We start from the raw sequence: 115343 nt of genomic DNA on the forward strand, positions 1-115343 counted from the left end.
TCAGCAGATCGGGACGCACTTCAGAGCGAAGCTCCTGGGTAAGCTGCTCTACGGTCGGTGTATCAATCAGCCCCATCAGATCAAATCGAAAGCCGTCTATATGATATTCCTCTGCCCAATAGCGTAGTGAATCCTTGATATACTTGCGCACCATCGGACGTTCGGTTGCCACCTCATTACCTACACCTGATCCATTGGTGAGCTGCCCTTGCTCATCCGTGCGGTAATAATATCCAGGTACAACAGGCTCAAATGGCCCCTTTTCCACCGAATAAGTATGGTTGTACACGACGTCCATAATGACACCGATGCCGACAGTATGCAAAGACTGTACCAGCAGTTTCAGCTCTCGTATGCGTGTCTCCGGATCAGCCGGATTGGAAGAATAAGACCCCTCCGGCACATTATAATGTTGCGGATCATAGCCCCAGTTATATTCAGTTTCTAATTCTGCAAAGTCATTCACCGTATGAAAATCAGCCACTGGAAGCAAATGAACATGTGTAATGCCCAGCTCCAGCAGATGATCCAGCCCGATGCTGTTCCCCTCAGTATCCTTCAATCCCGTATACGTAAAGGCCTCAAACCGTCCCTGAGCAGCAGATAAGTCTTTTTTCCCCGTATTAAAATGGGTATCCATCGAAAAATCACGCACATGAAGCTCATAGAGAATGGCATCTGTCGGCCGCTTAAGGGTAGGCCCCGCATCCAATTCCCATCCGTCCGGGTTGGTTTGAGCCAAATCAATGATCGCTGTACGCTGCCCGTTGGCTGATACCCCTGTGGCATATGGATCGGCAGCATAATGAATGGTGTTGTCCGCCCACTCCAGCCTGTACATGTAATAATATTTGTTCCAGTCCCCTTCCAGCTCTATAGACCATACACCTTGATCACCACGGCTCATGAGAAATTCCTGACCACCGCTGTGCTCCTGAACGTTCCCCTCCTGATCGTACACCCCCGCATCGTTATACAACGCTATATGGACCTGCTGCGCAGTCGGTGCCCATACCTTGAACTTGCTGCCCGCAGGCGTATAAGTAAGACCCAAATCATAGCCTTCATATATGGGATATGTTGTGTGCTCAAGCTCATTGAGCTGATTGAAATCTGACATTCCTGTTCACCACCCATTTCTGTACATCGGCTTACAGCCTCTGTTCATCCATCATTTATGATGTTTATGACTTGTCAATATACCTCAGGATTTTGTGAAATCTTCACCTAATAGGCTATCAAAATAAGACAAGTTTGAAAAGCTGGATGATTTAAATAAGGATGACGCTTCCATTTCAACGCACACTCCATTTTATGACAAAACTATGAACAGGCTACAGCTTTTGCCCTTAAGGTATAACAATAGTTAGAAAAGTCAGGACAATCTACGGTTATCCATTTCAAAAATATCGTCTGCAATCCGCATGGTAGAACTTCGGTGCGAAACAAGGACAATCGTTTTATCTTGCTGCTGTTCCTTTAACGATTTTAAAATAATTGCCTCGTTCAGGCTGTCCAAATTGCTGGTAGGCTCGTCGAGCAGTAAGAGAGGCGCATTATGGACAAAGGCTCTGGCCAGTCCCAAGCGTTGACGTTCTCCACCGGACAGCCTGTCCCCCAATTCTCCAACTCGGCTGTCATACCCTTGAGGCAAGGTCATAATAAAATCGTGCACGGATGCCTTACGTGCTGCTTCCACCACCTGCTCATGTGTAGCATCAGGCTTTCCGATTTTGATATTAGCTGCAATTGAATCATCAAACAGGAACGTATGCTGGTCTACATAGCTCTGTAAGCCTCTCAAATGTCGGGTCCCAATTTCCTTCAAATCGTGTCCGGATAGCAAAATTTCACCTTGCTGCGGGTCCCTAAATCGCATCAGCAACTTTAGCAGTGTAGACTTGCCAGAGCCGCTTTTACCCTGAATGCCTAAAATCCGCTTATGCGGTATCGTAAGACTTACATCATTCAGCACCGTTTGACCATCGTATGCAAAAGTCACCTTGTCTACTCGTGCCCCAGTAAAGGCAACACTCATCCCTTCGATATTTTCCTCAACCTCCGGGGTTTCCTCCAATAGACTCAACACTCGTTCCCCGCTCGCCAGCGTTTGAAGCAAATTGTTGGACAAGTTGCTCAGTGCGACGACCGGACCAAATGAACTAAACAGTGCAATGACAGAAATTAGCATACCTGTAAAGTCAACCTGACCATTAGACATACCGTACAATCCAGCCAGCAGCATCAAGAATGAGAATCCAACTACAGCCGCATCTGTGATCGCTCTTGTGATGCCTTCATGATGCTTCAAGTCCTTCTGCTTGTCATCCAATTGATCCGTACGACGGTTAATCTCATTCAAACGTTGTTCTCCTTGTCCATATTGCACAATTTCCTTCATCCCCCGTAAGCTGTCCAAAAAATAACTGCTCAGCTTGCCAAAGCTGCTTCGGTATTCCATCCCCTGACGTTTGACCATACGTGACGTGAATAAGGGAATAAATAAACCGACAGTTAGGTAAGCAAGCGCAGCGAGCCAGCCTAATAGAGGCTCATAAGAACCGATAAAAAATACCATGAGCAGTGAAGTGATGATGCCGATCATTACAGGCGCTATCGTATGCGCATAAAATACTTCCAGCAGCTCAATATCACTCGTAATGAGTGATATCAGATTCCCCTTGTCCTTGCCTTCCAATTTGGCTGAAGCGAGTCTGCGCAGGGCTTGAAGCACCTTGTCACGCAGTACAGCCAGTAGCTTGAAAGCGAGATAATGACCACTCATTTGCTCGCCATAACGGAATACGCCGCGCAGTACGGCAAAAACCACGATCGACGTCAGCAAAAACGACATGGTGTAGCCTGTCGTGATGCCCGTTGCTGTAAGCAGAGCAAGGGCTCCGTACACTATAATGCCAATAGCACAAATAAAACCAAGCACTCCTGTCACAATCGTGATGAGCAGTACAGGTAAAAGAGGTTCCGCCAATACCCATAATTGGCCCATGATCCGTAATCCGTGTCTACGCATATACAGCCCCTCCTTTTGCAAACTGCTCTACCCGGTGTTGACTGAGATACATATCCGCATAGTGCCCTTGCTGGCTCAACAGTTCATGATGCGTTCCGGATTCTGCCACCAATCCGTTTTGCAGCACATAGATACAGTCGGATTGAACTACATTTTCCAGTCTATGAGAGATAAGAATCACTGTTTTTTGACCTGCCAGCGCATGTATTACCTCCATAATGCCTTCCTCACTCTCACTGTCAATGTTAGAGGTGGCTTCGTCAAAAATGTACACACGACTATCATGCAGCAATGCTCTGGCTAGTGCTAGCCGTTGGCGCTGTCCTCCTGACAGATTTGCCCCCTGCTCCTCCAGTTCTGCTTCCAGTCCTCCTTCTGAGAGAATAAAATCATACAGCTTCACTTGTCGCAAAGCTTCCAGCATTTGTTGCTCATCCGCGTACTCATTGCCCATTTTTAAATTTGCTTCCACTGTGCCTTTAAAAATATAGCTGTTAAAACCGATCCAGGTCATGTGACGCATGCGGCTTTCTTCCGAAATATCAGTAAGCTCGGTTCCTCCAATCGTCAGACTTCCTCGATACCCCTCGTGATGCCCAACGATCAATCCGGCTACCGTACTTTTACCAGAGCCTGATTCCCCAACAATTGAAACCAAGCTGCCCTGGGGAATATCCATGGATATATTTCGTAAGGTATCTCTTTCCTCGTAGGCGAAACTCACCTGTTTCAGTCGAATATCTGTGTTTTCTATGCTTTCTTGTCCTTGTATAAGATCCTCTGTACTCAACATTTGGAATATTTTGTCACTTGCTGCCATTCCGTTCATGGCGATATGAAAGTAAGAGCCCAGCAAACGCAGAGGAATGAAAAACTCTGCTGACAGCAAAACAATGATGATCGCTCCTGCCAAGCCAATATGGCCTGAAGAATATTCACTTATCGCGACCAGTACACCCGCAGCAGCACCACCAAATGCGATAAGATCCATAATGGCCACGGAGTTAAGCTGCATAGTCAGCACTTTCATCGTCATTTTGCGAAATTCCTCAGCTGCTGTGTTCATTTCCTGATGTTTATCCTGGTCTGTTCCGTACATTTTGAGCGTAGTCAGACCTTGTACATTCTCCAAAAAGCTGTGGCCCAGATTGACGTAACTGCCCCAATATTTCCGAAACAGCTTTTTAGCCATCCTCATAATGACAATGATCGACACTGGAATTAAGGGAACGCAGATCAATAGTATAATGGCTGCTTTGAAGCTGACAAAAGAGAGGGTTATGAATAACGTTACGGGGGCAAGCAGACTGTAAAATAGCTGAGGCATATATCTACCGAAATAGGTTTCAAGCTGCTCTACCCCTTCTACAGCAACCTGAATAACCCCCGAGGTGGAGGTATGATCTGTATATGCGGGTCCCATCTTCAGCAACTTGCCGTAAATTTGCGAGCGCAGCGTTTTTTTAGCATTTACCGAAGCACGATAGGATAACATACTGGCTGCATAATTGCTCAGGCAGCGAACTGCAATAGCAGCAATAACAATGACCGTCATAGATAGAATCAGCTTGCAAGTCACTTGTCCTTCCCATGCCTGCTGCATAACAAAGGCCATAGACAACACAGCGGCTATACTCCCCAAAAGACCGATCCACTGCACAAGCACACCCAAGACGATATATTTCCGAGAATGTTCCACTAGACCGAGCAGACGGCTGTCGACCATTTTAGACCTTTTTTTTGGAGTAGGTGTAGGTATAGGTTCAGATGAACATGAAGGCGTTATTTCTGCTGCAGCATTTCTTATTGTTCCGATGCGGAATATAAAGTAATAATATTTAAAAAGGATGACCAAGACGATGAGCGCTTTCCCCCACACATTAGGGGTGAAAATAAAGCCTGTAATCAGCATCGCTGACGCTAAGCCCAATGTCGTGATTTTCGTAGACAGCTTCAACGACCTTGTTTGGACAAAACTCTCTAGATGCTTTTGGTATAGAGAGGTATTCGAAAACCACTGGTGAATCCTTTCGGACCCCCGCATAAAGAAAAAGGTCGCTAGCAGTAGAAACGGTGTAGTCGGTAGCAACGGTAGCACTACACCAATAACTCCAAGCGCCAAAAATAAAAACCCTAAGGTAATATAGATCGGTTTCACTATAATCCTCCCTAATAGTTATAATAGTAATGATTTCATTTTATAGATAATGATAATCATTATCAATATAAACAATTTAAGCAGGTTGTTATGTGATGTAAATCACGTATATAAAAATCCTCTTGAAGCACATCTCTACAGAACACGTTAGTGTTGATGTGAATGCTTTGTCTTCAAGAGGATTATCGAAAGTATATGTTGATAATTCGTTGTTTTATGAATTTATAATATCATATTGCTCCAATACCTGCCGATGTAACGGGTGGTCTGCGGTTATGGAAGTATAACGCGTCAGCGCCGCACCCAGTCCTTCACTGCGGATCACCTGCTGAAGCTCGACTGCCTCGGGGTCTTCCGTAATATCAAATTTACAGGCAGCAGCCATTCCTAACGCCAGATGATCCGTAGGGATGCCATACTCCTGCGCTTGAAGCGCGGGACGTACAAGACGATCATTTGGAGACAGCTTGCGCAACGGTGAACGTCCGACCCGAGTAACATCGTCTGTCAGATTAGGATTGCGGAAGCGATCCAAAATTTTAGAGATGTACTTCTTATGCTCCCCTTGATCCAAACCGAAGCGCTTCACAAGCACTGCTCCTGTCTCCTCCAGTGACCCTTGTATCGAATCCACCACCTTGCTATCCTTCATGGCCTCCTGGATGGTAGCATAACCTGCGGTATAACCAAGATAGGCTGCCACGCAATGCCCCGTATTCACCGTGAACAGCTTTCGTTCAATGTAAGGCTCTAGATCCTGCACGTACAGGATGCCTTCGATTTCTTCATGCTCAGGTGCCATTTGTGAACGATCCACCACCCACTCGTAAAAAGGCTCTACCTGCACATGTAACGGGTCCTCGTGGTGTTGGATCGGCACAATCCGGTCTACAGCAGCATTGGGGAAATATACCGAAGCCTCTGCCTTGGCACGAGTCGCCTCATCCAGTAGCGCAAAAACATGCTCTTTCAGTTGGGCGCTGCCTCCGATTGCATTTTCGCAAGCAATCACATGCAGCGGGCCTGCCCCTCGCTCCACCCGCCGCGCTATTCCCTCGGCAATACCTGCTGCAATATGCCTGAGGATGCTAACCCCTACCGCGGTTGTTACCAGATCAGCATGGTCTACCGCATCGGCTACAGCCGCTGCATCCTTGCCGTCAATCGCCGTTACATTCGTGACCAGCTCCGTATCCTTTGTATCATTGGCTAACTCTACGGTATATTGTTTACGACGGCGTAACTCGGATACAAGGGTGTCGTTGACATCTGAAAAGACAACCTCATAGCCTGCACGCGACAGAATTAATCCGATAAAGCCGCGACCGATATTTCCTGCTCCAAAGTGGACGGCTCTCATAGCTCCATCTCACTTTCGAACAGATCTATAATTTCCTGTGGGGTCACCGCGTTGCGAAGTTTATCCATATTTTCTTCCTCCGCACACACCACAGCGATACTCGTCAAAATCTCCATATGATCGCCGCCTTGTGCTGCAATGCCGATCACCATATATGCTTTCTCTTCCCCAAAATCTACGCCTTGCGGGAACTGAACGATGGAGATGCCTGTGGATTGAATAAGCGTCTTGGATTCCTTGGTGCCATGTGGAATAGCCAGCCCATTCCCGATGTAGGTAGACACGATCTCCTCGCGTTCCAGCATCTTGTCAATGTACTCACTTGAAATATGTCCCGCATCCAGCAGGATTTGTCCAGCCATACGAATCGCCTCATATTTGTCTTTGGCGGTTGCGTTCATTTTTACTTTGTCTATCGTCATAATACTCACGGTAGGTTCCTCCCTGTCCCTAATTTACTGTGGAAAAATTCAGCCAGCTCACTCGATATATAATTGACAATATGATCCCTGCTACCGTGTTCCAGTAGCGTAACCATGTCTTCCTGCAAAAGTAATGCACTAATCTCGCTCAATACCTCCAAGCTTTCTCTCGGCAGCTCACGAGGCCCCAACATGAGCAGCACGCATTCTACCTGTTCACCTGTATCCGCCAACAGCGGCTCTGCCAGCTTATACAAGGTAAGCGAAGGCTTGCGAATATAGTGGCTGCGCGTATGAACTAAAGCAATGGAGGTATCAGAGATCACCTGACTACCTTGGCGCTCTCTTTCCATGAGTTGTGCAGCAACCACAGAAGGCTCTGTAACATTTCCCCGCTCCGCCTCCAGCATGCATATCGCCTCTACGGTCGCCGCCATATCCATCCCTTGATTTTCCAGCGGATACACTTGAAATTGCTGTACAATGTGTACAATCTCCTCGAGACTTTTCCGCAGACCGGTAAGCCACTCCATATCCTGGCCAGGCTGAACGGCCTGTTCCTGCTGATGATCATTGAGATGATGGAGTGTAATATGCTGGATGAAATGACGTAGACGGTCACTCTCCTCCTGCGTTAGCAGCGGACTGATCTTAAGATACCGATCTGGTTCAAGCGGTAGCTCTACTGTCGAAATGATCAGATCATAATCCTCCTTGGGAATCCGCGCCGCCTCGTACCATGAAGCCCTATCCACAATTTTGATCTGTGGGAGCTCTTTGGCGAGCCTTGTTGCCAGAAGTCTGGATGATCCAATGCCGCTCGTGCAGACTACAATGGCCCGCACCTCCCGACGCAATTGTCGCAGCCGCTCCAGCGAAGCGCCGAAATGCATGACGAGAAATCCGATCTCTTCATCAGGCACTTTCATTTCTGTCATGCTCGCCGCAGCCTTTTTCACTGAGTCAAATAAGCTGCTGTAATCCTTGCGGATTTGCTGAAGGAGAGGGTTACGAATCGACCTGCCTTCCTTCAAACGTTTGAATACCGGAGCCATATGGGCAATCAGTCCTTCACGCAGAACACGGTCCTCTTTCAATGGCGTGCCTGTCTCTTCCTCCACACGACGAATCAACTCATGAACCGACTCCAACAGTACGAGATCATCCAACGGCAGTAGTCGGGTAGAGTGATCTTCGGCATCACGAAATAGCAGCCTGAGATAAGATCGTTCCGGCTCTGGAAATTCAATATCCAGCGCCTCTGACAACTCCGTACATATGCGTTCCACCATAGCTGTGCGAAGCATGATATTTTCATCTGAATCTGTTTTTAAATACGAGAGAAGAGGATCTATAACATACCCGAGTCGCAGACGTACCAGCGAAACGCAAATTTGAATCAGCAGCTCCATGTATTTGCTTTCCACCATGTTTTCCAACCATTTTTCATGGGGCTGCCAGAGGGCCTTTTCCACGATTAGCAGGTTATCTCTGCCAATCATCTCCAGCAACTTGTCGGCAACACGGGTTACAGGACGAAGTTCTTCCCGGGCTGAAAACAGATCGGATTCATCCAAATATTCGAGAGCCAGCTCGGAAATCGCCCGTCTTTTGTCTGTCTCCCGCCCTGTAATCTCGACCCCGTACCCCCGTCTGCGCACAAGCATGAGTCCACGTTTCCCAATCCAGTCTTGCAATTCGTCTAGATCATGACTGACCGTAGTTACCGTGACTTTCAGATCTGAAGCCAGCGCCAACAGCTTGATCGGCTCCCGTGTATCCAGCAGCATGCAGAGTACCACGATCTTTCTCTCCTCAGCCGAATATTCGTCTGACTTCGTATGCAGCAATTGTTTTCGCAGGCATACAAGCTGAGCTGGATCAGCATCTATACAGATACCGATCCCTGACTTTTTCTCCAGCTTCACCTCATGAGCTGCCAGCCAATGCTCGACTGCACCCAGTTCCCGATGAACCGTCCTTGTGCTGACATTGATCTTCGTAGCAATTTCCCCGGCTGTAACCTCTTGTGGCTGCTCCAAAAGATACTCCACAATGTCAGATTGTCGTTTTGTAATATTCATAAGCGCATACCGTTCCTTCCCAAGCTCTCATCCCTTCCAGCAGGAAATAACAAACTGTATACAGCCGGCCTGACTTTATGGGGATTAAGAATCGGATTTCAGCCGTTCAACCAGCGCTTCGTATTCAGGGCTCTTCAGAAAATTGTCAATGGAAATGTGCTCAGCTTTCGGAGCTACTGTTTTAGCCCGATCTGTCAACGTTTTTTGCGTAATGACAATATCCGCATCCTGTGGAATTTCACTGATTGCCGTATTCGTAACTGTTACGCCCACACCCGCCTGCTTCATTTTTTTGCGTAAAATCGAGGCACCCATAGCGCTTGAACCCATACCTGCATCACAGGAAAAGACGATTTTGTTCACTTCGGATTTATCCTTGAGCGTTCGATCTGCAGCAATTTCTGCAGCACGATCAGATTCGTGGTTATCTTCCATTACAGTGGCGTTAGCACTTGCACTCTTGCTTTGATTTTTCATATCTTTCAGGCGGGATGCAGCTTCCTCCAGCCCCTCTTCTTGTTGCTTACCAGTCTTGAGTAACACTGCGGCAACAGCAAAAGATACGACCGCAGCAGCGATCACCCCGCTTAGCATTGGCAAATATCCGCCTTTTGGCGTCATTAGAAAATAGGCGATGATGCTGCCCGGCGAAGGAGCAGCAACCAGTCCGGCACCTGTCAACATGAAACAGAAGGTTCCCACAACGCCCCCAGCTATAGCAGCAAGAATCAAAATCGGCTTCATCAAAATATAAGGGAAATAAATTTCATGAATCCCGCCGAAAAAATGAATGATGACTGCGCCAGGAGCCGACGACTTCGCAGAGCCTTTACCGAACAGGCAGTAGGCCAGCAAAATACCGAGCCCCGGCCCAGGGTTGGATTCCAGCATGAACAGTACGGATTTCCCTGTTCTTGCAGCTTCCTCCAACGCAATCGGACTTAATACTCCGTGATTCAGCGCGTTGTTTAAAAATAATACTTTTCCGGGCTCAATAATGAGGTTGACAAGCGGCAGTAGCCCTGCGTTCACGAGGAACTGTACCCCTGCCGACAATACTTGACTGATCATTTGTACAACCGGGCCGATCGCCACATGGGCAAGCAGTGCTAGAATGGCACCGATAATCCCGGCCGAAAAATTATTGACCAGCATTTCAAAGCCTGATCTGACTTTGCCTTCAATGGCCTTGTCGAACTTCTTCAATATCCACGCAGCCAGCGGACCAGCGACCATCGCGCCCAGGAACATCGGGATATCGGCTCCCACTATGACACCCATCGTCATAATGGCACCAATCACACCTCCACGTTGTCCGTGAATCATCGTGCCTCCCGTGTAACCAATCAGCAGCGGCAGCAAATAATTTTTCATCGGATCAACCAGTTGTGCAAAACCTTCGTTCGGGAACCACCCGGTCGGAATAAAGAGTGCCGTAATCAATCCCCACGCGATAAAGGCTCCCATATTGGGCATAACCATACCGCTGAGAAAACGGCCAAAACGCTGTACGGCGACACGAGTGCCTCCTTTTGAACTTGGCTTTGCGTCCAATGTACTCATATTCAAATCCTCCTTGTAGGTAAGCATCACTACCTTTTCTTAAAATTCATACTAAATGACAGCGCTATCTTCATCAACGAAATGAAAACGTACTTTCGTCATGAACGTTGATGACAACATTTAAATTTAAATTATCCGAGAAGGTATTATACCTGCATAATTCTTCTTAATATGACCTGTAGCTATAGAAATTAGTCGAAAAACCGTGCTGGATTATGTATGATTCTTACTATAGGGACAACCCTCTACATCAGAATAAAACACGTAATTACGTCTGAAAAAAGACAAAAAAAATAGCCGCTATGTCAAATCATAGCGACTGTTGTATACAAAAATCAGCAGACAAATAACACTCTTATTCCATACTACATTGCTCCATTACTGCTCATCGGAAATCAACTGCTCGTATTGATCCGCAGACAGTAGCTTGCCCAATGCTTCCTCCACATCTTTACCCATCTCTACTTCGATCATCCAACCTTTTTCATAGGGAGATTCATTCACTAGCTCAGGCGTACTTTCCAGCGCTTCATTCACTTTTAATACGGTTCCCGTCACCGGAGCAAAAAGGTCGGATACCGTCTTCACCGATTCAATCGTACCGATCTCCGCTCCCTGCTCAATCGTTACTCCCACCTCAGGTAATTCTACAAAAACAATATCACCCAGTTGATGCTGTGCAAAGTCTGTAATACCAATCCGCAACGTCCCATCCGCTGTGCGCTGAACCCACTCATGTTCGTCTGTATACCAAAGTTGCTGCTTTACTTCACTCATCCTGTTCCCCTCACTTCCATATGAATAAAATCGCTTTTGCTCACCTGTATTAGACAGGTTAAGATTATGACAACAAGAACACTCATGTCAATAATACTAACAAAAATACTTCATATCACCTCATATGGCGTACTATATAAAAATATGATAGCTTATAACAAACGCTTACATATCCTTATTTATATATTAAATGTTTTTTCTATTGTTTTTGATGACATTTTTATTGACATTTTGAATGAATTTGCGTATTAATGGGTTATAGCAAATGCTTTGGGAAACACCCCGACAACTGCAAACGCGGATGAACGCGGAGGGAGAGACTGCCAAAAAGATTCGCATAGCTGTTGCGGCTTATGAAACATAAGTTCACGCGAATCGGATCAAGTTGTTATCTGCAAAGCCAGGTAATATACTGTTGATCCCGAAGGTAGCGCCGAAGGAGTAAGCCTGCATTGCAGGTGAATCTCTCAGGCAAAAGGACCTCTGCCGGACGCATCTCTGGAGAGCATTCGCTATTGGAGCGGATCACCCAAGGGGAAACCCGGTACATACCGGGGTAACTTTCTGGTATCAAGGACAGAGCTGAAAAAAGAGTGTAGACTGCCGTCTATACGTTTTTTTCGGCCTGTCTTTTTTGTTTAGCCGATCACACCGGATAGGAGTGGAAAAATGACTAATTTGCGAAAAACACCGCTATATTCGTCCTACGGGACGCAGTCTGGGGTTCGTTGTATTGACTTTGGCGGCTGGGAGCTCCCCGTTCAGTTTAGCGGCATTCAAAAGGAGCATGAGGCCGTCCGGCAACGTGCGGGTTTATTCGATGTATCGCATATGGGCGAATTTTTGGTTGAAGGCAAAGAGGCCGAAGCTTTTCTGCAAAGGGTGACCACGAATGATGTCAGCCAGTTGGAACCAGGTCAGGCACAATATTCACTCCTGTGTTACCCCGATGGAGGGGTAGTAGACGACCTGCTTGTTTACTGCAAAGGACCGGAGCGCTACATGCTCGTTGTGAACGCCTCTAACATCGATAAGGATTGGGATTGGCTAATTCGCCATATGCCTGCATCCGTTCACATGGAGAATATGTCTGATGCGATAGCATTGCTGGCGTTGCAAGGACCGGAAGCAGCACGAATTGCCGCAGCCGTGGCAGATACGGACATTACGAATCTGGCATCTTTCCGCTTCCATGAGAATGTGCCATTGTTCGGAGCAAAAGCACTCGTCTCACGAACCGGATATACGGGTGAAGACGGTTTTGAATTTTACGTACCTGCCGCGGAAGCACCAGTCGTATGGGAGGGTTTGCTTCGTTCCGGTGAGTCGTATGGGCTGATTCCCGCTGGACTTGGTGCTCGGGATACCCTACGCTTTGAGGCACGGTTGCCGCTGTACGGACAGGAGTTATCTGCCACGATTTCACCGCTCGAAGCCGGTCTAGGGTTCTTCGTCAAGCTGAATAAAGGAGATTTTATCGGTAGAGAAGCACTGCAACGTCAGAAAGAACAAGGGATTCCTCGCAAATTGATCGGGCTGGAAATGATGGATCGCGGTATCCCTCGCGCCCATTACCCGGTATTCGCAGAAGGACAACGCATCGGTGAGGTCACAACGGGGACTCAGTCTCCCACCTTGAAGCGTAATCTCGGCCTCGCCTTGGTGGACAGTCGTTTTAGCGCCCTCTCCACACCGCTGGAGGTTGAGATTCGTGGCAAACGCCTGCGTGCCGAGGTGGTAGCAGCCCCCTTTTATAAACGCCCGCGCTGATCTTAAACTCTCTTCATTTCAATAAAGCAAACATGTCAGATATGAACTTCTGGGTTTTCCACCTCACACTTTTTTATTAGCTAATTTACGATTTAAATTTTGCTTTTCGAAAGGAGCCAGAACCTATGAAGCAGCATCGCTATCTCCCTATGACTGAACAGGATCAAACCGAAATGCTGCGTGTGGTCGGCGTTTCATCCATCGATGATTTATTCAGTGACATTCCTGAGGCCATTCGATATCAAGGGGAACTCCCTCTTTCTTCTCGGCTCGACGAGAGAGCCTTGACCCGACATTTGGCCGAGCTGGCTGGACACAACGCCAATACAGACACACATGCCAGCTTTCTTGGCGCAGGAATTTATGATCATCATATTCCGTCTGTCATCCAGCACATCACTTCACGCTCGGAATTCTATACAGCCTACACCCCCTATCAGCCGGAAGTAAGCCAAGGCGAGCTACAAGCCATTTTCGAATTTCAGTCGTATATTTGCGAATTGACGGGCATGGCTGTAGCTAATGCCAGCATGTACGACGGAGCGACTGCACTGGCGGAAGCGGGCTCACTGTCCGCTGCGGCTACCCGCCGTAAACAGCTTATCGTATCAAGGTCTGTCCATCCGGAGGCACGTCAGGTATTGGCAGCCTATGCACGTGGATTGGATTTGGACATCGTGGAAATCGGCTGTTCGGACGGCGTAACGGATGCTGATGCGTTAGCGGCGGCCGTATCGGAACAGACCGCGGCTGTATTGGTCCAAAGCCCCAACTTTTTCGGAGCCGTGGAAAACCTGAAGCCGATGGCTGATCTCATCCATGCGCACAAAGGTCTTTTGGTCGTCAGTGCCAACCCACTGGCACTTGGCTTGCTGGAGACACCCGCCAAACAGGGCGCGGATATTGTGGTAGGAGATGCGCAGCCACTTGGCATCTCCTCTTCTCTCGGCGGTCCGACCTGTGGATACTTTGCCGTTTCTCAGGCACATATGCGCCGTATCCCCGGCCGTATTGTGGGTCAGACCACAGACCGTAACGGTAAACGCGGCTTCGTGCTGACCTTGCAAGCGCGGGAACAGCATATCCGCCGCGAAAAGGCCACGTCTAACATTTGCTCCAATCAAGCGTTGCTAGCTTTATCTGCATCTGTATACTTGTCTGTCATGGGTAGACAGGGGATCAAGGAAGTAGCCGAGCTAAATTTGCATAAAAGCCGTTATGCTTTAGAGCAATTGCTGAGCTTGAAGGGCGTAACAGCCTCGTTTAACGCACCGACCTTTAACGAATTTGCCCTTAAACTGCCTGAGGGTACAGATATGAGCAAACTCCAGACCGAGCTGCTAGCTGCTGGATTTATCGCTGGCTACGATTTGGGCCGGGACTATGAGGAACTTGCTGGTCACATGTTGATTGCCGTGACGGAGCAAAGAACCAAAGAAGAGATTGACCAATTTGTACACACCTTGGGGGGATTGCTATGACACACACCGGACAGGATCAGAAACAAGGGCTGTTGAAGGAACACGATCAAGCGCTCATTTTTGAATTGAGCCGTCCGGGTCGCATCGCCTATTCCCTTCCCGAGTGCGACGTTCCCCGTCGCCCGGTGGCAGAGCTTTTGCCAGATTATGCACTGCGCAGCGAACCTGCGGCATTACCCGAGGTATACGAAGTAGACGTTATTCGGCATTATACCGCCTTGTCCCGGCGCAATTTCGGCGTGGACAACGGATTTTATCCGCTCGGCTCCTGTACGATGAAATACAATCCGAAAGTGAATGAGGATGTCGCCCGATATACAGGCTTCGCCAAAATCCATCCATATCAGCCCGAGGAGAGCATCCAGGGTGCTATGGAGCTGCTGCATACGCTCCAAAATGATTTGGCTGCATTAACTGGTATGGATGCCGTCACACTTCAGCCCGCCGCGGGCGCCCATGGCGAATGGACCGGGCTGATGATGATTCGCTCATACCACGAAGCACGTGGTGAGCGACGTACCAAGGTGCTCGTGCCGGATTCCTCGCACGGAACGAACCCCGCCAGCGCAACCGTCGCGGGCTTCGAAACAGTCACCCTGCCCTCCACCCCTGAGGGGCTGGTGGATCTGGATGCGTTACGTCAAGCCGTAGGCAACGACACCGCTGCGCTCATGCTGACCAACCCGAACACGCTTGGACTGTTCGAGAAGCAAATCACTGACATTGCTGCCATCGTGCATGACGCGGGTGGTCTGCTCTACTATGACGGGGCGAACTCCAACGCCATCATGGGAATTACCCGCCCCGGGGATATGGGCTTCGATGTAGTGCATCTCAATTTGCACAAAACGATGAGTACCCCGCACGGCGGCGGCGGCCCCGGCGCTGGGCCTGTCGGCGTAAAGCAACGGCTCATCCCTTATTTGCCCAAGCCGCTTGTCGTACGTGATCCGCAGGGGGTGTACCACTGGGATCGGGAACAGGGAGATTCTATTGGACGGGTTAAAGCCTTTTACGGCAACTTCGGTATTCTCGTTCGTGCCTACGCCTATATCCGTAGCTACGGTCCTGATGGCTTAAAGCGTGTATCGGAATGCGCTGTGCTCAATGCCAATTACATGATGCATCGGCTCGCTCCACATTTTGACCTGCCCTACCCTGGACATTGCAAACACGAGTTCGTAATGTCGGGGCGAGGCTTGAAAAAATTTGGAGTGCGCACGCTTGATGTAGCCAAACGGCTGCTTGATTTCGGCTACCATCCCCCTACAATTTACTTCCCGCTGAATGTAGAGGAGTGCATCATGATCGAGCCCACGGAGACGGAAAGTAAGGAAACACTTGATGCTTTTGTCGACACTATGATTCATATTGCGCGGGAAGCAGAAGAGAACCCTGAGCTGGTGCTCAATGCACCATATACTACTCCAGTCACACGATTGGACGAAACTACCGCAGCCCGCAAACCTGTACTGAATTGCTCATGCAGTTAAAAACAAATTCTACTTAAAGGATGCAAAAAAGCCGGTATCTAAATAGATACCGGCTGCTGTATGTACACAGCAATTTTTTGTTGGAAAAAGATATAACCTTTGAAATGTAATACCCTTCCTTAGCCTTCGATGCTTTGAACCAATTCAACAACCTGTTCTGCTGTTTGCATGTCCAGAGCTTTTGTAGCCAGTTTTTCCATGTCCGCACGGGACAACTTGGAGATTTGACTACGTGCTGGCAGAATGGAAGTTGCGCTCATACTGAACTCATCAAGTCCAAGACCCAGCAGCAACGGAATTGCTGTTGTATCTCCTGCCATTTCACCACACATACCAACCCAACGTCCTTCACGGTGAGCGGCATCAATAACCATTTTCACCAGACGCAGAATGGATGGATTGTATGGTTGATACAGGTAAGAAACTCGCTCGTTCATGCGATCCGCTGCCATTGTGTATTGAATCAGATCGTTTGTACCGATACTGAAGAAATCCACTTCTTTTGCGAATTGGTCAGCCAATACCGCTGTAGAAGGAATTTCTACCATGATGCCCAACTGAATTTCTTCAGATACGGATACACCCTCGGCTATCAACTTTTCCTTTTCTTCCAACAAAACAGCTTTAGCTTCACGGAATTCGTTCAGCGTAGCAATCATCGGGAACATGATGCGCAGGTTACCATGCACACTCGCACGCAACAAAGCACGCAATTGAGTGCGGAAAATATCCTGGCGATCCAGACACAGACGAATAGCACGGAATCCGAGGAACGGATTCATTTCTTTCGGCAGGTCCAGATAAGGAAGTTCTTTGTCGCCACCGATATCCAAAGTACGGACTACAACCGGCTTACCTTCCATTCTTTCCAGAACGGTTTTGTACGCCGTATACTGTACTTCTTCGGATGGAAGCTTATCGCGTCCCATGTACAAGAACTCCGTACGGTACAAGCCAACGCCTTCACCACCGTTGTCCAGAACACCAGCTACATCATTAGGCGTACCAATATTGGCTGCCAGTTCGACATGGACACCATCGACAGAAACTGTAGCTTCGCCGCGCAGCTTGCGCCACTCTTCGCGTTGCTTGTCGTATGCCACCTGTTTAGCACGGTATTCCGCAACAATCTCTTCGGTAGGGTTCACGAATACGTGACCATCCAAACCATCAACGATAATCAAATCGCCGCTTTTAGCTTGAGACAATATATTTTTCGTTCCCACAACTGCAGGAATTTCAAGTGAGCGAGCCATAATAGCCGAATGCGAAGTACGTCCGCCGATGTTCGTTGCAAAACCTTTAACAAATTCACGGTTCAGCTGAGCTGTGTCGGAAGGTGTCAAATCTTCTGCAAGCACAATCGTTTCTTCGGCAATTTCTGCAGGACTAACAAAATGAACACCAAGCAGGTGATTCAGGATCCGCTTGGTTACATCACGCATGTCCGATGCGCGTTCTTGCAAATAGGCACTTTTCATGTTTTCAAACATGGAAATGAACTGTGTAGCTACTTCATTCAAAGCATAGTCAGCATTAAGCTGCTCGTCTCTGATTTTAGCTTTAACCGGATCGATCAATTCAGGATCATTCAGGATGAGCAGGTGAGATGCAAAAATTTCTGCTTTTTTCTCTCCCAGCTCCTGAAGCGTTTTCTCCTTAATCGATTCCAATTCGGTTTGAGATTGTACCAAAGCCGCATCTAATCTCGCGATTTCAGCCTCAACATCACCAACCGCGCGTCTCTCTACAGCGTAATTCGGATGCTCCAAGATAAACGCCCGGGCAATGGCTATGCCTGCCGAAGCGGCAATCCCGGAAATTTTAAGCATGAACTTCGCCCAGCCCTTCGTTAACGATTACATTTTCAAGAGCTTTCAGTGCTTCGGCAGCTTCAGCGCCTTCGCAGATAATGTTAATAGTATCACCTTGTTCCAGACCCAGAGACAATACACCCAGAATGGATTTCAAAGTTACTTTTTTACCGTTAGCTTCGGCAAAAGATTCAGCACCGCTGAATTTGTTAGCTGTATTTACCAGTGCAGTTGCAGGACGTGCATGGATACCGTCTTCATCCGTAATTCTAAAAGTTGTTTGCATAATTTGTTCCTCCCACTTTCCTAAAGATAATATTTGTTTACACGCAGTATACCAGATCATTGATCAGACGGCCTAAGCCGCCTAATCAACTAATCCGAAACACATAGAGTTTATTTTATCGTAATTATACCATCTTCGCCAGCCTTCAATACTCCAGTTTTGTTTAAAGTTACCGAAGAACCTTCTGGAAGGTTGGTAAAAATGACAGGTGAAATGATGGATTTAGCGTTTGCCTTCACGTATTCCAGGTCTACTTTCATAATAGGCTGGCCAGCTGACACAAGATCGCCTTCGTTCACCAAAACGTCAAATCCTTGCCCTTTAAGCTTCACTGTATTCACCCCGATATGAACAAGCACTTCTTTACCACCATCGGATTGAATACCAATCGCATGCTTGCTCGGGAATACATTGAATACTTTACCATAAACAGGGGACACAATCGTTCCATCATTTGGCACGACCGCAAAGCCGTCACCTGTCATACGTTCTGCAAATACCGGATCGGGAACCGTCGAGATATCAACCAATTCGCCGTTAACAGGCATTACAATATCTTCTACAATAATGGTTTGTTGTTCTTCCCCAGCTTCCTTCTCCTCTTGTGGAGCAGGTTGCGCCGGAGCTGGTGCAGGTGTACGTCCAGCCATGATATCAGCCATTTGAGTTTTAATGGTGTCGGAACGTGTACCGAAAATTGCCTGTACGTTGTTGCCGACTTCAAGGACACCCGATGCGCCAAGTTGTTTCAGACGAGCTTTGTCAACGTTCGATTTCTCATTAACCTCGATCCGAAGACGTGTGATACAAGCATCCAGGTGCTTGATATTTGATGAACCACCGAAAGCTGCCAAAATGTTGTGCGGGAGCTCATCACTACTACCGGCTGCTGCACCATCCACATTTTCTGTAGCTTCTTCACGTCCTGGTGTTTTCAAGTTGAACTTCCGTATGATGAACCGGAATCCGAAGTAGTAAATCACTGCCAAAATCAGACCGACGATGATTACATACCACCAAGGCGTACGGGTTGGAATAATCCCGAAAATCAGGAAGTCAATGAATCCGCCTGAGAAGGTCATACCGATTTTGACATGTAAAATTTGCATGGTCATAAATGACAGACCTGCGAATATACAGTGTACTGCAAACAGCAGTGGAGCTACGAACAGGAAGGAAAATTCCAGTGGCTCCGTAATACCTGTCAAGAACGAAGTCAATGCTGCTGAACCCATGATACCTGCTACATATTTTTTATGTTCTGGTCTTGCTTCATGGTACATTGCAAGCGCTGCTGCCGGCAAACCGAACATCATGAATGGGAATTTACCCACTTGGAACGTACTTGCTGTCAACGCCACTCCATCACGAAGCTGGCTGAAGAAGATCTGCTGGTCACCGTGAACGGTTTGACCTGCTTTGTTAACATATTCACCAAATTCAAACCAGAACGGTGAATACCAGATGTGATGCAAACCAAATGGAATAAGCGCGCGTTCGATAACCCCGAACAGGAACGCCGACAAAGTCGGGTTGGAATACACCATAAAGTGAGATACTGCGTTAAGTCCTTGTTGAACTGGAGGCCAGATCAGAACCAGCGCAAGCCCGACAATCAGTGAGGACACCGCCGTTGCAATTGGAACGAAACGCTTACCCGCGAAAAAGCCCAGATACGAAGGAAGCTCAATTTTGAAAAAGCGGTTGTACATGGCCGCGGCCAGTATACCGATGATTATCCCGCCGAACACCCCGGTTTGAAGCGTTGGAATACCCAACACGTTCGCATAACCCGGTATTTTTTGAGCAATCAGACCAGGTGTGACACCCACGGCTGTACCCAAAGTAATGTTCATAACGAGGTAACCGATGATGGCAGCCAAACCGGCTACACCTTCACCGCCCGCCAGACCGACGGCTACGCCGACTGCGAACAACAGGGCCAGATTATCAAAAACGATTTGTCCGGCATTCATCATGATCGTCGCTACCGATTGAACCCAGCCCGCATTTAATGCCGGAATGTACTGGAGAAAATCAGGATTGACCAGCATGTTACCGATACCCAACAAAAGCCCCGCAGCTGGCAAAATCGCTACAGGAAGCATTAATGCTTTACCGACACGCTGTAAAACGCCGAAAAGCTTTTTAAACATACCTTCCACATCCTTCTCTGAAATTTAGAACAGAGGCAAAACAACAAAAAAGGCATGAGCCGATTTAAGTATGTTTGAAAACAACCTTGGGATATAGCTTGCCCCAGTAGGCTGTAAACAATCATAACTTAAAACAACTCATGCCTGATCGAATCAGTAACACGTTAAATGTTCAGTTGTTGTCTTCCTCATTGCAGAATTGATTATAGCACCCCACTAAATGCGAGGCAATACTTTTTTATCACTTTTGTTGCTCCCCCTGCTCTTTGCGTTGGGACAACCGTTGCAGATGCATTGTCAAATAACTAACCTCAGCCGGGTACACAGATTTACGGAGTCTTTTCTCCATAATTTTCGTGAGCTTCCAGGCCAGCATATACATTTCCGGATACTCGTCATTCAAAAGCTTGTCCAATCGATAAATCTCCTGCACAATTTCTCCCCGGCGCACACGTTCAATCGCAAACCTCAGATGAGTCAGCAGTCGAGAATAATCAAGAGATTGAAGAGGAATACGATAATCCAGTGTCGTCTCGACAACCTGAACCATATCAGCAATCAGACGAGAATCCTTCCTAACCTCGGAGATATGCTGGTTTGTCATGGCGCTATAAATATGCAGGGCCACGAATCCGATTTCATCTTCTCCCAGATCTACATCCATCTTATCCCTGATTAAAGCAACAGCCTGCTCAGCCATCTTGTATTCCTGAGGATATATTTCCCTAGTCTCATACAAAAACGGATTATGAATCGTAATTCCCTGTTTATGACGGTTGATGGAAAAAGCGATATGGTCAGTTAAAGCAATCAGTATGTGCTCATTTAGAGGCTTCTTAGCTTGAAGCTGAACAAGATGAAGCACCTCACCGATGACCTCAATGAGCTTTTCATCCAGCTCAGGAAGCAACCGTTTGTACTGCTCCTGTTCTTCATGGCTTTTTAATATAAATAATTTTTCAACTGAATCCAACGGCATAAGATCGCCGGGTCTGCGATTGAAACCGATTCCTTTTCCAATCACGACAACCTCATCATGCTCGGGATGCATCCCTATAATCACATTGTTATTCAGCGCTTTGGCCACTTTTAGGCTGCTCACATCCGCACCTCTTTTATCAGAACCTTGATCCTAAGAATTATAGCATGAAGCTCAGAGGAATCCACGTTAAAGTACCAAATATTCGGCTAAAGGTCAATAAAAAGAAAACGCTTTTCATCACATTGCCGGGAAATGCTGTGATGAAAAGCGGTCTTTTGGTTAGGGATAGATGCTCCCCAAAGACTTATTGTTATTCTTTATCAGTTAGCGCTACCCCCACCGAGGCTGGAAGAGGCTGCTTATTCGCTTCACCGGAAGGCGGCACGGAATGAAGGCCTTTTTTCCCCGTGGTCAACCCCTTGATTAACTGCTCCACATCAATACCGGATACACTCTTCAGCATCTCGGGTGCCGTAGCCATGAGTTCGGTGACATAATTGCTGACACGCGCTGCTCCTTCTCCTTTTCCCGTATCAACTACGGTGAGTTTATCAATGGACGCAATCGGTTCGGCAATACGTCCAGCCAGATCAGGCAACATTTTCACGATAATATCGAGCACGGCAGCCTCTCCAAACTTTTGGAACGCCTCCGCCAGTTTTTCCTTGGCCTCCGCTTCTGCAAGTCCACGCAAACGGATGACATCTGCGTCTGCCGTACCTTTGGCGCGTTCGGCATCCGCTTCTGCTTGCCCGTTGAGACGTTTTTGTTCAGCTGACGCTTTAGCCTGTGTCTCAATCGAGTATTGCAGCGATTCAGCCTCACGCATTTTACGCGATTTATCTGCTTCCGCCGCTTGCTCGACCGCATACCGATCGGCTTCTGCCTTCTTTTTCACTTCCGCATCATATTGCTTTTCACGTACCTGTATTTCCTTGGATTGAAGATCAATTTCCCGTTCTTTGCGCACCAGCTCGACCTTCATCTGCTCTTCGACAGCAGTCTGCTTGGCACGGGCCTCCTGAATGTGATAAGCCTGATCGGCTTCTGCCTTCGCTGTATCCTGTTCTTTCTTAAACGAAGCCACTTTCAGTTCCTTCTCCTTGGCTGCCTCCGCAATGTTGGTATCCCGCAGCAGTTCGGCCTTCTGGCCTTCCTGTTCCGCACGCGCCTTCTGAATCCGTGCATCCCGCACAGCCTCGGCTTCTGCAATCTCAGCATCCCGTTTCACAGCGGCAATTCTCGGCTTACCAAGCGCATCCAGATATCCGTGCTTATCACGCACATCTTTGATGGTGAATGAAACGATTTGCAAGCCCATCTTTTTCAGATCACGAGCAGCCACGCCCTGTACTTCCTGCGCAAACCGATCCCGATTACGATAAACTTCTTCCACTGTCATCGAACCGAGGATTGCGCGCAAATGTCCCTCCAGCACTTCCTGAGCCTCTCCTCTAAGAGCCTCCAGTGGCTTCCCGATGAACTGCTCGGCTGCTGTAGCCACATCCTCAATAGAACTGCCGACCTTGATAATCGCCACACCATCCGCAATCACGGGAACTCCTTGCTCCGTATACACTTCCGGTGTGGTTACGTCCAGTTTATGGGACAACAGAGAGATGAATTCGGACTGCTGGAAAATTGGCCAAATGAAGGCCCCCCCGCCGCGTACAATTTTAATTTTGCGTCCAGAGTCATCCTCGGAAATATTTTTATTTCCCAGAAAAGAGCCCGTCACGATCATCCCTTCATCCGGTCCTACCGTTTTGTAACGGGCCCAAAAAGCGATCCCTAATATAACGATAACGATGACAACAATCCCAGGGACCAACACAATATCTTGCAAATTTGACACTCCCGATCACGCTCCCTTCAAGTTAAGCGAATGCGCCGTCTATGTGTCCAGGTACGCTACGCGGACGACGCCCTCTGCGACCTCAACCACGACGATACGGGTTCCCGCAGCAAGCGGTTTGTGATCGAAGCTCGATGCTGTATGTATGGTGTTGCCTGCACCCAAGCGGATCATAACCTCCCCGTAACCAACCTCAGGTACAGGAATGGTGACCTCACCGATCCGGCCAGTCAGCTCACGCATGGAGAAACCGCTGGATACTTCCGAATTCGCCATGGGCTTGATAAACGCAAAGAACACGAGTATTCCGATGACAAACGCAATCCCTAAAGCAAGCACGACGACCCACCCCATGCTCAGCCCAGTATACTTTGTCAGCAGAACTCCAGCTCCGCCAAAAGCGGTCATGGCTCCAAGTAAAACGACAGGTCTGAACCAATCGAGGCTCGGTAGCTCCAATGCACCATCCAGCCAACCACCGAGTACATCTCCAATCAGCACACTGACTACGGTAAAGATAGCGCCCCCTGCCAATAACCACCAAAATATGGTTTCCATGCGACTCCTCCTTCCATGTACCTTTTCAGTCTGGTTTCCAGTCTATAACTATGTTTACGTATTCAACCTTAAAAAGTTTCAAAATTTTCCTCCAAAATCCCACGTTGAACCCAAAAAAGCACGTTCGTACGTCGAATGACGCACAAACGTGCTTAAAATGATACAAGTATCAGTTTACAGAGATGCTTTGTAAATTTCGACTACATCTTCGCGATTGAGCTTATTAAAACCACCAAAAGATCCGAATTTCACAGCTTTATCAGCCATAACATCGATCTGGGACGCATCAATATCGTAATCAGCCAGACGGCTTGGTGCACCAATCGAGTTCCAGAAATCACGCAACGCCTGAATACCTTCCAGCGCCACTTCTTCATCACTCTTGCCTTCTGGGTTTACATGGAACACATTGACGGCCAGTTGTTTGAAGCGTTCAGGCTTCACATGCAGATTGTGTTTCATCCAGTTCGGGAACAGAATAGCCAGTCCTCCACCATGTGGAATATCATAAACAGCAGACACAGCATGTTCGATATTGTGAGTAGCCCAGTCACCTGTCAGCCCCATGTTCAGGAAGCCGTTCAGCGCCATCGTACCACAATACATAATCGTTTCACGCAGCTCGTAGTTTTCCAGATCGTTGACCAGACCTGGAGCCGCATCCATGACCGTACGCAAAATCGTTTCGCACCAGCCAAGTTGGACCGGAGTATTGGATTCCAAATGGAAATAATGCTCCAGCGTATGTGACATCATATCTACGATTCCGTAAACGGTTTGATTTTGTGGCAGTGAGTATGTGTTTACAGGGTCAAGAATAGAAAACGCAGGGAACGCAAATACGCTACCCCATCCCAATTTTTCCTGTGTTTTTTCATTTGTAATAACAGAACCCGCATTCATTTCAGAACCGGTAGCTGCCATGGTCAAAACTGTACCTAATGGCAATGCTGCCTGTGGTGCCGCTTTACGCTCTGCAAAATCCCACATGTCGCCATCATATTTTGCACCAACAGCAATGGCTTTGGAACAATCCAGCACACTACCACCGCCTACAGCCAGAACGAGGTCGATTTGATGTGTTTTACACAATTCCACGCCTTTATGTACTGTAGATAAGCGAGGATTCGGCTCTACACCAGCCAGTTCCGTTACCTCTGCACCAATTTCACCAAGCAAACTTATTACATTATCGTACAAACCGCTGCGCTTAATGCTGCCGCCGCCATATACAAGTAGTACACGTTTACCATATTTAGGAACTTCACGCTTGAGAGCCTCCAATTGTCCTTTACCGAAGATCAATTGTGTAGGATTATAAAATTCGAATGCTTTCATCGCAAACGCTCGCCTCCAATAGTTCTAAAGTTTAATGTTAAGAAACTACTCTATTATAACCTTTTCGGTTACAGGAAACAAATATGCTTTATTTTCAGAAAAAAACCACACTCCTTGAGGAGCATGGTTCCATGTCATATCTTGGGAGGGTTCTCGTAGTGTATTATGTGCTGTGCCAGCGATTTTATTCTCCCAAAGTATATCCCAATTGTTTCATAAAACGACCAAACGCCTGCTGCCCCGACTCATTCCGTTTATACACTCCTGCATGCTCTAAAATTTCACTGAATTTCAGTCCAACTTCATTTTGTACGGTACGAACAGCCGTTTCCTTGTCAGGCAAACGACCGAACCGAGTGTTTAACTGATAAATCCAGTCTGCATGCTTAAACAGTGGATGTCCTTCCTGCTGCATAGCCACAGCCAGTTTGTCATCCCCACACAAAATATCTGCAATCCCATCCAGTTCATCCTTGAGCCGGCCCGGTAATATGGCAAGTCCCATGACTTCGATTAGACCGATATTTTCCTTCTTGATGTGATGCATATCGCGGTGAGGATGGAAAATACCTTCTGGATACTTTTCACTCGTTCGGTTGTTGCGCAGTACGAGATCCATCTGATACCTGCCTTCGGAATCTCGGCGCACAATCGGCGTCACAGTATTATGTGGAATCGTTTCCCCCTCCTGCTCTGTATGAGAGAGGACATCAGCTACAGGATCACTATAAGCTTTCCAGGCTTCAAAAGCAGCATTTCCCGCCTCCAACAGCGCCTCGGCATCTGTTGACGTAAAACGGATGACCGACATCGGCCAGTTTACGATCCCTGCTGTAACCTGCGGGAACGCTTCATTATGGTATACGCCGTCCACACCCGCTTTTTCAATTGGGAATGTATGACGACCACCCTGAAAATGATCATGGGTCAGGATCGATCCGCCGACAATCGGCAGATCCGCATTGGAGCCAATAAAATAATGCGGAAACGCTTTCGTAAAGGCCAGCAAGCGCCGCAGTGTATCCTTCGTAAGCTTCATCGGTACATGATCATGATGGAACACGATGCAATGCTCGTTATAATACACATAGGGTGAGTATTGAAAAAACCACGGCTCCCCATTCAATTCCACCGGAATGATACGCAGATTTTGACGGGACGGATGATTTACTCTTCCTGCATATCCGACGTTTTCACGGCATAATTGACACTTGGGATAAACAGGCGGCGGCAAAAGCTTCGCCATCGCAATTTCCTTAGGACTTTTTTCTGGCTTGGACAAATTAATCGTGATTTCCATATCTCCGTAAGATGTCGACTGATTCCAGTACACATTGCTGGCAACCCGATCCATTCGGATGTAGTTCGAATCGATGGATAATTGATAAAAAGCATCTGTCGCCGCCTCTATGCCACGTTCAGCCTCCGTTTGATGAAAGTCACGGATGACTTCAGACGGTCTCGCCATCAGTAGTCCCATGATTTTGGAATCAAGCAAATCGCGATACGTATCTGTGTTTTCAGGGATAAGTCCTATGGCAAAACCATAATCTATCAATATATTAAGCACAGGCTGGAGAGCTTCGGGGGCCATAACGCCCCCTGCTTCCCCACCTGAATAAGGCTCCGAAAACCCAAACTGCTCCAACAGCAGATTACGGCTGTAATCTGTATCTTGCGGACCGATCAAGCCCTTGTTTTGTGCGAATGCAACCAGTTGTTCCACCGCATATAGAGCCGATTGCTGCACAGTTTCGTCGATGTCATGGGCCAGATGCCGGGAATGTTCCCGGCCTGGGCCTTTATCTGTGGATTGGCGCTCGCTCATATGTCATCGTCTCCCGTCTATTCGTCGCCGTAGCCGTGAGGGTGCGACTGATGCCATCCCCATGCTCCGCTAATAATATCCTCCAATTGGGTACGTGCTGGACTCCAGCCCAACACCGAACGAGCCTTGTCAGAAGATGCAACCAATATCGCTGGATCGCCTGCGCGGCGTGGCTCTGTAACAACTGGAATGTCGAGTCCAGTGACCTTGCGTGCCGTCTCAATAACTTCTTTCACAGAGAAGCCCTGTCCATTGCCCAAGTTGAATACGTTGCTGTCATTGCCTTCGCGCAAGTAATTTACTGCACGCACATGAGCATCCGCCAGGTCACTCACGTGAATGTAATCCCGAACACACGTGCCGTCAGGTGTCGCATAATCCTCACCAAACACAGCGATGTGTGGACGTTGCTTCAAGGCTGTCTGGAGCACTAACGGGATCAGATGGCTTTCTGGTCGGTGATCTTCACCGATCTTGCCGCTCTCATGCGCACCAGCCGCATTAAAATACCGTAAAGAAACATATTTGATGCCTAAAACTTTATCAAACCACGACATCATGCGCTCCATCATCAGCTTTGTTTCACCATACACGTTGGTAGGCTCTGTACGGTCTCCCTCTTCAATCGGCACCTTTTCCGGTTCGCCGTAGGTAGCCGCAGTAGAGGAAAACACGATTCGGCGCACTCCAGCATCCTTCATCGCCTCCAGCAAGCTCAGCGTGCCAAATACATTGTTGTCGTAATATTTACCAGGATTTTGCATGCTTTCTCCAACCAGCGAATTGGCTGCAAAATGGATAACTGCATCGATACTATTTTCAGAGAACAGTTTGGACAGTAGTTCTTTATCCCTCAAATCCCCTTCATACAACTTGCCTCCAAGCAATGCTGCTTTGTGCCCGGTTTGCAAATTGTCCAGCACCACAACTTCTTCTCCCAGATCCAACAGTTCTGCTACGGTATGTGAACCGATATATCCAGCTCCACCTGTGACTAAAATGGCCATGTTATTCGTCCTCCTTCAGTTCTTTTACTCCGTCTCCTGCCTTGCATACATAAAAGCTGGCTTCCAGCCCTGTGCGGGTCTGATAAGCTTCGCCGACTTCCTTCACAAAACGTTCCACATCGTCCTCATGAACCAATGAAACCGTACAACCTCCAAATCCGGCTCCTGTCATACGAGCACCCAGCGTGCCAGGAATGCGTCGTGCTTCTTCAACCATGACGTCCAGCTCCGTGCAGCTGACCTCATACAAATCGCGCAATGAATCATGAGAAGCATTCATTAACTGACCAAAAGCTGCAAGTTCATTCGCTGCGAGAGCATCGACAGAGGCCAACACACGAGCGTTTTCCTCCACCACATGCTGTGCCCGCCGACGCACTGTTTGGTCCGCGATGTGATGCTGAAGCTCTCCGAAACGTGCCTCATCCAGCTGAGCGAGGTATTCCAGTGATGGCTCCTGCTGCTGTAAAATGGACAGTGCTTCGGCACACTGGCTACGACGCTCGTTATAGGCTGAGTCCACCAAACCGCGACGCTTGTTTGTATTGCCGATCACGAGCTTATAAGCCCCCGTGCGGAATGGCACTTTACGGTACTCCAACGTATCGCACATCAGCAGAATTGCATGATCAGCTGCTCCGTTCGCTACAGCGAACTGGTCCATAATACCGCAATTGACACCAACGTAATTGTTTTCTGCCCGCTGGGACAACAAAGCGATTTCGACCGTATCTGTTTCCTGTTTTTCGATCGTGAGGAACGCGTATCCTGTAACAACCTCAATGGAGGCTGAGGAGGATAATCCAGCACCATTCGGTATTTCTCCATGATAGAGCAGGTCATATCCGTTAGACGGATGAACTCCCTTTTCAGCCAACTCCACCAGCACACCCACCGGATAGTCCACCCACTCATCCGTTTTGTTTTTACCTATTTCTCCACGGGGGATAGACACTTCATACGACAGGTTTGTCGAAGCAAAATGAATTTCATCATCATTGCGCGCACGAAGGATTAGCGTCGTTCCGAATTCCAGCGCAGCCGGGAGTACATAACCACCGTTATAGTCGATATGCTCTCCAATCAGATTGACACGTCCAGGTGCATGAAATATCCGCAGTTCATTGCTGCTTTCACCATATTTTTCAATAAAATGTTTCTTTAATTCAGTAGAGTTCATATCCGCATCCACCTCATATACCGTTAGTAAAGGTCTCCCTGATTTCCCTGTAACATCTTAATCAGGTTGACATCTCTTATGATTTCAGTATAAATGAAAGCGTCACACAATGTAATGCATCCATGTGTTTAAGCTATGGATAAATGTGACTTGGATATGTACAATGTAAGTATACCGCATCCGCTAAACCATTCACAAATGCAGGAAGGATGACCCTATTTTGCAAGCGCATTCATATAGTTATGCCGTCGCCTCTAATCCGGTGTTTTATGAAAATAGCCCGCTGCATGTGCTTTTTGCAGGAGAGAGCCAAACCAAATCCGGTCATGCCGTGGGGCCGAAAATCTATGATTACTATCTGCTACACTTTGTAGAATCGGGCAGAGGTATCTTCCGAACGGAACAGCACACATATCAGCTTGAAGAAAACGATTTTTTCCTTATTCATCCCGGTCAGCTGGTGAGCTATACCTCTGATGAAGAGGAACCGTGGCGTTATCGTTGGTCTGCGTTTACCGGGCACCATACTGAGCAGGTGGTGCAGGAGGCCGGGCTACGTGTTCACCAGCCTGTCTTTCATGCTTCCGATCAAAGTCCCATTCCCGGTTATTTGGAGCAAATGCAATTGGCCTTTTATAGCAGAAAATCTAGTTCTCATCTATCAGCCTTGGGGTATTTGTATCTGATTATGGGGGAAGCAGGCAATTACCTGAGTGACTGGACTGATCCGTCCGGGGCGGATTCGCAAATTCAACGTACAGTCAAGCAGATGGTTCAATATATGTCCACTCAGTACGCACACCCCGTTTCCATTGAGCAAATGTCTGAAGGACTTGGTTATAATCGTGCGTATTTGTCACGGATATTTAAAAAGGAAACGGGGATCTCCCCCGTTACCTATCTGCTTAAGCTAAGAATCGACAAATCACGTCAACTGCTGCGTGAGCGTCCGGAACTATCGGTAGAGCAAGTGGCCGCTTCGGTCGGACTAACCGATGCCTTATATTTCTCACGTCAATTCAAACGCTTCTGTGGTCAGTCTCCAACCGAGTACCGAAGCAAGGTTAAGCAGTATCCACAGTCGTAAAACAGACTTAAACAGCCCGCATCCTTCAAACGGATACGGGCTGTTAATTTATATTGTATAAGAGAACACGAAATTAGGCCGATGACTACAAATTAACTTTCACCATTAGGCTGTGCCGCCGTCCTGTCAGTTCCCGGCATTCAGAATCGAATCAATCCGATCCAATTCCTCCTGAGAAAAGTCCAGATTGGATAAGGTAGCAACATTTTCTTCAATTTGGCTTACACGGCTTGCCCCAATCAAGACAGAGGTCAGACGTTCGCCGCGCAGAGCCCAGGCCAGCGAAAATTGAGCCAAACTTTGTCCGCGTGCAGCAGCCATCTGATTCAGGGCGCGTACCTTGCGAAGTGTCTCTGGCGTCACATGGTTCTCATTCAGGAAAACCGAAGTACTCGCTGCACGTGAATCCTCGGGAATTCCGTTCAAATATTTATTGGTCAGCAATCCCTGCGCCAGCGGGCAAAAGGCAATGCTGCCTACCCCGTTTTCGTCCAGTACATCTTGTAATCCGTTTTCAATCCAGCGGTCGAGCAAGGAGTATTTCGGCTGATGAATCAGAAGCGGTGTTCCCAGCTCCTTCAGAATGCGAGCTGCTTCTGCTGTTTGCTCCGCACTATAATTGGACACACCCACATACAGCGCTTTGCCGGATCGTACGATATGATCCAGTGCTCCCATCGTTTCTTCCAGCGGCGTATCAGGATCAAATCGGTGAGAGTAGAATATGTCGACATAGTCCAGCCCCATCCGCTTCAGGCTCTGATCCAGACTAGATATCATATACTTGCGAGATCCCCAGTCACCATAAGGCCCTGCCCACATATTGTAGCCCGCTTTGGTGGAGATGACCAACTCATCCCGGTACGGTTTCATATCACTGGCTAATACTTGTCCAAAAAATTCCTCAGCTGATCCCGCAGGAGGGCCATAGTTATTAGCTAAATCAAAATGCGTAATTCCCAGATCAAAGGAGCGAGTAATCATGCTACGGCCATTCTCCGCGTTGTTAATCCCGCCAAAATTGTGCCACAAGCCCAGCGAAATAGCGGGCAGTTTTAGACCTGATCTCCCTGTACGGTTATATTTCATAGTTTCATAACGATCTTCGCCAGCTAAATAAACCATGCTATCCCACCCTCTCTCGAAACATTGTAATGTCCATCACAACATCATCATAGCGCTTTTATCCAGGCGTTGACAAGAAAACGATTACAGACCTAATTGATGAGCAAGTTTTTCCATAACTTTACCGATTGGATCGGTGATCAAAAGATCCGCCTTATGATCATACGAGGTGGGATCTGTATTCAGCAGCACCGTATGTTTACCACGAAAATAAGTAATCAAGCCCGCAGCAGGATGTACTGTCAGCGACGTTCCTCCAATTAACAGCAGATCAGCCTGCGAAATAGCCTGAACGGATTGAATAATGGTATCCTGATTCAGCTCCTCCTCATATAAAACGACATCCGGTTTGATAATTCCTCCATCTATTGGACATTTAGGTACAACCTCAGAGCTGTTCATCACTTCATCTAGGCTGTAAAAGCGTCCGCATTCCATACATTGGTTCCGATGCACCGAGCCGTGAAGTTCCAATACATTCACACTGCCGGCAGCCTGATGTAAGCCGTCAATATTTTGGGTCACAACCGCTTTTAGACGGCCTTGCTTTTCCAATGACGCGAGGAAATGATGACAACCGTTCGGCTCCGCATCGGGATGCAGCATTTTGCTGCGATAGAAGTCAAAGAACACTTCAGGATGCTTCACAAAAAATGAACGGCTCAGCATAACCTCAGGCGAATAAGGCAATTTCTCCTCACTTTGATACAGGCCAGCTGCCGAACGAAAATCCGGAATACCACTTTCCGTCGATGTGCCTGCACCGCCGAAAAAAACAATATTCTGCGATTGCTGTATCCATTCCGCCAACGTATTAACTTTCATACCCTACGCACCTCCAGTTCTTCATATCCACGAACAACCTTATCGGCATCCAGCAAATGACCAGAACGTTCTGCTTCTGGCGCAAATCCAATAGCGAGCCGCACTCCGGCACGTTTGCCCATCTGCATGTCCCCATTGCTGTCTCCGATGACTACCACGTCCGCCGGCGACAAGCCTAGTAATGCGCAGGCTTTTTCAGCCATTTCCGGGTCAGGCTTACCATATGTAACCCTATCATGTCCGATAATCTCATCAAAATAGGATGTCAGCCCCATCCACTCCAAATGCTCCTGTGCAGCCTCTGTACTGTCAGAGGTCACAACCGCTAGCTTCAGCCCGGCATGGCGGCTTTGCTCCAGCAATGTCCGCAACCCTGGAAACACCTTCGCTGCCCGATGTCGCCGAATATCAGCCATGGCCGTTTTATTAAAGTCGCGGACAAGCCGGACCGCTTCATTCCACGGTACACCAGTATTATAAAGCTGCCAAGCCAGTACCCCCGTACTTTCGTCCACCGTCCCCATGGCCAGCGGGCCAGAAGGGTCGTAACCGATCACACGTCCCTCCTGATCGTGAACAGTACCTAGAACGGTACCTTTTTCCACCGTAAAACCGGCACCTGCCACGGTAAGATGCTGCTCCATCATATCCAGTATAGAACGAGCCCAGGGGCCCCACAACTGAATAAAATCCAGCAACGTTCCATCTTTATCTAATAAAATACCACGGCATGGGTACCGCTCCCCCTGCACGATCAGCTCAGACATGCAGCACACCTCCTTTACTGATTCTTAGCAGCCACATCCACACTCTCTTTCATCCAGTCCTGTAAAGCCGTTACCGTCTGATTCCATTGCTCGGCAGCGCTAATTTTTGCAGGATTATCCCCTTTTTGGACACCATAACTGCCGAATTGGGCATGATTCCCCCCTTCAACTGTAAAATACAGCGTGTTGGCTGGTAAATAAGTTCTTCCACTTTGAACATTTTCCATCTGGACGACTCCATCATCACTTCCCAGTAGAGAAATAACGGGCAGATTTTTATCCTTTAAATTACCCTTGTTATCCGGGTAGGAGGCGAGGAAAAATACACCTTTGACCTGATCAGGATGTGCAGCTGCATATCGGGCCGCCATCACACCGCCTAACGAATGGCCTCCAATAACAAACGCTTCTTTCGGATATGCCTTTAGCACTTCATTCGCTAAATCCGGGGAGATCAAAGCAAGGTTCAGTGGCATTTTTGCAATGATCACATGATGACCCTTTTCCGCCAGACGGCGTGCCAAGGGCGCATAACTTTCGGGCTTCACCAACGCCCCTGGATACAAAATGACACCAGTTCCGCTTCTTTTTACAGGCTCAAAACCAACCCAATGTTCTTGTTCATTTACTTTCACAGCATCCGCTACTTCGGCTAATGCAGCAGCAGCCGTCTCATCAGGCTGATAAGGCGTAAATACCTTCCATGCCCCCCACCCTGCGATCAGTACAATGACAATCAGGATGCCTAAGAGAATTTTCCATATTTTCCGAGGACCACGTGTCCCATATGAATTGTATGATCTTCTTGTTCTTCTTCTCATTGTAAAAGTTCCTTTCGCCTTTTGTACCTCGAAATTCGTAATTTGAATATAAAATGTGTCGCTGTATTCATCAGCATAACTATAGCCTTGTTAGGGTAACATCGTTGTACATACAGGGTCAAATCAGCATACATTTCCAGGTATTAGCCCATCTTTGTCCCGTGTTCAAGCTTTCGCCACATAATAAGGACATGGTAGCGCTTACTGTTGTGAAAAAAATCACAATGATAAAGTCCAGAGTATCGTACCTTGTTCCTTGTAAAGAATTATTTTTTAAATAGTTTAGTCGGCAGAAGCCGTTCGGAGGGAAACACATGACGACAAGCCATGATGTACAAGGGGAAAGCTTCTTTCTCAATCTGCGATTTCTGTTGATCATATGCGTATTTGCAGGAAATGCTCTGGAGCCTCTAGTCGGTTCACTTCATATTGCCCAACAATGGTTCAGCTGGATATTCATGTTCCATATGCCGTTGTTTGTACTCGTTACAGGCTACTTTGCCAAATCATCTTTGACCGGACCCGCAGGCCAAAAAGTTCTGCTTCAGATCGGTATGCAATATCTTATTTTTCAATCTCTTTATTCGATCTTGGATGTTGCACTCTTCCACGTTCCCCATATCCATCATTCGTTCTTTGCTCCTTATCTGCTCCTCTGGTTCCTTGCCAGCCATATCTGTTGGAGACTGCTGATGCTGACTTTTCAGAAAATACCACCTGTCCTCCAATTGGGTATATCCGTGCTGCTGGGTATCCTTGTCGGGTATCTCCCTGTGGATGGTATATGGCTGAGCGTATGCAGAACCTTTGTTTATTTACCTTACTTTGTAGCAGGTTATCATTTGAATTATGCGGACGTTCGACGGTTCTTCACAACACCAGTCCGCATAATCGCTGGCATTGTATCTCTTCTGCTTATGATACTGGCGGGAACGTCGTATTTCGGCATCCCGGCAGGCTGGCTGTATGGTAATATGACTTACGGTGAATTGGGCCATACCGAATGGTACGCAGGAATTTACCGCATCGGCATTTATGGAGTTCAATGGATAGCATCGATGGCGTTTCTAAGCTTTGTTCCGGCCGTGACAGGACGTATAACTGAGATGGGAAGACGGACACTATATGTCTTTTTACTCCATGGCTTGATCGTCCGTACCGTCGTTGCAAAGGGAGTCTACGAATATATAGATACTCCAGTGGAAGTCATGTTGATTGTAGTATGTGCTGCAGGTCTGTGCTGTATGTTGACCATGCCTTGGGTTCGAACTGCAACAAGACCTCTGATTGAGCCACAGGTAGAGTGGATGCTAAAGCCAGCTCCTTATCCTTTTAGACGGTCCGCGTAATCTTTTTATCCCTTTTTTATTTAACATTGAACACGCGACAACCCACTCACAGACGAACATGTAAGCGAGTCTACCCTCTCTCTACTCCACTTGGAGCCTGTTTCATACAGGCGTGATGTGGTAAGTAAAGGATGCGCGCAACAAAAAACAACTTTTTTATTAAGGAGTGATTTGTAATGGCACGTAATCAAAATCAGGGGAAAATGAGTCGCGAAGAAGCAGGTCGTATGGGTGGAGAAGCTACTTCCAAGAAGCACAATAAGGAATTTTATCAGGAGATTGGTAAAAAAGGCGGGGAAGCAACCGCAAACTCTCATGATAAAGAATTTTATCAGGAAATCGGCAAAAAGGGCGGCGATGCTACAGCTGAGTCGCATGACAAAAATTTCTACAGAGACATCGGTCGTAAAGGCGGCAGAAATTAAGGTGTATTGTCCTCTTCCGCCCTCCTTTAACATAAAACAAGCCTGAGCCCATCCGCTTTATTGAGGAATGGGCTCTTTCATATTTTACCTGATACGCAAACCTATCAGTATATATATTTCTAATAGAATCACATTCTAACCTCTTCTAAATGCAATATATAGACAAATAAAACTGGTCATATCTATATATTGTTGATTACAGAACACTTCTTGTACTTTTTCAAAATCTTCATATATGTAGAAAAAAGCTCACATCTATGATAGACTCTTTAGAAAACATCTGCGCTATCACGGCGTCCATTGAACGCCATACTATTTTTATACTTTGGGGGGAAACCAGCATCATGACAGCTAAGACGAAAATGCGTTCCGATATGATTAAAAAAGGCTTTGACCGCGCTCCTCACCGCAGCTTGCTGCGTGCAGCGGGTGTCAAGGAAGAAGATTTTGACAAACCGTTTATTGCGGTATGCAACTCGTATATTGATATCGTACCGGGCCACGTCCATTTACAGGAATTTGGCAAAATTGTCAAGCAAGCCATTCGTGAGGCAGGCGGTGTACCATTTGAGTTTAACACCATCGGTGTAGATGACGGCATTGCCATGGGGCACATCGGTATGCGTTATTCTCTGCCGAGCCGTGAAATCATAGCTGACTCTCTGGAAACTGTCGTTTCCGCTCACTGGTTTGACGGCATGGTTTGTATTCCTAACTGTGATAAAATTACCCCTGGCATGATGATGGGCGCATTGCGCGTTAACATTCCAACTATTTTCGTCAGCGGCGGTCCTATGAAAGCTGGTAAAGACAAGAACGGACGCTCTATTTCCCTGACCTCCGTCTTTGAAGGCGTAGGTGCATATCAGGCTGGTAAAATCGACGATCAAAGCTTGCTTGAATTAGAACAATATGGCTGTCCGACATGTGGCTCCTGTTCAGGGATGTTCACAGCGAATTCCATGAACTGTCTTGCAGAAGCGATGGGTCTGGCTATGCCGGGTAACGGCACCATTCTCGCTGTAGCAGAAGAACGTAAAGAATTCGTTAAACAATCTGCACGCCAATTAATGGAATTGATTAAGCTGGATCTTAAACCACGTGATATCGTGACTAAAGAAGCTATTGATAATGCATTTGCACTGGATATGGCAATGGGCGGTTCCACGAATACCGTATTGCATACATTGGCACTTGCCCATGAAGCAGAAGTTGACTACCCTATCGAACGTATTAATGAAGTCGCAAACCGCGTACCTCATTTGTCCAAATTGGCACCTGCTTCCGACTATCATATCGAGGATGTTCATAATGCAGGCGGCGTAAGCGCAGTGCTAAATGAATTGTTGAAGAAACCGGGCGCACTGCATGGTGACTGTATTACTGTAACCGGAAAAACCATTCGTGAAAACGTAGAGGGTCAGGAAATTCTGGACACTAACGTTATCCATAAACTGGACAACCCGTATTCCGAACGTGGCGGTCTGGCTGTATTATTCGGTAATCTGGCACCGCAAGGCTCCATCATTAAAGTCGGTGCAGTTGATCCTTCGGTTGGTGGTTATCACAAAGGTCCTGCTATCTGCTTTGATTCACAGGAAGATGCACTGGCAGGTATCGCCAACGGTAAAATTAATGAAGGACACGTTGTTGTTATCCGTTATGAAGGTCCAAAGGGCGGACCTGGTATGCCTGAAATGCTCGCTCCAACTTCACAAATCGTGGGCATGGGGCTTGGTGCCAAGGTGGGTCTGATTACAGACGGACGCTTCTCAGGTGCTTCCCGTGGTATCTCCATCGGTCATATTTCCCCCGAAGCCGCAGAAGGCGGACCTATCGCTTTTGTTGAGGACGGCGATATCATTGAGCTGGACTTGAACAATCGTAAGATTGAGCTCCACATTACGGACGAAGAATTCGAACGTCGTCGCGCCAACTGGAAAGGCTTTGAGCCGAAGGTGAAAACGGGTTACCTGGCACGTTATTCCAAGCTGGTGACGAACGCAAGTAACGGCGGAATTATGAAAATCTAAATGCTTTGCCAAGATATGCTTTATGAACGGCTAAAAAGCCTCCCGACCCCTAACAAAGGATCGAGAGGCTTTTTTTATTAGGTCAATTGCTTGATCCTGTATCCGCTGCTTGTGAAGCCCTGACTGATGTCTGAACAGGATTAGCCTCTTCGGTCACTTCACAGTTGAGTGTATGGACAACATCCCTCTGATCAGTTTGCTCAAGAGCTTCGTCTGAGCAGTGTGAGTCTCCCTGATGAAAACGGTCAAACAAGGTATCCATTGGCATCACAATCAGTTTCGGTACCATTACATCTTTTTTTTCACTCAATTGCTCTGAACCCGAAGGATGAATAACACGAAATAACAGCTTTAGATATACAGTGGACACATGCTTGAACAGTCCTTTGGGAAGCTCCCGAACTTGAAATCCCAACTTCTCTGGTCCCCGATGAATCATACTTACTGCATAGATCGCCTTTACACCCTTCATTTCAGAATCATGTACAATGCGTTGGGCCAGATCAGGAAGTTGTTTTTTCACAATCCGAATCAATTGAATAGCTAGATGTACCATCGACTTTGCCGTCGACCCCAATTGAAATAACTTTTTATTATCAAAATGAAGCTCGATTACCGGGTCCCCTTTTTCTAGCCACCTGCTGTTCTCCATATTTACATTTGGCCCATGATAGATACGGCGACGATAATAAAAGATCGTATCCTCCTGACTTACGGGACGAAGACGAAACAAAACATGGAATAGCCGCTCATACTGGAGCCATCCACATACCAGCGTTCTTTTTGACCAGCTCGTACTGAACATCTCGGAGGCAGTAGGTTGATTGACAGACTGACGGCAAAACAATGTATCCACCCGTACGCTGCGCAATTGTCGTTCTTGGGCGACCCTCAGCAGCTTCTCCAGTGCGATTAGCATATTCTGGGGCGCTTCCGCGTCTGCCCCCAATGTCGTACCACAGTCATGGAGCAGCATCACCTCGCCCCCCCTCAGCTTTTTTAGCATTCTCTCCGCCAATTGTTTCGCTCCAATGCTTGCCTTCCAATCTCCGAACATGGAGGACCATAATACGATTCGACGACCATGGGTGTTGGAAATATCAAAAAAGTTCACTATCCCCCAAGGTGGGCGATAAAAGGTCGTTCCCTCGCCAGTTACTCGACGAATGACTGACTCTGTCTGGGCAATTTGTCTTCTGACCGTAACAGGCCGCATAAGCCAATTCGATTTGTGCACATAATTATGAATACCGATTAGATGACCTTCATCATGCATGCGTTTCAGAAGTTCAGGGTATTTTTCTGCATTCATCCCAACAACAAAAAAAGTAGCCTTGGCATCAAAACGCTTCAGTAAATCAAGCAGCTGTGATGTATACACTGGATCAGGACCATCATCAAAGGTGAGTGCATATTCTTGCTCACTTTTGCCGCGCCTGAACACCCGGAAACCAAATATACGACTAACCAGCGCCGGAATAAAAGCATAAAAAGTTGAAATGTAAAACATCCATAACAGCAGAGTCTGCACGTTTTATCCCCACTTTTCTATTCTGAACTCCCCAAGCAGGCTTCCTGAGGAAAACTCACTTACTTATATGTTATCACAATGACGTAAACATGCCGAGATTTCGCTATTGCATATGGTCAGCATTGAGGTCCAATTTAGTGTACAATAAATAAAAATCTAAAAGGAGTCGTTGTATACATATGCTTCCATTGTACAAAAAATATTGGCGTACCGTTTTTGATATCGGTCTGATCGTATTAACCGTGTATTTAATTATGTTCGTATCCAGCAAACTCTATCAACTTGCCGCACCTGTGTTCCTTTCGTTTGTCGTGTTCTGGTGCATTGAACCTGCCGCTCGTTATTTTCATCGCAAGGGAATGAAGAAGCCCTTCGCGTCTGCGCTCTCCGTATTGCTGTTTATCATCCTTTTACTTGCTATTTTTTTCGGATTGGGCCTGATTCTGGTTACGCAATTTACGAAAGTCGCGCAAAACCTCCCACATTATACGCAGATTATCCAAACGGAATTCACGCGGTATCTTCATCTTTCTCAAGATAAAATTGCTGCTTTACCTCCGGGTGTTACCGAACGTGTAAATGATTATTTTGCGACTGCCACCACCATTGCTACGAAATGGGCACAGCTAGGATTATCCTTTTTCATACAGTTCCTCAGTTCTTTCACTGTTTTTATGGGCAACTTTGCCATTGCGATCATTTTAGCGTTCTTTTTAAGTATGGAAATTAATCTTTGGAAGGGCATTGCTCGTAGTAAAACACCCAAGACACTAAAAACGGCTTACCTTTTTCTGAAAAATCACGTACTAAAAGCCATCTCCGCCTTTCTCAAAGCTCAAGCTCTATTGGTAGGGATTACCTTTGTTCTCGTATTTATAGGTTTACTCATTTTGCAAGTGGATAATGCCCTATCGTTGGCGCTCGTGGCAGCTTTGTTTGATATCCTGCCCTTGTTGGGTGTGCCTGTTATTTTTATTCCGTGGGCCGTGTATTTGTTCATCACAGGCAATACTGGCCTGGCTGTAGGGTTGCTTATTGTCATGGCTGTCACGGTTATCGTCCGCCAGCTGGCAGAGCCTAAAATTACTGGTAACTCCATCGGTGTTTCATCTGCCTATCTGATGCTTTCCTTTGCCATTATATCGTTATCCATCTTCGGATTGGCCGGATTAATCCTGTCCCCAATTCTGATCATTTTGCTCAAGGAATTGTGGCAGCAAGGTTATCTGCAACAATGGATTCGGTTTCCGACAGAGGAATTTGATGAGCCTCCTTTTATCGTCAAAATTCAGGAGGAAGATCGTGTAGCTACTCGTGGAACTGAGGAAGATTGAGCTAGTAGATCCATTACTTGACCGAACAGTGCTGTAGCTTGATTTGTAGAATGTGTTGAAGCATTTTGCACAAGGACGGCGACCGCATAACGAGGCCGCTCTATCGGACCATACCCTATAAACCACTGGTGATTGATAGGGTGACCGTTCTTCAAAGCTTGGGCGGTACCTGATTTGCCGGCCAGATTCCATGATTTATTACGCAAGGAGGCACCCGTCCCCTGTGTCACAACCTTTTCCATTGCTTCACGAAGCATGCGAGCCGTCGATGTCTGAATCGAGCGACTACCCTCGGATGAAGGTACAGCATGAGTAGGTAGTTCCAGTAAGGTGCTACCGTCTGCGTAGCTAATGCGTTTTACAATGCGTGGTGCACGTACTTGACCATCGTGCAGCAAGGTGACGATGAGATTAGCAGCTTGGAGAGGCGTTACCAGCACATCGCGCTGACCGATAGCTGTCTGTACACGTACGCCCGGATCAGACGCGTTTGTATGGGAGCCGAATACGGCTCCCTTTTCTTCGTGATCCAGTGGTCTGAATTGAGGTAGCCCCGCAAGATTCCGCTCCTGCCAGCCCACAGTTCGGCCCAATCCCAATGCAGAGGCTGTGGCCTGAATTTGCTCAGGATTAAGCCGTTCACCGAGATGAGCGAACACACTATTACAGGATACGCCAAGCCCTTCCTCCAGGTTCAGGGTACCGTGTCCTTCTTTTTTCCAGCAAGCCAAACCGTACTTGCCATAAGTTCCATGACAATGGAATTGTTCCTGCGGTTGGACAACACCTGATTCAAGTGCAGCAGCAGCCGTAACCAACTTAAAAATAGAACCAGGCGTTATCGCCTTGAGGGCACGATTAGACCAGTCTGTTTTTTGCTGGGGATCAACATGACCGGGATTATAAAAAGGACGAGACACCATCGCCAGTACATCCGCGTTGCCTGCATCAAGCACTACCACCGCCCCTTCTGCCAAATGACTAGATTCCGTCAGCTTTTCAATCTGTTCCTGTATAGGTAGATCAATTGTAGTCTGTACCTGTAATGGATAGTGACCATTGGATGGAGCACTGACACGCAGCGGTACATGAGTCAATGGACGACGCTGCGCATCTACAAATCGGGAGACGAACGTTTCACCGACGCCGCTCAGCAGCGGCTCCAACGTTCTTTCCAGCCCGGCTGCCCCCATCGGCAGTTCACTCGCTCGGTCGGCACGTTCATACAGAAAGCCAAGCCATTGCCTGCCATTGGGCAAATCCCTGTAACGTTTCGCATAAGGTACAAGCTCAATAAGCGAGGGGGCTAGCTTCAGCAGCTTGCCTGCTTCATGCGGATTGATTTGTACGGGCTCTCCGCCCCCATCACGCCATATGAGCGGGGATTGCAGTCCTTTCCAGCGTGTCAGTAGTTGATTCTTGTTCGTACGCAGTAGCTTAGCCAGTTCTTCGCCATGTATAGCCGCTTTGCCATCTACATCGGGAAAAAGCAATGGCGCCCATACGACTCCGCCAGTCAAGGGTTGCCCATGCCGGTCCGTAAACTGTCCACGTCCAGAGTCGATAGAAATGCCCTCCTGTCGCTGACGTGCTGACATTTCCTTAAGCGAATGCCCTCCATAAACAGACATATGAATGCCCGCTGTCCCCTGAATCCAAGCCAGTCGGAATAATAAAATCAGCAGTAGCGCCATCACCCCCAAGGCCATATATGCAATTCGACGTTTTCGAATGAAACTGCTACCACGCCTCGGCACACCCATCCTTCTTTCATCATTTTTCCAGTAGTATGTCCTGTAGTTGAAAAAGAAAACCCACTCAACTTTTAACGTGAATGGGTTTCCGAATTTATTTGTATCTTGTGATGTCTGCTTCTGGACTCCAATCTAAAATCTCGTCTAATGAATAAAAAACCGTAATAAAAATAGTAATGGCCAGCACAACCCAAGCTACCTTTGTGTTTGTATTCATCTTTTGCTTTCCTTCTTGAGGGATTTTTAAGCACATCCACTAATAAAAAGTACAAAACCACGGTGATCAGTGACAATCCTGATTCCCATGGTTTTGTTATATCTACACCGTAAACCGCGAAAGCTGTTCCTTCAAATTCACCGATACTCCTTCCAGCTTATCCGACAAACCTACCAGTTGATTACCAATATTGGCCTGCTCAGTGCTGAGCGAAGCGACTTCCTGCGAAGTAGCCGAGGATTGCTCGGCCACCGCACTTACATTGGTCATTGCCTCGGACAAAGTGGTCTGGGATTCACTCAGATGATGAATGGAGGCAGTGACCGTTCCCAATCGTAGCGCGAACTCTCCCATTTGCTGCTGCACCGATTGGAAAATGTCCGTTGTTTCCTGCACGGCTCCCATCTGTTCCCGGAACAGCGGGTACACCTCAGATAATGCCTGTACCGTTTCATTCATTTCATTGACGATGTTGTTAGTAATGCCTGTAGCCGTACGAATAGCTTGACGTGATTGTTCAGCCAACTGCCGAACTTCATTAGCTACCACCATAAAACCACGCCCCGCCGTCCCCGCTCGTGCCGCTTCAATCGTCGCATTCAGTGATAGAATATTCGTTTGTTTCGCAATATCCTGTAGTACGTCCAGCACCTTAAATACATCCGAAGTTGTCTGCTTCAGTTCATCTACTTTGCCCACCAGAGCATGTGTAGTTTCTTCCGTAACCCGAGTCTTGCCCAATAGATTTTTCAGCTGAATGGTCCCTTTTTCACTGGATTGTTCAACTTCTTGTGCGACCAGACTCATTTCATAATTGGAAGCCATCACCGTATCCATTTGCTGAGATATATTCCCGGTTAGTCCGCTGCCACGTTCAGCCTCTGTTGCCAAACTGGCGGCGCCGTGAGCAATCTCTTCCGTTGCTGCTGCAATTTCTTTGGCTGAAATGGCTGTCTTCTTCGAGGCATCGCCTAGTTCAATCGCTGTATTCAGAACTTCCTGAGCTGAGGCATTCGTCTGTTGTACCAGCAATGTAATTTGCTCCATCATCATATCAAAGCTTTCTGACAACTGCCCAATTTCATCCTGAGCCTTATAGTTCGTTCGGATTTGCAAGTTGCCTTTGGCGCCTTCGACCATTAAATCCTTCAGATGTGTCAATGGACGAGCCACGAGGCGCACGATCCACAGGCCAATGAACAATGCAATGAGTGCAGCCACTGCAGCAAATATCCAGGTTGTGGTTAGAATCCCCTTAGCGTCTCTCACCAGCTCAGATACAGGTACTACACCCACGAGAATCCACTTGGAAGTTCCCAGCGTATTATGAACCGCAAGCACACTTTGCTTTTTGCCGTCTGCTTCCTGCTCCATAATTTGATTTCCTTCGATTCCTTCAAGCTTGGAAACGTAATCCAGCTTTGTCTTCCCTCCTGTCAAGCTCTCATTGTTAGAGCCTACAAACTCACCCTTGTCTGTCACAAGGCTAATCATACTGCCTGAGCCCAAATTAATACCTTTTAACTCGTCCTCCACCGCACTGGACTTTAAATCCATAACCAGAACATAAGTCCCTCCCAACCCGGACATGCTGTTCATGGAGCGTGCCAGACGAAAGGTCTTGCTACCATTGTCATTCACCTGCGTAGGTAGCCAAACCATTCCCTTGTTTTTCAAAATATCCTTAAACCACGCTTCCTGCCGTACATCCTTTTGTGTTCCGGTGCCCATAGCAGCTAAATTGGTTTCTTCCGGGTACAAGTACATTGAATCAATCGCTTTATTCGTAAAAGCAAGATTCGTTAGCTTCTTATTCACTTCGCCCATAGCAACAAAAGATGCAAAGGGATTTTTATCTTGCTTTACAGCCTTTTGCAACTGATCACTTAATTCAGTATCGAAAAATACCTGTGTCGATGTATCTTGAAAGCGCTCTAGAATAATATCAAGCTTTTCTGAAGTTTGCTGAACGGTCTGCTGATAAGCCGTAGCTGCATTTTGCTCAATCGTACTTTTAGCCTTGTAGTATGAGAGCATCCCCAAGCTGACCACAAATAACATAATTGCCGCAAAAAAGATCAGAAACAACTTCATTCCAACCGAACGTATCGGATTATAGTTTTTGACCAAATGCATGAAATCTTTACTGTACCTTTCCGGCTTAAGTAAACGCTTTAAATTGTGTGTACCTTTACGAGTCGCTTTAGCTACCCAGGGGGCAACCTTCGAAGACACCGCACCCGTTTGTTCCCCTTTTTCCATGGTCACTTTACTGCCTTTCAAACCCTGCATTTGATCCGTTTTCTTGGGTTGCCTTTTTACTGTATTCCCCTCTTTTTTCCGTAAACCCATTCCTCTCACCTGCCACCATATAATTAGTTTCTAATTCCACGTCATCCATTATGTATCTATTATCTATATAACTTCTATCGGAACTATTCGACAAGGAATGTAGCTTTCCTTTGAGTATCAACTAAATTTAGTGAAACTTTTTTCCTAGAAAACTATTCAAAAAAAAGCCTCTCCAACCGATAGGAGAGGCTTTTGAATCTTTTCGTCTGTGACTTAAGGCTTATTTACTTCTTTTTACGCATCATATCAAAATACGATACGGGTTGATCTACCTTCATTCTAATTCGTTGAAGCGGGTGACGAGCAGCATCCAATTCGTTGCCTTCCTCATCCCAGATCGTTCCGACCGTTTGTTTAAAAAATGTTCCGTTCGGGCCGAAAAATTCAATTTCATGACCGGGTTTAAAATGGTTCCGTTGTTGAATAGTTGCGATGCCACTCTCGGCATCGTAGTCCATGACCAGTCCAGCAAAATCATAAGGGACTGCTTTTTCTTCCGGCTCATAAATATGATCCTCATGATCCGGTGTATCGTAGAAAAATCCTGTATTCAGCGGGCGATTGGCTGCCTTGTTAATTTCTTCAATCCATTCTGGTTTGAGCACATAATTTTCAGGATCAGCCATATAGGAATCAATCGCTTGACGATAGACATTCACGACCGTAGCCACATAGTGGATAGACTTCATACGTCCCTCTACTTTAAAACTGTCTACACCTACATCAATCAGATCAGGGACATTTTCAATCATACACAGATCCTTGGAACCCATAGAAAAAGCATTATCGCTCTCTTCAAACAGTGGAAGCTGGTTAACACCGAGTTGGAACTGTTTCAGTGCATTGCTGTCCTGTGCCTCTTCCTCAGATATCCAAACCTCACCTGGGCGGGCATCCTCAAATAAATCGTATTTCCAGCGGCAAGACTGACAACATCCCCCACGATTGGAATCACGGTCTGTAAAGTGATTGGACAACACACAGCGACCAGAAAATGAAGAGCACATTGCACCATGGACGAATGCTTCGATTTCGATGTCCACATGCTTTTTAATTTCTTCGATTTCCTCTAGACTGGTCTCACGACCCAGTACCACACGCGGTAGTCCCTCGTTTTTCCAAAACTTTACCGCTTGCCAGTTCAGCGTGGACTGCTGTGTGCTCAAATGCACTTCCAATCCAGGAACAGCACGCAATGCCACGGATACAATAGCCGGGTCAGCGACAATAACGGCATGAATTCCTGCCTCGTACAGATTGCGCAAGTATTCCTCGATTCCGGCAATATCTTCATTGTGGGCATAGATATTGGTGGCCACAAGCACCTTAGCACCGTACTTGTTGGCAAATTCTACACCTTCGCGCATTTCTTCAAAACTGAAATTATCGGCGTTCGAACGCAGACCATATTTTTGTCCACCAATATATACAGCATCCGCGCCATAGTGAACGGCAAACTTCAGCTTTTCCAGATTTCCGGCAGGAGCCAACAGCTCCGGCTTATCCAGACGATTCCGTTTACCTATATATTTCCTCGTTTTGGTTATCGTCCCCATGACGTTCCCCCCTCTGTGAATTCAATTCATTTTAAAATTAATAAACCTGCTCTTTATAGAAAAATCCGAAGGAAAGTTCCCGTTCTGGATCTTGAAGACGGCGAACTTCATCCAGCCAGCTTTCATCATAAGCATAAGCATCCGGGTCAGCTGTATAAGTATCTATTGCTTTACGATAAGCACGAACAACCGCCTCATTGTAAGCCGTAGGTTTCAATAAGCCCTCGATCTTAAAGCTATGCACGCCCGCCTCCATTAGAATATGCAGGTCCTCCATGATGCAAAAATCATCTGAACTCATAATATGTGTCCCATTAATATCCTCGTAGATGGGGAACTTTTCTTCCTTCCGCTCTGCTTCAATCAGAAACAAGCCGCGCCCTCTGCCCAAATCGCCTTCTACATTACGTCCCTGATGCAGCATATAACTTTGAACAAGCTTACGCTTGGAGTGATAAATATTGGTCATACCATGTACCTGAACCTGTGCTTCTATGTTCAACTTTGGTATCATTTCGGTAATTTCATCCATACTGAGCTCACGAGCCAAAATGACCCGAGAAGCCCCTTTTTCACCCCAATAGTTGGCGGTTGCGAAGTTGGTGGAGATCATCTCACCGTTCCAGAACAGTTTAAGATGCGGAGCATACTCCTTCACGGCCATGAGCACTGCGGGATCATTAAACTCAATGGCATCAATGCCGCATCCAGCTAGGGCCTGCACATATTCGGGAAGGAGCGGCAATAGCTCGTTCGTCATCAAATTCGTCATGGATACATATACCTGTGCCGTATGCTTGCGTGCCTCTTCCACCACTTCACGGATTTGGTCAGGGGTAAAATGTCCCGGCAGCCGCATTCCAAAGCGGTCATCTCCAATAAGTAATGCAGTAGCTCCAGCCTCCAGCATATGGCGGGCATCCTCCGGAGAGCTGGCAGTTGCCAGTAGTTCGGGTTTGTAAGCCATAGGCTCACCTCCTAATTTGTCTTACGGTTACTTACCTGAATGTTATGCAAATGTTCTTTATACGTTTTGGCAAACAAATGTTCATGTGTCCCATCTTTTTTGGTCACATAGAATAAATAATCTGTAGCTTTTGGCTGTAAAGCCGCTATCACTGAGTTTAGACTGGGACTTGCAATCGGCCCTGGCGGAAGTCCCAGATGCAAATACGTATTATAAGGGCTTTTCACAGCCAAATCCTTGTAATACAGCCGTTCTTTTTGCTTGTCCAGCATATATTGAACCGTAGCATCAATTTCCAGCTTCTTCCCCTGTTTGAGCCGGTTATAAATGACGCCAGCTACTACAGATCGCTCATCTTCCACAACCACTTCGCGCTCTACGAGAGAAGCAACTGTCAGCAGTTGATGCAGCGTTTTATCCCTCTGTTTCAGCTTGGCATCCAAATCGGAAACAGTCTCCAGCCGCTTTTGTGTCTGTTCTAGCATCACCTGTATAATATCTTTGGCCGTACTGCCCTTTTTCAGCTCATAGGTTTCCGGAAAAAGATAGCCCTCCAGCGCATAGCGAAGCCCCGCCTGCTTTGGAATGTCCCGCACTAGCGCGACGTCAAAAGCGGACGGATCGTTGGCCAGCTGCAAAAATTGCTGCCGATCTGCCAATCCTTCCTTTTGCAGCTTATCAGCCATCTGTCTAATCGTAAAACCTTCCGGGATTGTAAACCGAATCATTTCCTCTTTGACAACATCTCCGGCCGATAACTTAGTAATCAACTGATCAAAGGTTGCGCCAGGCTGCGCTTCATATTTTCCGGCCTGAAATGCGCTTCCTTGCTGTTTGAATTTCACATAAGCCTTAAACACGAACGCATTACGTATAAGTCCCTTCTGCTCCAGCGTATCTGCAATTGCCGATGTTCCTGTTCCCTGCACCACCGTAAAAGCAACGGGTTGTGCTTGGGGCTGAACAGGCTGCATGGCATTCCAAATATAGAGGGTTGCCCCTCCTGCTATAATGATAAGCAGTAGAAACAACGTAAACATCCTCGTCCTTCGCTTCACATCCACCCAACTCCTTCACAGCCAAAAAGGGCGGACTGGTCCGCCCTTTCAGGTTTGATCTCATCGCTATCCAGACTTACAGTTCTTCCGGCAACGTACATTCATCGTACAGTTCGGAAATATCTTCCCACTCATCATCATCTTCAATGGTGGTGATGGAGATTTCGCCGTCTGTGGATGAGCTTACATGGTATAGTTCATGTTCGCCAACAGCAGCCCCAGGTCTACGCAATACAGCGTACCGTTGTTCACCTACCTTGAACTCTGCTTCCAATTCCATGCGAATTGCATGGCCCTGTTCATCCTGTAACTCTACATCGCCGTCGAACGTTTCCTTCAAATCAGAGGTCCAACTCAGGTCTTCACGTGAATAGCTCGTCATTTCCCGTCTTCCTCTTCCTCTACAAATGTATTAAAGGTCTCTTCGACGATTTCCCATTCGGCATCGTCTTGGATCACAAACAATTTAATATCATCGCCTTCTTCCTCATAACGGAAGGCGTACACATCGGACTCATCAGCTTCAGGGTCCACTGGCGCAACCATCATGTACTTCGCTTCGGAACCATCTACCTCAAACTTCATAATGACCTCGAACTCTTCCTCGTTGCCCTCGTCATCGGCAATATAAATAATTTCCGGCTCTTCTTCCATACCCACTTGATTTTCAGCCATTACGAAATCCCCCTCACCTTGTACTGTGTGCGTCCAAATAGTTTTGCAAGATCAGGCTTGCGGCCAGTTTATCTACCACCTGCTTGCGTTTTTTTCGGCTGACGTCGGCCTCCAGAAGCGCACGCTCCGCCGAACGCGTCGTCAGCCGTTCATCCCAAAGGTGAACGGGTAAACCCAGTAACTCCTTGAGTCGGTTCGCAAACTCGATGCAAATCTCACCGCGTGGACCCACGGTTCCGTTCATGTTTTTCGGCAAGCCTACAACAACCTCGCCGACCTCATTGTCACGAACCAAATTTGCAATTTTACCGAACTCGCTGTCGTCACCGCGTCGTTCTATGACTTCCAATCCTTGGGCGGTCCAGCCGAAGGCATCACTTACGGCGACCCCAATTCGGCGATCCCCGTAATCCAATCCCATTACTTTCATGCCTGTCTCCTAACGGTGCTTGGCGAGATAGAAACGAACCAATTCTTCAATCAACTCATCGCGCTCTTTTTTACGTACCAGGCTTCTGGCATTATTATGCCGTGGCACATAAGCCGGATCACCGGATAGCAAATAGCCGACGATTTGATTGATCGGATTGTATTCTTTTTCCACCAGCGCATCATATACGGTCAACAAAATCTCCTGAGCAGAAGCTTCCTTCTCATCTGCCTTGACATTAAATTTGACCGTTTTGTCCATGGAATCCATTGTTGACACCTCGCTTCCACAAAACATGTGTACATGTTTATGCCAGCTTATTCTTTTACATCATACCATAAGCAAAGCCCTACAAGGAAATATCTAAGCCCGTTTTTTCCCAAAAATCCGCAAAAATTATCGAACTTTATCCTTGTGAGGCTGCCGACACCAGTTCATGCGCACGTTGAAGTGCTTCGTCCAGCTTGCTGGCATCCTTACCACCGGCTTGCGCCATGTCAGGTCGTCCGCCACCACCGCCACCACATACGGCAGCAATTTCTTTCACGAGCTTGCCTGCATGAAGTCCAGCCTTGGTATGCTCTGCCGGAACTGCTACGACAAAATTAACTTTGTCGTCCATTGCAGCGCCGAGCACCAGCACAGCAGCCGGAAGCTTCCCTTTCAGTTCATCAGCAATCGCACGCAACGCATCCATGCTGGAAGCCTGCACGCGTGCAGCCAACAGCTGCACCCCGCCTGCTTGCACGACCTGATCGGTCAGCTGGCCTGCCTCAATAACGCTCAGCTTGCTTTGCAGCGATTCATTTTCACGACTGAGGTCTTTAATTTGTTGCTGCAAAGATTCGATACGCTTAGGTACCTCAGACAGCTTGGATTTTACAAGCCCAGCCGACACCTTCAACAGCTCTAATTGACCTTCCATATATTCAAAGCCAAAACGTCCGGTCACCGCTTCAATACGACGTACACCTGATCCAATGCCGCTCTCGCTGACAAGCTTGAACAAGCCAATTTGCGAAGTATTGCTGACATGACAGCCACCGCATAGTTCAATGCTGTAATCGCCTACCTTAACGACCCGTACGATATCTCCATACTTTTCACCGAACAGCGCCATTGCTCCGAGAGCCTTGGCTTCATCAATCGGTTTCAGTTCAATATTAACGTCCAGTTGGCTCCAGATGGCACGGTTTACACGCAGTTCAATATCCGCCAGCTCTTCTGGTGTAATGCTTCCAAAATGGGAGAAGTCAAAACGCAGACGCCCAGGCTCTACCAAAGAACCCGCCTGATTGACATGGTCACCCAGCACTTCTTTAAGCGCTTTGTGAAGCAAATGTGTAGCCGTATGGTTTTTCTCAATTTCTCCACGTGAAGCTTGATCTACTTCTGCTTTCACCGTATCGCCAACGTTCAGCTCGCCGGCTTCTACAACAACCTGATGCACATGCTGACCTTGTGGCGCCTTAAACAGCCCTTCGACCTTCGCGGTTACCGTACCTCCACGCAGCAAGCCTTGATCACTGACTTGTCCTCCGCTTTCGGCATAGAAAGGGGTCACATCCAGCACGACCTGACAAGACTGCCCTTCACTAACACTGTCCACCAGTGCATCTTCATATACAATCGCCACAATTTTAGACTCAGTTATGAGGTCATTATATCCAACAAATTCACTTTTAACCGCCAGATCGGACAAAGCTCCGCCCTGAATCTTCATGCTGGCGCTATCCTGATGAGCATCACGGGCACGTTTGCGTTGCTCCTGCATCGCTTCATCAAAACCTTCTCGGTCTACTTTCAAGCCTTGCTCGTCCGCATAATCCTCTGTAAGATCGAACGGGAACCCGTACGTATCATACAGTTTGAAGGCATCTGCTCCGCTAATGACATTGCGACCTTCGGCCTTCGCCTGAGCACTGATATCGGACAAAATGGCCAATCCATCTGTCAGTGTTTCATGGAAGCGTTCCTCTTCCGTTTTGATCACTTTGATGATGAAATCACGCTTGTCCACTACCTCAGGGTAATACACACCCATGACATCCCCAACGGTTTCCACCAGCTCAAACATAAATGGACGGTTCATGCCGAGCATTTTTCCATAGCGCACAGCCCGGCGCAGCAAACGGCGGATCACGTAACCCCGTCCTTCATTAGAAGGCAGCACACCGTCACCAATTGCAAAAGCTACGGTGCGGACATGGTCAGCAATAACCTTAAGAGCCACGTCACTGTCCACATTTTCGTTATATTTGACTCCTGCCATCGCCGCTGTTTTTTGGATGAGTGGCTGGAAGATATCCGTATCAAAGTTGGAATCCACATTTTGCAAAATGGATGCAAAACGCTCTAATCCAGCCCCTGTATCAATATTTTTGTTTGGAAGCGGCGTATAGCTGCCGTCTTTGTTATGGTTGAATTGTGAGAATACGAGGTTCCACACTTCCAGATAACGCTCATTTTCTCCCCCTGGATACATTTCAGGGTCCGTCATGTCGCTACCGTAGGCTTCGCCACGATCATAAAAGATTTCCGTACAAGGTCCACAAGGGCCTTCACCAATATCCCAGAAGTTATCTTCCAGTTTGATGATACGTTCGGCAGGAAGTCCAACTTTTTCGTTCCACAGCTTGTACGCTTCCTCATCCTCAGGATACACAGTTACAGCCAGACGTTCCGGATCAAAACCAATCCATTTCGGGTCCGTCAGAAACTCCCATGCCCATGTAATGACTTCTTCCTTAAAATAGTCACCAATGGAAAAGTTGCCGAGCATTTCGAAAAAAGTATGATGACGGCGCGTTTTACCGACATTCTCAATGTCGTTCGTCCGGATACATTTTTGCGAATTGGCAATACGCGGATTCTCCGGCTTCACACGTCCGTCAAAATAAGGCTTAAGCGGCGCCATACCCGCATTAATCCACAGCAGGGAAGGATCTTTATGTGGAACAAGCGGTGCGCTTGGTTCAATCACATGTCCCTTGCTTTCAAAAAACTCCAGCCATTTGGAGCGGATTTCACTAGCTTTCATATAAGTAGCCTCCTAATTATGGTGTCACTGGTTCCTGGCACTGGCCATAAAAAAACAGAAAAACGCCCCTGAACGGATCAGGGACGATTGTATCGCGGTACCACCCTGGTTAACGCCGTCCCCTCTGTACGAAATGCCCATGCGCAAGCTGCACACCAACATTTGCTTAACGGACGATCGATCGCCTTGTTTTCACTGGTAACGGGAGCATCCCGGCGGGTTCAGCCCGCACTTCGAAATGAGCTTTCCCTACTGGATAAACACATTTAAACATACTCAATTCAGTATATCCGTGTCATTTAGCCGTGTCAACGCGATTTCAGACAAGATACATACGGTGTATGGACAAAATCAGATTGTTTTCCGCTTCACATAATAAGCAAAAAAATGCTGAAGTCCTACCTTTAAAACCGCCATCACGGGAACCGCTAAAATCAAGCCGGTAATTCCCGCAATTTCCCCACCCACTAGCAAAGCGAAAATAATGGCTATCGGATGCAGATGCAACGTTCGTCCCACCACCTGAGGAGAGATGACATTGCTCTCCAACACTTGAATACAGGTGTTAACGACCACGACCAAAAGCACCATTTTTAAGGAGACCGTAGAAGCCATGACTACTGCCGGAGCGGCTCCCAAAAAGGGGCCTAAATACGGAACGATGTTAAAAACCGCAACCACTCCTGCCAGCAACAGCGCATAAGGCATGCCAATGAGCATATAGCCGAGATAAGCCATCACTCCAATAATGACGCATACCAGTAATTGTCCCCTGACATAGTTGCCAAGCGCCTGATCAATTTCCTTAAGTACCGTTACAATCGCCTTGCGACGAGAACGCGGGAGGTAAGACACAATCGTCCGCTCGAACACATCAAAATCCTTCAAAATATAAAAAATGAGGAACGGTACAATGAACACATTGAACAGCATGTTGATCATCCCGCCAATGTTATCCATAAAGGTAGAAATCCCTGTTGCCATCCGATTCTCTAGTTGGAAAAACCATTGATTCATACCCGTTCGCACCCCTTGGGGCAAAATGCCGCTATCCATACTCGTCATTAATCCCTGTGCATGTATGGTCAGCTCAGGCAGATGCTCATTCAGCTCATCCAGTTGTTCAATGAACATTGGAATCAGGTTCATCAGAATCACAACAAGACTGGCTAAAAACACAGCATAGATGAGCAGCACAGCTACGCTTCGAGGCACCTTGCGACCGCCCAGCATACTGACAACGGGATTAAGTACATAGGAGATGATCATCGCTACCGCAAACGGAGCAATGATTGTTTTCAGAAATTCATACAAATGCAAAAACAAAGGTCGCAGCAGCCAGATAAAATATAGAATGACAAGTCCCAGCAGCGTCCATATTCCGTACCGGAACAGTCTACTTTTCGTTAATTGCTCCATTTCGTGCCCCCTTACCGGACTAGCCTCCTTTAAGTATATGCCTGTACCTCTACTTTAATCCTTCCCGCGAGTCTGGAGGCCTTAACTTGGAAAAACTTTCTATAATGATTATGAAGAAAGAATGAAAACAATTGAAAATGATTAACAAATTCAAATCTATCTGACGATATAAGTACAAAGCACTATATTAAGCTTTCACATTTCTGAAACATCGGGGGTCGTAACATGAACTTAAAAATCAAGCTTATTCTCCTTTTTACTTGTATTGTTATCGTTGCAGCTGGGCCATTGTCGATCATTAGCATGACAAGCGTTAAAAATCAGGCCAACCATGATATCCAAGAGCTTATGAACAGCAAAGCCTCCGAAACCGTCAATCAGCTCGACGGATGGATAGGTGGCAACGCCAAAATTATTGAAACATTGGCTGCAGGCCTGGAATCCACGGATATTTCATCAGATGCCAAAGCCGTATCCCTGAAAGCAGCCTTTCAAAACTATAAAGATCAAAATATTTCTAATATTTACGCAGGCTTTGAAGATGGATCCTACTGGGATGGATCTGGCTGGTTTGAAGCAGGTTATGATCCTCGCGCTCGACCGTGGTACAAGGATGCCAAAACCAAGGGGGAAATGTATTACTCGTCCCCATACATTGATGCAGGTAGCAAGGACTTTACCATTTCCATTGCTAAGCCTCTTAAGGATTCCAACGATTCTATCACCGGGGTAGTCAGCGAAGATATTATGCTCAACGATATGACAAAAATGATTCAAAGCATAAACCTGAACGGATTGGGCTACGCATTTCTGATTGACCAAAATGGAGCCGTGATCGCGCACCCAGACAACAAGCTGGCTGGCAAAAACCTCAAGGACACCCCCGAGTTGGGCTCATCAACCGCGGACCTGCTGAGCGCAGCTTCGGGAGAAACAGACTATAGCTATAATGGTAGTGACCGTCAGCTTTATTTTAAAAAAATGCCTAGCACAGGCTGGATTGTAGGGTTGTCTATTTCCAAAGATATTGCTTTTCAGGAGTATTACTCCACTCGTAATACGTTGATTATTACGGTTGCTATCATCTTGGTCGTCGCTATGCTGCTGGCAATCTGGGCGGCAAACAACTTTATTAAGCCGATTCGCAGACTCCAAGCGAATGTCAAACGTATAGCTGAAGGTGATATGACCGCTCGTGTAGATGTTAAGGGTAAAGATGAAATTGCCAGCCTGGGAACAGATTTTAATATCATGTCTGATAATCTCTCTCACCTTTTGCGCAAGGTATCAGATACTGCTGGTGATGTCAGCTCAGCTTCCCATGATATGCATCAACACGCCAAAGATACTGGAACCATCGCGTCACAAATCTCCAGTGCAGTTCAGGAGCTTGCCCAAGGAGCGAGCGATCAAGCTGAGGCTGTATATTCCGGCTCTGAGAAGCTGACTCACATGACAGGCTCCATCGACCAGATCGGCGAAAGTGTCAAACGCACCCAAACTGCCGTGTTCGAAACAGATTCTGCCGTGCTTGCAGGGTATGAAACAGCAGAACGTCAAGCAAAACTGGCCGCCGAGTCCAGACAAACGACGACTGCGGCAGGAGAAGCTGTAGATTCGCTCGCGCTGAAAACTCAGGATATTGAGCGGCTGGCCGGGGCCATCCACGATATCGCCGCACAAACAAACCTGCTGGCCCTCAATGCATCTATCGAAGCAGCACGGGCCGGGGAACACGGACGAGGTTTTGCTGTCGTCGCGGGAGAAGTGAGAAAGCTGGCTGAGCAAGCGGGCAGTTCCAGTGACAGTATCATGAGGAAGCTGGAAGAAATTAAAATTGCAGGAGTACAAAGCGCAGAGGAAATGAAGAAAGCACTTGCTGTAACAGTAGAACAGGAGCATGCTGCCATTGCGACGAGACAGGCGTTTGAATCCATTCGTGGGGCTTCTCAGCATATGCTTGCCCAAATTGAGGACGTTACCGCCGCCGCAGATCATCTCCGTGTGAATGCTGGACATATTTCCGATGTCATTTCCAGCGTTGTCGCTGTTTCTGAACAAAGTGCAGCATCTACAGAGGAAGTGGCTTCTTCTGTACAAGAACAAGGTCATGCCATGAACAATATTGCCGACCTTTCTGCCAAACTCGATTCTCACGCTGATCTTCTATTGGAAGAGGTCAAACGCTTTAAATTGTAAAACTAACCATCTTCATAAATATGGTATACAAAAGAGGGTGCCCCGAACGGCCATATGGCTGTTCGGGGCACCCTCTTCGTTGTTTTTTATCAAGCATTATCCAACCTACTAAGCCGTATGTAGATCACACCTCTTAGTAGCAGCCTGTCCACTTCCGGTGTCAAGCTTAGGAAGAAGCATGAATTTGCGGCAAGTCCTGTTGTGCCATCTCGTCTCCAAAGAATAGGTCGTCCAGCGAACTGAGCGTTCCATCCTCTTCCACTTGGTAGACAGACATTTTTTCACCATTCACCTGAAGTTCGATAAAGCATCCCCAGCAATAAAATTGATGGGAGCCGATTTTGCCGATATCTTTGGAATTACAATTCGGACATCTCAATAAACTCACCCTATCCATTAACAGAATATATGGCTTTTTCCAGACGCTGCTCGCTTAACGGGGGAACCATAACGGCATTTTCCCCGATGGACATATCTTCGGTGCAGGGCAGCCATTTCCGCCCTTCTATAATATCCGATACAAAACCATCGCTGATTTCCAAGCCTATTATGTTATTGCCCATTTCCTGGTCAAAATAAACATCCGAGATGTGCCCGAGCATAAGCCCTTCCTCTGTTAGCACGGATAGATCCTTCAGTTTACCGGGTCCAAGCAAGTACGTATGTTGTATATCATGGGCCTCCGTTTTACGGACAGCCTGCTGATTGCGAATCATGATCGCATCCTCACCGTAAGCAACGATGTCATCCCAAGCAACCATTTTCACGTGAGAAGAAAAAAGCCCTTTTCCTTCCAACTCGATCCCTGTGATTCGCCAATCAGCTGTCACCATAAAGTCATGTATTTTGCCAATCTGCTTCCCGTTCTCCACATCGAAAACGGCAAGTCCGATCATATCTTGAAGCTTCATATTATAGGGTACCTCCTCATTCTGCAATCCGAACGAAGGTGCGGTCATTTTCCTACATGCCTGTCAGACCTTGCTTCCGTTCATGCAATGAAATGGAAAACCGCCCCTCCCTTCTTATTAAAATGCGGAGAAATCCCTAGTACCTAGTACGCAGCCGCTTCCATATGGTTTCAATTTTCTTGGCCGTGTATTCCATTTCTTCCGTAGTATTACCCAATCCGAAGCTAAACCGAATCGCTGAATGTAAAACATCTTCAGGAAGATCCATCGCCTGCAATACATGCGATAGCTCTAGAGATCCCGAAGTACAGGCTGATCCGCTTGCTGCTGCGATTCCTTCCATGTCAAGGTTCATCAACATGGTCTCTGTACCAATGGCCGGAAAGCTAACATTGAGGACATTAGGTAAAGAATGTTCAGGGTCACCGTTAATCACAAAATTTTGGTTACCCAGAGTGTCTTCCAACCCTTTAAGCAATGTCTGACGAAGAACCGTATCGTGCGCCTCACGCTCCTCAATGGAAGTATTAGCAAGAGTTGCGGCTTTAGCCAGACCCGCAATACCAGCGATGTTTTCTGTTCCGGCACGGCGTTTCTTCTCCTGAAGACCCCCATGCATTAGCGGCTGAATGCGTGTACCCTGACGGATATATAATGCACCCACCCCTTGTGGTCCGTTAATCTTATGACCCGACACACTCAGTAAGTCAATCGGGAGATTCCGGCAGTCGATGGATATATGACCGAAAGCCTGAACCGCGTCTACATGGAATACAATGCCATGTTCTCTCGCAATCTGCCCTACTTCTGAGATCGGCTGAATGACGCCCACCTCATTGTTGGCATACATCATACTGATCAAAAAAGTGTCCGGTCGAATGGCAGCCTCGATATCCGCAGGGTTCACGCGTCCAAAAACGTTGACCGGGACATAAGTCACCTCATACCCCGCTTTTTCCAGCTCATCACAAGCATGAAGCACTGCGTGATGTTCAACTGCGGTTGTAATCATATGCCCGGAAGTACGGCCGTCTGCCGTAGCCGTCCCAAACAGGGCCAGATTATCGCTTTCTGTCCCTCCGCTCGTAAATATAATTTCTTCAGGCTTGCAGCCCAAAGAGGCCGCAACGGCATCCCGAGCAGCGCTGACGGTGCGCTTGGCATCGCGACCAAAGGCATGAACGCTCGAAGCGTTGCCAAATTGGCCGATCATGATGTCCATCATAGTCTGCGCAACCTCAGGATGCATAGGAGTCGATGCGGCATGATCCAGATAAATTCTGTTCATGTTAATCCACCTCAAATATAGAACATGTAATTGTCCAATTCATCATGTTCTTGGTATGTGATCAAGTCCTTAAGTGTAGTAGAATCCAACACTTCAGCGATGCTGTCACGAATTCGCAGCCACAGCTGACGTTTTGCCGGATCGTCTTCTTCCGTGAAATCTACCGGAGAAATCGGACCTTCCAGTACACGAATGATGTCTCCCGCTGTTACTCCTGCCGGTTCATTCGCCAAAATATAACCGCCGTAAGCACCACGGATACTTTTTACCAAACCTGCATTACGCAAAGGCGCGATGAGCTGTTCCAGATAATGCTCTGACAGCTGATTTTTTTCGGCAATACTTTTCAAAGAAGTTGGACCTTCGCCAAACCTGGCTGCAAGTTCCATCATAATGGTCAGGCCGTAACGGCCCTTCGTTGATATTTTCAATTGTGCCACCTCACTTATAGTAACAATTCCGTTAAACACGCGGAATAACTGGTGTTGTAAACCTCTCTATTCCGATCCTAACCCTCAGCTTATGTTAACATATTAGGGCAGGTAAAGGGAAACATTACGGTAACAATCTTAAAAAAAGTTGCTTTCGGGCGATTTGGAACAGCTTTAGCCCATTTTATATAGCTTTCTTCCATCGTTCGCCGTGTCGTTTGATCGTCCAAACATCGTATCTTATTATCGTTTATGTTACAATAGGTGGGTTCTACAACAATATTGAAAGAATTGGGTGATGACCATGGCTAAAGCCAATCATGAAACCCGTGTCGTCGTCGGGATGTCCGGTGGCGTCGACTCATCCGTTACCGCGCTGCTGCTGAAGGAGCAGGGCTATGACGTAATCGGCATCTTCATGAAAAACTGGGATGACACGGATGAATTTGGCCGTTGTACGGCTGAGGAGGATGCGGAGGATGTGCGCCGCGTCTGTGAACAGATCGACATTCCTTACTATACCGTCAATTTTGAGAAAGAATACTTCGATAAAGTATTCTCCTATTTTCTTGATGAATATAAAGCTGGACGCACACCCAACCCGGATGTCATGTGTAACCGTGAAATTAAGTTCGGCGAGTTTCTAAATAAAGCGCTGGATTTGGGAGCAGATTATGTTGCTACTGGACATTATGCACGGGTTGTGGAAGAAGACGGCCACTTTACTTTGTTGCGAGGTGTGGATAGCAACAAGGATCAGACTTATTTCCTAAATGCATTAAGCCAAACACAGTTATCCCGAGCGATGTTTCCCATCGGTCATCTGCCGAAACCAGAAGTACGTAAAATTGCGGAAGCTGCGGGACTGTATACGGCCAAGAAGAAAGACAGCACAGGCGTATGCTTTATCGGCGAGCGTAATTTCAAGGAGTTTCTGAGTGGATATCTGCCTGCAAAAGGTGGAGACATGGTGGATATCGCTACTGGTGAAGTCAAAGGACGCCACGATGGTCTGATGTACTATACACTGGGTCAACGACAAGGCTTGGGCATTGGCGGCTCAGGTTCAGGTGAACCGTGGTTTGTAGCGGATAAGGATCTGGAGAAGAATATTCTATATGTGGTACAAGGTGATCGTCACCACAGCCTGTATTCTACCAGCCTGATTGCAACAGATGTGAACTGGATTGAAGGCGCAGATACTCGTCCGTCCGGCGAATTCCGTTGCACAGCCAAGTTCCGTTATCGCCAACCTGATCAGCAAGTAACTTTACAATGGCTTGCCGATGGAACCGTGCATGTCATATTCGATGTACATCAAAAGGCCATTACGCCTGGACAAGCTGTTGTATTTTATGATGGGGAACGCTGTCTGGGTGGAGGAACCATTGATAAGGTTGAAAAACTTCAGCCTGAAACAGTTTAAATGAATGACCATTTTTCATTGATATAGTAGGAATTAAAAAAAGTCGTCTCTCCAGATTTGGAAGGGGCGACTTTTTTTTATGAAAGATGTTTTTATTTAATGATTGGAAAAAGAGTTCATAATCTGCTCTTTATGATGTCTGTCATGCTAAGCAAACATTTCTCGCAAAAAATTTTCCATGGTGTATACACGTCCCTTTTAATCCATTGGTATACTTTCCATTTTAAATAGAAAACGTCATATTTAAATAAGAGCGCTACAATGGACTTCTAACTTATTGCCTATGTAATCCTTTTCGAATTAACTTGAAAGATCATTAATATATAAGGAACTTTTGATAACATCCTCATTTGGGTATATGATGTAGACAAGATCATACTTCAATTGAAAAGGAGCGTGCCTTTATGTCTGATTCATTAGGAATGTTGACACCGGGGAAAAAAGTTTCTTTGAAAGAATGGGACCCCAAGGATACGAAGAATATCAAAAATAAAGAAGAAATCCGACAGGAAACAGATCAATTGAAGGAACGCTTCATGGAATTACAAAGCAAATTATTTACAGAGAAAAAACAATCCCTTTTGTTTGTATTTCAGGGTATGGATTGCAGCGGCAAAGATGGCGTCATCAAACAGGTATTTTCCAACCTTAACCCTGCGGGGGTAACTGTCCACAGCTTTAAATCACCTACGGCTGAGGAATTAAGTCATGATTTCTTGTGGCGTGCTCATAGCGTTACCCCAGGACGTGGGTATATTGCAGCATTTAACCGTTCTTATTATGAGGATGTGCTGATTACACGTGTTCACGGACAGATATCCGATAAGCAGGCCAAACGGAATATTAAGCATATCAAACATTTTGAACAGTTGTTGCTGGATAATGGTGTAAAGGTGGTTAAAATCTTTTTACATATTTCAAAGCAATTTCAGTTAGAAAAGCTGATCGATCGTATTGAAAAGCCTCACAAAAACTGGAAGCTCGATCCAAGTGATTTGCAGGAACGAAAATTTTGGAAGCAATATACCCAGTATTATGAGGATGTATTAGAGCTAAGTGCAACCAAACAAGCTCCTTGGTATGTCGTTCCTTCAGACAACCGTTGGTATAGGGATTATACTGTGCTACGGATTGCCGTCCAAACGCTGGAGGAAATGAAGTTGTCTGATCCTGAACCAAGACCTGAACTTGAATCCCTTTTACCTGAATTGTATAAAGAACGAGATAAAAATTAGCTGTATAGGTACAGCACTAAGCTTCCAAAACCGTATCACGGCTGAGAATGCCTTGAGTCGAGATTGGAAGCTTTTTATTGCATTTTTACGTGTTATTTCGAAAATGTATAGAGTTTAACTTACTCTGTACCCGATAGCCGCAGCTACAACTCCTACCACGACGGAGGACAGTACATACATAGCCATGCGTCGGTACTCTTTACGCTCCATCAGTTGAAGAGATTCATAGCCGAATGTGGAAAAGGTGGTGTAGCCGCCACAAAAACCTGTTCCTAGCAGCATCCAGAGTGCAGGAGACAAATGGTTTTGCGTAAACTGACCATAGAGCCAGCCTAGCAGCAATGAACCGCTGACGTTAATGATCCACGTCCCCCACGGGAATACGGTACCGAACCTCTTTCCGGCCCACATGCCAAGCCCGTATCTCGTCAGTGTACCCATAATCCCGCCTGCCGCCGCCCACCAGATCATAAGCGTTCCTCCTTAGGAGCAGCCTGCGTCATTTTTGTCCCTAGGCGGATACCTGTCCATGTCAAAAACAGCCCTCCGCCTACGCTAAGCAGCAGGTACAACACAGCCGTCAGCATACGATCATGAACCGTGAGGCGTACAGCATCTACTGCAAAAGTGGAAAAGGTGGTAAAGCCCCCTGTAAAGCCTGTTCCGATGGCAAGTCGCAATCGCGGCTTGATCCGCCACGATCGCAAGGTTACCGTAAAGAACCAACCAAGAAACAGGCAGCCGATCCAATTGATTAGCAGCACACCAAGTGGAAAATCCGCACCCGCCGCAGGCAGCAGCGATTGCAGGCCATAACGGGTAGAGGTTCCAAGCGCTCCGCCCGCGGCAACGAATAGCACGTCTTTCATCTTCTTATCCCCTTCTTCGCTCTTGCACAATCATGGTGTAACGTGACGATATCGTACACACTCTGTATATGAAGTCGAACATACATTAAGACTGTGAATCCCGCCAGCGCTGGTTTTGCCTGATTTTGGACTCATTCCCCTGCTCAGTAGCCTGATAGAAGGTTTGGTCTGCTATCGAATCGGGCAAATATTGCTGCTTCACATAATGATTCGGATAATTATGTGGATATTGATAGCCAACATGACCAAGCTTTTCCGAGCCTTTGTAGTGTGCGTCACGCAAATGGAGTGGCACCTCGGCCGATTTGATATCGTCCATAGCCGACATGGCCCGTGAAATTGCCGTATATACGGCATTCGATTTGGGGCTTTCCACAGCAAACAAAATGGCCTGTGCAATGTTCAGTTTGGCCTCGGGCCAGCCATTATTGCGATAGGCTTCAAGCGCACTCACCGCCTGCACCATTGCCTGCGGGTTCGCCAGGCCAATGTCCTCACTGCTCGCCGCGATGAGGCGGCGGATAAAGGTCATCGGGTCCATGCCGAGCTTTTCTACGGCGTACAAGAACCAGAACAGCGCGGCGTCGCTGGAGCCGCGAATGCTTTTGTGAAAGGCCGACAGCACGTCATACTGCGTGGATTCATCTGCTTTGACAATCGGGCGACGGATGGATTCCTCTGCGACTTCCAGTGTCACGTGAATCGTGCCGTCTGCCAGCGGAGGCGTCGTGAGCGCCGCCAGTTCCAGCGCGTTCAAGGCGCGGCGGATATCACCATTCGCCATGGACGCGATGTGAGCCAGTGCAGCTTCATCTACCTGAAGCTGCATGTAGCCGAGCCCTTTGTCCGCATCGCTCAAGGCACGGCGCATAGCAGCCAGCGAATGCTCCTGCGTTAGCGCTTCAAGCTGGAACAACGTAGAACGGCTCATTAAAGCGCCGTTAACGTAGTGAAAGGGATTTTCAGTGGTGGCGCCAATAAACACGATCGTGCCCTTTTCCACCGCAGGCAGCAGTGCATCCTGACGTGAACTGTTAAAACGATGTACCTCGTCGAGAAACAAAATGGTTTTTTTGCCATACATCGATTTATTCGTCTGTGCCCGGTCAATGACTTCTCTTACGTCTTTCACAGATGCTTCTACAGCATTCAGACGTACAAAATCGCCTTGCGTGTGTTGCGAGATGATATGTGCCAGTGTTGTTTTGCCGCACCCCGGTGGTCCGTACAACAAAATAGAAGAGACCTGATCTGCCTCTATAGCTCTTCTCAGCAGCTTACCTGGACCCACAACATGCTCCTGTCCAATATATTCATCCAGCGAAGTCGGACGCAAGCGATCCGCAAGCAACCGATTGCTTGGCGTTGACTCTTGGGAATATGAAAATAAGTCCATTTCATTCACTTCCTTATGGTTTATGAACGAACACTTTCTCTTTTTCTTTGAAAACATACTATACTATGTTCGCTCATACGGTTGAAAATCATGAAAATTCAAGTCATCTATAATCCTGATACGGTATAAACCGCCTCTTATTCTACCATATCCGTTAACAAGTTGCAGATAGCATGGTCACGGCACGGCTGTAGATCTACAAGTCAGTCGCCTACAAAAAAGAAAGAACAGCCTTAGACGAAAGATGAATTTCGTGGCTGTTCTTCGACTGGCATAACTTCATATTTCCATCACTAAGATAAACAGTAACAAAAAGGAATACAACAACTCAGGCGATGCTTTACAACGCTTTTTCTGCTTACTCCGTCTGTGCCTGTACGTAACTAGGAAGTGAGCCATCATGCAATAGCCACAGCTCATGCAGCGCACGGGTACATCCTACATACAGCAGTTTGGCATCCCATGCCCGTTCTCCATAATGCTCATGGTCGGCATCCGCCACAATAACTGCATCGAACTCCAGACCTTTGGATAGGTACACAGGCAGTACCGACAAACCGCCTTCATATTGCTTTTTACCACCGTCAATCAAATTCACATCCAACCCCGCGCTTATGAAAACCTCATGTAGCTCCACGGCCTCTTTTAAGGTGCGGGTCAGCACAGAAACAGTACGATACTCCTTGGAGGACAGCTCTTTTAGAGCGGTGAGCAAACTCTGCTCACGCACGGATGAGTCGTAAGACATCGTGCGCACCGGATCGCCACTACGAAATACCGGAACTGCCGTAATACCGCCGCGAACTCCCTGCTCCAAAATCGTATTTGCAAATTCTATAATTTCCAAGGTTGATCTGTAGCTCCGCGTAAGTGCAAAATACCCTGTATGTTCCGGCGCAAAAAGAGAACTCATTTCCTCCCACGCATGCACGCCACGGTATTCATGAATGCCCTGCGATAAATCGCCCAGTATCGTAAAGGAATGCCCTTTCACGAACAAATCCAGCAATGCGATATGAAAAGGTGAAAAATCCTGCGCTTCATCAATGACCACATGGTCAAAACGTTGGGATGATTCTACCTCATGAATCAGCACGTGAAGATACACTAACGCAGTCAGATCTTCTTCACGGATAATCTGTTTTCGCAGATCCGACTGTGTGGTCTTAAAAATAGCAGGCGGCAGAGAAGCCTTCATCTCCGCAGCCGTATCTGCGGGTAACCCTTTAGCTGCCTGAAAAAGCTGCTTGTAGAGCGTCAGTGCGTCATATTGTGGCCATTTTTTAGCATATGCCTTTTCACGTGCCCCTGCCTTTTTTTTGCGTTCCTTGAGCGCTGCCGCCGAAGGCGACTTTTTCAGCTCCATTTCAATCCAGCGGTGCACTCTTGCGAGCACACGCTCCTTCCGCTTCGCGAGCGGATAAGGCTTATATTCCTCATTGAACCAATTCAAAATCTCAGCTCGCGGTAGCACCGCCCCATCCCATGGTGAAAAATCATCCTCTGGCACGGAAATGGGCTCCAGTCGTTCAACAAAAGCTTGAAGCAGCTCCATAAAATGAACCGAACCCTTGAATCTTCCCGGCGCCTCATCCATGGATTCCTTTCTCAGACTGCCACTCTCAAACCAATAAGATAATGTTTCGGCAGGATCAGCCAAAGGTAAATCCAAACCCAACAAATCCAGCGCCCAGTCTGCAAATGTACTTTGCTGAATATTCCCGACCCCCAGCTCTGGAAGTACATCTGAAATATAGTCAAGGAACATATGGTTTGGTGCGAAAATTACCATTTTGTCGGCCGATACCTGATCCTTGTATTGATACAGCAAAAATGCGAGCCGATGCAGCGCTATCGTCGTCTTGCCACTACCCGCCACCCCCTGAATAACGAGGGCTGTATTTTTAGCCGCACGGATGATCTGATCCTGCTCCGCCTGAATGGTAGATACGATATCCCGTAAACGGTTATCCTTGTTTTCTCCCAAACGATAAACGAGAAACTCATCGGAAACGGCCGGCTCGTCGCTTTCACGATTATACGTATCGGCTACCCGTTCCAGGATTCTTTTCCGAATGACAACGTTGCGCTTCAGATAGACCAAGCCCTCAATGGTTCCCTCGGGAGCCTCATAGGACGCAGTTTCTTCACCACCTGTAAATGAATAAAACAAGCTGGCAATCGGTGCGCGCCAATCAATCACCAGCGGATACGTTGACGTTTCTTCACGCTCCACTCCAATTTTACCGATATAAAGTGGCTTCCGCTGCCCTCTGCCACGTTCGTCAAAATCCATACGACCAAAATAAGGCTCCTGCGAGCTTTTGGCCAAAGCCTGACGTTTTTCCTCCCGTGCCGATTCTAGCACTTGCTCCGTAAAATCATGCCCGGTGTACACCGGCGTATTGCGAAGCCGTTCCAATCTCCGATCAATTTCCTCCATAGCAAGCGACAGCCTGTGCTGTTCTTCTTGATAGGCACTTTGAAACTCATTCTCCATTTCAGTTACCTCCTAAGAATATCAAGTCTCGATTTCTGCATCGCATTCACTTGCTCCGACACAAAAAAAGGAAAGTAAGCGTAACACATTTAACCATAAAAATCCAACCTTATTTCCTAATACGCCTATTTCCCTATCCTTTCACAAAAGTATGCAGCTTTGCGGCACCAGCGAAGCGGCCTCTAATGCTCCATACTCCTCTCCCCCATCTCCACAAACTGCTTTTGAGCCAGCTCACGGTACACCTGATGGGACTCTAATAACTCAGTATGAGTTCCTGCACCGGTCACCTTGCCCTTGTCCAACACGATAATCTGATCGGAGTGAACCACTGTAGACAAACGATGAGCAATGACAATTGTCGTGCGTCCTTCCATCAAGTTCGCTAGGGCCTTCTGTACCTCATGCTCAGATGAGCTGTCCAGACTAGATGTAGCCTCATCCAGCATGAGAATGTCAGGGCTACGAAGAAGCGCACGCGCAATAGCGATCCGTTGACGCTGCCCTCCGGACAGCTTCATTCCCCGTTCTCCCACCTCAGTATTGTAGCCTTGAGGTAGATCCATAATAAATGTATCCGCATACGCCATCGTGGCTGCTCGTCTCACTTCTTCCAAGTCAGCTTCGCGCCCCAAGCCATATGTAATATTATCTCTGACCGTTCCGGTCATCATTGAGCTTTCCTGCGATACATAACCAATTTTGGAGCGCCAGGAGGAAAGTGTATATGACGATATCGGTTCGTCTCCATAACGAATTTCACCTGTATCTGGCACATAAAAGCGTTCCAACAATGAAAACAAGGTGGACTTCCCACTTCCACTCGGTCCCACGAATGCTGTCGTCCGGTTAGCCGGAATGACCAAGTTCGCATTATGAAGAACCTCTTCCCCTTCGGTATAAGAAAAGGCAACATCACGAAGTATAATATCTCTGCTCTCTTTTGCCGCTTCCTGCTTCAACTCGAGCGGTTCTTCTTCATGATCTAAAATCGTCTGAATCCGTTCAGTAGCCCCAACCACCTTTTGCAGACGTGAATACAGGGTCGTGAATTGTGCCATCGGTGTGATCACCTGAAACAGCAGCAAAATAAAAGCCACCAAATCCCCAGCGGTCAGCACACCCGATGCGACACGAACACCACCAACACCCAATATAATGACCAGCACTGCAGTCAGCAAGAAGGTAGAAATGGGACCTACAAGGGCCAGGATACGTGACTCTTGCAAACCGAAGCGGAACATCCGGTAAATACGATCCTCACCGGCCTGAGCCTCTCTGCTTTCGGTTCCGTAGGCCTTCACCAGTCTGATTTCGCCGATAACCTGACTCAACACTGAGGTCAGATCTGCCATCTCATCCTGCTGTTTTTTGGAGATGCGGTACATTTTTCTGCCTACCGGAAATAAAATCAGGGCTGTTAGCGGAACAATGGCCATAATAATGAGCGTCATCACCCAATCCAGATAAAATAACAATGCAATACCACCAATAATTGCGATCACATTAGAAATCAGATTGACTAGATACTCCGTAATTAAGTTCATAATCAGGCTTGTGTCATTGGTGACGCGACTCATCGTATCTCCTGACCGATTCCGATCAAAGTAAGGGATAGGTAGAGATAAGATTTTATGCCATAAACGTTTGCGCAAATTAGCCACAATCTTATGCCCGGCATAGTTCAACATATAGATAGAAACCGCCGAAGCCACCGCTTGAAGCACAAAAGCGCCAAGCAGACCAACAATGACCATACGGTTTAGTGAAGAAAAGGTCAAGCCATCAATCAACCCTTTGGTCATCATGGGTACGATTAAACCAGCAATGGTCTGAATCAGCGTCAGAATCAGGGCGATGATCAGAATTGCCTTGGGCGGATGCGCACTCGCAATCAATTTGATAAACCGCCCCATGCCAGCCTTATCCGGTCTTTTACCCGGTTTTTCCTTCATCTGGTCCTCCTGCTCATCTTGGTGTGTATGATGTTTTTTTTCCATATGCCATCAACCTCGCTTCCTGTCTGACCATTCTTGTTCAAACAACAACACCCGCGCTCTGCGCGGGTATGAACAGTACAATCTATCTTCGAGTTTACTACACCAGAGAATGAAGCACAAAGTTAGCCACAAACAGTACAGAAATGATATATAATGCAACAGGCACTTCCTTGCCCCGTCCTGCTGCCAGCTTGGCTACGGGGTATGCAATAAATCCAAATGCCATCCCGTCCACAATACTGTAAGTAAAGGGCATCATCACCATGATCAGAAATGCAGGAAACGCTTCAGTAAAATCACTGAAATCCATCTCTCGCACATTTTGCACCATTAGACCCCCAATGATGATCAACACGGGCGCAATGGCACTGTCAGGAATATAAGCCAACAGAGGAATAAAGAAAAACGTCGCTCCGAATAAAATAGCAGTTACCAGCGGTGTCATTCCCGAGCGTCCCCCCGCTGCAATGCCAGCCGTTGATTCCGCAGCGGCTACCGCCGGACTGCTACCCAAAATACCGGCAAAGATATTGGTTACAGCCAACACACGCAAGCTGTTTTTAAATAAATCCGGTCTTCCAATCATGTTGGTTTGTGCAGTAATCATACCAATATTCTCGAATAGCACAATGAGTAGGAGCAAAAAGACAGCGATCCAGAAAGCTACCGAGACAATGCCTGAAAAGGAAAGCTCTCCAAACAATTGCCCATACTGTCGCACCGTTTCAGAGGTTCGTACCGTGCTTGTAGGCTCTACAGCTCCTAGTATATAAGCAAGGCCAGTTCCCGCCAAAATGCTAATTAGTAAACCTCCCTGAACGTTACGCACAAACAATACAATAGCGAGCAGCAACGTTACACAAGCCGTAATTACCTTGGGATCATTAAAATGGCCAATAGCCACAAAAGTCGTCTGATGAGCAATCACGATGCCGCTTTTTTGCAATCCGATGAAGGTTAAAAACAACCCAATGCCCACCGTAATTCCGTGCTGCAAATTATGGGGAATCGCTTGGCTAATCAGCTTGTACAATGATGTAAAAGCCACAATGGCGAATAAAATCCCTGTGACGGCAACCACCATCAGCGCTTCCTGCCAGCTCAGCTTCATAGAATGTACGAGCGTATATGTGAAAAAAGCATTAATTCCCATCCCGGGTACAACGACCATTGGAGATTTCCCACCAAAAGCCATAAGCAGGCAGCCGATCATCGATGTCAGCAGCGTCCCGAGCATTGCCCCTTGGAGGGGAATCCCGGCATCTGCCAAAATAGTTGCATTAACCATAACAATGTATACAACGGAAAAATAAGAAATGGCCCCAGCGGCTAATTCCTTTTTCCAATGATGCTCGGGCTTGAAACCGAGACTTCTGGACCATAGTCCATCCTTCATACCAAAACCCTCCAGCAAGTTGTTCAATCTGATTGCAGTAAGCTGCGCTTTTTCAAAACAAAAAAGAGCTGTAGCAACTGTGACACAAAGGATGTGATGCACAGAACTACAGGTCTTAAAGTGAATACATACTGATGTAAATCTACGAATGCACTGCCATGCTATTTTTGCAACTTACACACCAGCGTGTTCTAACAAATCCTTCACGGCTACACTAACCATGATCAGTCCTGCTACCGGAGGTACAAATGCATTGCTTGCAGGCGGCTGCTTCGCCTTCCGAATTTCAGGCGCGTTTGCAGGTACAATTTTTTTTGTAATTTCTTCACGTGGCTTCATCGGTTCCTCATCGGAGAACACAACTTTGACGCCTTTGGTAATGCCTTCCTTGCGCAACTTGGTACGGATGACACGGGCAATCGGGTCCATTCTCGTCTGGGAAATATCCGCAACTTGAAAACGACTTGGATCCATTTTATTCGCAGCGCCCATACTGGAGATCATCGGAATCCCCCGTTTCAGGCATTCCTTAATCAAATGAATTTTATATATAATCGTATCCGAAGCATCCAGCACATAATCCAATTCGTACTTGAACAGTTCCTCATATGTTTCTTCTGTATAAAACATGTTCAGTGCAATCGCTTCACATTCAGGATTAATCAGCTTCACACGCTCTACCATCAGATCAGCCTTTTTTTGACCTACCGTCGTTGTCAACGCATGAATCTGGCGATTAATATTGGTGATATCTACAACATCTTTATCAATCAAAATGATGCGTCCAACACCCGTGCGCGCCAGTGCTTCCACTGCAATCGAACCGACACCGCCAATACCCAGCACGGCCACCGTGCTATTTTTCATAACCTCTAGACCTTCAGTTCCAATGGCCAGTTCCGTTCGTGAAAATTGATGCAACAATATGGTATATCCTCCCTCACTGATTTAAACTCTATGCCTGAACTCCAGCATACAAACCACGAACCCATTATCCATATGAGGGTAACGGGTTCATGGCATTCTATAAGCTATCTCATGCCAATGGATGGCACTTGCTAAGCCAAATGTTCGTCTTAAGCTTTAGGCGCAACAGGCTTCGGAGCAAGACGAATATGAAGCTGATCCAATTGAGCTTGATCCACTTCGGCTGGTGCATCCATAAGCAGGTCTGTCGCGCTGGCTGTTTTCGGGAATGCAATAGTTTCACGCAGGTTTGTACGACCTGCAAGCAGCATGACAAGACGGTCAAAACCGAAGGCAATACCACCATGTGGAGGCGTACCATATTCAAATGCATCTAGCAGGTAACCGAATTTATCCTTCACTTCTTCAGGCGGCAGATTGAGCGCTTTGAACATTTTTTCCTGAACTTCACGTTTGAAAATCCGCATCGAGCCACCACCCACTTCGTAGCCGTTCAGCACGATATCATAGGCCTGAGCACGAACTTGACCAGGATCTGTGTCCAAGAGGGCCAGGTCTTCTTCCTTCGGACGAGTGAACGGATGGTGCTCCGCTACATAACGTTTTTGTTCTTCGTCATAGCCGAGAAGCGGGAAGTCTACAACCCAGGCAAATTTGAATTTGTTATCGTCGATCAGTCCCAAATGACGGCCAATTTTCAGACGAAGTGCGCCCAATACATCAGCAACTACCTTTTTATTATCCGCAGAGAATAGTAACAGATCGCCTTCTTCGGCTCCTGTGCGCTCCTTCAATGCTTCGATTTCTTCCGGTGTGAAGAATTTAACGATAGGCCCCTTGAATTCGCCTTCTTTCACTTGAATCCAAGCCAAGCCCTTTGCTCCATAACGCGCTGCAAAAGGACCCAGGTCATCAATGTCCTTACGGCTCCACGTGCCACATCCTTTGGCATTAAGGACTTTAACTTCGCCACCCTTTTCAATTACGGAAGCAAATACTTTCACACCACTGGTTGCCACGATATCATTAACATTTATCAGCTCAAGACCAAAACGCAGGTCAGGCTTGTCAGAACCATACTTGTCCATTGCCTCTGCATGTGTAATCCGTTGGAACGGTGTTTCCAGTTCTACCCCAACTGTTTCTTTGAACAATTTCACCATAAGACGCTCCATCATTGGCAGCAAGTCATCCTGTTGCATAAAGGAGGTCTCAATATCGACCTGCGTAAATTCAGGCTGGCGGTCAGCACGCAAGTCTTCATCACGGAAACAACGTGCAATTTGGTAGTAGCGCTCCAGGCCACCCACCATCAGCAATTGCTTGTACAGTTGTGGCGATTGCGGCAAGGCGAAAAACTCACCCTCATGCACCCGGCTAGGTACCAGATAATCACGTGCGCCCTCTGGGGAGCTTTTCGTCAAAATTGGTGTTTCCACCTCGACAAACTCTTCTCCGTCCAGGAAGTCACGGAATATTTTTGCTGCTTTAGAGCGCAGTTTCAAGGTCTGGTACATTTCCGGACGACGCAGGTCCAAATAACGGTATTTTAAACGCAGAGACTCGTCCACTTCTACACCATTTTCAATGAAGAACGGAGGTGTTTTAGATGCATTCAATACTTCGATTTCAGTGACGCGTACCTCAATTTCACCTGTAGGCAGGTTCGGGTTAATCGTTTCTGCATCACGCTTAACAATAGTACCGGTAACCTCAAGCACGTATTCACTACGGACACGATCCGCAATTTGCAGTGCGTCACCGGAATATGCCGGATTAAACACGATTTGTACAATTCCGCTACGGTCACGTAGGTCTATAAAAAGTACGCCCCCCAAATCACGACGAGTTTGTACCCAACCGTTCAATGTAACTGTTTCTCCGATATGCGCATGAGTCAATGCGCCGCATTGATGACTCCTTTTCATAATACACACTCCTGTTTATGTTTAGTAGTTAATGCTATATGACAGCCAGAGGGAAACTTCCCCTGACTGATGTTACATTATTTTGTTTATCCTAATTCTTCCACCAGCTGATCCAGCTTAACGGTACGCTGCTCGCCGGTTTCCATGTTTTTCAGTGCAATTTCACCCTGAACCAGCTCATCCTCACCCAGAATCGCAGTATACCTTGCTTTAAAGCGATCGGCTGATTTCATCTGCGCCTTCATTTTACGCCCCAGATAATCTCGTTCTGCGGAAAATCCGGCTTGACGCAACTTGAATAGTTGTTTAGTTACTTCCGTTTCTGCTGCTTCTCCCAACGCTACCATATAGATATCTAACGGCTTGGCTTCGTTCAGTTTGACACCTTGATGCTCCAAGATCAGCTGAATTCGCTCCAGTCCAATGCCAAAACCAATGCCCGGCTGATCCGGTCCGCCCAGATCCCCAACCAATCCGTTGTAGCGGCCGCCTCCACCGATCGTGTCTATGGCACCAATTCCTTCGGCTTTGAATTCGAACGCTGTCAACGTATAATAATCCAGCCCCCGTACCAAGCGAGGGTTAACTGTATATTCCACGCCCATGGCATCCAAATTTTGCTTCACTTTCTCAAAGTGTGTGCGGGATTCCTCGTCCAAGCTATCCAAAATCGAAGGTGCACCTCCAAATTTGTCCTGGTCATCTTTGCTATCCAGCACTCGTAGCGGATTACGCTCAATGCGTGCTTGGCTCTCCTTGGTCAACGTATCCTTAATTGGCATCAAGAAGTCTACCAGATGCTGACGATAAGCTGCCCGGCTGGCTGCATTACCGACGGAGTTAATCTCCACCTGTACTCCTTTCAAGCCCAGTTCACGGCAGAATTGATACCCGAAAGCAATAACTTCTGCATCCAACGCCGGATCGACCGCACCAAATGCTTCAATTCCAAATTGGTGAAACTGGCGCTGACGCCCAGCCTGTGGACGCTCATACCGGAACATCGGGCCGATATAATACAGCTTAGTTACATCCGGCTCCCCGTATAGTTTGTTCTCCACATAGGAGCGGACAACCCCTGCTGTTCCTTCTGGACGCAAAGTCATGCTGCGCTTTCCTTTATCCTCAAAAGTATACATTTCTTTTTCCACCACATCCGTCGTTTCACCCACACCTCGAACGAACAAATTCGTTTGTTCGAACATGGGTGTACGAATCTCTCGGTAATTAAAGCGGCGGCTAATCTCACGGGCTTTTTCCTCGACAACTTGCCATTTTTCTACACTGCCCGGCAGCAAATCCTGTGTTCCCGTCGGTTTTTGAAAGGCCATTAACGTATCCCCCCATCGTTGTATTTCGTATTGTGCACTTCTTATTGCTCCACTTTCAAATAAAACAAAAAATCCCTCGTCCTGTTAACATTAACAGGGACGAGGGATTGTCGTTTACAAATCACCCGTGGTACCACCCACATTCCGGAGTTTACCCAGACAACCAGCATAAGAATCACTCATTGCCCGTCAGCATTATACTGACTCCGCTCATACGTATAACGCCCGTAACGCGCAGTACGGCTATTATGCAGGACCATCCACTGTCGGCACAGTTGCAATGTACTTTCAGTAGGGTTTCCTCAATTGTTCGCCGCCTGTTCTCGGGGAGGTCATTCATCCGCTCATCAAGGGAATTTTTACAGCCTGGAAATTCCTCTCTGCGCTTGTGGGTTCGGAGTACTTGGTCCCGTCATCAAATCATTTTTCATTATTTTATGATTTTAATGAACCGCTTCGACAAAGTCAAGACATTCTCCCTATAATCGGACAAATAAGGCTTATAAAAAGAAAAAACCTGCGGAAACGGTCCGCAGGTTCAAAAAGATATATCAAAAGGGGGTCATGCTGTTATTATAAACAACGAATATTAAGGAATGATGTTTCGAATATTACAATTGTATTACAGTCACTCTTTTGTAGCTGAATTTCTCCAGTATCGACAATCTCTTGTGTCGCGCTCTCAGCTTTAATCCAACTGCGATACATATCCACGATTGGAACGTAGCTTATAAATGACCTCATCATAATCGGCATCATTCACCTTTGCTGATAATACATACCGTAATTCATCTTGATCACCGTTAATATACACATCTGTCGCACGGAGCAACCCTCCGTCATGATTCGTTGTTCCACCCCGATCTTCATTCAGATCCCTTTGGGCTGAGCCAGAGTTAATCTGGTCATCCTTCGCATCTGGTAGAATATTCTCGCCATAAGCACCCGCCGCAGGGATTGCCGCACCTGCAGAGCCTCCTGTGCTCACAGAACCTGTATTGTTATAGGGGATCAACGGAATTAAAACTCTCGTCTCCCGACCGAGCGTATCATCCAAGGCACCTACTTCCAAATGTTCGGTTCTATAAGCTTGAAGCGAGGCTCTGGCACCCTCAGCTTCATCTTCTGTGCGAAAATAAGCCTGAATCTGTTTTGCCATATCAAATCCTCCTCGTTTGGGAATTGTACTGGCATTAATCTAAGGAAATATTCACGTTCAAATTACAACGCTTTTAATAACTCACGCACAAAGGCAGGCTCATCCTTAGGGGTCCGAGACGTAATAAAGTTACCGTCCACAACCGCCTCTCGATCCTCAAAATGAGCACCCGCATTAATCAAGTCATCTTTCAACGGAGGATAAGCAGTAATCGTCCGGCCTTGTAACAAATCGGCACTCGCCAAAATTTGTGGCCCGTGACAGATAGCGCCAATCGTTTTTTGGGCCTCGTTAATTTCAGTCACAAATTTCAGAACATGTGCATCCAATCGCAGATTTTCCGGGGAGGATCCGCCGGGAATAACAACTGCATCATAGTCACTTGATTTCACATCTGCAATGGCTTTTTCAATAGTGTAGCTTGCTTTACCTTGCTTACCGCTCACTTTCTCACCTTGCTTCAGCCCAACAATATCTGCCTCATGTCCAGCCTTTTTTAATTCATCATAAGGTACCTTCATTTCAGAATCTTCAAATTGGTCAGCTAATAAAAATGCAATTTTACTCATTAATGTTCAGATCTCCTTTCCGGTTACCCTCGAAAAAGTTAAAATTAAGTTTGTTTGTCTACCACGATTTGTTATTACCCGCTTGATCTGTTTTTATAACAATCGCAGCGGCGGAAAAGAAAAAGGAGCCTTTCGGCTCCTGCACTAATTCAATGCTACATATTTTATTTTTGACCTCTTTATGCTACTTCCGGGTAGCACCTCATAACGCTACATTTAACCCGATGTTACCTGCGTGGCAAAGCACCGCGTCCCGGCTTGTCGATGGCTGCTGCAACATGCTGTAATAACGTGTCAGCATTACGAGTAAGGCTGATTGCCTCCTGCATGCTACCGGGAAAAAGCAGCATAGTGCTTCGATGCCCGTCCATTTTTGGGGTTTGACGCATAGCTTCGTCTCTCCTGTCACCCTCAGGCTATCCGCCTGGCTAATCACCAATCGGGATGACATTATGGTCCCTCTGAACAGTTATTTTATTCTACTCAGATCACGCCATCAACGCATAGCTACGAACGTTCGGTATCCAAAATCAGTGTCACTGGGCCCCAGTTCGTCAATGAAACATCCATCATAGCCCCAAAAATTCCCGTTTCGACCTCCAAGCCCTTGGCTCGAAGCTGACTGTTGAAGAAATCATACAGCTTTTCCGCTTCCTCAGGTTTGGCCGCCCCCATAAAGTTAGGCCTTCTCCCTTTACGGCAGTCACCATACAACGTAAATTGAGAGACAGACAAAATGGCTCCACCGACATCCAGAACGCTGTCATTCATTTTACCTTCAGCATCCTCAAATATACGTAATCCCGCTGTTTTATCCGCCAAATAAACGGCATCGGCTGCAGTATCTCCCTGACCAATACCAACCAGCAGCATTAATCCGGTTCCAATCTTGCCGACCACCTTTTGATTCACCGTTACCTGAGCGTCTTTACAGCGCTGAATAATGATCTTCATCGCCTATCCGATATCTCCTTTAACCTTCCCTTTTAAAAGCTGCTCACAGCCGTATTATGGCTCTTTTAGCAACCCATGGGTCTTTCTACCCAAGATGTGTTACAAAGGCTATAAACCTATCTGTACGCTTAATAAGGTTATTGCATAATCCGATGCACAGTGTATACATCCTTCACCCGTTTGATCCGTTCGACAACAGAATGCAAATGATCCGTGTTGCGAATGAGAATCGTGATGTGAATCATCGCCATTTTATTTTTATCTGTACGACCTGTAACGGCCGAGAAGCTGGTTTTGTTCTCAGAAATGGCCTGAAGCACTTCATTCAGCAAACCGTTGCGATCATGCCCGGTAATCTCAATATCGACGCTGTAATTGACTTCCGCTGCTTCTTCCCACTCTACTTCAATCACACGTGCCTGGTCTTCGCCCGTACCCGAAGGAATATTCGGGCAATCCGTCCGGTGAACGGATACGCCGCGTCCACGTGTTACATAGCCAATGATGTCATCTCCCGGTACGGGATTACAACATCGTGCAAAACGAACGAGTAAATTATCGACGCCTCTGACGCTGACACCGTTGGTCGGTGTTTTTTTCCGTTCGCCCTGCGGCTTGTACTCCTTGACCTCGGTCGTCAGTTCGATCAACCGTGCCTCTTCTTGTTCCTTACGCAGCTTCTCTGTCAAACGTGTACAGACCTGCGCTGCGGTTATACCACCAAAGCCAATCGCAGACAGCATATCTTCGGAATCGTTAAAAGAGAACTTCTGTGCCACTTCCTGAAGCTTGTCGTCGCTCATCCACACCGATGGCTCGATATCACGTTTTCTCAGTTCACGTTCCAGATTTTCGCGGCCTTTTTCAACATTCTCCTCACGCTTTTCTTTCTTGAACCATTGTTTGATTTTACTGCGCGCGTGAGAGGACTGAGCAATTTTGAGCCAGTCCTGACTAGGTCCATAAGAATGCTTGGACGTCATAATTTCGACAATATCACCGGTTTTAAGCCGATAATCCAAAGGTACGATTCTTCCATTTACCTTAGAGCCAATCGTTCGATTGCCAACTTCGGTATGAATACGGAAAGCAAAGTCCAGCGGAACGGATCCGGCCGGCAACTCAATGACCTCTCCCTTAGGAGTAAACACAAACACAAGGTCTGAGAAAAAGTCCATTTTGAGCGATTCCACAAATTCCGACGCATCCTTCGCTTCATTTTGCAGCTCCAGAATTTCTCGAAAAAAGGTGATTTTATCCTCAAAGTTAGTGTTGTTTGCTCCGTTGCCTTCTTTATAGGCCCAATGGGCCGCAATCCCGAATTCAGCGGTACGGTGCATATCCACTGTGCGAATTTGTACCTCGGTAGGCTCCCCGTTGGGACCTACTACTGTCGTATGAAGGGACTGATACATATTGGCCTTAGGCATAGCGATATAATCCTTAAACCGCCCCGGCATCGGCTTCCACAACGTATGGATAATCCCCAGTGTGGCGTAACAGTCTTTAATGTTATCCACAATAATTCGAATCGCCAGCAAATCATATATTTCATTGAATTGCTTGTTCTTCGTCGTCATTTTTTTAAACACACTGTAAATATGTTTAGGGCGTCCGGACAGGTCAGCCTGAATACCCATCTCTTCCAGCTTTTCTCTGATACGCTGTATGACATTATCAATAAACTGCTCCCGCTCTGCCCGCTTTTTATGCATCAAATTAGCGATGCGATAATACTGCTGAGGATTCAGATAGCGTAAAGCAATATCTTCCATTTCCCATTTAATGGCCGAAATACCCAGTCGGTTTGCAACCGGACAGAAAATCTCTAACGTTTCATAAGCAATCCGACGCTGGCTTTCCTCTGACTGATATTTCAAAGTACGCATGTTATGCAGACGATCTGCTAACTTAATGACGATGACACGAATGTCCTGCGCCATAGCAATAAACATTTTTCGATAATTTTCGTTCTGTTGTTCTTCCTTGGAACGGAACTGAATACGCTCCAGCTTCGTCAGACCATCGACAAGCATCGCACATGTATCGCCAAAATGCTCGCGAATCTGCGCCAAAGACACCGTTGTATCCTCCACAACGTCATGTAAAAGAGCGGCGATAATGGAGATGGTATCCATCTGCATATTAACGACGATATCAGCAACCGCAAGCGGATGCAGAATATAAGGTTCACCGGACTTACGAGTCTGGCCGGAATGGGCCTGCTCGGCAAAATCATAGGCGTCCCTGATGCGGATAAGATCTGCTTCTCTGGTATAGGCCCCGGCCTTTTTAAGTAATTGCTCTATCCCCATTCTGCTCTATTCCGTGTCCTTTCTATGCAAAATGGAACCCGCCGATCAATGTCGCGCAAAGGTTCCCTTTTAAAAGTGATTTCCTACAATTATGACGGTTAGCACGTCACACGTCAACTATTACAGGTTTGGCATTGTCGCATTATTCTGTCACACATGGTAAGTAAAATCAGGATTGTTGACGAAATGAAACGAATTATATTGAAAAAATTACGAAAAGTAATTAATGTATATAAGAATAATTGAAAGAACTAAGGAGTGAACTGCGTTGCAACGCGAAATTCAAGTTAATGAAAAGCTACCGGCAGGACCTGGGTTCCTGCTCAGCGTACAGCATTTGTTTGCCATGTTTGGCAGCACTGTGCTGGTGCCGAATATTTTCGGCGTCGATCCCGGCATGATTTTGCTAATGAACGGTATTGGCACATTGTTGTACATATGGATCTGCCGCGGCAAAATTCCCGCCTATCTCGGCTCCAGCTTCGCTTTTATCGCTCCCGTCAGTCTTGTGCTTAAAAACAATCCCGGCGGCAACGGCTATGCTATGGCCCTCGGTGCTTTCATCGTTACAGGTATTATTTTCTGCCTCGTCGCACTGGTGATCAAATATGCCGGAACCCGTTGGCTGGACGTCGTTTTTCCTCCAGCTGTTATGGGCTCCATCGTAGCCTTAATCGGTCTGGAACTGGTTCCGGTTGCAGCAGGTATGGCAGGCATTATCAATGCCGATCCTACTAAGGCCTGGACTCCAGATCCCAAAACGATTACTCTTTCGCTCGTTACACTCGGGGTCACTGTTCTGGGTGCGGTATTGTTTCGCGGGTTTGCCAAAATCATTCATATTCTGATTGGTATCGTAGTGGGCTATGTACTTGCTTATTTTATGGGCATGGTCAATACACAAGCCATTGCAGACGCTCCTTTTTTCGGACATCCTGCAATTACCACTCCCGTTTTTAATACCTCTGCTATGCTGACGATTCTTCCTGTTGCTCTGGTCGTCATCGTAGAGCATATTGGTCACTTGCTTGTGACTAGCAACATTGTCGGACGCGAGCTATCCAAAGATCCTGGTCTCCATCGCTCTCTGCTAGGTAACGGTATTTCCACCGTCATTTCCGGTTTTGTTGGTTCTACACCTAACACGACTTATGGTGAAAATATTGGTGTCATGGCATTAACTAAAGTGTACTCTGTATGGGTCATTGGCGGAGCGGCTGTCATTGCCATCCTATTGTCCTTCTCAGGCACGTTCTCAGCGATTGTTTCTAATATTCCAGCTCCAGTTATGGGTGGCGTATCCTTACTATTATTCGGTGTCATCGCTGCCTCCGGTCTAAGAATCTTCGTTGAGCAAAAGGTTGATTTCGCCAAGCCAACCAACATGCTGCTTGCGACCATCGTGCTTGTTGTCGGAATCAGCGGTACTACGCTCACTTGGGGCGCTGTAACCTTGAAAGGTATGGCATTGGCTACAATCATCGGCATCATCCTCAGCTTGTTCTTTAAGCTGATTGACGTGCTCGGCTGGTCCAACGATAAATCGCAGGAACCTTTAACCGAGAAAACACCAGATTGATATCTTTTTTTCAACTTTAAAACGCCGCTCCATGTTAGTTATTGATCAACACGCTCAGGCTGTATAGACAAGCGTGTAAAAAAGATCCATATCTCATGGAGCGGCGTTTTTTTATGCACGGCCTTTTTTTAATAGATAATCCTTCATCCTTCTCCAGAGCGCCCCCTCCACGTTAGTTGCAATATCCGCTTTAACCCTCGATATGCAACGAGCAGCATTTTTACTTATTTCCTTATCTAGCTTCTGCTTAGCAAAAAAATAAGGACAAAAAACTGATTGAAATCAGCATGACCTCTATGCTCCTTATGGCCACCTCTACTCTTTTTCTTCATAGACAATTTTTTAAAAAATTATTAAATATCTCCAACAAAGTGGCTGGTGGTTTGTACCAATTAAACAAAGCCCAAACTTAAAACACTGCTAAACAAAATAGTCCGATGGAGCAACTCTTTAGATAAAGAGATGTTCCATCGGACTATTTAGGCGATCCGCACATAATTATTTCCCGGGAAACCCGGGTTTCGAAATACTTAATACGTAATCAGGGTGAATACATCTACATCAGGCAGTTTCGCCCGACCGTTTAGATCAGATAGCTCAATAAGAAAAGCAGCCCCTGCTACATTGCCACCAAGTTGGCGTACCAAGTTCACGGATGTAGCGATGGTTCCACCTGTAGCCAGCAGGTCATCAGCAATCAGAACATTTTGGCCTGGCTCTATAGCATCCTTATGCATCGCCAGTGTATCTTTACCATACTCCAAACCGTATGCTTCCTCAATGGTTTCCCCAGGGAGCTTGCCACTTTTACGGATGGGAATAAAACCAACACCAAGCGCATAAGCCAAAGGAGCACCAACAACGAACCCACGTGCTTCTGGCCCTGCAATCAAATCAATTTTCAAATCCGATACCAGTTCCTTCATATCGTTGATAGCCTTGCGGTACAGTTCACCATTTTTCATCAGGGTCGTAATGTCCTTAAAACTAATCCCTGGTTGTGGAAAATCGGAAATCACCCGAATATATTCTTTGTAGTCCAACTTAGTTCCTCCTACTGTAACTTCAAATTAGTATATACATTTTACAACATAAATTGCGAAATAGTATCTCAAGACGCACCCTTCATAAGCGACATAATCCAGCTCGTCATCTGGGTAGTGTCCGCATCCAGCAAATACTTCTCCATTTCAGCCATATTATACAATTCCTGATAGCGTGGAGAAGCGGTTAAATCCCGCTTAGGCGGATTGGATACAAAACGGAATTGACCATCTGTACGCGTCATAAACTCAAGCTCTTCGAAGATGTCCAATACTTTGGATAACATGCGTACTGAACAGGAACACTGTCGGCTAAGAGCAGGCAGCATTGCTTTTTCATCAATAGGCTGTGTCCCCATTCGAGAAAGCACAACGTAAATGCGCTTGAACAGCTCTCTGTCAGGGCTTACGAGTCGACCGCCACGCTCACTGACCGAATGAAGGAGAAATACGTTCTCTACATTCTCAAAGGTAGACCATAATGCCTGAAACTGAACCGGTGTATCCGGCGGCTCTAGTACGAACAGCGACTTTACAGAGTGCTGTGCATCTCTTTGACCATCACTGGGAAAAACGCTACCGTCTTTATCGTATAACCATAAGGATTCAGCGTCCACGGAGCTCGATGGACGAAGCCTGGATGACGGATGAATCAACACCGCAACGTCTTTCTTTCTTTCCTCAATACGTGGATGAAAAATCTTCAGTCCCCGTTCTAATTCGGCAAAAGGGTCCGACACTCCACGATAATCAAAAATTTGTGGCGCCTGCACTCGAATGTCCTGCATCATTAGCTGAAGAGACCGTTTACCGTTCCATTCGTTAATTGACAATTCACCCAGCAGATCTATCTCTGTTTGTTGCTGTAAAAAATCAGCCAATTCGCCACGACGGAAGGCAATCGCGTCCAGCGATAAACCGTTCTGCTCCAGCAGGAGCTTCACATGATTTTTCTCACGTCCCATTTTACGAGCCTCGCGCAATTGCAGACCCTGTAATACGAATCGTGGAGAAGGATTCCCCATACCAAAAGGCTGAAGCAACTCCAGTTCTTCAACCACTTGTAAAGACACCTCGTCCAGACGACAGACCATATCGGCCTCAGCTACAGGAATGAGATCTTCTGGTGTCAGAATGGAACCCGCATAGCGGTTCAGCTGCTCTTCAAACAATTTCAGATTGTCACGGGACAGCGTCATACCCGCAGCCGAAGGGTGACCACCAAAATGCTCCATAAGCTCATGGCTGTCCGTAAGAGCACTGTAGATATCCAATGCAGGAATAGACCGGGCAGAACCTTTGCACGTGCCTGTCTCAGCATCTATACCAAGAATAATGGTCGGTCGATAATAGCGATCCAATAGCTTGGATGCCACAATTCCGACAACGCCGACATTCCAGCCTTCACCAGCCAACACAATAACTGACGGTAGCTTGCCTCCATTCAGTTTGGAGGCCAATTGTTGCTCGGCTTGCTCCACAATACGTTCGACCACCTGTTGACGCTCACGATTGAGCAGATCCAGCGCATGCGCAAGTTGGTCTGCTTCTTCCTCTTTTTCTGTCGTCAGCAGAGAAACTGCTCGTCCCGCATGATCCAGGCGCCCGCTGGCATTAATCCGCGGAGCCAATGCAAATGCGATATTGACTGAAGTCACTGTAGATATATCCACGCCCGCTACATGGAGCAACGCACGGATACCCGGAAATGCAGAGTTTCTCATGGATTGAATCCCTCTGCTTACCATCGTCCGATTTTCACCATGTAGTGGCATCAGATCGGCTACCGTGCCGATAGCGGCGATTTCAAACCATTCCTCTGGCACCTCACCCAACAGCGCCTGAGCGAGCTTCAGGGCAACACCAACCCCTGCAAGACCTTTAAATGGGTATGGGCAACCGGGTAGCTTCGGATTAATCAAAGTATATGCCTCGGGAAGTACAGCAGGCGGCTCATGATGATCCGTCACTATAACATCTATCCCCAAGGAAGTTGCATAAGCAATTTGCTCTACTGCACTAATTCCCGTATCTACCGTAATGACCAGCGTAACTCCCTGCTGATGAGCCCAATCAAGAGCATGGTTATGCAGACCATATCCCTCATTAGAACGATGGGGAATATAAATATCATAAGAAGCCTTGAGAAAACGCATGAGCTGAATCATCAATGATGTACTGGACACGCCGTCCGCATCATAATCGCCATAGATTAATATATGCTCGCCACGTTCCAGAGCCTGGCGAATTCTCGGTACAGCCTCTTTCATACCAAGAAGCAAAAAAGGGTCGTGTACATCGTCCACACTTCCGTACAAAAAGCGGTTTGCTTCCCCGGCGGTAGTGACGCCCCGGTTCACTAAAAGCCGGGACAACAATGGTGAAATCCCCAGCTCTTCTGTCAACAGCTGAGCCGCTTCTAGGTTAGCCTCTGGGGTCTTCCATCTGTACTGCGAATGAAGCAATCCTGTTCACCTTTCTTTCATAGTCATCCTGCTCTATTGAAGCAACGACGACACATCATTATCTGGCAGTTCATGATTGGATTTGTAAGGATACCCGGCTTGATAAGGAATGAACTGCATTTGTACATGGGTCACCTGTGGAAAACGGGCTAACAGTAGATTTTTGGCTCGATCGGCGATTTCCTGCGCTTCCTGTACCGTAATCCGCGGGTTCACACTTATCGTTACATCCACTGTTATGAAATGGCCTGTTTCCTGGGCATGTAAGTGCTCAACCGTTACAATACCATACACCCGTTGAATCGTCTCCATAAAGCGGCGGGAGTCTTCCTCCTGCAAGGGCTGTGCAGGAACCTGGTAAGCGGTATTCATTACCATCAAATATCCTTTGCGAAGCACCAGACAGGCTACCAGCAAAGCTGCGGTTGGATCAAGATATAATAATGCAGGCCATTCCATTGCTTCGCCAGTCATTGCACCGATCATGCCGATCAATGCAATCAACGATGCATACAGCGAGTAACGTTCATGGTTAGCGTACCGATCTGCTTCCGCTTTATGACCATGTTTAATCGAATAGCGATATTGAAACTGAAATAACGCCTCTCTCAACACCAACGCAATAAATACGGTAGTTAATGCATACAGACTAGGAGCCTGCGGTTCCGAACTGCTTAATGAACGAACCGCCGAGATAGCTAGCTGAAGACCACTCATCAGCACTAAAATAGCCAGCACTACAGATATGATCGTCCTAACTTTTTCACCGTTCCGCAACCGTGCCAGCATTCCGTGCCCTGTAGCACCCTTGGAAAACAGAAGCTCCTGCAAACGGGAAGCACTATCCGCAGCCGTGTGCAGTGCATCCCCCAACAACGCCTTGCTGTTTGCCGCATAACCGACGGTTCCCTTTAGAACAGCCAGCGCGAAATTGCCTACAATCCCGCTCAACGCCGCAGTTTCCAATGATCGGCTGCGTTCGCTATTCACAACGTTTCCCCCTCAATCCTGAACTAACCCTTTCCTAATAAAGCTCCATTCTAAAATAACCGAATTTCTCAAAACAAAAAACCATTCTCATTTAAGTGTCCACTATTGTGCCTTACTCAAGGTAAATCTCAAAACCTTAGAAAACCGCGCCCAGGCAGACGCGGCTTTCTCTTTAATTTATACTACTGGTATTTACGTAACTTAAGACTTTGCAGTTTTGGCCGCGCCCCCGCCGGCTGTCGGAGATTTTTGTTTTCCTTTCAAAGCTACCCACAGCGGACTGGCAATGAAAATGGAGGAATAAGCACCAAACAACAAACCAATGACCATCGCAAGTGAGAACATACGGATCGATTCGCCGCCAAATATGAACAAACATAAGGAGGCAATAAATACCGTAAACACGGTTGCAAGTGAACGAGTCATTGTCTGGGCAATACTGTGATCAACTACCTGCTCTAAGTCGTCCCTAGACTTCTTCTTCGCAAATCGTAGATTTTCCCGTATACGGTCAAAAATAACGACAGTGTCATTAATGGAGAAACCGACAATCGTCAGAATTGCCGTAATAAAGGTCAAATCCACCTCAAGCCGGAAAATCGAGAAAATACTGATGACGAGGAAGGCATCATGCAGCAACGAAACAATTGCTGCAACGGCAAACCGCCATTCAAAACGGATTGAGATATAAATAGCGATAGCCACAGAAGCCAATAAAATCGCCCATAACGCATTTCGTTCTAGTTCTTGCGCCATTTCCGTATCCACTGTATTGACCTCAAAGGAGGCCTTCGGATCCAGTTCTTTATTAAAAGAAGTCTTAAAGTTATTCACTTGCTGATCCGTCAAAACCTGCGAGAAGCGAATACCGAAGCGTTCTTTACCCTGCGTATAATCGACCTCTTTGCCGATCTCCTGCTTGTTCAGCAAAGTCTGGATCTGTTCTTGTGTAACTACTTTAGTCAGATTGACATCCACATTGGAACCGGAACGGAAATCCACCCCGTAATTCAGACCAAATATCGATAAGCTCAGAATACCAAGCAGTGTGATAATAATCGAGAACGTGTAAAACCACTTGCTCATCTTAATATATTTCAAGTTCCAATTAAAGCGCACTGATATCACTCTCCTTCACACCAAAATACTTGGCCTTCTTCACAACATCCGCTTTAACCAGCAGATTGAGTAAGAAGCGGGAGAAGAAGATATTCGTCAAAATACTGGTGACAATATCAACGATGAGCACCAAAGCGAATCCTCGAACGGAGCCTGTTCCCAGACCAAACATAACCGCTGCCGCTATAATTGTCGTAACATTGGCATCCATAACGGTACGGAACGAAGCCTTACTACCTGCAATGACAGAAGAACGAATCGTTTTGCCTGACTTGATTTCTTCTTTAATCCGTTCATACGTAATGATATTGGCATCTACCGCCATCCCGATCCCGAGCACGAAGGCTGCAATACCCGGAAGCGTAAGCACGAATCCACCCAAATAAAAGATGGCAAGCACCACCCAGGTATGAACGATGAGACAGAAACTAGCGACTAATCCCGGTACACGGAACATCGCAATCATAAATACCAGAATAATGATCGAGCCGATCAACCCAGCACGAATCGTCTGATCTAGTGACAATTGGCCCAGCGTAGCACCTACACTCTGAGAATATTTTTCCGTCAGTTTGAGCGGAAGGGCACCCAGATTAATTGTATCCGCCAGTTTATTCGCTTCATCACGAGTGTAGCTACCTGTGATTGACGCGCTACCGTCCGTTAATTCCCCACGTACTGTAGGTGCAGACAGCAATTCCTGATCCAGGAAAATAGCCAATTCTTTATTCAGAAGTCGCTTTGTGATTTCTGCAAATTTAGCTTTGTCCTTCACTTTGATACTAATCTCAGGTTGGTTCAGCTGATCATAGCCGACAACAGCGCCATTCTCCACAAAATCATTACCGCGGAGCTCAATTTTGCTGTATTGGCCTGGCTTTTTAGCATCCGCTGCCGTTGCACTGCGGAAGGTCAACTCGGCAGGCTTTTTCAGCATAGAGCGCACTTCTGCTTCATTAGAGACACCAGCAAGCCGCACACGAATACGGTTGGTACCCTCTGTTGTTACTTCCGGCTCAGTTGTACCAAGCGCGTTTATCCGTCTCTCCAGACTTTGAGCTGTTTGTATAAGAGACTGGCTGGTTACACTCTGCCCGGCTTCCAAAGGCTGGGCTTCATATAAAATTTCAAAGCCTCCCTTTAAATCGAGGCCTAATTTTAAACTGTTCAGTAGGCCCGGGCTTGTCCCGATCATAACACCAGTAGTTATGAGCACGACCACGATGAAACTTAGAATTCTCTTCATTCCGTCCCATGTTCCCCTTTCATTCTCAATATTCCTATTATAGCTACCCCTCAAAAAGCAGTCAATTTGAACGCAAAAAAAGACCCCCTTCTATTCGAAAGTGGAGCCCCGTAATGCGGACATCGTCAAATAGTTCATAAAGCTCGTCGCTTTAAGGGAAAGTATATCATTAACGAGCTTGTGCAGCGGAGGAATACCCTCCTTTTCATATTTATGGCTGACGCAATTCCACACGTCCTTACTTGTGACATGCTCATAGCCTACGAGAATCAACTCGTCCGCCTTACTTTGACAGAGCATCTCAATTGCGTCATCCCAATCCTGCTCATTCAGCTCTTCCATACCCACGATGGCCGTTCCTCCTCCCAGCGACTACCGGTTCCGCAGATCAGCAATTAGCGGGGTTATTGACTGCTTTGTAGAACATTTCTGTCCTGATCCTGGAAAACCCTTCTTTTCGTTGAAAATAGCCTTAAATCAACAATATATGCATTCATTTCGCTCGTCAATAGCAGAATTCACCACTCGCCCTCTTGTTGTCTAAATCACTTTGTTTCTGAACGGAAAAGCTTGTCATGAACATGGACAGGTCCAGCATATCTTCTAAAGTAATGCATAGACGCAGAATTACATTTTGGGGAAGAGGGAGTTGCGATTGAAAAAGCAGACTTTCATCCATGGAGCAATCATTTTATTGGCAGCGGGAATTATTAACCGGATACTTGGTTTTATTCCCCGAATCGCACTCCCGCGTATCATCGGCCCCGAAGGAGTTGGCTTGTACCAACAGGGGTATCCCTTTTTTATCGTTCTGGTGACGCTTATTACAGGAGGCATCCCTCTTGCGGTAGCCAAGCTTGTAGCCGAAGCTGAAACGGCTGGACAGCCCGAAATGTCGCGGCGTATTTTGCACACCAGCCTGCGCTTCACCATTACACTCAGTCTGATCGCCATGGTGCTCTGTCTTGTGTTCGCGCCTTGGATCACAAGCCATCTCCTGACCGACAGTCGCGTGTATTATACATTTGTGAGCATGAGCCCAATGATTGTCATTGTAGCTGTTTCTTCAGCTTATAGGGGCTATTTTCAGGGAAAGCAAAATATGATCCCTTCCGCCAGCTCCTCCATTGCGGAGACCGTTATACGCATTTTTTGCGTCATTTGGTTTGCTTACTTGTTACTTCCCCATGGGGTAGACTACGCTGCTGCAGGTGCCATGCTCGGTGCTCTGGCGGGCGAATTCATTGGCATGATTGTACTGCTATGGCAATACGTGTGTAACCAGCGAAAAGATCGCATCCTTCAGCCAAAGTCGCCTGTCCCCTCTTCTGAAGTTCATCCCGAGCAATCATCCGTTTTGTCACGTCTTATGTCTATATCCGTTCCCGTTACTGCTGGAAGGCTTGTCAGTTCCTTATCCTATTTGCTCGAATCTATCTTGTGCATGCGCAGCCTTGCCGTAGCAGGCATCGCAACTGGCGTGGCAACCGCACAGTATGGAGCCATGCAGGGCATGGTCATTCCTGTGTTATTACTACCTGGGGTTCTAACCAGTTCGCTAGCAGTTTCACTCGTTCCTTCGTTATCCGAAGCAGCAGCTAAGGGGCATATTACAGCCATTCACAAACGTCTACATCAATCGCTTCGGCTCGCTTTGGTTGCAGGAGCCCCATTTGCCGTTATCATGTATGTATTGGCAGAACCTCTGTGTCTGCTACTCTACAATAATGGCGATATTGCAGGCATGCTTAAGCTCATGGCACCTTTTGCTCTTTTTATGTACATTCAGGCCCCGCTTCAGGCAGCACTTCAGGCATTAGACCGTCCTGGAAGTGCCTTATTAAATACCTTTATCGGAGCCGTTATCAAAATTGTACTGATCGTCTGGCTTGCTTCCCAACCTCAGTATGGTATCTATGGAGCTGTCATCGCCATTTGTATTAATAGTGCCATTGTTACTCTCCTTCACGGCTTCAGTGTCAGCAGACTGCTTCGCTTCCGCGTACGTTTGCTCGATTTCTGGAAGACCGGGATAGGCATGATCATCATGGCAGCAGCAGTATTATATACCTACAGACATCTAACGATGTTCAACCAAATGTGGCTTCAGTTTATTTTTGCCGCAGGATTGGGAATTATACTGTACCTTTTCCTAATGACCTTGATCAAAATGATTGATTGGGACAACCTTACACGCATTCCAATCCTGAGAAGATGGTTTAAAGCATAAGAAACCTAATCTGAAGATTTTCCATAGGCCGGTGGTGTAATGTACACATCACCTCTATGGTTAACTGAGCATAAAAAAACATCCTTAAAATCTTTGTGTCCCTTCGCTTGAATTTGATTCTTAAGCCAAAAACGGTTCATATCCATCCGTTCCAAATTTCTATCCAGCACTTTGCCATCCATGATTAATGGAATAGGCAGTCCCTCATATCTAAACTTTCCACCGATTTGTGGAGAAGGATGGACTTTATTCACCTGTTGCTCTTTGTTTGTCAAATCTGTTCCGTTTAATTCCTGCTTCATTTTCTCGTGTTCCACTCCATCATTATCATCCTTACCTATAACCGTTAGCTTACCTGTCGTTTCCAAAATAACATATTCAACTTCGTCCAGACTTTCTATATTTTGTTCGCGAAGTTGTAACAGCAAGTCATCTAAATTATAACGTTGTTTTACCATTTCATCCTTGTTTAATTGTCCATTAGAGTACAATACACTGGGCCTACCATCAAATAGTAAGCGCAGTCGCCGACTTTTCAGACTGAAAAATGAAATACCTATTTGCAAAATTAACAGCACTCCTAAAGGAATCAACCCTTCATAAAGTGGACGTTTTATATCCTCCAGGCTGAATACAGCAATTTCTGCAATCATAATGGATATGACGAGATCGAAAACAGACAATTTGCCGATCTCCCGTTTACCCATCAAGCGCATCACCAGATATACAATAAAATACATGAGCAGCGTCCGAAAAATATGAGCAAAAATATCGTGACTCAATATGTTCGCCTCCTCCCCTGTACTTGCAATAAGACATGAGTCGTTCATTGTACACGTATTCTGACCGTTCCTCACTTGGCTCATACAAAAAACAAAAGGCTAAATTATTGAAATAAAGAGAAAGACTGCTTGCGACTTGGTACTAAGCCGGGAGGCTTGGCCATAGAATGATAATAGTTCAAACCTTGGTACAGGAGGAATTATCAATGGAGCTCATTCGCCGCTGGTGTTCGTTTCGTCTGGCCCATCCCATTTTATCTGGTTTATTTTATGCTTTTGCATGGATGCTGCTTGGCGCATTGATTCTTTCATTACTCTTGTGGCTGACACAGATGCAGGAACAGGACTTATCATTGTATACGTACATCGTCCATGCATTCGCCATGCTATCTGGCGGCTTCGTCGCCGGTAAAAGATCCACAAACAAAGGCTGGTATCAAGGCGGTATTACAGGCATCCTGTATGGACTAATCGTTCTTCTGGTCGGTTTTCTGGCATTGGATGCGGGCATGAACGGCAAGGACCTGTTACACTTAGGTTTCGCGTTTGTCATAGGCGCAGGTGGTGGGATGTTTGGCATTAATCTCAACAAGTAATCAAATTGTTTGTATCCATGTAATAAAACAACACAAAAAAACCGAGCCTCCTTAAAGGCTCGGTTTTTGCATAACGGTCACCAGCATTTTACGATTTGGAAACAACTTCCTCAGATGCCGTGTCTTTTGCAATCGCGTTGCTGATTGCACTGCGGTCAAAGGTCAGCTTCGTGACATCATTCACACGCAAAACTACTACATCATCCGTAATCTCCATAATTGTACCGTGAAGACCTCCGATTGTAATTACTTTATCTCCCTTTTTCAAAGCTTGAAGCATCGTTTGACGCTGCTTTTGTTTTTTCTGATTCGGGCGAATCAGCAAGAAATAGAAGATTACAAACATCAGAGCCAGTGGCCAGATCATTTGGAAAAGTCCGCCAGTTCCACCGGGTGCAGTAGCGGCTGTAGCAAAATGAAACATGTTAAATCCCCCTTTCGTATACTCTCCCTAAAACTTAAAAGCCTTTATCATTATCATGAAGACCGTACTGCTCAAAAAATTCATCTCGGAAATCAAGCAGCCTGTCATCCATAATCGCTTGTCTGACATTACGCATCAATTGTATTAAGAAATGCAAGTTATGATACGTTGTCAGTCGAAGCCCGAAGGTTTCATCCGCTTTAATCAAATGTCGCAAGTAAGCACGTGAATAATTGCGACAGGTATAACAATCACAAGCGGGATCGAGCGGGCCAAAATCACTTGCATATTGGGCATTGCGAACGACAAGACGACCTTGGCTGGTCATCGTTGTCCCGTTGCGAGCAATTCGGGTTGGAAGTACACAATCGAACATATCCACACCACGGATAGAGCCTTCAATCAAAGCATCAGGCGAACCCACGCCCATCAAATAACGTGGCTTGTTGGTGGGAAGCAGAGGAACCGTATAATCGAGCACTTCATACATCAAATGTTTCGGTTCACCTACGCTCAGTCCACCAATAGCATACCCCGGGAAATCCATGGAAGTCAAATCCGCAGCGCTTTGCTTGCGCAGATCTTCATGCATGCCTCCCTGAACAATGGCAAACAGACCTTGATCATGAGGACGCGCGTGTGCCTCTAGACAACGCTCAGCCCAACGGCTGGTGCGTTCCAGTGACTTTTTCACATACTCATATTCAGCCGGAAACGGCGGGCATTCATCGAAGGCCATCATAATATCTGAGCCAAGCGAGTTTTGAATTTCCATCGCCACTTCTGGTGAAAGAAACTTCTTATCTCCATTTAAATGAGAGCGAAAATGAACACCCTCTTCTGAAATTTTACGCATTTCACTTAAAGAAAACACCTGGAATCCGCCGCTGTCTGTTAAAATAGGGCGATCCCAATTCATAAACTTGTGCAGCCCACCCGCTTCACGAATAATATCGTGTCCGGGACGAAGAAACAAATGGTACGTGTTACTCAAAATAATTTGAGCATCCATCGCTTTCAGTTCCTCAGGACTCATCGTTTTAACAGTCGCTTGAGTTCCCACCGGCATAAAGGTTGGTGTCTCAATAACTCCGTGAGGTGTGTGTACACGCCCGAGACGAGCTCCCGATTGCTTGCAGGTTTTAATATGTTCGTATCTTATTGCTGGTGCCATATTTTCTCTACCATCCTTAATTAATAAATGAACATTGCGTCCCCGAAGCTGAAGAACCGATATTGTCGGTCAATCGCCTCCTGGTAAGCATGCATAATATTCTCCCTGCCCGCCAGTGCGCTGACCAGCATAACCAAGGTGGATTTAGGCAAATGGAAATTCGTAATCATCGCATCCACCACACGGAATTCGTAGCCTGGATAAATAAAAATCTGTGTCCAGCCACTGCTGGCCTGCAGCACTCCATCTGCGAATGTATTGCCCACCGTCTCCAGCGTTCGACAACTGGTTGTTCCCACTGCCACGATTCTCCCACCGCGCGCCTTGGTTGCATTAAGTACATCTGCCGTTTCCTGTGATAATGAATAATACTCTTCGTGCATGACATGCTCTTCAATCGTATCCACAGACATCGGTCTGAACGTCCCTAAGCCAACATGAAGTGTGATAAAGGCAACGGTAACGCCCTTCTTTTTAATCTGGTCCAGCAATTCTTCTGTAAAATGCAGCCCTGCCGTTGGAGCCGCAGCCGAACCTTCATGTCGAGCATAAACGGTCTGATAACGCTCGCGATCATCCAGTTGTTCCTTGATATACGGCGGAAGCGGCATCTGCCCCAGACGGTCCAAGATCTCCTGAAAAATACCGTCATATGAAAATGAAAGCACCCTTCCGCCCATATCTCCTTCTTCCTCAATTACTGCTTTCAGCTCATCACCGAAAACAATAACAGCACCCTTTTTTAGCTTTTTACCGGGTTTCACCAATGCTTCCCATCGGTCCCCTTGCAGTTGCTTAAGCAGCAAAACCTCAGCCTTAGCTCCCGTGTCTTCCTTGATGCCAAACAAGCGTGCAGGAATCACTCTCGTATCGTTTAATACCAGCGTATCCCCTGGTTGGAGATACTGCACAATATCCGAAAACGTATGATGACCCACTTTACCGTTATTTTTGTTTAACGTCAGTAATCTGGAAGCGCTCCGATCAAGCAAAGGTGTCTGTGCAATTAATGTTTCAGGCAGTTCAAAATCGTAGTCGTTTACATTCATATATTGGTCAGTCCTTAACTATATCCACATTTTTGTAATAGTGTTGCAAAATTTTCTTGTAATCATACCCCTGCTCGGCCAAACCGTTGGCACCCCATTGGGATAAGCCCAAACCATGACCATTTCCTTTACCTGTAAAAATAAAGCTTTGTGTTTTGTCAATGACTCGTGCATGACGATCTTCATTCATGACGATCACCCCGTTACCACTTGAAGTACTGCTGCCAGATGCGGACAGGATTTGAGTGCCTTGTGTACCACTTACATGAGAAGTAGCCCCATCAGCGCCTAATACAGTATAACTTCCGGTACTCGCAATATCAAACAGTGTGCTCGGGAGTCCGCCCATTGCTGAGCGAAACATATCCGGATATTTCACTTTCAAAGGGGATCCGTTCGCTTCAACCTCCAACACTCGCCCTGATGGACCACGTTTGGTGACATCGAGGTGATTAATAGAGGAAGGCACCGTGCCCGTTACTTTCCCTTGCAGGGATTTAGCAAGCTGAGCTGACGTAAAGGGCCCCCGCACCCATGCATAGTCTCCGGACTGAGGCACCTTTTCTAATACAATGATCTCTTCGCCCGGCTGCGCCTTGGCTATTGGTGTAACCGTCGATTGAATTTGGGGAATAGGACGCACATTTGTATTTTCCGCAGTGACGGTGATTTTGTCTAACCCCGCTTCTGTGACACCCTCCAGTTCCTTAGCATTATCCTCACGAATATACCCTGTCTTGCCACTGGAGAGAAGTACATGATACCACTCCTGTGCTCCTTTTTGCGCTGAAGTATCTCCCGAGCTGTCTACGCTGGCAAAGGCTTCGCCACCACTGTTCCACACCTCTGAGGCATCTGCTGTCACACCGCCCGCATTAGATGAAAATACAGCTTCGACCACTTTGCCGCCACTTTTAATGACTTCACCAGCTGTTGCATCTACAGCCTCATTGACATTGGCATGTTCCGAGCTCTTACCGTTGTAAGCCTGGCTTAACGTGCCATCTACTACATTGCCGATCTGAAACCGATTGCCTTGAGCAAGCGCGTAGCTACGAGCCGCTACCGCTTGAACCTTGAGCGCTTCATCTGGCCATGAGGAATAGACCTCTGCTCCTACCACGGAATACAAATACTGCTCCAGAGGAACTTCATTCACAAGCGCCAGCTGGCCTGACGTCATGGCAATCTCCATCTCGCCGCGATATGTACGCTGTGATCTCTCCATCACTTGTATTCCATCATTACCGCCGTTGACAATTACCTTGCTATGATCAGAACCACTTAGCATGTAATGAGACATCACCTGCGAGCCAGTCGTGACTCCTGCTTCCTGTCTTATAATGAGGCCGGTTTGAGTAGCATTAACTTTAGACAGCGTGAGTCTCGGCTGCTTGCTCTCCAGCTCTGTTTTCAAAGCCGACAGCTTGCTGTCATTACTTTCTTCTCCAACCCATACAGCATACTGGCCTCTTGATTGAATTACAGTAAAAGCATCAAAGCCTGCCGCAGCAATTGTCGTTCGAACGAGATTAGCTTCCTGCTCGCTTCCGTAGCTTCCTGTGGACCAATGCTTGTTTCCCTTAACCTCGGCCTGCGCTCCGGTTGCGGAGGAAATCCGCTGTACAGCAGCCTGCGCAGACTGCTCACTAGCATATATTCCCGCGTACACTTGATACACTGAGCTACCATTTTTTGAACCGATAAAAACCGTAGGTTTATCATTAGTCTTTTGCAGGGCTTGGGCCGCTTTTATCGCCGCTGCTTCATTTCCTTCAAGTACCTTCACCCGATAGCTGTCTACACTAAAACGAGCCGTACTGTCTGGCAGTCCCATCCAAGTTTGAAAACTGCCCCCACTGTTCTGTCCAACACTCAGACCTCCTGATGATTTCAAGGTTACAGCGGGGACTGTCGCTTTATATTTGCTACCTAGATCCGCAAAAATCACTACACGAATATCCTCTTGGGCGGCAGCAGCGTGAACGCCCGAAGACCAAGGTATGCACACTGTAGCTAATACCATAATCGCTGCTGCTCGTTTGGCCCGGCCCATCCATGCACCGAAAATACTTTTTCGGTTAAATGCTTCTCCACTCATTTCTGGCTCCCCCAATCTAGCTGTCTAGCACTTATATTGCGTAATTTATCGGGATCTCGACCCTTGTCTATCCCTTTAAATACATCGGCGGAATAAACCAAAATATGAACCCGCTCGAATCTTACTTACACTCTCACTTCCCTCAATCATCCGTCAGCCAATATCGTATTCACCATAATTGCGTGTAATCATGCAATGATTTTTTGAAAAGCATCATGTTTCCTACTCACCGTGGATCCGTTGGCAGTGGGATTCCAAGGTGGCCATATGCCGCCGGAGTCACTGTTCGTCCCCGAGGTGTTCTTTGTAAAAGGCCAATTTGTAACAAATAGGGCTCGTACACATCCTCAATTGTCTGACTCTCCTCACCAATAGTTGCAGCAATGGTGTCCAATCCTACAGGCCCGCCCCGGAATGAATGAATCATGGCCTTAAGCATTTTATGATCAATTTCATCCAGCCCGAGTGGATCTATTTGAAGTCTCTTTAGCGCCTCTGCAGCCAACTCAGAATGAATAATACCGTCTCCAGCAACCTGGGCAAAATCACGCACCCTTTTTAACAGTCGGTTAGCAATACGCGGGGTCCCCCGTGAACGCAATGCGATTTCCTCCGCCGCATCCCCAACAATCTCAATCTCCATAATATCCGCATTCCTAGACACGATGTAAGCCAGCTCGTCTGTCGTATAAAACTCTAATCGACTAATAACACCAAACCGGTCACGCAATGGCGCAGAGAGCAGCCCAGCGCGCGTAGTGGCCCCTATAAGGGTAAAGGGTGGCAAATCCAGACGGACCGAACGTGCACTCGGGCCTTTGCCAATCATAATGTCCAGCGCAAAATCCTCCATCGCCGGATACATGACTTCTTCCACCGTACGATGAAGGCGATGAATCTCATCAATGAACAAAACATCACCCTCTTGAAGATTGGTCAGCAATGCTGCCAAATCTCCCGGTCTTTCAATTGCAGGACCTGAAGTCGTACGCAAATTAACCCCCAACTCATTGGCGATAATGTTAGCAAGAGTTGTTTTACCCAACCCAGGCGGTCCGTACAACAGTACATGGTCCAACGCTTCTTTACGCATTTTGGCCGCTTCAATATATACTTTCAGATTTTCCTTAACCTGATTTTGCCCGATATATTCATTTAGATAACGGGGGCGAAGGCTTAGCTCCGCCGTCTGGTCTTCCATCATCAAATTGGCGGAAATAATCCGGTCATCCATGTTCCATCGCTCCTCTTTTCACCAGACATTTGTTAGCGGACATCATCGTCCTATCCGGCAAACAACAGTTGCAAAGCCCGCTTCATCAAAATATCGGCAGATTCATCAGGTTTCGCATCTTTCTTCATTCTGCTCCATACCTTATCCAACTCAGCATCCGTGTAACCGAGCGCCTTGAGCGCCTCACGGGCCTCGCCCCAATATGAACCTTCGCCTTCTTCTACGACAGGCTCAGCAAACAATCCGGTTGCCATCCCCAACGAGCCAATACCGTCCAGCTTGTCTTTCAAATCCAGAATCATACGTTGTGCCGTCTTTTTACCGATCCCCGGTAACTTGGTGAGAAATGTGATATTCTCCTGATAAATCGCCGTTACCACATGAGCAGGCGTACCGCCTCCTAAAATACCAAGCGCAACACGCGGTCCAATACCAGATACATCAATCAGTTTACGGAAAAGCTGCTGCTCCTCACGGGTCGCAAAACCGAACAGTAAAATAGCATCTTCCCTTACATGATGGTGAATGTAAATAACCACTGGACCTTCAGTTTTGGCGAACGCGTAAGGATTCGGACAAAATACCCTATACCCTACACCCTGCACATCTAAAACAACATATTCATTTTCCAAATGGGCCACAGAACCACGCAAGAAATCTATCATTTTCGCAATACCTCATTTAATTTTGAATTTAGTCCATAGGAGTGCGCATGACAAATAGCCACCGCCAAAGCATCCGCTACATCGTCCGGTTTGGGCACAACTTGAAGCTTTAGGAACATTCTAACCATTTCTTGTACCTGTTTCTTCTCAGCCTTACCATACCCTACAATAGCCTGCTTTACCTGCATCGGTGTGTATTCACCTATAGGCAAATTACGTTGTTTTGCAGCTAGTACCAGCACCCCACGTGCCTGACTTACAGACATAGCGGTTGTAACGTTGCGATTAAAAAAGAGCTTTTCCAGTGCTACCGCATCAGGCTTATATTTATCTATTAATTGCAACATGCCTTCATACACATGAAGCAGCCTTTCTTCTTCCGGTGTATGAGCCTCAGTCTGGATACAGCCATACTGCACAGGAACTACTTTACTGCCAATCTTGTCTACAAACCCGAAGCCCACAATGGCAATACCCGGATCAATTCCTAAAAAACGCAAAAAAATCTCTCCCCTATCGCTCAAACATGGCGTACCTAACCAAAAGCCAGCGTTATCCTGAATATAATCATGGCCAAATACCATATAAAGCGAACATATGTGTCGTTCTTTTCATTATAACAAAACTTTGTATCTAATAGAGGAAAAAATTTAAACGTGAGTAAAAACATAAAAAGAGACGCTTCAAGCCTCACCACATGGGCAATGCCTAACGTCTCGTAGTTGTAATCAATAGTGCTGCTTTAATACCCTTTGTGTTCGCTCCAGGGCAAAGTCACTAAAAGTGGAGATTACACTGTTATACTCATTTATATCCTGTACACGTATTCCCTGCTGAAGTTGTTTATATACCCCTTCTGGCAAGGCCGTCTCCATGGAACCCACATCCAATTGAAAAAAAGTGCGGATAACTTTTTCCTTTTTAGGTAGCCCTTCATACAGTGTAAGCTGCCCGTCAGTGCTTAACCCCATGTATCCATGCTCTTTGCATGACTCTGACAAGTCTTCCACCCTGCGCTCCAGCCACACCTCTCCTTTGGTATTAAGTCGTCCCTTCCAATCGGGATGTTGCTTCAGTAAGGTCTCTAGCTGCTGTGAACTTAGCGTTCCCAAGGAAAGTGTTTCCGTACCACACACGTAGGTGGTTAACAGACGGGTCTTCCTGCTTATACCGGAAGCACGAATACTTTGCAATAGTTGCATCTGTGAGGAGTGATCTTCAGTTGGACTCAGATGTAAAGCCTCCTCCATGCTCTCCTCTGCCATGACGGTAGTAGCGAGTGGCTGTGACAACATAGCCTGCAAATAATTCGAAAACAGAATACCCAACCCTGCCAGCAAACAAGCCGCACCAAAAATGCTGCATGCCCACACTGTTCTTCTCCACTGTTTCCAGCGCCGTTTCATCTGTTTTTTCCAACTTAATCGCTTCACAGTAATCCCTTCCGTCCCACTTTTTGTGTTAGTGTGACCTGAGGATTACTGATTTATACAAAAAGATATGAATATAAAAAAAAGCCGCTGCTTCCAGCGACTTTCCTTTTGAATCGGGATGACACGATTTGAACATGCGACCCCCTGGTCCCAAACCAGGTGCTCTACCAAGCTGAGCTACATCCCGAAATAGATGCCGGTGAGAGGACTCGAACCTCCACGGTTTCCCTCACGATTTTGAGTCGCGCGCGTCTGCCAATTCCGCCACACCGGCTTATGAAGTTAATGGCGCGCCCTGAGAGATTCGAACTCCCGGCCTTTTGATTCGTAGTCAAACGCTCTATCCAGCTGAGCTAAGGGCGCAAATATGGAGCGGACGACGGGAATCGAACCCGCGACCCTCGCCTTGGCAAGGCGATGCTCTACCGCTGAGCCACGTCCGCAATATCATTATATCCATGACATATAAGTTCATGAATGGTGAGCCATGAAGGACTCGAACCTTCGACACCCTGATTAAAAGTCAGGTGCTCTACCAACTGAGCTAATGGCTCCCAACAGGGTAATATAACTTTGTAAAAATGGCGGAACTGACGGGATTCGAACCCGCGATCTCCTGCGTGACAGGCAGGCATGTTAGGCCTCTACACCACAGTTCCATAGCAGTTTACATTCAAAAGTTAATTGGTTGCGGGGGCAGGATTTGAACCTGCGACCTTCGGGTTATGAGCCCGACGAGCTACCGAACTGCTCCACCCCGCGATAATATTAGGTACTGCTTTTTAAATAAATGGTGGAGGCTGAGGGGCTCGAACCCCCGACCCTCTGCTTGTAAGGCAGATGCTCTCCCAGCTGAGCTAAGCCTCCATACTACTTATGACCCGTAGGGGATTCGAACCCCTGTTACCTCCGTGAAAGGGAGGTGTCTTAACCCCTTGACCAACGGGCCATACAATAAAATAATTATGGCGGAGAGAGAGGGATTCGAACCCTCGAGACGCTTTTGGCGCCTACACGATTTCCAATCGTGCTCCTTCGGCCAACTCGGACACCTCTCCATATGGCTCCCCGAACAGGACTCGAACCTGTGACAACTCGATTAACAGTCGAGTGCTCTACCAACTGAGCTATCAGGGAATATTAATCATAAAGCTCTGCTTGGCGACGTCCTACTCTCCCAGGACCCTGCGGTCCAAGTACCATCGGCGCTGGAGGGCTTAACGGTCGTGTTCGGGATGGGTACGTGTGGAACCCCTCCGCTATCGCCACCAAACATGAATTTGCTATGCAAATTCTACATTCAAGGTTACACCCTGAAAACTGGATCCGAAACTTATTTGCGTTTTACTTTAGGATAAGCCCTCGACCGATTAGTATTGGTCAGCTCCATGCATTACTGCACTTCCACCCCCAACCTATCTACCTCGTCGTCTTCAAGGGGTCTTACATACTGGGAAATCTCATCTTGAGGGGGGCTTCACGCTTAGATGCTTTCAGCGCTTATCCCTTCCGTACATAGCTACCCAGCGGTGCTCCTGGCGGAACAACTGGTACACCAGCGGTACGTCCATCCCGGTCCTCTCGTACTAAGGACAGCTCCTCTCAAATTTCCTACGCCCACGACAGATAGGGACCGAACTGTCTCACGACGTTCTGAACCCAGCTCGCGTACCGCTTTAATGGGCGAACAGCCCAACCCTTGGGACCTACTTCAGCCCCAGGATGCGATGAGCCGACATCGAGGTGCCAAACCTCCCCGTCGATGTGGACTCTTGGGGGAGATAAGCCTGTTATCCCCAGGGTAGCTTTTATCCGTTGAGCGATGGCCCTTCCATGCGGTACCACCGGATCACTAAGCCCGACTTTCGTCCCTGCTCGACTTGTAGGTCTCGCAGTCAAGCTCCCTTCTGCCTTTGCACTCTTCGAATGATTTCCAACCATTCTGAGGGAACCTTGGGGCGCCTCCGTTACTCTTTAGGAGGCGACCGCCCCAGTCAAACTGCCCACCTGACACTGTCCTCGTACCGGGTCACGGTACCAAGTTAGAACCTAGATACGATCAGGGTGGTATCCCAAGGATGCCTCCTCTCAAGCTGGCGCTCAAGATTCAACGGCTCCCACCTATCCTGTACAGATCGTACCCAAATTCAATATCAAGCTGCAGTAAAGCTCCATGGGGTCTTTCCGTCTTGTCGCGGGTAACCTGCATCTTCACAGGTATTAAAATTTCACCGGATCTCTCGTTGAGACAGCGCCCAAGTCGTTACGCCATTCGTGCGGGTCAGAATTTACCTGACAAGGAATTTCGCTACCTTAGGACCGTTATAGTTACGGCCGCCGTTTACTGGGGCTTCGGTTCATAGCTTCGCCCCGAAGGGCTTACCACTCCCTTAACCTTCCAGCACCGGGCAGGCGTCAGCCCGTATACTTCGCCTTGCGGCTTCGCACAGACCTGTGTTTTTGCTAAACAGTCGCTTGGGCCTTTTCACTGCGGCCCCCTCGGGCTATTCACCCTACCGAGGCACCCCTTCTCCCGAAGTTACGGGGTCATTTTGCCGAGTTCCTTAACGAGAGTTCTTCCGCGCGCCTTAGAATTCTCTTCTCGCCTACCTGTGTCGGTTTGCGGTACGGGCACCTTCTCCTGGCTAGAGGCTTTTCTTGGCAGTCTGAGATCATGACCTTCGCTACTATAATTTTCGCTCCCCATCACAGCCCAGCCTTAACGATGTGCGGATTTGCCTACACACCAGCCCCACTGCTTAGACGGACATCCATCAGTCCGCGTCACTACCCTACTGCGTCACCCCATCGCTCATAACGGATTACGGTGGTACAGGAATTTCGACCTGTTGTCCTTCGACTACGCCTATCGGCCTCGCCTTAGGTCCCGACTTACCCTGAGCGGACGAACCTTCCTCAGGAACCCTTAGGCTTTCGGCGGATCTGATTCTCACAGATCTTTTCGTTACTCATACCGGCATTCTCACTTGAATGCAGTCCAGCGCTCCTTACGGTACACCTTCAACCCGCATTCAACGCTCCCCTACCCCTGATGCAAGCATCAAGCCATAGCTTCGGTGGTGTGTTTAGCCCCGTTACATTTTCGGCGCAGAGTCACTCGACCAGTGAGCTATTACGCACTCTTTCAATGGTGGCTGCTTCTAAGCCAACATCCTGGTTGTCTGTGCAACTCCACATCCTTTCCCACTTAACACACACTTGGGGACCTTAGCTGATGGTCTGGGCTGTTTCCCTTTCGACAATGGATCTTAGCACTCACTGTCTGACTCCCGGAACTAAATCTATGGCATTCGGAGTTTGACTGAGCTTGGTAACCCTTGCGGGCCCCGCACCCAATCAGTGCTCTACCTCCACGATTCTTCTTTCCGAGGCTAGCCCTAAAGCTATTTCGGGGAGAACCAGCTATCTCCGGGTTCGATTGGAATTTCTCCGCTACCCCCACCTCATCCCCGCATTTTTCAACATGCGTGGGTTCGGGCCTCCAGTGCGTGTTACCGCACCTTCACCCTGGACAGGGGTAGATCACCCGGTTTCGGGTCTACGTCCACGTACTCAAGATCGCCCTATTCAGACTCGCTTTCGCTGCGGCTTCAGCTCTTCACCTTAACCTTGCACGGGAACGTAACTCGCCGGTTCATTCTACAAAAGGCACGCCATCACCCATAGATCGGGCTCTGACTTCTTGTAAGCACACGGTTTCAGGATCTATTTCACTCCCCTTCCGGGGTGCTTTTCACCTTTCCCTCACGGTACTGCTTCACTATCGGTCGCCAGGGAGTATTTAGCCTTGGCAGATGGTCCTGCCGGATTCATACGGGGTTTCACGTGCCCCGCACTACTCGGGATCCGTCTCGGAGGGAACAAGTTTTGAACTACAGGGCTTTTACCTTCTCTGGCGGGCCTTTCCAGACCTCTTCATCTAACCGGTTCCTTTGTAACTCCATGTGAGACGTCCCACAACCCCAAGGAGCAAGCTCCTTGGTTTGGGCTAATCCGCGTTCGCTCGCCGCTACTGACGGAATCACTATTGTTTTCTCTTCCTCAGGGTACTTAGATGTTTCAGTTCCCCTGGTCTGCCTCTATTCTGCCTATGTATTCAGCAGAAAGTGACTGTCGATGAAGACAGCCGGGTTTCCCCATTCGGACATCCCCGGATCAAAGCTTGCTTACAGCTCCCCGAGGCCTTATCGTTGTTCGCCACGTCCTTCGTCGGCTCCTGGCGCCTAGGCATCCTCCGTGTGCTCTTTGTAGCTTAACCTAGACTTTTCTTTCAAAGAAAGAAAATGTCGATGTTTGATAAAGAATGATTTTTGCTAAAAGCAAAATATCTTTCCTTACCTGCTACCTTTATTTCACTTGTTTACACAAGATCAGCTTAAAGGAATATTCTAAAACGCAATTTCGTTTCGGTATCCAGTTTTCAAGGTGCAAAGCTGTAAACAACCAGCTTTTTTGAGAGTTTGAGCTCTCAAAACTGAGCAACGAGTGAGTAGTTTTTGAAGCTTACGCTTCATATTTGAATGTTTCCGCTCTCCGGAAACGATTCTCCATAGAAAGGAGGTGATCCAGCCGCACCTTCCGATACGGCTACCTTGTTACGACTTCACCCCAATCATCTACCCCACCTTCGGCGGCTGGCTCCCTTGCGGGTTACCCCACCGACTTCGGGTGTTGTAAACTCTCGTGGTGTGACGGGCGGTGTGTACAAGACCCGGGAACGTATTCACCGCGGCATGCTGATCCGCGATTACTAGCAATTCCGACTTCATGTAGGCGAGTTGCAGCCTACAATCCGAACTGAGACCGGCTTTTCTAGGATTGGCTCCACCTCGCGATTTCGCTTCCCGTTGTACCGGCCATTGTAGTACGTGTGTAGCCCAGGTCATAAGGGGCATGATGATTTGACGTCATCCCCACCTTCCTCCGGTTTGTCACCGGCAGTCTGCTTAGAGTGCCCAGCTTGACCTGCTGGCAACTAAGCATAAGGGTTGCGCTCGTTGCGGGACTTAACCCAACATCTCACGACACGAGCTGACGACAACCATGCACCACCTGTCTCCTCTGTCCCGAAGGAAAGGTCTATCTCTAGACCGGTCAGAGGGATGTCAAGACCTGGTAAGGTTCTTCGCGTTGCTTCGAATTAAACCACATACTCCACTGCTTGTGCGGGTCCCCGTCAATTCCTTTGAGTTTCAGTCTTGCGACCGTACTCCCCAGGCGGAATGCTTAATGTGTTAACTTCGGCACCAAGGGTATCGAAACCCCTAACACCTAGCATTCATCGTTTACGGCGTGGACTACCAGGGTATCTAATCCTGTTTGCTCCCCACGCTTTCGCGCCTCAGCGTCAGTTACAGCCCAGAGAGTCGCCTTCGCCACTGGTGTTCCTCCACATCTCTACGCATTTCACCGCTACACGTGGAATTCCACTCTCCTCTTCTGCACTCAAGCTCCCCAGTTTCCAGTGCGACCCGAAGTTGAGCCTCGGGATTAAACACCAGACTTAAAGAGCCGCCTGCGCGCGCTTTACGCCCAATAATTCCGGACAACGCTTGCCCCCTACGTATTACCGCGGCTGCTGGCACGTAGTTAGCCGGGGCTTTCTTCTCAGGTACCGTCACTCTTGTAGCAGTTACTCTACAAGACGTTCTTCCCTGGCAACAGAGCTTTACGATCCGAAAACCTTCATCACTCACGCGGCGTTGCTCCGTCAGGCTTTCGCCCATTGCGGAAGATTCCCTACTGCTGCCTCCCGTAGGAGTCTGGGCCGTGTCTCAGTCCCAGTGTGGCCGATCACCCTCTCAGGTCGGCTACGCATCGTCGCCTTGGTAGGCCTTTACCCCACCAACTAGCTAATGCGCCGCAGGCCCATCCACAAGTGACAGATCGCTCCGTCTTTCCTCCTTCTCCCATGCAGGAAAAGGATGTATCGGGTATTAGCTACCGTTTCCGGTAGTTATCCCTGTCTTGTGGGCAGGTTGCCTACGTGTTACTCACCCGTCCGCCGCTAGGTTATGTAGAAGCAAGCTTCTACATAACCCCGCTCGACTTGCATGTATTAGGCACGCCGCCAGCGTTCGTCCTGAGCCAGGATCAAACTCTCCATTAAAGACCAACCGAAGCTGGTTTATAGAAAGAGCGATAAGCTCATGTTGAAACTGACGAGATAAAAATATCTCTTGTTTGATTTTGCGAACAAAATCGTTTTACTCACTCGTTGTTCAGTTTTCAAAGATCAAACCTGCATAATGCCTTACTTTGTTTCACCACCGCATCTCAGCGGCGACTTAAATAATATATCATGTTTTCTACGTCTTTGCAACACTTTTTTTCAAAAGAATTTTTTAATCAATTCTGCTTTGTTTTCGTGTTGCTAACTATCTTGCAAAAGACAGCTATAAGAATATACCACAAAATTACGCTAGAAGGCAACACCTTTTTTTAGTTTTTTTCTCATCTTTAAAATCACTGCATTTAAATAAAGAGACCATTATTCCCACAAGCAGAATAACAGTCTCTTTAACATTCATTTCTTCCTCTTAATGAATAATAAAGCCGGGCACTACCAGGAGGTTCCTCTCCTTTTACATATAGCCACGTCAGTCCTTAATCCACGGATTTTTACGCGAACGTGCATTATAGGATGAGGAGCCGGATTTTTGCTTTTTATTAGTAGCATTTTTACTGGAAACCTTGGCTTTGGATGTCTCTTCTTTGGATGTACTGCCAGAGCTGTCTTTTGATTTACCTTTACGTACGCTACGATCCTTTGGTTTAGAAGAAGAGCCAACTTCATTTTGGGATGCAATAGTCAGATTGTTACCAATCTCCTGCGATCCTGGAATTGCTGGTGCCGACTGTACGTTCTCTTCCCGGCATCCACAGTCTGGCATAAACATATAGGGTGTTGTATATCCCTCTAATGGATACATAGGTGCATTCCCATGCGCAAACGGATGATAAGGGGAATTCGCAGATTGTTGTCCTTGTAGTTGGCTATAATCGGACACGTGCCCACCCGCAGGCGAACCATATGGAGGTCCTCCCCATGCCTGGCTCCATTGACTGCCCTGGACTGCACTCTCTGGATACTGCTGTGGATGCCCTTGATGGATAAATGGAGGATAGACAGGGTAGGATGCATTTTCAGACGCCTCATGACTCGGATAATATCCAGGGGCGCAGCAATCTGAATAGGCAGGATAAGGTGTTGGATGGGCATTTATAGGTGGTGTCTGCACAGGCCCCCAGCACCATGGATGCTCACAATCATGATGATAGCCCTGATCAGAAACTACAGTAGGAGAGGCGTGTTCTGCTAAGGAGGTATTAATAGGCGCATTCCCCCAAGTTTGAGGAGACTCAATCCCCGGATACCACGAGTTCGGCATTGCATTTATTTGTGGGCTATAATCAAATGTCGGCTGTTGTATCGACCACTCGGAATTTACCATCGGCTCCGATTTTGTGCAGCCGCAAAATTTTTCAGCTACAGGTTGCTTCACAACAGTTGTAGGAAGCTGTGGCTTAGATGCGATGGGTTGGGTAACTATAGGTTGCATTTGAGGTGGAGCAGGTGGAGTAACTATGGGCTGCATTTGAGGTGGAGCAGGATTTACGGGTGCCATAGGAACTTCAGGCAGTTTTAATTCAGGAAGCTTAGGAGGATTCACTGTTTCTTTCGGCTGTGTCATCTCTTCTTTAGGGCTAGGCATATTCTCCTGCTTAGGCTGCGTCAACTCCTCCTTGGGCTGGGTAAGTTCTTGCTTGGTTGGGGATTCAGGTTTAGGCTGTGTCATCTCTTCTTTGACTGCGGTATTTTTTTTATTCTCAGTAAAATCAGACGCCTCTTCTTTGTAGTGTGGAATATTAACTGTTTCTCCAACCAGAAGTGCGTTCGGGTTTTTAAGCTGGGAATTGGCATCAATAATTAGCTTAAGCGGTACATTCCACGCCTTGGACAACTTCCACAATGAATCTCCTTGCTTAACCTTGTGTTGATATACCGTTGACGGCTGTGTTTCCATCGTAACAGGGTCTGTTGGAATTTTAATTTTCTCGCCGATACTCAACTGATTAGGGTCTGCCAATTGGGGATTGGCGGCAATAACTTTCTCCAGCGTCACATTATACTTCTGTGCCAGCAAGTACAGAGTGTCACCTTTTTTGACGATGTGTATTTTCACAGGTCACAAACCTCCTAGACTTTCGTTCGGGCGGGATAAACGCCCGGCTTCTGTTATTACATCCTATGCACCTCCCGGGCGAATGACCCCATACAAACAAAAAAATCCTCTCAACCGAATACTCACGCGAGCATTCAGTTAAAAGGATTCGGTTTTATTTTAGTCCTGCCACACTTTGTAGCCATCCTGATCCACAATCTTACGGAACTCAGCCAGGAGCTCCAAAGTCACTGGGCCAGCAACGCCGGAGCCGATCGTACGACCATCCACTTCATAAGCTGCAATAACTTCTGCCGCAGTTCCTGTAAAAAACACCTCGTCCGCAACATATACATCATGCAGTGTAAAAGGTTGTTCCTTAAGAGGGTATCCAAGCTTAGCACACAAATCGATAATAGCATTACGAGTAATCCCTTCAAGCGCCCCTAAATAGCAAGGAGGTGTATATAACACTCCGTTTTTGACAATGAAAATGTTGTCCGCAGAGCCTTCCGTCACATACCCTTGGGAATTGAGCATAATAGCCTCACCTACACCAGCATAGTTAGACTGGATCTTCACGAGGATATTGTTGAGATAGTTCAATGATTTAATCTTCGGATTCAAAGCGTCCGGGATGTTGCGACGCTGAGAGACAGAAATTGTCTTCAGGCCAGTCAAGTAAGCTTCTTCCGGGTAAATGGCGAGCTGCTCCACGATAATGATGACACTCGCCTTCGCACAACGAAGAGGATCTAAACCTAGATTTCCTGCACCTCGGGATACAATCAGACGGATATATCCGTTACGCATTTCGTTAAGACGAATCGTTTCAGCCATTGCTTCCAACATTTCATCAGGAGACAAAGGAATGTTTAACTGAATGGATTTCGCAGAATCATACAGACGCTCCAAGTGCTCCTTACATTTAAAAATATTCCCGTTATATATACGAATGCCCTCAAATATACCGTCTCCGTACAAGAATCCATGATCATATACGGAAACCTTTGCGTTTTCCTTAGTCACATGCTGCCCATCCAGATAGATCCATTGTTCTGCCATTAAAACCACACCTCCGATTAATGTTCCTTTAAAATAGGTTCGATCGCTGCTTCAACATACTTGTAGCTTGGATAAGAGCCAAGAACACGTACATGGCACCCCAAAGCCTCGATCTCTGCAAAGGCTGCCGGAAGCAGCACGGAATGCAGAGATTCCAAAACTTCAATGTAAAAATAATAATTCCCCAATTGCTTTTTGGTCGGACGCGATTCAATACGGGACAGATTTAACCTGCGCCATGCAAATGCGGATAAAACCTGATGCAGCGCTCCCGGGAAATCCTGCGGCGGCGTGACCAAAATACTGGTTCGCTGACCTTCAGGCGTACCCGGGAGACTTATAGGTTGATGACCGATCAAGACAAAGCGGGTAAAGTTGTTATCGTGATCCGTCACTTTGCTGGCCAAAATATCCAATCCATGTTTGGCAGCCGCAAGCTTGGTTCCGAGAGCGGTCCAGCCTTTACCGGGGTTATGTTTAACAATTTCGACGGCTTCTGCCGTACTTCCTGCACTCTCCAACTCGGCCTGAGGAGCGGAAGCCTGTATGAATTCTTTACACTGGGGAAGCGCCACAGGATGAGACATAATTTTGACCACTTTGCTCAAATCCAGCTTGTCCAAATCCTTCGTAAATTCACTACGATGACCAATAAGATTTTGAATTGAAGGATATACCCATTCCGCCTGCATTTGAATGTCTACTTCATGTACAAGCCAATCCATATGCAAACTTACAGAGCCATCAATCGTATTTTCAATGGGAATTACACTATAGTCTGCCTGACCCTTGTCTACTGCCTGAAATACGTCCGCAATATGTTTGTAAAAAAGTAATTCATGGGACGTATCTCCTAACAAATACTTAATCGCTTCATGAGAAACAGTCCCCTCAGGAAGAAGTGCAATTCGTTTCATATCGTAAGTTCCCCTTTAATCATATCCATAAAAGGGAGAGTATTCCCTTCTGTATATACTTTAACTCCTTCATTCTCAGGACGCAATTTTAAAACAGAAGCAGTGATCCCCTCTTTGTTCATGGTATCCGTTAAATACTGCTCCAGCTCTGCTTTCCGATTTTCTCGCCGATCTGTCAATGCCAGCAACGTTGGTCCAGCCCCACTTAGAGCCACACCCAAAGCACCATAATGGTGCGCATCCTGCAAGATCTCTGTCATACCTGGCACAAGTGCCGCGCGGTAAGGCTGATGAAGCTGATCACGCATCGCTTCGGCGATTAAATCGGTTCGTCCCGACGCCAATGCTGCTACCAGCATGGAAGCATGACTTATATTATATACAGCATCCTTCAACGATACATGAGCGGGTAGAACCTCTCTGGCTTTCGACGTGGACAGCTGAAAATCTGGAATAACTACCATAACCTCCAGATTAGCATCTGGTTCAAGCCGTAAATGCCTAGCATGCTCGCCGTCCCACATCGCTGTAATAATACCACCAAACAGGGAAGCCCCAACATTATCCGGATGTTTTTCAATGGCGCTTGCCATATCGAACAGCTTGGAATTCGGCAGAGGCGAGCCAATCAACGTATTGGCAGCGACCAAGGCGCCCACAATAGCAGAAGCACTGCTGCCCAAACCACGAGTGAGCGGAATATCCGAGTACATCGAAATATCGAGCTCAGGAACAGATACACCTGCTTCCCGAAAAACCATTTGTGCTACCTTGAAAATCAGATTAGTTTTATCTTGGGGAACACCATTCATTTCATCTCCGTATAAATGAAAAGCCGTCTGTTCGGCCTCCTTCATTTCAATCCATGCATATAAGGACAATGCCATGCCCAATGTATCAAAGCCGGGACCCAAGTTGGCCGTACTCGCAGGCACACGCACTCTTGCTGTTTTTAAAACGGTCATACAGACAATTCCTCCTGCTTTTATTGACTATCCCTCTACTCGATATACGCTCTTGATGCGACGAATGACGTCTAAAGTTTCAAAATGCTCCAAAACCTTTTTCATACTCGCTTTACTGGCTAAATGAGTCACGATAATAATTTCAGCATCGGGGTTAACCTCATTCGGTTGCTGCACAACAGATGCCAGACTGACATTAAATTCAGCAAATACTTGCGTAATCCGTGCCAACACCCCTGCTTTATCATCCACATGCAGAAGCACGAAGTTTTTGAAATACACATCTTCGTCGTTACTAATTTTTTTAGGGTTGTAAGGAACGATGGCTTTCAGCCCATTGACACCAAGTTTGAGATTTTTCACTACAGCTACTAAATCAGCTACAACCGATGTTGCCGTCGGCATTTCACCTGCACCCGCACCATAAAACATGGTTTCACCCACTGCTTCACCATGCACATACACCGCGTTGAATACCCCGTTCACCGAAGCCAATGGATGCTGCTTGCGTACCATGGTCGGCTGAACATTAATCGTAAATTCATCACCCTGACGCTCTGCAATGCCGAGCAATTTCATTTCATATCCTAGTTTTTTAGCAAAAGCAATATCTTCACTGGTTACCTTTGAAATGCCGCTGACACTTACATCCTTGAGCTCTACATTAGAGCGGAAACCGAGCGTGCCGAGAATTGCCATTTTACGAGCTGCATCCAGTCCTTCCACGTCTGAGGTCGGATCGGATTCAGCATACCCAAGCTCCTGCGCTTCCTTGAGAACTTCCTCGTACGAGGCTCCTTCCTGACTCATTTTTGTTAAAATAAAGTTGGTCGTACCGTTCACAATCCCCATAATGCGGGTAATACGGTCGGAGGAGAAACCTTCAATGAGTGTACGAATAATCGGGATACCGCCTGCTACACTAGCTTCATAAAAAATATCACATTGCTTTTCCTGCGCCTTTGCCAATACTTCAGAACCGTGCAAAGCCATTAAGTCCTTGTTAGCTGTTACGATATGTTTACCCCGCTCCAACGCTTCAAGAATGTACTCCTTCGTCTGATCAACCCCGCCCATGACTTCGATAATTACATCAATTTCAGGGTCTCGAATAACTTCCCATGGGTCCTCAGTAAGCTTGGCCGTGTCCACTTCAATGGAACGATATTTTTCTATGTTTTTTACAGCTATTTTTTCAATGATGATCGGTGAACCGACTTGTCTGCTCAAATCTTCCTGATTGCCTTCTACGATTCGAACGACTCCCGTTCCTACCGTCCCCAAACCTAACAATCCTACTTTGACCGGTTTCATCCATTCCCCTCCCGCAAACTTATATCTAATGAACTGTATTGCCTTAACCTTGCCCAATCAGGCGAACACGTTTGACTCCAGAGATGTCCTCCAAGCCCTCCAGTAGAACACCCAACTCTTCACTGAGTCTGGACATTTCTACCGAGATAACTACGTTGGCTCTGCCTTGCAGTGGAATGCTTTGCTGGATCGTCAGCACATTGCCTCCGAAATCAGCCACTCTGCCAAGCACCCTGGACAACATTCCGGATTGATGTTCTAAATCAATAGAGATATTGACAATTCGCTCACGCTCCAGCTGGTTAACCAAATGTATGCCATCCTTATATTTATAAAAGGCGCTTCGGCTTAACCCAACTTGCTCCACGGCATCATGCACGGTTTTAACATCTCCTGAAGCCAGCAGCAGTTTCACCTGTATGGTCTTAACAATAGCTTCAGGCAAAATATCTTCCCGTACCAAGTAATAGCGCTCTTTCAAGAACGTCCTCTCCTCAAAGACTTATGTTTTTGTATAGAGGACATTATATCGAAACTCATGAAAATCGGCAAGCTAACAATGCAAAAAACGGCTACTGCCTTCTATAGAGTTTCCTATAGTACAGTAACCGTTCAGGTTTTAGACCTTTATTTGATTTTTAGTAGTAGCTGCTGCCTTCAACAAATTCGAACTCGAAATCAGCAATGCGTACAGATGTACCATCTTTGGCGCCACGCTTGCGTAACTCAGCATCCACACCCATGTGGCGTAACGTTCTTGCTAATTTCAAAATGGCATCATGCGAGTTCAACTGCATGCGCTTCATCATGCGCTCAATTTTAGGGCTCTGCACCACGAATGTGTCGTTTTCACGTACAATTGTAAAGCCATCGTCTTCTGCTGTATCCAGCTTAAATACCTTACGTTCATTGACTTCTGCTACTTCCTCAACAACTGGCTCGTCCGGTATTTGATCCAGCAAATCAGCAGCACGGTAGAGTAGTTCCTTCACACCTTGACGTGTCAGTGAGGAAATAGGCATGATTTCAAGATCAGGACGTATAGAAGCAATCTGCTCTTTGAAGTGAGCCAAGTTTTCTTCAGCTTCTGGCATATCCATTTTATTGGCCGCCACAATTTGCGGACGCTCAGCCAATGCTGCATTATATTGCTTCAATTCGTCGTTAATTTTAGTCCAATCTTCAAACGGGTCACGTCCTTCGGAGCCCGCCATATCCACGACATGGATAATAATACGCGTCCGCTCAATGTGCCGCAGAAATTCATGTCCCAGCCCAATACCTTCATGAGCTCCTTCAATCAAACCAGGCAAATCCGCCATCACAAAATTACGATGATCACCCACATCCACAACGCCCAAATTCGGAGTAATCGTTGTAAAGTGGTAGGCCCCAATTTTCGGTTTTGCGGAAGATACAACCGACAACAAGGTAGACTTCCCAACACTAGGGAACCCGACCAAGCCTACGTCAGCCATTACTTTTAACTCAAGCGTGATATAACGTTCTTGTCCCTCTGCGCCGTTCTCAGCCAACTCAGGCGCTGGATTACTCGGCGTAGCAAAACGGATGTTTCCGCGTCCTCCGCGTCCTCCTTTAGCTACGACGACTTGTTGACCATGACGTGTCATATCTGCTACTACTTCACCAGTATCATCATCTATGATGACCGTTCCCGGTGGTATACGTACGATCATGTGCTCCGCATTGGCTCCGTGTTGACTTTTGTTGCGACCTTTTACTCCACGCTGGGCTTTAAAATGACGTTGGTACCGAAAATCCATCAAGGTACGCAAACCCTCATCTACACGGAAAATTACGTCACCACCGTTCCCTCCGTCACCACCACCTGGGCCACCTTCAGGAACGTATTTCTCACGGCGAAACGCAATTAATCCGTCTCCACCGTCACCGCCTTTAACAAAAATCTTCGCTTTATCTACAAACATGGTTACACCTTCCTTATGTCTGGCACTGCATCCGAATTTGAAGCATTTCGCCCGTAGGAAGCTTCTCTGTTCGAATGCGTTTACTTCCGGGTACGGATCTGACCTGCTTTAGGATATTCAAATCCGCAGGTATGTCACTTCCTTCAAAACGGACGATAACATCATTCTGATCCATACCGAAAAAAAGTGTCAATCTGCGCACTTCTCCCCAGGACGACCGGCCCCCGCCATATTGATACGCACGCACCGTTTCTATGACGGCCGAGGCAAGCGACTCGCCGTCTTCGGGAGACATGACAGCGTCTAACTTTAACTGCTCCTCAACCTGTACCGACAACTGTAAATTACCGGCGTTCACGCGAAAAGACTGCAAATAAAACACCAGTGAGGGAATACCCAACTTAGATATTTTACTGTCTTCCGCTACGCGCCCTTTTATTGTTTCCACATAAGCAACAGATTTATCATGCTTATTCATACGAATATATCCATAAAGCACCTGCAAGTCATTCATCCAGTCATGCCGATGATGGTTAAGCATTGAAATCGCTGTACGTTCAAAAGAACGCAAAGCAGCTTTCCGTTCATACTCAACCTGTCTTTGCGTATACCACATACCAAAGCATGCAGCAACTACAGACCATACTGCTAATAAGATAATCGTTAATACTTTAGGATAGAGCAGTGAAAAAACCAAAGGAATCAGAATGGAACCCAACGCCAGATAAGGCGCTCTTATCCGCTGGAACATGGCTTCTCTCCGTTCTGCGAAATTAAATGGATTATTAAAGAACCTTAATCCAGTATAGCACAGACTAACTTTCCAGTTCATTACCATCATGCAAAAAAGCCTCCGACAAAAGTGCCGGAGGCTTTTCAGCGTGTCTAAGCCGCTATTAAGCTTCTACAGTAGCTGCTACTGGAGCAACGTCGATCGGGTAGATGCTCACCTTTTTGCGATCACGGCCCCAACGTTCGAACTTCACAACGCCGTCCACTTTCGCGAACAGAGTGTCGTCCTTACCGATGCCCACGTTCGTGCCCGGGTGAATTTTCGTTCCGCGTTGACGAACCAGGATGCTACCGCCGGTAACTGCTTGACCGTCAGCACGTTTCACTCCAAGACGTTTCGATTTACTGTCACGTCCGTTCTTTGTGGAACCTACACCTTTTTTCGATGCGAATAATTGAAGATCCAATGTCAATTTCAACATGATGTCTACCTCCTTCTTTGATTATTTTCTATTTGAATATACTTACCGTATGATTCAGCAATACTTGTCAGCATAATCACCATGGACTCCAGCAACAGTTGAACCTGTGCGTTCGCATCATGATAACTTTCAGGAGAAAGATACGCGCTTAAAAAGCCGTTTTCCATTTCCGTTTCCATCTCAACGTCCGTAAGAGCTCCAATCGAATTGACAGTTCCTACTGTTACCGCCGAAACGCCAGCACATACGATATCCTCGCCAGATTTAGCGAAATTTGCATGTCCTTTAACGGAAAACCCCTGTATGCTGCCATCCTCCAGTCGTGTAATACGCACGATAATCACTTATCGCACCCTCTTACGCTTGGATTTTTTCAATCGTCACTTTCGTGTACGGTTGACGATGACCTTGCTTCACATGGTAGTTCTTTTTAGGTTTGTATTTGTATACGATGACCTTTTGACCTTGACCATGCTTCTCAACTTTAGCTGTTACAGAAGCTCCAGAAAGAAGCGGTGTACCTGCTGTCAAGCCATTGTCGCCGGACACTGCCAGAACACGATCGAACGTTACAGTTTCACCATCATTAGCTTCCAACTTCTCGATGAACAATACGTCGCCCTCTTGAACTTTGTATTGCTTACCACCTGTTTCGATAATTGCGTACATTTGCTTGCACCTCCTTATGTCTCAGACTCGCCTAATAGCAGGTGGCAGATTCCCTTAGGATACTGCACTTCAGTACCTGATTGGAGCGGTTACAGCATGTGCAGCCAATCTTACGCATCACACATACTAAATGATTGTAGCACAAGCTTTGTACACATTCAACCTTTAGTTTTAAAATGATTTTTGGTTACG

At 47.0% G+C, this 115343-nt stretch carries 92 protein-coding genes, 11 tRNA genes, 3 rRNA genes, 1 riboswitch and 1 other annotated feature (1 of these 108 only partly in view); of the genes, 14 read left to right on the top strand and 92 right to left on the bottom strand.

Annotated features, from left to right (window positions below):
* From pulA to gcvH, 8 genes are all read right to left on the bottom strand, one after another.
* On the bottom strand, window positions 1-1120 hold the 5' portion of the coding sequence (pulA, locus tag AOU00_RS05960; protein WP_069290168.1) for a type I pullulanase. It extends 1415 nt beyond the left edge of the window; the window shows 1120 of its 2535 coding nt (coding positions 1-1120); the start codon lies at window positions 1118-1120; its stop codon lies beyond the left edge, outside the window.
* Between the two features lie 255 nt (window positions 1121-1375).
* Window positions 1376-3031, bottom strand: coding sequence for an amino acid ABC transporter ATP-binding/permease protein (locus AOU00_RS05965; protein ID WP_069290169.1), 1656 nt, complete (start codon window positions 3029-3031; stop codon window positions 1376-1378).
* Window positions 3024-5189, bottom strand: coding sequence for a DUF454 family protein (locus AOU00_RS05970; RefSeq protein WP_081330682.1), 2166 nt, complete (start codon window positions 5187-5189; stop codon window positions 3024-3026). Before AOU00_RS05970 ends, AOU00_RS05965 begins: the two co-directional genes overlap by 8 nt.
* 214 nt (window positions 5190-5403) lie before the next feature.
* Entirely contained in the window at window positions 5404-6549 is a 1146-nt protein-coding gene (locus tag AOU00_RS05975) for a mannitol-1-phosphate 5-dehydrogenase (protein WP_069290170.1), read from the bottom strand.
* A complete protein-coding gene (locus AOU00_RS05980; RefSeq protein ID WP_069290171.1) occupies window positions 6546-6980 on the bottom strand; it encodes a PTS mannitol transporter subunit IIA in 435 nt (144 codons plus the stop codon). The genes AOU00_RS05975 and AOU00_RS05980 overlap by 4 nt, the downstream gene beginning before the upstream one ends.
* Complete coding sequence (locus tag AOU00_RS05985) at window positions 6977-9055, bottom strand: BglG family transcription antiterminator (protein ID WP_069290172.1); 2079 nt, start codon at window positions 9053-9055, stop codon at window positions 6977-6979. The genes AOU00_RS05980 and AOU00_RS05985 overlap by 4 nt, the downstream gene beginning before the upstream one ends.
* Before the next feature lie 84 nt (window positions 9056-9139).
* Window positions 9140-10618 (bottom strand): PTS mannitol transporter subunit IIBC, encoded by a 1479-nt coding sequence (locus AOU00_RS05990; RefSeq protein WP_069290173.1) that lies wholly within the window; start codon window positions 10616-10618, stop codon window positions 9140-9142.
* A gap of 378 nt (window positions 10619-10996) precedes the next feature.
* Window positions 10997-11395 carry a glycine cleavage system protein GcvH gene (gene gcvH, locus AOU00_RS05995; RefSeq protein ID WP_069290174.1) on the bottom strand — a complete coding sequence of 133 codons (399 nt, stop codon included), beginning with the start codon at window positions 11393-11395 and terminating at the stop codon, window positions 10997-10999.
* Window positions 11396-11696: 301 nt separating this feature from the next.
* Window positions 11697-11888, top strand: a riboswitch (glycine riboswitch).
* A gap of 176 nt (window positions 11889-12064) precedes the next feature.
* Here gcvH and gcvT point away from each other — a divergent pair.
* The 3 genes from gcvT to gcvPB all read left to right on the top strand — a co-directional run bounded on the left by gcvT (window position 12065) and on the right by gcvPB (window position 16139).
* Window positions 12065-13165 (top strand): glycine cleavage system aminomethyltransferase GcvT, encoded by a 1101-nt coding sequence (gene gcvT / locus AOU00_RS06000; protein WP_069290175.1) that lies wholly within the window; start codon window positions 12065-12067, stop codon window positions 13163-13165.
* A gap of 125 nt (window positions 13166-13290) precedes the next feature.
* Complete coding sequence (gene gcvPA, locus AOU00_RS06005; RefSeq protein ID WP_069290176.1) at window positions 13291-14646, top strand: aminomethyl-transferring glycine dehydrogenase subunit GcvPA; 1356 nt, start codon at window positions 13291-13293, stop codon at window positions 14644-14646.
* Window positions 14643-16139: an aminomethyl-transferring glycine dehydrogenase subunit GcvPB gene (gene gcvPB / locus AOU00_RS06010; RefSeq protein ID WP_069290177.1), complete on the top strand. Its 1497-nt coding sequence runs from the start codon at window positions 14643-14645 to the stop codon at window positions 16137-16139. Before gcvPA ends, gcvPB begins: the two co-directional genes overlap by 4 nt.
* Window positions 16140-16258: 119 nt before the next feature.
* Here gcvPB and ptsP read toward each other — a convergent pair whose 3' ends face one another.
* The 10 genes from ptsP to AOU00_RS06060 form a co-directional block, all read right to left on the bottom strand.
* Window positions 16259-17971, bottom strand: coding sequence for a phosphoenolpyruvate--protein phosphotransferase (ptsP, locus tag AOU00_RS06015; RefSeq protein ID WP_069290178.1), 1713 nt, complete (start codon window positions 17969-17971; stop codon window positions 16259-16261).
* Window positions 17964-18239: an HPr family phosphocarrier protein gene (locus AOU00_RS06020; protein ID WP_013372579.1), complete on the bottom strand. Its 276-nt coding sequence runs from the start codon at window positions 18237-18239 to the stop codon at window positions 17964-17966. The genes ptsP and AOU00_RS06020 overlap by 8 nt, the downstream gene beginning before the upstream one ends.
* A 110-nt stretch (window positions 18240-18349) precedes the next feature.
* Window positions 18350-20395, bottom strand: coding sequence for a glucose-specific PTS transporter subunit IIBC (gene ptsG, locus AOU00_RS06025; RefSeq protein ID WP_061829260.1), 2046 nt, complete (start codon window positions 20393-20395; stop codon window positions 18350-18352).
* Window positions 20396-20636: 241 nt separating this feature from the next.
* The gene (gene glcT / locus AOU00_RS06030) at window positions 20637-21497 is read right to left on the bottom strand and encodes a glucose PTS transporter transcription antiterminator GlcT (RefSeq protein ID WP_069290179.1); all 861 of its coding nucleotides are present in this window, start codon (window positions 21495-21497) and stop codon (window positions 20637-20639) included.
* A 190-nt stretch (window positions 21498-21687) separates the two neighbouring features.
* A complete protein-coding gene (locus AOU00_RS06035) occupies window positions 21688-23223 on the bottom strand; it encodes a flotillin lipid rafts scaffold protein FloT (RefSeq protein ID WP_069290180.1) in 1536 nt (511 codons plus the stop codon).
* Between the two features lie 48 nt (window positions 23224-23271).
* Window positions 23272-23790: an NfeD family membrane protein gene (locus tag AOU00_RS06040; protein ID WP_061829262.1), complete on the bottom strand. Its 519-nt coding sequence runs from the start codon at window positions 23788-23790 to the stop codon at window positions 23272-23274.
* A 174-nt stretch (window positions 23791-23964) separates the two neighbouring features.
* The gene (locus tag AOU00_RS06045; protein ID WP_028542451.1) at window positions 23965-25128 is read right to left on the bottom strand and encodes an iron-containing alcohol dehydrogenase; all 1164 of its coding nucleotides are present in this window, start codon (window positions 25126-25128) and stop codon (window positions 23965-23967) included.
* 184 nt (window positions 25129-25312) lie between these two features.
* Window positions 25313-26956 (bottom strand): UDP-glucose--hexose-1-phosphate uridylyltransferase, encoded by a 1644-nt coding sequence (locus AOU00_RS06050; protein WP_069290181.1) that lies wholly within the window; start codon window positions 26954-26956, stop codon window positions 25313-25315.
* 17 nt (window positions 26957-26973) lie between these two features.
* Window positions 26974-27963, bottom strand: coding sequence for a UDP-glucose 4-epimerase GalE (gene galE / locus AOU00_RS06055; protein WP_023989887.1), 990 nt, complete (start codon window positions 27961-27963; stop codon window positions 26974-26976).
* Between the two features lies 1 nt (window position 27964).
* Window positions 27965-29143, bottom strand: coding sequence for a galactokinase (locus AOU00_RS06060; RefSeq protein ID WP_069290182.1), 1179 nt, complete (start codon window positions 29141-29143; stop codon window positions 27965-27967).
* 220 nt (window positions 29144-29363) lie between these two features.
* Here AOU00_RS06060 and AOU00_RS06065 point away from each other — a divergent pair, with 220 nt between their 5' ends.
* Window positions 29364-30230, top strand: coding sequence for an AraC family transcriptional regulator (locus tag AOU00_RS06065; RefSeq protein WP_069290183.1), 867 nt, complete (start codon window positions 29364-29366; stop codon window positions 30228-30230).
* Between the two features lie 126 nt (window positions 30231-30356).
* Here AOU00_RS06065 and mgrA read toward each other — a convergent pair whose 3' ends face one another.
* The 4 genes from mgrA to AOU00_RS06085 form a co-directional block, all read right to left on the bottom strand.
* The gene (gene mgrA / locus AOU00_RS06070) at window positions 30357-31355 is read right to left on the bottom strand and encodes an L-glyceraldehyde 3-phosphate reductase (RefSeq protein WP_061829268.1); all 999 of its coding nucleotides are present in this window, start codon (window positions 31353-31355) and stop codon (window positions 30357-30359) included.
* 84 nt (window positions 31356-31439) lie between these two features.
* Complete coding sequence (locus AOU00_RS06075) at window positions 31440-32180, bottom strand: NAD-dependent protein deacylase (protein WP_061829269.1); 741 nt, start codon at window positions 32178-32180, stop codon at window positions 31440-31442.
* Window positions 32177-32947 carry an HAD family hydrolase gene (locus tag AOU00_RS06080; protein ID WP_061829270.1) on the bottom strand — a complete coding sequence of 257 codons (771 nt, stop codon included), beginning with the start codon at window positions 32945-32947 and terminating at the stop codon, window positions 32177-32179. Before AOU00_RS06080 ends, AOU00_RS06075 begins: the two co-directional genes overlap by 4 nt.
* Window positions 32948-32961: 14 nt before the next feature.
* Window positions 32962-33768, bottom strand: coding sequence for an alpha/beta fold hydrolase (locus AOU00_RS06085; protein ID WP_061829271.1), 807 nt, complete (start codon window positions 33766-33768; stop codon window positions 32962-32964).
* Between the two features lie 314 nt (window positions 33769-34082).
* On the opposite strand from AOU00_RS06085, the gene AOU00_RS06090 reads away from it, so the two are divergent.
* The 3 genes from AOU00_RS06090 to ilvD all read left to right on the top strand — a co-directional run bounded on the left by AOU00_RS06090 (window position 34083) and on the right by ilvD (window position 37575).
* Entirely contained in the window at window positions 34083-35117 is a 1035-nt protein-coding gene (locus tag AOU00_RS06090) for an acyltransferase family protein (RefSeq protein WP_061829272.1), read from the top strand.
* Between the two features lie 176 nt (window positions 35118-35293).
* Window positions 35294-35542 (top strand): KGG domain-containing protein, encoded by a 249-nt coding sequence (locus AOU00_RS06095; protein WP_023989894.1) that lies wholly within the window; start codon window positions 35294-35296, stop codon window positions 35540-35542.
* 344 nt (window positions 35543-35886) lie between these two features.
* Window positions 35887-37575 (top strand): dihydroxy-acid dehydratase, encoded by a 1689-nt coding sequence (gene ilvD / locus AOU00_RS06100; protein ID WP_023989895.1) that lies wholly within the window; start codon window positions 35887-35889, stop codon window positions 37573-37575.
* Window positions 37576-37657: 82 nt separating this feature from the next.
* On the opposite strand, the gene AOU00_RS06105 is transcribed toward ilvD, so the two are convergent.
* Window positions 37658-39106: a polysaccharide deacetylase family protein gene (locus tag AOU00_RS06105; RefSeq protein WP_061829273.1), complete on the bottom strand. Its 1449-nt coding sequence runs from the start codon at window positions 39104-39106 to the stop codon at window positions 37658-37660.
* A 179-nt stretch (window positions 39107-39285) separates the two neighbouring features.
* Here AOU00_RS06105 and AOU00_RS06110 point away from each other — a divergent pair, with 179 nt between their 5' ends.
* Window positions 39286-40440 carry an AI-2E family transporter gene (locus AOU00_RS06110; RefSeq protein ID WP_069290184.1) on the top strand — a complete coding sequence of 385 codons (1155 nt, stop codon included), beginning with the start codon at window positions 39286-39288 and terminating at the stop codon, window positions 40438-40440.
* On the opposite strand, the gene AOU00_RS06115 is transcribed toward AOU00_RS06110, so the two are convergent.
* The 11 genes from AOU00_RS06115 to AOU00_RS06165 all read right to left on the bottom strand — a co-directional run bounded on the left by AOU00_RS06115 (window position 40395) and on the right by AOU00_RS06165 (window position 53908).
* A complete protein-coding gene (locus AOU00_RS06115) occupies window positions 40395-42203 on the bottom strand; it encodes a peptidoglycan D,D-transpeptidase FtsI family protein (protein WP_069290185.1) in 1809 nt (602 codons plus the stop codon). The two genes, AOU00_RS06110 and AOU00_RS06115, sit on opposite strands and share 46 nt — an antisense overlap.
* A gap of 310 nt (window positions 42204-42513) precedes the next feature.
* Window positions 42514-44763, bottom strand: coding sequence for a methyl-accepting chemotaxis protein (locus AOU00_RS06120; protein WP_061829276.1), 2250 nt, complete (start codon window positions 44761-44763; stop codon window positions 42514-42516).
* Window positions 44764-44987: 224 nt separating this feature from the next.
* Window positions 44988-46319: a peptidase U32 family protein gene (locus AOU00_RS06125; RefSeq protein WP_061829277.1), complete on the bottom strand. Its 1332-nt coding sequence runs from the start codon at window positions 46317-46319 to the stop codon at window positions 44988-44990.
* A 37-nt stretch (window positions 46320-46356) separates the two neighbouring features.
* A complete protein-coding gene (locus tag AOU00_RS06130) occupies window positions 46357-47286 on the bottom strand; it encodes a peptidase U32 family protein (RefSeq protein ID WP_069290186.1) in 930 nt (309 codons plus the stop codon).
* An 11-nt stretch (window positions 47287-47297) separates the two neighbouring features.
* A complete protein-coding gene (gene mltG / locus AOU00_RS06135) occupies window positions 47298-48326 on the bottom strand; it encodes an endolytic transglycosylase MltG (RefSeq protein WP_069290187.1) in 1029 nt (342 codons plus the stop codon).
* Window positions 48327-48420: 94 nt separating this feature from the next.
* Window positions 48421-48726 (bottom strand): DUF1292 domain-containing protein, encoded by a 306-nt coding sequence (locus AOU00_RS06140; protein WP_013311522.1) that lies wholly within the window; start codon window positions 48724-48726, stop codon window positions 48421-48423.
* Window positions 48723-49019 (bottom strand): DUF1292 domain-containing protein, encoded by a 297-nt coding sequence (locus tag AOU00_RS06145; protein WP_069290188.1) that lies wholly within the window; start codon window positions 49017-49019, stop codon window positions 48723-48725. The genes AOU00_RS06140 and AOU00_RS06145 overlap by 4 nt, the downstream gene beginning before the upstream one ends.
* 13 nt (window positions 49020-49032) lie before the next feature.
* A complete protein-coding gene (gene ruvX / locus AOU00_RS06150) occupies window positions 49033-49449 on the bottom strand; it encodes a Holliday junction resolvase RuvX (protein WP_061829280.1) in 417 nt (138 codons plus the stop codon).
* A gap of 9 nt (window positions 49450-49458) precedes the next feature.
* Window positions 49459-49719 carry an IreB family regulatory phosphoprotein gene (locus AOU00_RS06155; RefSeq protein WP_007431624.1) on the bottom strand — a complete coding sequence of 87 codons (261 nt, stop codon included), beginning with the start codon at window positions 49717-49719 and terminating at the stop codon, window positions 49459-49461.
* A gap of 136 nt (window positions 49720-49855) precedes the next feature.
* Complete coding sequence (gene alaS / locus AOU00_RS06160; RefSeq protein ID WP_069290189.1) at window positions 49856-52489, bottom strand: alanine--tRNA ligase; 2634 nt, start codon at window positions 52487-52489, stop codon at window positions 49856-49858.
* A gap of 351 nt (window positions 52490-52840) precedes the next feature.
* On the bottom strand, window positions 52841-53908 hold the full coding sequence (locus AOU00_RS06165; RefSeq protein WP_069290190.1) for an AI-2E family transporter: 1068 nt from the start codon (window positions 53906-53908) through the stop codon (window positions 52841-52843).
* Between the two features lie 225 nt (window positions 53909-54133).
* Between AOU00_RS06165 and AOU00_RS06170 the strand changes: the two genes are divergently transcribed.
* Complete coding sequence (locus AOU00_RS06170) at window positions 54134-56107, top strand: methyl-accepting chemotaxis protein (RefSeq protein ID WP_069290191.1); 1974 nt, start codon at window positions 54134-54136, stop codon at window positions 56105-56107.
* Window positions 56108-56273: 166 nt separating this feature from the next.
* On the opposite strand, the gene AOU00_RS06175 is transcribed toward AOU00_RS06170, so the two are convergent.
* From AOU00_RS06175 to cymR, 4 genes are all read right to left on the bottom strand, one after another.
* Window positions 56274-56486: a hypothetical protein gene (locus AOU00_RS06175; protein WP_013311529.1), complete on the bottom strand. Its 213-nt coding sequence runs from the start codon at window positions 56484-56486 to the stop codon at window positions 56274-56276.
* 10 nt (window positions 56487-56496) lie between these two features.
* Window positions 56497-57018, bottom strand: coding sequence for a PRC-barrel domain-containing protein (locus AOU00_RS06180; protein ID WP_069290192.1), 522 nt, complete (start codon window positions 57016-57018; stop codon window positions 56497-56499).
* Window positions 57019-57154: 136 nt separating this feature from the next.
* Window positions 57155-58306 carry a cysteine desulfurase family protein gene (locus AOU00_RS06185; RefSeq protein ID WP_069290193.1) on the bottom strand — a complete coding sequence of 384 codons (1152 nt, stop codon included), beginning with the start codon at window positions 58304-58306 and terminating at the stop codon, window positions 57155-57157.
* 11 nt (window positions 58307-58317) lie between these two features.
* The gene (cymR, locus tag AOU00_RS06190; RefSeq protein ID WP_013311532.1) at window positions 58318-58737 is read right to left on the bottom strand and encodes a cysteine metabolism transcriptional regulator CymR; all 420 of its coding nucleotides are present in this window, start codon (window positions 58735-58737) and stop codon (window positions 58318-58320) included.
* Window positions 58738-59041: 304 nt separating this feature from the next.
* Here cymR and mnmA point away from each other — a divergent pair, with 304 nt between their 5' ends.
* A complete protein-coding gene (gene mnmA / locus AOU00_RS06195) occupies window positions 59042-60163 on the top strand; it encodes a tRNA 2-thiouridine(34) synthase MnmA (protein ID WP_165178721.1) in 1122 nt (373 codons plus the stop codon).
* A gap of 404 nt (window positions 60164-60567) precedes the next feature.
* Entirely contained in the window at window positions 60568-61398 is an 831-nt protein-coding gene (locus tag AOU00_RS06200) for a PPK2 family polyphosphate kinase (RefSeq protein WP_061829364.1), read from the top strand.
* Between the two features lie 114 nt (window positions 61399-61512).
* Here AOU00_RS06200 and crcB (AOU00_RS06205) read toward each other — a convergent pair whose 3' ends face one another.
* The 14 genes from crcB (AOU00_RS06205) to AOU00_RS06265 form a co-directional block, all read right to left on the bottom strand.
* The gene (gene crcB, locus AOU00_RS06205; protein ID WP_061829365.1) at window positions 61513-61869 is read right to left on the bottom strand and encodes a fluoride efflux transporter CrcB; all 357 of its coding nucleotides are present in this window, start codon (window positions 61867-61869) and stop codon (window positions 61513-61515) included.
* Window positions 61866-62267, bottom strand: a complete 402-nt coding sequence (crcB, locus tag AOU00_RS06210; protein WP_023989914.1) for a fluoride efflux transporter CrcB — start codon at window positions 62265-62267, stop codon at window positions 61866-61868. Before crcB (AOU00_RS06210) ends, crcB (AOU00_RS06205) begins: the two co-directional genes overlap by 4 nt.
* 85 nt (window positions 62268-62352) lie before the next feature.
* Complete coding sequence (locus AOU00_RS06215; RefSeq protein WP_023989915.1) at window positions 62353-63663, bottom strand: replication-associated recombination protein A; 1311 nt, start codon at window positions 63661-63663, stop codon at window positions 62353-62355.
* A gap of 358 nt (window positions 63664-64021) precedes the next feature.
* Complete coding sequence (locus AOU00_RS06220) at window positions 64022-66163, bottom strand: HelD family protein (protein ID WP_069290194.1); 2142 nt, start codon at window positions 66161-66163, stop codon at window positions 64022-64024.
* 182 nt (window positions 66164-66345) lie between these two features.
* The gene (locus AOU00_RS06225) at window positions 66346-68163 is read right to left on the bottom strand and encodes an ABC transporter ATP-binding protein (RefSeq protein ID WP_061829367.1); all 1818 of its coding nucleotides are present in this window, start codon (window positions 68161-68163) and stop codon (window positions 66346-66348) included.
* Between the two features lie 97 nt (window positions 68164-68260).
* Window positions 68261-69559, bottom strand: coding sequence for an NCS2 family permease (locus AOU00_RS06230; protein ID WP_061829368.1), 1299 nt, complete (start codon window positions 69557-69559; stop codon window positions 68261-68263).
* 174 nt (window positions 69560-69733) lie between these two features.
* Entirely contained in the window at window positions 69734-70483 is a 750-nt protein-coding gene (locus AOU00_RS06235; RefSeq protein ID WP_013311554.1) for a tRNA threonylcarbamoyladenosine dehydratase, read from the bottom strand.
* Window positions 70484-70635: 152 nt separating this feature from the next.
* Complete coding sequence (aspS, locus tag AOU00_RS06240) at window positions 70636-72414, bottom strand: aspartate--tRNA ligase (protein ID WP_061829369.1); 1779 nt, start codon at window positions 72412-72414, stop codon at window positions 70636-70638.
* A gap of 86 nt (window positions 72415-72500) precedes the next feature.
* Entirely contained in the window at window positions 72501-73745 is a 1245-nt protein-coding gene (gene hisS, locus AOU00_RS06245) for a histidine--tRNA ligase (protein ID WP_023989920.1), read from the bottom strand.
* Window positions 73746-74433: 688 nt separating this feature from the next.
* The gene (locus tag AOU00_RS06250; RefSeq protein WP_061829370.1) at window positions 74434-74904 is read right to left on the bottom strand and encodes a hypothetical protein; all 471 of its coding nucleotides are present in this window, start codon (window positions 74902-74904) and stop codon (window positions 74434-74436) included.
* A 62-nt stretch (window positions 74905-74966) separates the two neighbouring features.
* Window positions 74967-75473 carry a type 1 glutamine amidotransferase domain-containing protein gene (locus tag AOU00_RS06255; protein WP_061829371.1) on the bottom strand — a complete coding sequence of 169 codons (507 nt, stop codon included), beginning with the start codon at window positions 75471-75473 and terminating at the stop codon, window positions 74967-74969.
* Between the two features lie 227 nt (window positions 75474-75700).
* Window positions 75701-75862, bottom strand: coding sequence for a hypothetical protein (locus AOU00_RS26540; protein ID WP_172828268.1), 162 nt, complete (start codon window positions 75860-75862; stop codon window positions 75701-75703).
* Between the two features lie 118 nt (window positions 75863-75980).
* Window positions 75981-76427 (bottom strand): D-aminoacyl-tRNA deacylase, encoded by a 447-nt coding sequence (gene dtd / locus AOU00_RS06260; protein ID WP_023989923.1) that lies wholly within the window; start codon window positions 76425-76427, stop codon window positions 75981-75983.
* Window positions 76428-76564: 137 nt separating this feature from the next.
* A complete protein-coding gene (locus AOU00_RS06265) occupies window positions 76565-78742 on the bottom strand; it encodes a RelA/SpoT family protein (protein WP_025720225.1) in 2178 nt (725 codons plus the stop codon).
* Window positions 78743-79010: 268 nt separating this feature from the next.
* Between AOU00_RS06265 and uraA the strand changes: the two genes are divergently transcribed.
* Window positions 79011-80321 carry a uracil permease gene (gene uraA / locus AOU00_RS06270; RefSeq protein ID WP_061829372.1) on the top strand — a complete coding sequence of 437 codons (1311 nt, stop codon included), beginning with the start codon at window positions 79011-79013 and terminating at the stop codon, window positions 80319-80321.
* A gap of 530 nt (window positions 80322-80851) precedes the next feature.
* Here the strand turns inward: uraA and AOU00_RS06275 are convergent.
* From AOU00_RS06275 to AOU00_RS06300, 6 genes are all read right to left on the bottom strand, one after another.
* Window positions 80852-81364, bottom strand: coding sequence for an adenine phosphoribosyltransferase (locus AOU00_RS06275; RefSeq protein WP_023989926.1), 513 nt, complete (start codon window positions 81362-81364; stop codon window positions 80852-80854).
* A gap of 68 nt (window positions 81365-81432) precedes the next feature.
* Window positions 81433-83829: a single-stranded-DNA-specific exonuclease RecJ gene (gene recJ / locus AOU00_RS06280; RefSeq protein WP_069290195.1), complete on the bottom strand. Its 2397-nt coding sequence runs from the start codon at window positions 83827-83829 to the stop codon at window positions 81433-81435.
* Between the two features lie 33 nt (window positions 83830-83862).
* The gene (locus AOU00_RS06285) at window positions 83863-84819 is read right to left on the bottom strand and encodes a cation diffusion facilitator family transporter (protein ID WP_069290196.1); all 957 of its coding nucleotides are present in this window, start codon (window positions 84817-84819) and stop codon (window positions 83863-83865) included.
* 201 nt (window positions 84820-85020) lie between these two features.
* Entirely contained in the window at window positions 85021-85938 is a 918-nt protein-coding gene (gene secF / locus AOU00_RS06290; protein WP_081330683.1) for a protein translocase subunit SecF, read from the bottom strand.
* Window positions 85928-87184, bottom strand: a complete 1257-nt coding sequence (gene secD / locus AOU00_RS06295) for a protein translocase subunit SecD (RefSeq protein WP_069290197.1) — start codon at window positions 87182-87184, stop codon at window positions 85928-85930. The genes secF and secD overlap by 11 nt, the downstream gene beginning before the upstream one ends.
* A gap of 90 nt (window positions 87185-87274) precedes the next feature.
* Window positions 87275-87532, bottom strand: coding sequence for a post-transcriptional regulator (locus AOU00_RS06300; RefSeq protein WP_069290198.1), 258 nt, complete (start codon window positions 87530-87532; stop codon window positions 87275-87277).
* 307 nt (window positions 87533-87839) lie between these two features.
* On the opposite strand from AOU00_RS06300, the gene spoVB reads away from it, so the two are divergent.
* Complete coding sequence (gene spoVB, locus AOU00_RS06305; protein WP_069290199.1) at window positions 87840-89414, top strand: stage V sporulation protein B; 1575 nt, start codon at window positions 87840-87842, stop codon at window positions 89412-89414.
* A gap of 5 nt (window positions 89415-89419) precedes the next feature.
* On the opposite strand, the gene AOU00_RS06310 is transcribed toward spoVB, so the two are convergent.
* Window positions 89420-90196 (bottom strand): YetF domain-containing protein, encoded by a 777-nt coding sequence (locus tag AOU00_RS06310; protein WP_069290200.1) that lies wholly within the window; start codon window positions 90194-90196, stop codon window positions 89420-89422.
* 206 nt (window positions 90197-90402) lie between these two features.
* On the opposite strand from AOU00_RS06310, the gene AOU00_RS06315 reads away from it, so the two are divergent.
* On the top strand, window positions 90403-90792 hold the full coding sequence (locus AOU00_RS06315) for a TIGR04086 family membrane protein (RefSeq protein ID WP_061829378.1): 390 nt from the start codon (window positions 90403-90405) through the stop codon (window positions 90790-90792).
* A gap of 88 nt (window positions 90793-90880) precedes the next feature.
* On the opposite strand, the gene yajC is transcribed toward AOU00_RS06315, so the two are convergent.
* The 33 genes from yajC to rplU form a co-directional block, all read right to left on the bottom strand.
* Window positions 90881-91216 (bottom strand): preprotein translocase subunit YajC, encoded by a 336-nt coding sequence (gene yajC / locus AOU00_RS06320; protein ID WP_069290201.1) that lies wholly within the window; start codon window positions 91214-91216, stop codon window positions 90881-90883.
* Window positions 91217-91250: 34 nt separating this feature from the next.
* Window positions 91251-92390 (bottom strand): tRNA guanosine(34) transglycosylase Tgt, encoded by a 1140-nt coding sequence (gene tgt / locus AOU00_RS06325; protein WP_039275028.1) that lies wholly within the window; start codon window positions 92388-92390, stop codon window positions 91251-91253.
* A 20-nt stretch (window positions 92391-92410) separates the two neighbouring features.
* Window positions 92411-93439 carry a tRNA preQ1(34) S-adenosylmethionine ribosyltransferase-isomerase QueA gene (queA, locus tag AOU00_RS06330; RefSeq protein ID WP_069290202.1) on the bottom strand — a complete coding sequence of 343 codons (1029 nt, stop codon included), beginning with the start codon at window positions 93437-93439 and terminating at the stop codon, window positions 92411-92413.
* A gap of 7 nt (window positions 93440-93446) precedes the next feature.
* Window positions 93447-95540 (bottom strand): SpoIID/LytB domain-containing protein, encoded by a 2094-nt coding sequence (locus AOU00_RS06335; protein WP_069290203.1) that lies wholly within the window; start codon window positions 95538-95540, stop codon window positions 93447-93449.
* A 226-nt stretch (window positions 95541-95766) separates the two neighbouring features.
* Window positions 95767-96774: a Holliday junction branch migration DNA helicase RuvB gene (ruvB, locus tag AOU00_RS06340; RefSeq protein WP_069290204.1), complete on the bottom strand. Its 1008-nt coding sequence runs from the start codon at window positions 96772-96774 to the stop codon at window positions 95767-95769.
* Window positions 96775-96824: 50 nt separating this feature from the next.
* The gene (ruvA, locus tag AOU00_RS06345; RefSeq protein WP_061829382.1) at window positions 96825-97439 is read right to left on the bottom strand and encodes a Holliday junction branch migration protein RuvA; all 615 of its coding nucleotides are present in this window, start codon (window positions 97437-97439) and stop codon (window positions 96825-96827) included.
* A complete protein-coding gene (gene ruvC / locus AOU00_RS06350) occupies window positions 97436-97939 on the bottom strand; it encodes a crossover junction endodeoxyribonuclease RuvC (RefSeq protein WP_013311580.1) in 504 nt (167 codons plus the stop codon). The genes ruvA and ruvC overlap by 4 nt, the downstream gene beginning before the upstream one ends.
* Window positions 97940-98167: 228 nt before the next feature.
* Window positions 98168-98872 (bottom strand): BofC C-terminal domain-containing protein, encoded by a 705-nt coding sequence (locus AOU00_RS06355; RefSeq protein ID WP_069290205.1) that lies wholly within the window; start codon window positions 98870-98872, stop codon window positions 98168-98170.
* Between the two features lie 113 nt (window positions 98873-98985).
* Window positions 98986-99059 (bottom strand) — tRNA-Pro (locus tag AOU00_RS06360).
* A gap of 7 nt (window positions 99060-99066) precedes the next feature.
* Window positions 99067-99146, bottom strand: a tRNA-Leu gene (locus AOU00_RS06365).
* 12 nt (window positions 99147-99158) lie between these two features.
* Window positions 99159-99235 (bottom strand) — tRNA-Arg (locus tag AOU00_RS06370).
* Window positions 99236-99240: 5 nt separating this feature from the next.
* Window positions 99241-99315, bottom strand: a tRNA-Gly gene (locus AOU00_RS06375).
* 35 nt (window positions 99316-99350) lie between these two features.
* Window positions 99351-99426 (bottom strand) — tRNA-Lys (locus tag AOU00_RS06380).
* Window positions 99427-99454: 28 nt separating this feature from the next.
* Window positions 99455-99531 (bottom strand) — tRNA-Asp (locus AOU00_RS06385).
* 26 nt (window positions 99532-99557) lie between these two features.
* Window positions 99558-99634: transfer RNA gene (locus AOU00_RS06390), tRNA-Met, on the bottom strand.
* A 29-nt stretch (window positions 99635-99663) separates the two neighbouring features.
* Window positions 99664-99739 (bottom strand) — tRNA-Val (locus AOU00_RS06395).
* Window positions 99740-99749: 10 nt separating this feature from the next.
* Window positions 99750-99821, bottom strand: a tRNA-Glu gene (locus AOU00_RS06400).
* Window positions 99822-99838: 17 nt separating this feature from the next.
* Window positions 99839-99930: transfer RNA gene (locus AOU00_RS06405), tRNA-Ser, on the bottom strand.
* A 3-nt stretch (window positions 99931-99933) separates the two neighbouring features.
* A tRNA-Asn gene (locus AOU00_RS06410) sits at window positions 99934-100009 on the bottom strand.
* 19 nt (window positions 100010-100028) lie between these two features.
* A 5S ribosomal RNA gene (gene rrf, locus AOU00_RS06415) occupies window positions 100029-100145 on the bottom strand.
* A 77-nt stretch (window positions 100146-100222) separates the two neighbouring features.
* Window positions 100223-103151, bottom strand: a 23S ribosomal RNA gene (locus tag AOU00_RS06420).
* A 295-nt stretch (window positions 103152-103446) separates the two neighbouring features.
* A 16S ribosomal RNA gene (locus tag AOU00_RS06425) occupies window positions 103447-105002 on the bottom strand.
* The 16S, 23S and 5S rRNA genes sit together here with 11 tRNA genes alongside, the layout of an rRNA operon.
* Before the next feature lie 490 nt (window positions 105003-105492).
* On the bottom strand, window positions 105493-107079 hold the full coding sequence (locus AOU00_RS06430; protein ID WP_069290206.1) for a LysM peptidoglycan-binding domain-containing protein: 1587 nt from the start codon (window positions 107077-107079) through the stop codon (window positions 105493-105495).
* Between the two features lie 159 nt (window positions 107080-107238).
* Window positions 107239-108123, bottom strand: a complete 885-nt coding sequence (gene ilvE, locus AOU00_RS06435) for a branched-chain-amino-acid transaminase (RefSeq protein WP_025722735.1) — start codon at window positions 108121-108123, stop codon at window positions 107239-107241.
* A gap of 17 nt (window positions 108124-108140) precedes the next feature.
* Window positions 108141-109040, bottom strand: coding sequence for a prephenate dehydratase (gene pheA, locus AOU00_RS06440; protein ID WP_029518431.1), 900 nt, complete (start codon window positions 109038-109040; stop codon window positions 108141-108143).
* A complete protein-coding gene (gene thrB / locus AOU00_RS06445) occupies window positions 109037-110005 on the bottom strand; it encodes a homoserine kinase (protein WP_069290207.1) in 969 nt (322 codons plus the stop codon). Before thrB ends, pheA begins: the two co-directional genes overlap by 4 nt.
* Window positions 110006-110032: 27 nt before the next feature.
* Window positions 110033-111319 carry a homoserine dehydrogenase gene (locus AOU00_RS06450; protein WP_069290208.1) on the bottom strand — a complete coding sequence of 429 codons (1287 nt, stop codon included), beginning with the start codon at window positions 111317-111319 and terminating at the stop codon, window positions 110033-110035.
* A 43-nt stretch (window positions 111320-111362) separates the two neighbouring features.
* Window positions 111363-111800 (bottom strand): ACT domain-containing protein, encoded by a 438-nt coding sequence (locus tag AOU00_RS06455; protein WP_013311587.1) that lies wholly within the window; start codon window positions 111798-111800, stop codon window positions 111363-111365.
* Window positions 111801-111957: 157 nt separating this feature from the next.
* On the bottom strand, window positions 111958-113268 hold the full coding sequence (gene obgE / locus AOU00_RS06460; RefSeq protein ID WP_061828806.1) for a GTPase ObgE: 1311 nt from the start codon (window positions 113266-113268) through the stop codon (window positions 111958-111960).
* A 13-nt stretch (window positions 113269-113281) separates the two neighbouring features.
* Window positions 113282-114019 (bottom strand): Spo0B domain-containing protein, encoded by a 738-nt coding sequence (locus tag AOU00_RS06465; RefSeq protein WP_061828886.1) that lies wholly within the window; start codon window positions 114017-114019, stop codon window positions 113282-113284.
* Between the two features lie 145 nt (window positions 114020-114164).
* The gene (gene rpmA / locus AOU00_RS06470) at window positions 114165-114482 is read right to left on the bottom strand and encodes a 50S ribosomal protein L27 (RefSeq protein WP_039272574.1); all 318 of its coding nucleotides are present in this window, start codon (window positions 114480-114482) and stop codon (window positions 114165-114167) included.
* Window positions 114483-114487: 5 nt separating this feature from the next.
* Window positions 114488-114826: a ribosomal-processing cysteine protease Prp gene (locus tag AOU00_RS06475; RefSeq protein ID WP_013311591.1), complete on the bottom strand. Its 339-nt coding sequence runs from the start codon at window positions 114824-114826 to the stop codon at window positions 114488-114490.
* 13 nt (window positions 114827-114839) lie between these two features.
* Window positions 114840-115151, bottom strand: a complete 312-nt coding sequence (gene rplU / locus AOU00_RS06480) for a 50S ribosomal protein L21 (protein ID WP_013311592.1) — start codon at window positions 115149-115151, stop codon at window positions 114840-114842.
* Window positions 115152-115164: 13 nt separating this feature from the next.
* Window positions 115165-115252 (bottom strand) — a sequence feature (ribosomal protein L21 leader region).
* Between the last annotated feature and the right edge of the window lie 91 nt (window positions 115253-115343).

The organism is Paenibacillus polymyxa (genome assembly GCF_001719045.1).
Taxonomy (GTDB): domain Bacteria; phylum Bacillota; class Bacilli; order Paenibacillales; family Paenibacillaceae; genus Paenibacillus; species Paenibacillus polymyxa_B.

What these genes read in the sequence shown, in the direction of transcription:
- AOU00_RS05965 (WP_069290169.1), bottom strand. Translation starts at nt 3,031, where the DNA reads ATGCGTAGACACGGATTACGGATCATGGGCCAATTATGGGTATTGGCG.
- AOU00_RS05975 (WP_069290170.1), bottom strand. Translation starts at nt 6,549, where the DNA reads ATGAGAGCCGTCCACTTTGGAGCAGGAAATATCGGTCGCGGCTTTATC.
- AOU00_RS05985 (WP_069290172.1), bottom strand. Translation starts at nt 9,055, where the DNA reads ATGAATATTACAAAACGACAATCTGACATTGTGGAGTATCTTTTGGAG.
- AOU00_RS05990 (WP_069290173.1), bottom strand. Translation starts at nt 10,618, where the DNA reads ATGAGTACATTGGACGCAAAGCCAAGTTCAAAAGGAGGCACTCGTGTC.
- gcvH (WP_069290174.1), bottom strand. Translation starts at nt 11,395, where the DNA reads ATGAGTGAAGTAAAGCAGCAACTTTGGTATACAGACGAACATGAGTGG.
- gcvT (WP_069290175.1), top strand. Translation starts at nt 12,065, where the DNA reads ATGACTAATTTGCGAAAAACACCGCTATATTCGTCCTACGGGACGCAG.
- gcvPA (WP_069290176.1), top strand. Translation starts at nt 13,291, where the DNA reads ATGAAGCAGCATCGCTATCTCCCTATGACTGAACAGGATCAAACCGAA.
- gcvPB (WP_069290177.1), top strand. Translation starts at nt 14,643, where the DNA reads ATGACACACACCGGACAGGATCAGAAACAAGGGCTGTTGAAGGAACAC.
- ptsP (WP_069290178.1), bottom strand. Translation starts at nt 17,971, where the DNA reads ATGCTTAAAATTTCCGGGATTGCCGCTTCGGCAGGCATAGCCATTGCC.
- AOU00_RS06020 (WP_013372579.1), bottom strand. Translation starts at nt 18,239, where the DNA reads ATGCAAACAACTTTTAGAATTACGGATGAAGACGGTATCCATGCACGT.
- ptsG (WP_061829260.1), bottom strand. Translation starts at nt 20,395, where the DNA reads ATGTTTAAAAAGCTTTTCGGCGTTTTACAGCGTGTCGGTAAAGCATTA.
- AOU00_RS06040 (WP_061829262.1), bottom strand. Translation starts at nt 23,790, where the DNA reads ATGGAAACCATATTTTGGTGGTTATTGGCAGGGGGCGCTATCTTTACC.
- AOU00_RS06045 (WP_028542451.1), bottom strand. Translation starts at nt 25,128, where the DNA reads ATGAAAGCATTCGAATTTTATAATCCTACACAATTGATCTTCGGTAAA.
- AOU00_RS06050 (WP_069290181.1), bottom strand. Translation starts at nt 26,956, where the DNA reads ATGAGCGAGCGCCAATCCACAGATAAAGGCCCAGGCCGGGAACATTCC.
- galE (WP_023989887.1), bottom strand. Translation starts at nt 27,963, where the DNA reads ATGGCCATTTTAGTCACAGGTGGAGCTGGATATATCGGTTCACATACC.
- AOU00_RS06060 (WP_069290182.1), bottom strand. Translation starts at nt 29,143, where the DNA reads ATGAACTCTACTGAATTAAAGAAACATTTTATTGAAAAATATGGTGAA.
- mgrA (WP_061829268.1), bottom strand. Translation starts at nt 31,355, where the DNA reads ATGGTTTATTTAGCTGGCGAAGATCGTTATGAAACTATGAAATATAAC.
- AOU00_RS06075 (WP_061829269.1), bottom strand. Translation starts at nt 32,180, where the DNA reads ATGAAAGTTAATACGTTGGCGGAATGGATACAGCAATCGCAGAATATT.
- AOU00_RS06080 (WP_061829270.1), bottom strand. Translation starts at nt 32,947, where the DNA reads ATGTCTGAGCTGATCGTGCAGGGGGAGCGGTACCCATGCCGTGGTATT.
- AOU00_RS06085 (WP_061829271.1), bottom strand. Translation starts at nt 33,768, where the DNA reads ATGAGAAGAAGAACAAGAAGATCATACAATTCATATGGGACACGTGGT.
- AOU00_RS06090 (WP_061829272.1), top strand. Translation starts at nt 34,083, where the DNA reads ATGACGACAAGCCATGATGTACAAGGGGAAAGCTTCTTTCTCAATCTG.
- AOU00_RS06095 (WP_023989894.1), top strand. Translation starts at nt 35,294, where the DNA reads ATGGCACGTAATCAAAATCAGGGGAAAATGAGTCGCGAAGAAGCAGGT.
- ilvD (WP_023989895.1), top strand. Translation starts at nt 35,887, where the DNA reads ATGACAGCTAAGACGAAAATGCGTTCCGATATGATTAAAAAAGGCTTT.
- AOU00_RS06110 (WP_069290184.1), top strand. Translation starts at nt 39,286, where the DNA reads ATGCTTCCATTGTACAAAAAATATTGGCGTACCGTTTTTGATATCGGT.
- AOU00_RS06115 (WP_069290185.1), bottom strand. Translation starts at nt 42,203, where the DNA reads ATGGGTGTGCCGAGGCGTGGTAGCAGTTTCATTCGAAAACGTCGAATT.
- AOU00_RS06120 (WP_061829276.1), bottom strand. Translation starts at nt 44,763, where the DNA reads ATGGGTTTACGGAAAAAAGAGGGGAATACAGTAAAAAGGCAACCCAAG.
- AOU00_RS06125 (WP_061829277.1), bottom strand. Translation starts at nt 46,319, where the DNA reads ATGGGGACGATAACCAAAACGAGGAAATATATAGGTAAACGGAATCGT.
- AOU00_RS06130 (WP_069290186.1), bottom strand. Translation starts at nt 47,286, where the DNA reads ATGGCTTACAAACCCGAACTACTGGCAACTGCCAGCTCTCCGGAGGAT.
- mltG (WP_069290187.1), bottom strand. Translation starts at nt 48,326, where the DNA reads ATGTTTACGTTGTTTCTACTGCTTATCATTATAGCAGGAGGGGCAACC.
- AOU00_RS06140 (WP_013311522.1), bottom strand. Translation starts at nt 48,726, where the DNA reads ATGACGAGCTATTCACGTGAAGACCTGAGTTGGACCTCTGATTTGAAG.
- AOU00_RS06145 (WP_069290188.1), bottom strand. Translation starts at nt 49,019, where the DNA reads ATGGCTGAAAATCAAGTGGGTATGGAAGAAGAGCCGGAAATTATTTAT.
- ruvX (WP_061829280.1), bottom strand. Translation starts at nt 49,449, where the DNA reads ATGAAAGTAATGGGATTGGATTACGGGGATCGCCGAATTGGGGTCGCC.
- AOU00_RS06155 (WP_007431624.1), bottom strand. Translation starts at nt 49,719, where the DNA reads ATGGATTCCATGGACAAAACGGTCAAATTTAATGTCAAGGCAGATGAG.
- alaS (WP_069290189.1), bottom strand. Translation starts at nt 52,489, where the DNA reads ATGAAAGCTAGTGAAATCCGCTCCAAATGGCTGGAGTTTTTTGAAAGC.
- AOU00_RS06165 (WP_069290190.1), bottom strand. Translation starts at nt 53,908, where the DNA reads ATGGAGCAATTAACGAAAAGTAGACTGTTCCGGTACGGAATATGGACG.
- AOU00_RS06170 (WP_069290191.1), top strand. Translation starts at nt 54,134, where the DNA reads ATGAACTTAAAAATCAAGCTTATTCTCCTTTTTACTTGTATTGTTATC.
- AOU00_RS06180 (WP_069290192.1), bottom strand. Translation starts at nt 57,018, where the DNA reads ATGAAGCTTCAAGATATGATCGGACTTGCCGTTTTCGATGTGGAGAAC.
- AOU00_RS06185 (WP_069290193.1), bottom strand. Translation starts at nt 58,306, where the DNA reads ATGAACAGAATTTATCTGGATCATGCCGCATCGACTCCTATGCATCCT.
- mnmA (WP_165178721.1), top strand. Translation starts at nt 59,042, where the DNA reads ATGGCTAAAGCCAATCATGAAACCCGTGTCGTCGTCGGGATGTCCGGT.
- AOU00_RS06200 (WP_061829364.1), top strand. Translation starts at nt 60,568, where the DNA reads ATGTCTGATTCATTAGGAATGTTGACACCGGGGAAAAAAGTTTCTTTG.
- crcB (WP_061829365.1), bottom strand. Translation starts at nt 61,869, where the DNA reads ATGATCTGGTGGGCGGCGGCAGGCGGGATTATGGGTACACTGACGAGA.
- crcB (WP_023989914.1), bottom strand. Translation starts at nt 62,267, where the DNA reads ATGAAAGACGTGCTATTCGTTGCCGCGGGCGGAGCGCTTGGAACCTCT.
- AOU00_RS06215 (WP_023989915.1), bottom strand. Translation starts at nt 63,663, where the DNA reads ATGGACTTATTTTCATATTCCCAAGAGTCAACGCCAAGCAATCGGTTG.
- AOU00_RS06220 (WP_069290194.1), bottom strand. Translation starts at nt 66,163, where the DNA reads ATGGAGAATGAGTTTCAAAGTGCCTATCAAGAAGAACAGCACAGGCTG.
- AOU00_RS06225 (WP_061829367.1), bottom strand. Translation starts at nt 68,163, where the DNA reads ATGGAAAAAAAACATCATACACACCAAGATGAGCAGGAGGACCAGATG.
- AOU00_RS06230 (WP_061829368.1), bottom strand. Translation starts at nt 69,559, where the DNA reads ATGAAGGATGGACTATGGTCCAGAAGTCTCGGTTTCAAGCCCGAGCAT.
- aspS (WP_061829369.1), bottom strand. Translation starts at nt 72,414, where the DNA reads ATGAAAAGGAGTCATCAATGCGGCGCATTGACTCATGCGCATATCGGA.
- hisS (WP_023989920.1), bottom strand. Translation starts at nt 73,745, where the DNA reads ATGGCCTTTCAAAAACCGACGGGAACACAGGATTTGCTGCCGGGCAGT.
- AOU00_RS06250 (WP_061829370.1), bottom strand. Translation starts at nt 74,904, where the DNA reads ATGGCAAAACAGATTCAGGCTTATTTTCGCACAGAAGATGAAGCTGAG.
- AOU00_RS06255 (WP_061829371.1), bottom strand. Translation starts at nt 75,473, where the DNA reads ATGAGTAAAATTGCATTTTTATTAGCTGACCAATTTGAAGATTCTGAA.
- AOU00_RS26540 (WP_172828268.1), bottom strand. Translation starts at nt 75,862, where the DNA reads ATGCGTCAAACCCCAAAAATGGACGGGCATCGAAGCACTATGCTGCTT.
- dtd (WP_023989923.1), bottom strand. Translation starts at nt 76,427, where the DNA reads ATGAAGATCATTATTCAGCGCTGTAAAGACGCTCAGGTAACGGTGAAT.
- AOU00_RS06265 (WP_025720225.1), bottom strand. Translation starts at nt 78,742, where the DNA reads ATGGGGATAGAGCAATTACTTAAAAAGGCCGGGGCCTATACCAGAGAA.
- secD (WP_069290197.1), bottom strand. Translation starts at nt 87,184, where the DNA reads ATGAAGAGAATTCTAAGTTTCATCGTGGTCGTGCTCATAACTACTGGT.
- AOU00_RS06315 (WP_061829378.1), top strand. Translation starts at nt 90,403, where the DNA reads ATGGAGCTCATTCGCCGCTGGTGTTCGTTTCGTCTGGCCCATCCCATT.
- yajC (WP_069290201.1), bottom strand. Translation starts at nt 91,216, where the DNA reads ATGTTTCATTTTGCTACAGCCGCTACTGCACCCGGTGGAACTGGCGGA.
- tgt (WP_039275028.1), bottom strand. Translation starts at nt 92,390, where the DNA reads ATGGCACCAGCAATAAGATACGAACATATTAAAACCTGCAAGCAATCG.
- queA (WP_069290202.1), bottom strand. Translation starts at nt 93,439, where the DNA reads ATGAATGTAAACGACTACGATTTTGAACTGCCTGAAACATTAATTGCA.
- AOU00_RS06335 (WP_069290203.1), bottom strand. Translation starts at nt 95,540, where the DNA reads ATGAGTGGAGAAGCATTTAACCGAAAAAGTATTTTCGGTGCATGGATG.
- ruvB (WP_069290204.1), bottom strand. Translation starts at nt 96,774, where the DNA reads ATGGATGACCGGATTATTTCCGCCAATTTGATGATGGAAGACCAGACG.
- ruvA (WP_061829382.1), bottom strand. Translation starts at nt 97,439, where the DNA reads ATGATAGATTTCTTGCGTGGTTCTGTGGCCCATTTGGAAAATGAATAT.
- ilvE (WP_025722735.1), bottom strand. Translation starts at nt 108,123, where the DNA reads ATGGCAGAACAATGGATCTATCTGGATGGGCAGCATGTGACTAAGGAA.
- pheA (WP_029518431.1), bottom strand. Translation starts at nt 109,040, where the DNA reads ATGAAACGAATTGCACTTCTTCCTGAGGGGACTGTTTCTCATGAAGCG.
- thrB (WP_069290207.1), bottom strand. Translation starts at nt 110,005, where the DNA reads ATGACCGTTTTAAAAACAGCAAGAGTGCGTGTGCCTGCGAGTACGGCC.
- AOU00_RS06450 (WP_069290208.1), bottom strand. Translation starts at nt 111,319, where the DNA reads ATGAAACCGGTCAAAGTAGGATTGTTAGGTTTGGGGACGGTAGGAACG.
- obgE (WP_061828806.1), bottom strand. Translation starts at nt 113,268, where the DNA reads ATGTTTGTAGATAAAGCGAAGATTTTTGTTAAAGGCGGTGACGGTGGA.
- AOU00_RS06465 (WP_061828886.1), bottom strand. Translation starts at nt 114,019, where the DNA reads ATGTTCCAGCGGATAAGAGCGCCTTATCTGGCGTTGGGTTCCATTCTG.
- rpmA (WP_039272574.1), bottom strand. Translation starts at nt 114,482, where the DNA reads ATGTTGAAATTGACATTGGATCTTCAATTATTCGCATCGAAAAAAGGT.
- rplU (WP_013311592.1), bottom strand. Translation starts at nt 115,151, where the DNA reads ATGTACGCAATTATCGAAACAGGTGGTAAGCAATACAAAGTTCAAGAG.